The sequence below is a fragment of the Streptomyces sp. YIM 130001 genome (genome assembly GCF_003574445.1).
Taxonomy (GTDB): Bacteria; Actinomycetota; Actinomycetes; order Streptomycetales; family Streptomycetaceae; genus Streptomyces.
Window position 1 is genome coordinate 114,129 of record NZ_KZ984565.1, and the last position, 99,176, is coordinate 213,304.

Genomic DNA, 99,176 nt, shown 5'->3' on the forward strand with positions numbered 1-99,176 from the left:
ACGGGGTGCCGGTCGGCGGCGGCGAACCCGCGAGCGAGATCGCCGCATCGGTGGTCAAGGAGATCGAGGCGGCGGGTGGTGAGGCTGTCGCGGTCGCCGACGACATCTCCACGATGGCCGGCGGACAGCGCATCGTCGACACCGCGCTCGCCCGGTACGGCAGGATCGACGGAGTCGTCTGCGTCGCCGGGATCCTGCGCGAGCGGATGCTGTTCAACATGTCGGAGGACGAGTGGGACCCCGTGGTCGCCACCCACCTCAAGGGGACGTTCACGGTCTTCCGCGCCGCGTCGGCCGTCATGCGCAAGCAGGGCTCCGGCACGCTGATCGGCTTCACCAGCGGCAACCATCAGGGCAGCGTCGCCCAGGCCAACTACTCGGCCGCCAAGGGCGGCATCATCTCGCTGGTCCGCAGCGCGGCACTCGGCCTGCACAAGTACGGAGTGACGGCGAACGCCGTCGCGCCCGTGGCCCGTACCCGGATGTCCGCCGACGTGCCCATGGAACTCAAGGAGATCGGCGAACCCGAGGACGTCGCGGCGCTCGTCACGTACCTGCTCAGCGAGCGGGCGCGCGCCGAGCGGATCACCGGGCAGGTCTACACGATCGCCGGGCCCAAGATCGCGGTCTGGGCGCAGCCCCGCGAACTGCGCGCGGGTTACGCGGAGGAGCCCTGGACTCCGGAGCGGATCGCCGACTTCCTGCCCGGCACGGTCGGTACGGACCCGATGCCGCTGCTCGAACAGGTGGCGGCGATGGCGAAGGCGGCGGCTGCGAAGGCCCGGCCCAACTCTTAGGCACGACAAGCCGGTTGGGGATTGCGTGAACGGCTTCGGGTGCGTCCGGAGCCGGCGGTGGCCGGTCGTGAGCCGTCGCCCGGGAGCCGGGCGCGGAGCCGTTGGAGGAGCCGGAGGAGGCGTCCGATGCGCGGAGTGGTGTTCGACGGGAAAGAGGTCCAGGTCGTCGACGACCTGGAGGTACGTGAGCCGGGGCCCGGTGAGGTGCTTGTCGCCATCGCCGCGGCCGGGCTCTGCCACAGCGATCTGTCCGTGGTGGACGGGACGATCCCGTTCCCGGCGCCGGTCGTGCTCGGGCACGAGGGCGCGGGGGTGGTCGAGGCCGTCGGTGAGGGTGTGGGGCATGTCGTGCCGGGTGACCACGTCGCGCTGTCCACGCTCGCCAACTGCGGTGCCTGCGCGCAGTGCGACCGGGGGCGCCCGACGATGTGCCGGAAGGCGATCGGGCGGCCGGGGCGGCCTTTCACGCGGGGCGGCGAGCCGGTGTACCAGTTCGCGGCGAACTCGGCGTTCGCCGAGCGCACGGTCGTCAAGGCCGTACAGGCGGTCAAGATCCCGCCGGAGGTCCCGCTGACCTCCGCAGCGCTCATCGGCTGCGCGGTGCTGACCGGGGTCGGGGCGGTACTCAACCGGGCCCGGGTCGACCGCGGGGACACCGTCGTCGTGATCGGCGCCGGCGGCATCGGGCTCAATGTTCTCCAAGGGGCGCGGATCGCCGGGGCGTTGACGATCGTCGCCGTCGATGCGAACCCTGACAAGGAGGCGGTGGCACGGCAGTTCGGCGCGACGCACTTCGTCGATGCGAGTGCGGTGGGCGGGGGTGTCCCGGACGCGGTGCGGGCGGTCCTCCCCGACGGCGCCGACCATGTCTTCGAGTGCGTGGGCAGTACGGCGCTGGTGCGGCAGGCCGTCGATCTGCTGGGGCGGCGGGGGCAGGCGGTGTTGCTCGGGATGCCGGCGCCCGATGCGGAGGCGAGTTTTCTGCCGGCGGGGTTGTTCCTGGACAAGTCCATTCTGGGGTGCCGGTACGGGGCTGCTCGGCCGCAGCGGGATGTGGGGCTGTATGCGGCGTTGTACCTGTCGGGCCGGTTGTTGCTCGACGAGCTCGTCACGCGGACGTACGAGGTGTCGGACTTCGGGCGGGCCGTCGACGACGCGCGGGCCGGACGGCTGTCTCGGGGGGTCTTGACGTTTTGACCGTGCCGGTCGGGGGGCTCGGTCGGGCGGGCAGGCGTGGGCGGACGGAACGGCCGGGGCGGAACGGCCGGGCGGGCTCGTGCGCAGAGCAAGGCGAGTCCGGACGCGGCGTTCGTTCGTGGCCGGGCGATGCGCTGTCGCCGCTCAGACCAACCCCGTCACCGTCACCGTGATCCGTGCCTGCCCCGCCTGGGCCGGAGCGACGGATCTCAGATGGTCGGCGACTGCTGTGCGGGTCGCGCGGGCCACGTCGACGGTGCGGGTGCGGGCGCGGGCGACGAGGTGGATCTCGATGTGCCAGGCACCAAAGTCGTCGGCCGGCCGGGTCAGACGTACGCCCGCGGGGGCACCCTGCGCCGTCGCCGGCGGGCGGGCGAGTGCCGTCCGCAGCCGGCCGGCGAGGTCCGGCTTGAGGAAGGCGACGCCCGGTACGTCGGCCACGGCGCGGGCGATGTCCTCGGACAGGCCCCGGGGATCGGTCTCCTGCGGCATCAGTCCTCGCCCTCCTGCGCATGTTCCGTACCGGCCGCGCCGGCAAGGCCGGCCACGTCAGCCACCTCAGCCAAGTCGACCGCGTCAGCCAAGTCGACCACCTCGGCCAAGTCGGCCGCGTCACCCGAGTCGGCCGGTTCGTCGACGAGGTCCGTGATGCGGATGTCCACCGCCGAGACCTCCATGCCCAGTGCGCCGTCCATCGCCTCCCGGACCCGGGTCCTGACCTCGTCGGCCAGTGCGGGAAGGCGGGCCTGCGACGGGGCGTGGATCTCGAGACGGAGTTCGACCGTGCCGCCGTCCGCACCGTCCCCCGGTACCGGCCGCAGCCGGCAGGATCCGGCCCGCACTCCGGGCACGGTCTCGGCGGCGGCCCGCAGGGACCGGGCGGCGACCGACTCCATGATCCACAGATCCTCGTCCGGCTCACCCAGCGGAAGCGGGCGGCCCGGGCGCAGTTCGAGGCGTACGACATCCATCACGCGCCGGACGATCGTCGAACTGTCGTAGGGCGCCTCGTCCGCGCCCTCCTCCCGCAGCGAGCGGACAGCTGAGCCCAGCCGTTCGAGGTCCTCGACGGCCTGCCGGCAGTACGGGCACGTGTCCAGATGGGTGTCCTCGGTCCGGTCCTCCCAGGCCTCGGACACCTCGGAGAGCAGCCGCCCGCACGGCAGCCGCTCGTCGTCGCTGCCCCCGTACGGGTCGGGCGGGTCGGTGTGAGCCGTCATCGCCAAGCCCCCATTGCTTGTGTCAGGCAGCGTCGTGCGCGGAACACCCGGGCCCGGACAGCCTCCTGGCTGATCCCGACCGTGGCCGCGATGAATTCGTAGGAACGACCGTCCAGTTCGCGCAACACCCAGCACGTCCGCTGCTCGGCCGACAGGAGACCGAGCGCTTCGCGCAGATCGCGCACCGCGTCACGGGACTCGGCGATACGGGCCGGGGACACGGTGTGCTCGGGCGCGGCCACCTCGGCGGCCGTCTCGAGCGATGCCACGGGCTTGCGGGCGCGCAGGATGTTCAGGCAGCGGTTGGTGACGATGCGGTACGTCCAGGTGGCGAAGGACGCCCGGCCGTGGAACTCGGGCAGCCGCCGCCAGGCACTGATGAACGCCTCCTGCACCGCGTCCTCCGCCTCCGTCCGGGTGCCGAGCAGCCGTGTGGCGAGGCGGAGCAGCATCGGAGCATGGCGTTGCACCAGCGCCGCGAAGGCGTCCTCGTCACCCTCCGCGGCCCGGACCGCGAGCAGGGCGTCGTCGGCTTCGCCCCCGCCGTCCGGTGGTGCGGTCTGATTGCGGGCCCCCGCCACTGCGCGGCTCCTCTCGTCCTGTCCTGCTGCTTGGACACGGTCCCGGCGCGTCTGTGACGCACTGCTTCGCCGCCGTGTACGGAAGATCGTCCGGGGCATGCGGTCGGTGCGGGACCCGGCGCCGTAGCGGGTGCGGGACGGGGCGTACCGCACCGGAAAGCTACTGCATCCCGCCGCGGCCGCGTCGAGCGACGGCAGGCTCCTCGCGGCCCGCGGCGGGAGGTCCTTCGTCGTCCGGCGTGGACAAGTTCTTCGCGATCAGGCGTAACGGAGCCGTCGGAACCGGGTCTATCGCAGTGAGAGCAACTGACCGGCTACGGAAAGAAGGACGCGCGATGAGCACGAGCACCGGCACGCAGACGGCACCGACCGCCAAGGAAGCCTCCGCACCGCAGCGGACCGGTCAGCCGGCACAGACGACCGCGGTCTCCGGGGGTGCGACCGGCGCCGACCAGCCCGCCGCGAACCGCGGCAAGACCTCCATCGCCGACGTCGTGGTCGTGAAGGTCTCCGGCATGGCGGCCCGCGAGATCCCCGGCGTGTACGACATGGGCGGCGGCCTCTCCCGCACCATCGGCGCGGTGCGCGACCGGGTGCCCGGAGGCCGGCCGAACGTGGGACGCGGCGTGAAGGTCGAGGTCGGCGAGCGGCAGACCGCCATCGATCTCGACCTGGTGGTGGAGTACGGCGTGGCGATCACCGACGTGGCGCGCGACGTACGGGAGAACGTCATCGCGGCGGTGGAGCGGATCACGGGCCTCGAGGTGGTCGAGGTGAACGTCACGATCAACGACGTGCACCTGCCCGAGGACGACGCCGAGGAGCAGGGCGGTGACACCCGCGTCGAGTGACCGTCCGACCGAGTACTGATGTCGGGGACCGTGGGCCGGTGTCCCGAGTGGCACCGGCGAGGAGAGGACCGCAGTCGTGGTGAACCGGGGATTCGTCGTCGGGATGATCGCAGGTATGGCGCTGGCCTTCGCGGCGTATTTCGGGGGCTTCGGTGCGTTCTTGCTGGTGGCCGCGCTCGGTGGCCTGGGAGGTATGGCGGGCCACTGGCTCGACGGCGGCGGACGGTTGCAGGACCTGCGTGACGCCTACGCGCGCGGTGGTCGTCGATGACGACGGCGGCCGACCGGGGCACCACGGTCGTGTCCGACCGGGCGGTGCGCCGGATCGCCGAGCGGGCGGCCACGGAGCCGGCGGCCCCGGAGACGGGTTCCCGCGTCCGGGCCGGGACCGCGAAGGGCTCGGCGAGCGTGCACGGACGGCGGGCCGACGTCGCCGTCGAGGTCGCCCTGCCGTATCCGACGGGCGTCCACGAGGCGGCGCGCGAACTGCAGGCCCATGTGACGCGGCGTACACGGGAGTTGACGGGCCTCGACATCCGCAGGGCGCGCGTCGGCGTCACCGCGCTGCTGCCGGGCGTGCGCTCCGGTGAGCCCGCCGTCGAGGCTTCCCGTGCGGACGAGGCGGCGGTCGCGTCCCGTACGCCTCTGCGGTGGTGGTCCCGGCGCAGCGGACCCATGGTGCTGCTCACCCTGATGGCGGCCGTGGTGTGCGGAGCGGCGGCTTACGACCTGCTGCGTGTGCACGTCGGCCACCGTCCGCCCGCGGCCTGGCGCACGGACACCCTGGACTGGCTGGCACAGCACGGGCCCGGCGACCCGGTGGCCGTCGCCGGGGCCGCCCTGCTCGTCGCCCTCGGCATCGCGATGATCCTCCTCGCCGTCACCCCCGGCTGCCGGAGCCTGCTCACCCTCGGCCCGCCGAGGGACCCTTCGCCGTCGGCCTCCCCGCCGTCCGCCGCGTTCCGTGCGGCCATGGACCGTAGCGCCGTATCGCTGCTGGTCAGAGATGCGGTGGGGGATGTGTCGGGCGTCGGTCCCGTGCGTGTACGGGTGGGCCGCCGCCGGGTCGCCGTCCGCGCCCGACTGGACTTCGGCGAACCGGCCGCGGCCCGGCAGCAGATCACCCGGGCGGCGCGCGCGGCCCTGGACAGCTGCTGCCTGCGCCGCCCACCGAGGCTTCGCGTACGGGTCCGCGCCGCGCCGCACCCCATCCCGGGGCCTCGGACGGACAGCGGAGCCCCGGACCCGCGGAGGGACAGCGATACCCCGGACCGAACCCCCTGCGCCGAGTCAGCCGCAACGGAGTCGGCAGCCCCGGGATCCGAAGGAGCGAGTCACCCATGACACGAGGCCGCACCGTCCTCAACCGGCTCACGCTCGGAGCGACCGGCCTCGTCCTCCTCACGGCCGGCGGCTGGCTGGCCCTGGCCCGGACGACCTGGGTGCCGGGCCTGCCGGGCGCACGCACCCCCGGCGGCGAGTACGGCACCTTCGTCGACCCGGCACAGCTGGCGGCGGTACGGGACCGCACCTGGTGGACCCCCGTGGTCGTCACGGTCTCGGTCCTCGCGACCGTCCTGCTCGCCGTCTGGTGCGCGCGGCAACTCGGCAGCGGCTTCCGCCGCCGGATCGAACTCGCCGCCCCCGGCGCGGACTTGCGTACCAGAGCCCTGGAGAGCGCCATGACCGAGCACGCGGAGGACCTCGACGGTGTCTCCCACTGCCGTGCCCGCGTACGGGTACGGCGGGCACGCCTCGACGTGATCCTGCGCGTACGACTGCGGCCCGACACCGGACCCGCGACCGTACTGCCGGGCCTGACCGCACTCGCCTCCACCACGGAGGCCTCGCTCGCGCCGCACCGCGTCCGCACCCGGGTCCGCTTCGCCACCCGCTCGCACCGCAGGCCGCATGTCCGCTGAACGCCACCCGGCGGCCCCGCGCCTGCGGTCCGCCCTCGCCTCGGTACGGACCGGCGGTGCGCTGCCCCGCGGCTGGCGCACCGCCCTGGTCCGTACGCCGCGTTCCATGTGGCGCGACGACGTGTCCGACCAGGCCGCCGCCCTCACGTACTACGCGATCCTTGCCGTACTGCCGGCCCTGCTGGTCACGGCCACCGCGTTCAGCCTGATCGGACCGGACACGGCGGAGAGTTTCATCGCCCATGTCACCGCCTACGCGCCGGGCCAGTCGGGCAGCCAGATCCACGACGCGCTGGCGCGGACCATGCGGGACGGGGCCGCGGCCTGGCTGCTGCTGAGCGTCGGCACGGTCAGCGCGCTCTGGTCGGCGTCCAGCTATCTCGCCGTGTTCCGGCGGACGCTGCACCGCATGCACCGGGTAGCCGACCGCCGCTCGCCGTGGCACAAGGCCCACCGCATCCTGCTGACCGCGCTGGCGCTGCTCGGCCTGTTCGTCTTCGCCGCACTCGTCCTGCTGATGACCGGACCCTTCGCCGAGAGCCTGGGCGACTACCTCGGCCTCGGCACGATGGCGGCATGGACGTGGAGCCTGCTGCGCTGGCCCCTGCTGGCCGGAGTCGTGGCCCTGCTCGTCGTCATGGTCTTCCACACCGGCCCTTCGTCGGCACGCCTGCGCCGGCGCAGCGTCCCCGGCGGCGTGCTGGCGGCCGCACTGTGGCTCGCGGTCTCGGCGGGCTTCGCCCTGTACACCTCGACACTGAGCGACTACAGCAGGCTCTACGGCTCCCTGGCAGGCGTCGTCGTCTTCCTCATCTGGCTGTGGCTGTCCAACCTGGCCCTGCTCACCGGGGCCCAGTTCACCGCGGAACTGAGCGCACTGGAAGCGTGACGGCCAGGTCGCCGGCCGCCGACCGCGTTTGATCCACCGTCAGCGGAACGTCCGTCGATACGTGCTGGGGCTGACCCCCAGTGCCTTGTGGACATGGGCGCGCAGGGACTGGGCCGTGGCGAAGCCGGCGTCGTGGGCGATGGTTTCGATGGGGAGGTCCGTGGATTCCAGGAGGTGCCGGGCGCGCTGGACGCGCTGGTGGGTCAGCCATTCGCCGGGGGAGAGGCCGACTTCCTCGCGGAAGCGGCGGGTGAAGGTGCGCACCGACATCGACTGGCGCGCGGCGAGGTCGCGCAGCGAGAGAGGCTCGTGGAGGCGGGAGAGCGCCCATGCGCGGGCGCGGGCGGTGGAGGTGATCCCCGGTTCGGGTACGGGGCGTTCGATGTACTGGGCCTGCCCGCCGTCCCGGTGCGGTGGGACGACGGTACGGCGGGCCACGTCGTTGGCGATCCCCGAGCCGTGGTCGCGGCGCACGATGTGCAGGCACAGGTCGATGCCGGCGGCGACGCCCGCCGAGGTCAGGACGTCACCGTCGTCGATGAACAGCACGTCCGCGTCGACCCGTACGGCCGGGAAGAGCTGCTGGAAATGGTCGGCCGAGGCCCAATGCGTGGTCGCGGGCCGGCCGTCCAGGAGGCCCGCCGCGGCGAGGACGTAGCCGCCGGTGCAGATGGAGACCATCCGGGTTCCGGGGCGTACGAGGGCGAGCGAGGACTCGAGCGCGTCGGTCAGGCGCCCCTGCGTGAAGACCGGGCCCAGTTCGTACGAGGCGGGGATCACGACCGTGTCGGCGCGGGCCAGCTCCTCGGGGCCGTTCTCCACCAGCACCGAGAAATCGGCGTCCGTGCGGACCGGACCCGGGGGCCGTACCGAACAGGTGGTGATCGTGTACAGCGGCTCGCCGGCGGGGGATCTGGCGCGGCCGAAGACGCGCTGCGGGATGCCCAGCTCGAAGGGGAGGCAGCCGTCCAGTGCGAGCACGGTCACACGATGCGTCATGGCCCGATCCTAGCGAACCATGTCGCTCGGGCCACTCGTACCGGAAGGTCGCAGGCGGCAGGCTTCCTTCCGTGACTCAGACAACCTCGGGGCCCGACGACACCGTTCCGGCGACGGAGCAGCCCGGCACGCCGCACCCCGGCGCACCGCAGCGTCGCCGCGCTCCCCGGATCCACCGCGCCTGGTTCGTCGCCGCCGTGGCGTTCGTGACGATCATCGGGGCGGCCGCGTTCCGGTCGCTGCCCGGCCTGCTCATCGATCCGCTGCACCAGGAGTTCGACTGGTCACGCGGCACGATCGGCTTCGCCGTCTCGGTGAACCTGGCGCTCTACGGCCTCACCGCACCCTTCGCGGCGGCCCTGATGGACCGTTTCGGCATCCGGCGCGTGGTGGCCGTCGCGCTCACCCTGATCTCCGTCGGTTCGCTGCTGACCGTATGGATGACGGCCGCCTGGCAGCTGATCCTCTACTGGGGCCTGCTCGTCGGGCTCGGCTCCGGATCGCTGGCCCTCGCGTTCGCCGCGACGGTCACCAACCGCTGGTTCACCGAGCGCCGCGGCCTGGTCACCGGCATCCTCACCGCCGCCAGCGCCTCCGGCCAGCTGGTCTTCCTGCCGCTGCTGTCCTGGCTCGTCGAACGGCACGACTGGCGCCCGGCCGCCGTCACCGTCGCCCTGTCCGCCCTCATCGTGGTGCCCTTCGTCTGGCTGCTGCTGCGCGACCACCCGGCGGACGTCGGCCTCGCTCCCTACGGGGCCACCGAGTACGTGCCGAAACCGCCTCCTGTGCGAGGGGCCGCCACGCGCGCGTTGCGAGTGCTTTTCTCAGCCGCTCGTACGGGTCCCTTCTGGCTGCTCGCCGGAACGTTCGCGATCTGCGGCGCGTCGACCAACGGCCTGATCCAGACCCATTTCGTGCCGGCCGCCCACGACCACGGCATGCCCGTCACGGCCGCCGCCTCGCTGCTCGCCGTGATCGGCGTCTTCGACGTGATCGGGACGATCGCCTCCGGCTGGTTCACGGACCGCTTCGACGCCCGGCGCCTGCTCGCCACCTACTACGCACTGCGCGGCGTCTCCCTGCTCTTCCTGCCGATGCTGCTCGCACCGGGCGTGAACCCGCCGATGGTCTTCTTCATCGTCTTCTACGGCCTGGACTGGGTCGCCACCGTGCCGCCCACGATGGCCCTGTGCCGCGCGCACTACGGCGAGGACAGTGCCATCGTCTTCGGCTGGGTCCTCGCCTCGCACCAGGTGGGCGCGGCCCTCGTCGCCTTCCTCGGTGGCGTGGCCCGTGACGTCTTCGGCACGTACGACGTCGTCTGGTACGCCTCGGGCGCCCTGTGCGCGGCAGCGGCGCTGATGGCCCTGGTGATCCGCAAGGGGAGGGCGCCGGCTGCGGCGTGAGCGCGTCGGCGCGCCCACCGGATCGCGGACTCGCACGCGGGCCGGCGTACGGATTCACGTACGGAACGACCAGTGACTTCGTGTGGCTGTACGGGAGTTGGATGGTGGTCGGAGGTGGGCCATGTCCGCGACTCCGAGACCCCGGACTGCTCTCGCCTCGCCTCGCCGTGCCTCCCGACGTGCGGATCGATTTCCTCAACTGCGTTCGGAGCAAATGAATGTGATGGGGAGTCATGCGAGGTGGGTCATTGCGGCTCCGGCATGGCCAGGCACAGCGCGTCGAGGGCGTTGGTGAAGGCGTGCTCGGGTGGTGTGCCGTAGCCGATGACCAGGCCGTCGCGCGGGGGTGTGGTGCTGTCGGGGTGCCGGTAGGGGCCAAGGCCGTCGAGCGCGAGGTCCTGTCGGCGGGCCGCACGTAGTGCGAACTCCTCGGTGTCGGGGGGAAGTTCGAGGACGGCGTGCAGTCCGGCGGCGATCCCTGTCACCCGGATGTGCGGAACCCGTTCGGCGAGCGTCGCCGTGAGCAGGTCCCGCCGGCGTCGATAGATCCGGCGCATCCGCCGCACATGGCGGTCGTAGGCGCCGACGGTCAGGAAGTCCGCGAGGGTCAGCTGGTCCATCACCCCGGACCACGTCTCGCGTTCGCCCTTGGCCTCCACGGCCCGGTCGGCGAGGCGGCGGGGCAACACCATCCAGCCCAGCCGGAACGCGGGGGACAGGCTCTTGCTGACGGACCCGAAATAGACCACCCGGTCGGGGTCCAGGCCCTGGACCGCGCCCACCGGTTCACGGTCGTAGCGGAACTCGCCGTCGTAGTCGTCCTCGAGCACCAGGCCACCGGTCGAGCGGGCCCAGTCGACGACGGCCGCACGCCGCTCGCGGTGCAGCGGTCCGCCGGTGGGGTACTGGTGCGCGGGCGTGAGCAGGACGCCGGACACGGCGGATGTCAGGTCGCCCACCAGGGCGCCCCGGCCGTCGACGGGCAGCGGTACCGTCGCCAGTCCGGCCGACTCCACGAGGGAGCGGTGGTGGGCGAGCCCGTACTCCTCGACGGCCAGGGTGCCGTGCAGGAGCCCGCAGAGCAGTCGCAGCCCGTGGGCGAAGCCCGCGCAGATCACGATCCGGTCGGGCTCGGTGCGTACTCCGCGCGCTCGGGCCAGATACTCGGCCAGCGCCCGGCGCAGTTCCGGGCGGCCGCGCGGGTCCGCCACTCCGAAGGCTTCACTGGGGGCGGAGTTCAGGGCGCGCCGGGCCGACGCGCCCCAGTCCGTGCGCGGGAAGGCGGCCGCGTCCGGGGAGCTGGGCTTCAGGTCGTGCAGGATTCGGCGGCGCGTCCGTCGTGCCGGTGCGGATGTCGGGTCGGGCTCCAGAGGTACGGCACGGTTCGCCACCCGGGTGCCGGAGCCCTGTCGGGAGGTGAGCCAACCCTCCTCCACCAACTCGGCGTAGGCGTGGGCCACCGTGTTGCGGGCGATGCCCAAGTCGGCGGAGAGCGTGCGGTACGGCGGGAGGCGGGTGCCGGGCGTCAGCCTGCCGGACCGGACGGCTTCTCGCAGGGCGCGCATGAGGCGGGCCCGTACGTTTCCTTCGCCCGTCAGGTCCAGGTGGAGGTCGCTGCCTGTGCCGGGGTCCGCGTCCGGAGCGGAGTCGGACGGCGACGGGACGGCGCCGTGCCGGCGTGAATTGACCCATGAAGACTCCATGGAAATGCACCATACTGTGGGTCGATTCGGATCCTAGAGTCGCTGTCATGACAACGATCCAGGTGCCCGAGCGCATGAACTTCTCCCAGACCGCCCCGAAGGTCTTCAAGTCGGTCCTTGCCCTGGACGCCGCCGCGCGGCAGGGCCTCGACCCGTCCCTCGTCGAACTCGTCCAGATCCGCGCCTCCCAGATCAACAAGTGCGCGTACTGCATCGGTTACCACGCCGGTGACGCCCGCCGGGCGGGCGAGAGCGAAGAGCGGATCCATCAGCTCAGTGCCTGGCACGAGTCCAGCCTCTACACGGCCGAGGAGCGAGCCGCCCTCGCTCTCACCGAGGCCGTCACGCTGCTGCCCGAAGGCGTCACGGACGAGGTCTACGCGGGGGCCGAGAAGCAGTTCGGGGAGCAGCTCCTCGCCCAGCTGATCGCCCTCATCTTCACCGTCAACGCCTGGAACCGGATGAACGTGACGACCCGGAAGACGCCCGGCACCGCTTAGGTCATGGGCTGCTACGGGCTACGGGCTACGGGCTACGGGCCACGGGTGCGGGCAGCGGGCGACGGGCTCGGCAGGGCGCTTCGTGTCAGGACCGTGGGACGCAGGGTCAGGAGAACGTCCCGAACCGTCCCCGGTGGAAGAGGAGTGGGGCGCCGTCCCCCGTCGCGGCGAGGGCGTCGGCGCGGCCGACGACGATCAGGTGGTCGCCGCCCGTGTGTACCGCGTGGACCGTGCAGTCGATCCACGCGCGCGTGCCGGTCAGCCGCGGAGCCCCGGAAACGGGCGCCGCGTCGTACTCGACGCCGGCGAACTTGTCGCCGCCGCTGACCGCGAACGCCTTGCAGAGATCGGCCTGTTCGGCGCCGAGGACGTTCACGCAGAAGGCCCCGGCGGAGGCGATGCGCGGCCAGGTCGTCGACGTACGCGCCACCATGAAGGCGACCAGCGGCGGGTCGAGCGAGAGTGAGCTGAACGACTGGCAGGCGAAGCCCGCCGGGCCGTCCGGGGTGGTGGCGGTGACCACGGTGACGCCGCTCGCGAAGTGGCCCAGTACGGAACGGAATTCGTGAGGGTCGACCGGGCGGCGCTCATCGTCGCCGACCGCTCTGAGGCGCGGGCGGGGCAGGGCCGTCACCGGCTCCGCCGTCGTCGGGGCGCCGACCGACCTGAGGTAACGGACGGCGGTGGCCGCCATCCCTGCGTGTCCCATCACGCCTCCCATTGAAGCTGACGAACCGTCAGATAGGAAGAGAAGGGCGCCGTCGGGACGCTCGGGCCCGTCACCGTCACCGTCACCGTCCCCGGTACGTCGGCGGCCGCCGTTCCACGAAGCTCGCCACGCCCTCGTTCGCGTCCGCCGTGGTCATGTTGATCTCCTGGGCGGCGGCCTCGGCTGCGAAGGCCGTGCTGCGGTCCGACTCGAGCGAGGCGTTGACCAGCTCCTTGGTCAGGGCGATCGCACGCGTGGGGCCCTGCGCCAGGCGTTCCGCCCACTCCCGGGCCGTCTTCTCCAACTCGGCGGCCGCTACCACCCTGTTCACCAGACCGAGGCGTTCCGCATCCGGGGCCGACACCGCGTCGCCGAAGAACATCAGCTCCTTGGCGCGCTGCGGTCCGATCAGCCGCGGCAGCAGATACGCGCCGCCGCCGTCCGGCACCAGGCCCCGGCGTACGAACACCTCGATGAAACGGGCCTGTTCCGCCGCGATCACCAGGTCGCAGGCGAACGCCAGGTGGGCGCCGATGCCCGCCGCCGTGCCGTTGACGGCGGCGATCACCGGCTTCTCGCAGTCCTGCACGGATGCGACGAACCGCTGTGCGCCGCGCTTGATCGTGCGCGCGACGTCGCCCGGGACCCGTGCACCCGACGGTGCCGCCGAGCCGGTCCTGAGGTCCGCGCCCGCGCAGAAACCCTTGCCCGTCGCGGTGATCACGACGGCCCGTACGTCCGGGTCGGCGGAGGCGTCGGCGAGCAGGCCGATGATGCGTTCGCGCTGGTCGAGGGTGACGGCGTTCATGGCTTCGGGGCGGTTGAGGGTGATCCACGAGACGCCGTTGTCAGTGCTGTGGAGTACCAATGAGGAGACGTCGGGGGCAGGTGGCGTGGATGTGGATGTGGGGGCGTCGGACGGGGGATCGGGGGGCGGTGTGGACGTGGGCGGCATGGCGGGGTGGCTCCGTCTCGTACGGGGTGGTGGCGGGTGGTGGTCCCGGCTCAGGGGCGCGTGGCAGGGCCGAGGTGTGGCGTGCCCGGGTGCGGAGGGCTCAGTGGCAGACGGCGAGTGCGTCCAGGGCCACCGCGCCCTGGCCGCGTGGCAGGACCATGAGGGGGTTGATGTCGAGCTCGGCGAGGTTGTCGCCGAGCTCCAGGGCCATCCGCTGGACGCGCAGGACCACCTCGACCAGGGCGTCCACATCGGCGGGCGGCGCACCCCGCACGCCCTGGAGCAGGGCGTGGCCGCGCAGTTCGCGCAGCATCGCCCTGGCCTGGTCCTCGCCGAAGGGCGGCACCCGTACGGCCGCGTCCCGCAGGACCTCGACGAGTACGCCGCCGAGGCCGACGGTGACGGTCGGCCCGAAGAGCGGGTCGGGGGTGACGCCGACGACCATCTCGACGCCCTTCTCGACCATCTGGCAGACCAGCACGCCGTCGAGCTCGACACCCTCGTAGCGGGCGATGTCGGTGAGTTCGCGGTAGGCGTCGCGGACCTGGCTCGCGGAGGTCAACCCGACCTTCACCAGGCCGAGTTCGGTCTTGTGGCCGAGGTGTGCGCCGGAGGCCTTCATGACGACCGGGTAGCCGACCAGACCGGCCGCCCGCACGGCGGCCGCTGCACTGGTCACCAACTGCTCGCGCGGCACCCGGATCCCGTAGGCGCGAAGGAGCTGCTTGGCCGCGTGCTCGCTCAGCTGCCGGCCGGGCCGCATCAGCGACTGCGCCTTGCGGAAGGAGGGCGAGGGTGTGCGGGGTGCGTCGGTGAAGGGCGAGACGTAGTCCCGGGTGAAGCGGTGGTGGTCGAGGTAGGCCCGTACGGCCCCGATGCAGTTGGCGAAGGTGCGGAAGGTGGCGACCCGGGACGAGCCGAGCAGCGTCGTGCGGTAGGCGTCCTCGGTGCCGACGGGCGAGCCCCAGACGACGCACACCAGCTTGTCGGTGCGTTCCGCCGCGTCCACCAGGTCCTGCGCGAGCCGGTCGCTCATGGGTGGGAAGGGGCCGGTGATCGGGCAGATCAGGACGCCCACCTCGGGGTCGTCGAGGATGGAGTCGATGATGCGGCGGCCGCGCCAGTCGCCGACGGGGTGGCCGCCGTTGTCGACGGGGTTGGCGACGTTCAGGTACTCGGGTATCCACTCGTGCAGTGCGCGCTGCCGTTCGTCGGAGAGCGTCGGCAGGTGCAGGCCGGCTTCGGTGGCGAGGTCCGCGAAGTGCGCGCCCGTGCCGCCCGAGATCGAATACACCACGACACCGTCCGCCTGCGGTGTCCGCGCGCGGGCCAACAGGGCGGCGGTGTCCTGGAGTTCGTCCAGACCGTCGACCCGGATCACGCCGAACTGCCGCATGGCCGCGTCCACCACGGTGTCGGCCCCGGTGAGCTTGCCGGTGTGTGAGGCGGCGGTGCGGGCGCCGGTCTCGGTGCGGCCGACCTTCACCGCGACCACCGGTACGCCGCGTCGTGCCGCGTGGTCGGCGGCGAGCAGGAAGGAACGGCCGTCCTTGAGCCCTTCGACGTAACAGGCGATCGCGCCGACCTCGGGCCGGTCCGCGAAGTAGGAGAGGAAGTCGGCGGTCTCCAGGTCGGCTTCGTTGCCGGTCGGCGCCCAGTGGGAGAGGCGGATTCCGAGTTCCTGGAGGGTGAAGACGGGCCGGCCCTGGTGCCCGGACTGGGTGATCAGGGCGATGGCGGGTCCGGTGAGGTCGTCGCGGAAGTTCTCGAAGGCGTTGAGGTTGGTGTTCGGGCCGAGCAGGCGGATGCCGGAGCGTTCCACGGCGGCGGCGAGCCTGGTCTGGGCGAGCGCGCCCTCCTGGCCGGTCTCGGCGAATCCGGAGGCGAAGGCCACGGCGAACTTCACCTTGGCCTCGGCCAGTTCCTCCACCACGGGCAGCGGGTCGGCGACCAGGAGTACGGCGAGGTCGACCTGTTCGGGCAGGTCGGAGACGGAGGGGGAGCAGGGGATTCCGTAGACGCTGGGACGGGTCGGGTGCACGGGGTGCAGCCGGGCTCCGACGCGCTCGGCCCAGGCGATCAGCTGGCGGGTGATGCCGGAGTTGGGGCGGCCCTCGGCGTCCGATGCGCCGATGACGGCGACGGACTGGGGGCGGAAGAAGCGGTCGAGGTCGGGCACGTCGGTGTGCAGCGGTCGTCCGCTCACGTCCAGTGCTGCGCCGGTGCCCGGGGCGGTCGCGGTGCTGTGCACCGCGGGCGCGGAGCGCTCGCCGCAGGCCACGACCTGGGCCGGACGGGGGTCGGTGGTGAGGGTGCCGTGGGTCGATCCAAGCATCGCTGACGCCCGCCTCCTGAGGTAACGGCCTGCAAAGCTGACACACAGTCAGATTACTGAACTGACGCTCCGTCAGGAACAGGCTTGCGGGCAAAGAAACGCGAAGGGTGCGGACTTCCGCGAACGGCGACCGCGAACGGCGACCGCGAACGGCGACCGCGAACGGCGCGAGCTCTGCCGGTGCGGACGTACGCAGGCGCGCGTGGATCCCGACTGATCGGTACCCGGAGTACGTGTCCCCGCAACCCGCCGGCGTGCACCATCGGTGTGCACAGGCCGGGAATTGGCCGAATCACGCGCCGGGTGGCGGCGAGCGGTGCCGGGCGGTGCCGCTCGGCATCGGCTGGGGTGAGGCGGTGGGTGCGGGCCGCCTCGCGGGTGGCGCCGCGCTTCGGTGGGTGGTCACGGGTGAGCCGGTCCGGTCGCGGCCGGCGGGAGGGGGTGCGAGCAGCTCGTGTTGCACAGTTTGTTGACGTGGACCTGACAGCTCACTACGGTCCGGCGGAAATCGATGGCTCATGTCCCCCACGGATCACAGCCGTCGGTGCACCAGCAGGGACACGGCTCCGCGCCGCGCCCTGACCCCACCTGGCAGAAGGAGAGACCCATGGAGCGAACGAAGTCGAGGACCCGCAGCGGCGTCAGACGAGGGGTGGCCGGGCTCGCCGGCGGGCTGCTCGTCCTCGGAAGCCTGTCCGTGCCCGCGTACGCCGGAGTCGCGGAGGGGCCGGATCCGTCGCCGTCCGCCACGGCGTCGGGCCTCGGACACAAGTCCAACGCCGAGCTCCTCGCGGCCTGCGAAGTACCGCCCGAGCACGACCCCGCGATCATCAACACCGTCCACCAGGTCGCCCTCGACCACCAGGTCACCGACAAGGTGATGCTCGCGGCGTTCGAGGCGGGCTGGGTCGAGTCGCACATGCACAACCTCAACTGCGGCGACTCGGACTCGCTCGGTGTCTTCCAGCAGCGGCCGAGCCAGGGCTGGGGCACGCCGGAGCAGATCATGGACCCCGTCTACGCGACGACCAAGTTCCTCGAGCAGGCCATACCCAACGACCAGAAGAACCCGGGTTACACGGCCGGTGAGCTCGCGCAGAGCGTCCAGCGGTCCGCGTACCCGGAGCGGTACGACCAGAGCGAGGCCAAGGCGCGTGAACTGCTCGCCGCTGCCAAGCAGTCGACGAAATCGGATGCGTCCGACTGAGCGGTTGCTACGCGCGTAGTGCGTCGCACGGCAGGTCGTCGTGCCACGCGCGCCGACGGCCGTCGCCGGTGACCGCCTGCCCATGGGCCTCGGCTGCGGCGTAGTGGTGGCAGTAGCGGTGCGCGGCCGGGGCTCCGTCCCGGCCGCGCACTTCGCTCGGAGGCGTACGGGCTCACGCTCACCGCACCCGAACAGATACCGCGCCGGGAGCTCGGAGCCGACCTGGACGAATACGTCCGATGCATTCAGTGATCGAAGGTGGCCGGTGGCCGGTGGCCGGTGGCCGGCGATCGGCGACCGGCTGCTGGCAATCGGCGACCCGCGGCCGCGCGCCCGGGCACCGATCCCGTGCTCGCGCCAGACGTCGAAGCGGGAGGTCGAACCGGGAGGTCGAACCGGGACGTCAGTCCGGGACGTCAACCCCCTGTCGTGTGTGCGGCCCGCCGGAAAAGCCGGTCGCACGGCGGCGTCGATGGGATAACCTGTCCGGGATTTCGGGCGGCAGGTTCCCTGCCGCCCCGCCCGGCGCGCTCGGCGCCGACACGCACCGCGTGCCCTGCCTGGAAGGAGGCGAGAGACATGGACCGTGCCGAATGCGTTGTGGCCATAGTTGTTTCCGGCCGTGTGCCCTCCCTCCTCTGCGGCGCGCGGTAAGTCTTCCCCCGTCTGTTTCTTGTCTTCGGCGTCTTCCTGAGATGCCGCGTCACGAGATGTCCTGGCCTGCTCGCTTCATCGCCGCGCGGGCCGCGGGGGCGCGCGCCCGAAGACGGGCCCTTCTTCTGCTGGTCACCGTGATCTCGGCGCTCTCCGCCGCACGGCCGGCAAGAGCGCCGGCGTGAGTGACACGTAGCTGGTGAGGCAGGCCCCGGGTGCTCTCCGTGGTTCCCGCTGCCCCACCGCCATGCCGTGTCCCCGTGCTGCGTACACCGGCCCGTCGTCACCCCCGCGACCGTCCCAGGCCGGCTGTCTCGACAGCACTTCGACACGAAACGTGTGTGTTCGCCATGAGCAAGCAACGTCCCGGAGGGGAATCCCTCCCGTCCGCCCCTTCCACCGGCATCGCCCCTTCCGCGGCCACCGACCCGACCCGCGAGGTCCCCGCCGCGACTCCGGCACCCGCACCCGCACCCGCACCGGATCCGAAGCGCTGGTGGGCGCTGGCCGTCATCGCCCTCGCCCAGCTGATGGTGATCCTCGACGGCACCATCGTGAACATCGCGCTGCCCTCCGCCCAGGACGCTCTCGGCATGTCGGACGGCGGCCGGCAGTGGGTGATCACCGCTTACACGCTGGCCTTCGGCGGGCTGCTGCTGCTCGGCGGCCGGATCGCCGATCTGGTGGGCCGCAAGCGCACCTTCGTCATCGGCCTGGCCGGGTTCGCCGCGGCCTCCGCGCTTGGCGGCGCGGCGGTCGGTCCCGGGATGCTGTTCGCGGCGCGGGCTCTGCAAGGTGCGTTCGCGGCGGTCCTGGCGCCCTCGGCGCTGTCGCTGCTCACGACGACGTTCACCGAACCCAGGGAGCGGGCCAGGGCGTTCGGGGTCTACGGTGCGCTGGCCGGCGGCGGCAGCGCGGTCGGGCTGATGGTGGGCGGTCTGCTGACCGAGTACCTGAACTGGCGCTGGTCCCTGTACGTCAACGTGCCCATCGCGCTGGCCGCCCTGCTCGGCGCACCGGTCTTCCTGCGCGACCGCTCCGGCCGCCGGGGCGGTCGCCTGGACGTGCCGGGCTTGCTGCTCGGCTGCGGCGGGCTCGTCGCCCTCGTGTACGGCTTCAGCGAGGCCGAACCCCGCGGCTGGACCAGCCCGTCGGTGCTCACGCTGCTCGTGGCCGGCGTGATCCTGCTCGCCGCCTTCGTGTGGTGGCAGAGCCGCGCCGCCAGCCCGCTGCTGCCGCTGCGCATCGTCAAGGACCGTGTCCGGGCCGGAGCGCTCGCGACGATGGGCCTGGCCACCATCGGCATGTTCGGGGTCTTCCTGTTCCTGACGTACTACCTGCAGGTCGTCCTCGGCTATCCGCCGGTGCGGACAGGTCTGGCCTTCGTGCCGATCTCAGCCGGTATCGCCATCGCCGCGGCCCAGGTCGCGCCCCGTCTGCTGCCACGCACGGGGCCGCGCGCCTTGATGTCGTCCGGCATGGTCCTCGCCGCCGTCGGCATGGTGCTGCTCAGCCGCCTGACCGTGCATGCGAGTTACGCCCCGCACGTGCTGCCCGCCCTGCTGCTGCTCGGTCTGGGCATGGGCCTGACCTTCATGCCGGTCTACGCGACCGCCACCGCGCGCGTGCCCGCGCAGGACGCCGGTGTGGCCTCGGCCGTCCTCAACACCGTTCAGCAGATGGGCGCTTCGCTGGGCACCGTACTGCTCAACACCATCGCCACCGGCGCCACCAGCCGTTACGTCCAGTCGGACGATCCGGCCAACGGCCGCGCGACCCTCGACGAAGGCATGGTGCACGGCTTCTCCGTCGCCTACTGGTGCTCGGCGGGCGTCCTGCTGCTCGCCGCCCTGGTCGCGGGCCTCACCGTACGGCCCAAGACGCCGAAGCCCGCCGGAGACGACGCACCGGCCTGACGAGCCGGGTTCGTGACCCGCCACCGTCCGCCTCACCCCTCGAAGGACCTGCCATGAAACCCCTGACCGAGCACGACATCCGTAGCTCGTTCGTCAACTGCTCGAAGGGCGAGGCCGAACGCCTCCCCGTGCCCAAGAACCTGGCGGACCTGGACCACTGGGACGACCTGGACTTCCTGGGCTGGTTCGATCTGTCCGCGCCCGATCGCAAGTATCTGGTCGTCGAACGAGCCGATGAACTCGTCGGCCTGTCCCTGCGCGCTGCTTCCAGCAGCCGAGGATTCCTGCGCCGCAGCCTGTGCTCGCTGTGCCTGACCACGCATCCCGGCAGCGGCGTAGCCCTCATGACCGCACCCAAGGCAGGCCAGGCCGGCCGCAAGGGCAACTCGGTAGGCCTCTACATCTGCGCAGACCTGGACTGCTCGTTGTACGTACGGGGCAGGAAGAAGGCGGCACCGGGCGGGCGCATGGAGGAGTACCTCACGGTCGAGCAGCAGACCGAGCGCCTGTGCGGCAACCTCGACGCGTTCGTGGAGCGGGTCTTCCACTGAGACCGACAGGGGCTCGACGACCGTCGTCGCCGAGCCCCTGTCCACTGCTTGCACGGCGGTCTCCTCGCGGCTCCTGAGGTCTCACGCGCCGGGCCGCGGTGGGCGTTTGAAGCAGGCAGCGTGCCCTTGGTGCCCTTGATCGTCTGGTGCTCTTGACGGCCTGGATGTATTGGTCACGGCCATCGGCAATTCTCGTGATCAATACATCCAGGCGCTGCCGGCGAAACGCGACGCCGAACCGACCCACGAGCCGGTCGCTGCCTGCCCTCAGTTCCGGGCCTTCGACGCGGCCCCCCGCGCGATGCGCTTGGCGATGCGCTCCGCGTCGATCGCCAACTCGCGGAGCATGCCGCTGATCGGATTGGTGAAGCCCGTGAAGTAGAGGCCCGGCGCCTTGTGCGGGCTGCGCGGGCCGTGCGTGACGGGCCGGCCGCGGGCGTCGAGTACTCCGAGATCGCCGATCAGGTTTTCCAGGGCGCGGTGGTAGCCGGTCGCGGCGATGACCGTGTCCGGCTCGATGCGCGACCCGTCGGCGAGGACGACCGACGCATCGTCGAACTCCTCGACGGCGGCGACCGGTTCGACCTTCCCGGACTGCACGGCCGCGATCAGGCCGACGTCCTGCACCGGGATGGCACCTTCCCTGACCCGGGTGTACAGGCCGGTGTCGGGCCGCGGCAGGCCCTGCTCGGAGAGGTCGGGCACGCTGAGCCGGGCGACGCGCGGCGCGATCCGGTCGACGAGACCCACCGGGAGGCGCCGGCACAGGACGCCGGTGAGCTGTGCGGGCCAGCCGGCCGTGGAACGCCGCACGATGTGCGGGGCGGTGCGCACCGCGAGCCGTACACGCGCGGCTCCGCCCTCCACCAGATCGACGGCGATCTCGGCCCCGGTGTTGCCGACACCCACGACGAGGACGTCACGGCCGGCGTACGGGGCGGGGTTGCGGTAGTCGCCCGCGTGCAGCAGTTCGCCGGTGTACGTGTGGCGGCCGGGCCAGTCGGGGATCCGCGGGGTGTGGTTGAAGCCGGTGGCCACCACGACCTCGGAGGCGGTGAGTTCGCGTCCTCCGGTGGCGTGCAGGATCCAGCCCTGGCCGTCCGCCGCGCGAACGACCCGGGAGACCTCGACGCCTGTGACGATCTCCAGTTCGTGGTACTCCGCGTACTTCTCCAGGTACCGCACCACATCGTCCCGGGACGCCCAGCGGCCGAAGGAACGCGGCATGGCCAGGCCCGGCAGGCCGGACATGCGGCGGGTGGTGTGCAGATGGAGGCGGTCGTAGTGCCGGCGCCAGGAGGCGCCCACGGAACCGGACTTCTCCAGGACCACAGCGCGCACCCCGTGGGCGCGCAGCGCGGCGGCCACCGCCAGGCCGCCCGGGCCGCCCCCGATGATGTGCACGGGGTGGTCCTGGTGGAGCTGCGGTATGTCGTTCATGTGCGGGAGCGTACTGACCAGCGGCGTTGATGTGGCCGGGTCAACGGTGAAACCGATTGCGAATTGATCACGGCGATTCCGCTTGTCCGGGCGGAGGTGCCGGGCGGAAGCGCCGGGCGGAGGCGCTGCGCGGCAGTGCCGGGCCGGTGACGGGCGTACGGGACGAAGGGCTGCGCCGAGACCCTTGCGCTCCGCGGCCCTCATCCGCTCCACTGTCTCTGACCGTTGTCTGACGTACCGTCAGATATCGCGTACCGCCGACCTCCACGAGGAGACAGGGCATGCAGACGATCTGGCTCAGCGGCGCGGAGTGGCTGGCCGTGCTGCGCATCGGCCTCGGCCTCTGGTGGCTGGAGAGCTGGCGACACAAGGACCGCAAGGCCTGGTTCGAGCGCGGTACGGGCATCGCCTGGGCCGCCGACGTGGCCGGCAAGCACCGGTGGCCGTTCGTCACCCGCGGCTTCCGGGCGGTCGTCGAACCGCACCCCAAAGCCATGGCGTACCTCGTCGTGTACGCCGAACTCGCCCTGGGCCTCGGCCTGGTACTCGGCCTCCTGACCCCGGTCGCCCTGGTCGGCGGCCTGCTCCTGAACCTCCTCTACCTCGTCCTGATGATCCACGACTGGGCCGAGCAGGGGCAGAACTCGATGATGGCCCTGATCTCCCTGGTCGCACTCCTCGGCATGTCCTGGCAGACCTGGTCCCTCGACGACGCGATCGGCCTCTTCCAGTGACGACGACAGGAACCCACCCCGTGTCCGCGACCGAGCCGTCCGCACCCCGACCCCCACGCCACGACCTCCCGGAGCCCGACGCCTTCACCCGTGCCTACTGGGACGCCGCCACCGAGGGCCGGCTGCTGCTTCGCCGGTGCCGCGCCTGCGACCGCGCGCACCACTACCCGCGCGAGTTCTGCCCGCACTGCTGGAGCGACGAGGTCGACTGGGAGCCGGCCTCGGGCCGCGCGACGCTCTACACCTGGTCCACGGTCCACCGCAACGACCTGCCCCCCTTCGCCGCCCGCACGCCGTACGTCGCCGCGGTCGTCGACCTCGCCGAGGGCCCCCGCATGATGACGGAGATCGTCGAGGTCCCGGCGACCGCCCTCCGCACCGGCATGGCCCTGACGCTCACGTTCCGCCACGAGGAGTCCTTCGCGATCCCGGTGTTCCGGCCGGCGGCATGACCGGACAGCGGCGGACAGTGGCGGACAGTGACGGCGAACTACTGCGGTGGGTCCTGGAGTTCGGCGGGAAGTACGGTGCCCGGCACGTTCTGGAAGGCGACCGGCCGCTGGAAACGTCGGACGGCCGCGGTGCCGACCGAAGTGGTGGTCGGGGCGGTCGAGGACGGCCACGGACCGCCGTGCTGCTGGGCGTCACTCACGGTGACGCCGGTGGGCCACTGGTTCCAGACGACCCGGCCGACGCGCTCCGCGAGTACGTCGAGCAGCCGGATGCCGTCGGTGTCCGCGTCCTCCCCGTCGGAGGCCTGCACGGTGCCGGTGAGACTGCCGGGATAGGCCCCGAGCACTGCGGCCGCCTCGTCCACCGAGCCGTACTCGACGACGAGAGAGGCCGGACCGAAGATTTCTGTGGTGATCAGTGAGGGGTCGGCGAGCACGGCCGTCGCGGAGGTGCGCAACAGGACCACATCGGGGTTGCCGTCAGCGCCGGGCAACCGGGTCGCGGTGGTGACGCCGGGGCGTTGCGACAGCTCGTCGAGTGCCGCGCGATAGCCCTGCTCGATACGGGAGTTGAGCATCGGTCCGGCGCTCGCGTCGGGGACGGCCGCCAGGAACTGCGTTGCGTCGGGTACGAGGACGACGCCGGGCTGGGTGCAGAACTGACCGGAGCCGAGCGCGTACGACCCGGCGAAGCCGTCCGCGATCTCGGGGCCGCGCTCCGCCCAGCCCGCGGGGGTCACGAACACTGGGTTGGTGGCGCCCAGTTCGCCGTAGAACGGGATCGGGTCGGGTCGCGAGACGGCCAGGTCGAAGAGCGCGCGGCCGCCGTGGGTGGAGCCGGTGAAGCCGACGGCCTTGATCCGCGGATCGCGGACGGCGTCCGCGCCCGCCTGTTCGCCCTCGATGAGCCCGAAGAGCCCTGCGGGTGCACCGACTTCGTCCAGCGCGGTGCGTACGGTGCGGGCGGTGAGCCGGGACAGTCCGGGGTGCCCGGGATGCGCCTTGACGACGACCGGGCAGCCTGCGGCGAGCGCGCTGACCGTGTCTCCGCCGGCCACGCTGAAGGCGAACGGGAAGTTGCCGGCGGCGAACACCAGGACAGGCCCGATCGGCACCTGGGTGCGGCGCAGATCCGGTCGGGCGCCCATCGGCCAGTCCGGGGCGGCCGGGTCCACCCGCACGTCGGTCAGCGCACCCGACGCGAGCCGGTCGGCGAAGAGCCGGGCCTGGAAGCTGGTGCGGGCGAGTTCGCCGGTCAGTCGTGCCTGGGGGAGTCGGGACTCGCGGCGGGCGAGCGGCACCAGGGCGTCGGCGGCGGCGTCGAGCGCGTCGGCGGTCGCGCGCAGCCACTGGGCCCGGTCGGCCGGGGACGAGTGACGCGCGGGTCGCGCGGCGGCGTGAGCTGCGGCCAGGACGTCCTCGGCCGGCGGGTCTTCGGGCAGGTCCGCTCCGGGACGGGCGCCGGTGGTGTGGGTGTCGGTGTCGGCGTGGTCGGGCTCTGTGGGCATGGTGGAACTCCGTTTCCGACGGCTTCCTGCGGGGGTGATGAGGTGCGGGGTACACGGGCGGACGCGCGCCGTGTCCGCGAACGGCGGGGGGGGGATTGGGTCAACCCGCGTACAGGAACGGGTAGTTCAGGCGCGGCGAAGGCGCGCCTGAAGGCCTGGCGCGAGAGTGGGAGGCAGCGGGGCGCGGGTACGCCAGGGGCGTCCCCTCCGCCCCCCGTCGGCGTTCCGGTTCAGGTGACGATGGCGTGGGACGCCATGTCCTCGAGGGTCCATTCCTCGACCTCGACAAGGTGTGTCTCGGCCGCTGCCCGTGCCGCGTTCACGTCGCGGGCAGCCATCGCGTCGAGGATCTCGAGGTGGCGGCGGGTGGATCCGGCCAGCCGGTGCCGGCCTGTCGCGCCGAGCACCCGCAGCCAGTAGACGAACGGTTCGACGGACTCGCGGGCGGAGACCAGCCGGCTGTTGCCGGTGACGGCGACGATCTCGCGGTGGATGCGGGTGTCGCTGAGGAAGAACGGCTCGTAGTCGCCCTTCTCGGCGGACTCGAGCGCCGCGACCGCCTCGGCGCGCAGATCGGCGATCTGGTTCGACGGCATCTTCTCGGCGGCGACGCCGGTGGCGAGCCATTCGAGGCCCTTGCGGACCTGGCACACCTCGTGGACGTCCTGCCTGCTCGGCCGGGTGACGAAGGTGCCCGACCGCGGCCGCGTCTCGATCAGCCGGTCGTGCTCGAGCCGGGAGAGGGTGTCGCGCACCGGGGTGCGCGACACGCCGAACTCCTTGGCGATGGCCTGCGGATCGAGCCGGGAGCCGGGGGCGTAGCCGCCCGTCGTGATGCGCTCGCAGAGGATCCGGTAGAGCTGTTCGGCGATGGACTCGACCACGAGGGACTGGCCGTGACGTACGCCGGCCGGTGAGGTCATGACGCTTCTCTCCTCTGGTTCCCTCGGGGACTTCCACCGTCCCGCGAGGGCTACTGCTTCTGCTTCGTCGTGCCTGCCCGCGAGGACTTCAGGTCCGGTCGATCAGATTAGCCTTCCTCAGCGCGGCGCGGATCCTCTCCCGCTCGGCCTCCGTGGCGGGGGCGAAGGGCCGCCGGGGCAGGCCGGGCGAACGGCCGAGCAGTTCGAGGGCCGCCTTGAGCGTGGCCGGCAGGTTGGGTGCGTCGATCGCGCGCCACACCGTCAGGATGCGTTCGTGCAGCTCCAGCGCCTTGGTGTGATCGCCCGCCTTGACCGCGTCCCAGAGCTCGACGCTGAGCCGGGGGGTGACGGTCGGGATGGCGGCGAGGGCTCCGTGCGCGCCCATCACGAAGGCCGGGTAGTGCAGGTCGTCGAGTGCGGCGAGGATCGTGAACCGGTCGCGCACGCGGTGCAGCAGATCGGCGAGCAGGTGGATGTCGCCACCGGACTGCTTGACCGCGACGACCTGGGGGACCTCGCGGAGCATCTCGATCGTCCCGACAGGGACCAGCGCCCACGGGACCACGTTGTAGAGCACGATCGGCAGGTCGGTGGCCTCGCCGATCTCGCGGTAGTGGGCGACGGTCTCCTCGGGGGACGGCGCGAAGACGTAGTGCACCGGCGTGACCTGGAGAGCGTCGACGCCGGCTTCCTTGAGGGCGATCGAGTAGCGCTTGGCCTGGGCGGTGGAGTTCTGGATGACCCCGCCGATGACCGGCACCCGGCCGGCGACCTCGTCCACGACGACCTCGCAGATGGCGACGCTCTCCTCGAGGGAGAGGGTGTGGCCCTCGCCGGTGCTTCCGCAGGCGCAGATCGCGGTGATGCCCTGGTCGAGGAGGTACTTGACCTCGCCGCGCAGCAGGTCGAGGTCGACGGCGTCGTTCTCGTCGAAGGGAGTGACGACCGTCGAGATCATGCCCTCGAGCTGGATCTCCTTCATCGGATTCCTCCTCCGGGCAGCCGCCGCGGATTGGGCGATTGCCGGTATTGCCGCACCCAGGATGCGGATGTAATGTCTGATGCATCAGATGCTAGCACGGGCTTCCCCGACCGGGCAGGACGACAGCCCCGGACTGCAGCCCTCCTCCGCAGACGCCGGACCTTGTCCGCCGCACCGTCTGCCAGAGCCGCCACCGCAATGGAGCGAGCATGTCCAGTACCGCCAACGATCAGGCAGCATCGCAACGGTCGCTGCGCAAGGTCGTCACGGCCAGCGCTCTCGGCACGACCGTCGAGTACTACGACTTCACGTTGTACGCGACCACGGCCGCCCTCGTGTTCGACAAGATCTTCTTCCCCGACGCCTCACCGCTGATCGGTACCCTCGCCGCCTTCGCCACCTACTTCGTCGGCTACGCGGCCCGGCCGCTCGGCGGCATCATCTTCGGTCACTTCGGAGACCGACTCGGCCGGAAGAACGTCCTGATCATCACCATGCTGATGATGGGCATCGGCACCTTCGCCATCGGCCTGCTCCCCAGCTACGACTCCATCGGCATCGCCGCCCCGATCCTGCTCGTCCTGATCCGCCTGATCCAGGGACTCGGCATGGGCGGTGAGTACGGCGGCGGACTGCTGATGGCCCTCGAGTACAGCCCGCGCGAGAGGCAGGGATTCTTCACCTCCCTGGTGCACATCGGCACCCCGGCCGGTGTGCTCATCCCGGTCGGACTCGTCACCGTGCTCGACAGCACGCTGCCCGCCGGTGCCTACGACGACTGGGCGTGGCGGCTGCCGTTCCTCGCCAGCATCCTGCTGGTCGGCGTCGGCATCTGGATGCGTCTGAACGTCACCGAGAGCCCCGAGTTCGTGAAGATGCGCGCCGAACGCGAGGTGCAGAGCCTGCCCGTGCGCGAGGTGATCACCCGCAAGCCCGTCACGGTGGTCATGTCCATCCTGGCGAAGGTCGCCGAGAGCGGACTGTTCAACATCTACTACGTCGTCGCGATCACCTACGTGACCGCCGAACTCGACCTGGACAAGGGACCGGTACTGCTCGCCGTGCTCATCGCCTGCGCGGTCGAATGCGGAACGCTGCCGTACTTCGGCGCCCTGTCCGACCGCATCGGCCGACGCAAGGTCTACGTGGCCGGCGCGCTCTTCCAGGCCGTGCTCGCCGTCCCGTTCTTCCTGCTCATGGAGACCGGGAACTTCTGGGCGTACACCCTCGGCATGACGCTCGGCCTCGGTGTCGGGCACGCGATGATGTACGGCGCCCAGGGCGCTCTGTTCGCCAACCTCTACCCGGTCAACGTCCGGTACACGGGACTGTCCGTCACCCAGCAGATCGGCGCGACCCTCGGCGGCGGACTCTCCCCGCTCATCGGCACCGCGCTCCTCACCGTCGGCGACGGCCACTGGGCCTGGCTCATCGTCTACTGCGTCGGTGTGGCCCTGATCTCCAGCGCCGCCGCCTCCCGGCTGCGCGCCGGTGAGGCCCCCGAACACGGCGGGGAACTGCCGGGCACCACCGTGGACAAGGCCGACGCGACGGCCACCCCCCGATGAGCCTGCCCCTCCTCCCGGACGACGACGAAACGGCTGATGCCCGATGAACCAACTCTTCCTTCCGGCCGCCGAACCGGTCGACATCGCACTGCGCGGTTTCGCCCGCGCCCACCCCGGCCTCGTCACCCTGCACGAGGACCCGCTCCACGTCACGGCCGTCCACCGCCATCCGGACCGGCGGGTGGGCCTGGTGTCCGGCGGCGGATCCGGCCACGAACCGCTGCACGCGGGGTTCGTCGGGCGCGGCATGCTGGACGCCGCCGCACCCGGCCGGATCTTCGCCTCCCCGCACAACCGGCAGGTGTACGAGGCCAGTCGGCACGCGGCCGGCCCGGACGGTGTGCTGCACGTGGTGAAGAACTACACCGGCGACCGCATCAACTTCGGCATCGCCGCGGAGCGGCTGCGTGCCGACGGCATCCCGGTGCGCCGCGTCCTCGTCGACGACGACCTCGCCACCGAGAGCGACGAGACGGCGACCGGCCGGCGGGGCACCGGCGCCACAGCCGTCGTCGAGAAACTCCTCGGTGGCGCTGCCGACTCGGGCCTCGGAATCGATGAACTCGCCGCTCTGGGCGCGGAGTTCGTGGCCGCATCGCGCAGTGTGGCGGTTGCCGGGCGAGCCCAGACCTCGCCCGCGCGGGGCGGCACCGCCTTCGAACTCGCCCCGGGCGACGTGGAGTACGGCGTCGGCATTCACGGGGAGAGGGCCCAGGTCACGGTGCCCAGGCCCTCGTTCGACGATCTCGTCGAGCGGATGACCGGGCAGGTGCTCGACGCGCTGCCCGCCACCAACGACGACGGCGTGATCCTCTTCGTCAACGGCCTGGGCGCCACCACGCTTCTCGAGCTGTACGCCGTGCACGAGACGGTGGCCGGGCTGCTCGACAAGCGTGGTGCGACCGTCGCGGGCCGGCTGGTCGGCAGTTACGTACCCGCCCTGGACATGAGTGGCTTCTCCGTCACCGTGACGGCGCTCAGGCCCGGCTGGCTCACCTGGTGGGACGCGCCCTCCCACACCCCCGCCTTCCCGCGTCAGGAGCTGCCCCGATGACCGTCGACCAGACCGCCGTACTCACCACCTACGCCCGGGCGGCCCGCGCCGCGCACCCGGCGCTCACCGCCCTCGACCAGCTCTCCGGCGACGGGGACTTCGGCGACAACCTGTGCGAGGGCCTCGACTGGGCCGTCGCGGCGGTCGAGGCACGCCCGGTCGAGCCCGCGACGGCCGTAGCCGCCGCGGTCTTCCTCGATCGGGTCGGCGGCACGAGCGGCCCGCTCATCGGACTGCTCTTCCAGGAACTCACCCGCGCCCTCTCCGCGGCCGAGGACGACTGGGCAGGCGGTGTACGGGAAGGGCTCGCCGCCGTCCAGCGGGTGGGCGAGGCCGAGCCGGGCGACCGCACCATGGTCGACGCCCTGGTCCCGGCCCGGGACGCGCTCGCCGCGGGACGTTCCTACGCGGACGTGGCGGAGGCCGCGATCGCCGGGGCGGTCGGCACCGCGGCGATCCGGGCGCGGCGGGGGCGGGCGGCGTATGTGGGCGAACGGGCTGTGGGCGCACCCGACCCCGGAGCGATGGGCCTGGCCCTGTTCTTCTGGTCTCTGGCCGTCGTGGCCGAGCCGGACGCGGGACTGCCCGCGCCCGAGGAGGTCGTACCGATGCCGGGGGAGTGAGGGCCGCCCGGGCCGACGGCGGGCGACGTGCCTTCGCCGTCCCGCCGTCCCGCCGTCCCGCCGAGCCGCCGAGCCGCCGAGCCGCCGAGCCGTCGTCCCGCCGAGCCGCCGAGCCGTCGTCCCGCCGAGCCGCCGAGCCGTCGTCCCGCCGAGCCGTCGTCCCGCCGAGCCGTCGTCCCGCCGAGCCGTCGTCCCGCCGAGCCGCCGAGCCGTCGTCCCGCCGAGCCGTCGTCCCGCCGAGCCGTCGTCCCGCCGAGCCGTCGAGCCGTCGTCCCGCCGAGCCGTCGTCCCGTCGTCCCGCCGAGCCGTCGGGCCGTCGAGCCGTCGAGCCGAAAGTGTCGTCCCTTCGAGGCGAAAGGGCTGTGCATCGAGCCTGTGCGCCGGGGATCATCAGGTATGGACTCGTACGCGCGACAGCAGCCGGGTGACGGACGACAGCAGGGTGGTGGGGCGAAGCCGGGCGGGGGGCAATGGCACTTCACCGGGGATCCGGAGGTGTTTCTCGGGCGGGCGGAAGCCTTTCTCGCGGCAGATCCAGCGCTGCACACCGTGCTGCTCAGCGCCGCGGACAAGCTGCGGACCGAAGGGCTGGACGCTTACGGGGACCGGGCGCCGTTGTTCGCCGATCTGACCGATGACGCCGGGGACGTGATCGGGGCGTTCCTGTGGACGCCGCCGCGGCCCGCGCAGCTGAGCGCCGTGAGCGCCGAGGCGGCCGTGGATCTGGCGGGGCATCTGCAGGGGCAGGAACTCGCCGGTGTCTCCGGGGTGTTCGAGACCGCCGAGGCTTTCGCGGCCGCCTGGTGCGAACAGACCGGCGGCGGCTGGGAACTGCACTTCCATCAGCGTCTCTACCGGCTGGAGACACTCACCCCGCCGATGCCCGCGCCGCCCGGCCGAGCCAGGACCGCCACCCGGGCCGACCGGGGAATTCTGATGCGCTGGTACACGGAGTTCGCCCAGAGCGCGGGGCACGCCGACACCACCGACCCGGGGGAGTGGGTCGACCGGCGGCTCGCGTACGGCGGGCTCGCCCTCTGGGAGAGCGAACCCGCCGATGACTCCGGCGACCCGGAGCCGCTCGCCATGGCGGGCCGTACCCGGGAGAGCGCCGGCCAGGTCCGTATCGCGCCCGTCTACACCCCGCACGAACTCCGCGGCCGCGGATACGCCGGCGCCGTCACCGCCGAGATCAGCCGGGAGGCGCGGGCCACCGGCGCGGACGAGGTGCTGCTCTTCACGGACCTCGCCAATCCGACCTCCAACGGCCTGTATCAGCGCCTCGGTTACCGTCCCGTCCGTGACTTCGCGGTCATCGCCTTCACCGGCGGCGAGGGGTGACACCGGCCGGCCTGGTCAGGGAGCCGGCCTGCCTCCGGCACCCCCGTCCGGAGCCCTAGGACCCGCGCCCGATGTGGGGCGCGGGCGGGCTGGCTAGGGTCGGCGCCCATGCACAGTACGCAGAGCGTCGGGCGGAGCCCGGCGGAGCGCAGGCGCGACACCCTGGAACGGCTCGGTGCGGAGCGCGACCTGTGGGTGTCGACGTCCCATCCCGAACACGGGCCGCACCAGGTGCCGTTGTGGTTCCTGTGGGACGGGCGGGCGGTGTGGATGTGCACCGGCGCGGCCTCCGCGACCGCGCGCAACGTACGAGAGGAGCCGCGGGTGCGCCTGGGGTTGCCGGACACGTTCGACGTGGTGCTGCTGCAGGGGGCGGCGGAGTGTCACGGTGCGCGGGAGGTGCCGGCGGCCCCCGCGGACGCGTTCGCGGGCAAGTTCGGCTGGGATCCGCGCAGGGAGGAGGGGGCCTTCGTGTATCTGCGGGTGGAGCCTCGTACGGTGCGCGCCTGGCGTGGGGAGCCGGAGCTCCGCGGGAGGGTCGTCATGCGGGACGGGGTGTGGCTGGGGTGATGCGGATGCCCTGCGGGTGCCTTTCTACGGCCACAGCAGTCCGCGTTGCCAACTTCCCTCCGCGGTACGGGAGTACGTGAGGCGGATGTGGCGCCGCCGGGCGTCGCCCTGGAAGAACTCGAGCTCGTCGGGCGACAGCACGTACAGCGTCCAGGTGGCGACCTCGGCTGTCGGATGGCTCTGTGCGTGCTGCCAGGCGGCCTCGGAGGCCTGCTTCAACTCGTCCTGGGAGCCGAGCACTTCGCTCTGACGGCCGACGAGGGCGGCGGCCAGAGCGCCTGTCGACCGGGCGTGCAGATCGGCGAGCGCCTCGGCGTGCGGCGCGGCCGTGACCCGGCCGCGGACGCGGATCTGCCGTGCCTGGGCCGGCCAGTAGAAGTGCAGGGCGGCCTCGGGGCGCTCGGCGAGCTGGCTGCCCTTGCGGCTGCCCGTGTGGGTGGCGAAGTGCCAGCCGTGTTCGTCCGCGTCGTGCAGCATCACCGTACGGACATCGGGCCGGCCGGACGCGTCCGCGGTCGCCAGGCCCATGGTGTGCGGCTCGGTCTGACCGGCGGCGACGGCCTCGGCGAACCAGGTGTGGAAGAGCACGACGGGATCCGCCGGTGCGGTCGCCGGGTCGAAATCCGGCAACTGCGTGTCCCATACGCGCTGTTCGCGCAGCAGCCGGCGGAACTTCGCCGGTCCGTCGTCGCGCGGTCCGTCGTCGAGTGGCCTGTCGTCGAGCGGTGCGGCATCCGGGTGGTGCGGGGAGCCGGCGGGGGTGCGGGGTGTGTCCTGGTCCATGGGGACATGAAACCGCACGTGAGCCGCTGAGCCGCTGAGCCGCTGAGCCGCTGAGCCGGTGGGGCGCTGGGGCGGTGCGGGCGGGGTCGGGTCGCGAAGGGCACGTACCCGCCCGTGACCACCCCCGCGTGCGTCACCCCCGCCCGGTCAACTCCCGTACCTCGAAGCCCGATCCAGGGCCGAGCGGTTCGAGGCCGATGTCGCCCCGGGTGAAGACCGCGTACCGCCCGTCCGCCGCGTGGAGTCGTCCCGGCAGGGCCTTGCCGAGGCGTCGGCCGTGGGCGTCGTAGGCGTGGAACACCTCCTTGTCGTTCCGGGACGTGGCCGCCACCATCCACCGACCCGTCGCGCCGTACCCGTCGAGCCCGGCGAGTCCGGGCAGTGAGCGCAGAGTGGCCTTCCGGCCGGCGGCGGGGATCTCGACGGTCACCGGGAAACGATTGGCGGGCACCCCGACCGTTCGTCCGGCCGTACACACCACCAGCGTGGTCTTCCCTCGCACGTGCTCGCCGCCGTCGCAGCCCAGCAGCGGCGTGAGCGTACGGGTGAGACGCCGACCGCTGTCCGGGGCGAGCACCACGGAGCCGTCCGCGCCGTCCGCGCCCAGGCCGGCCACCACCGCACGCTCCGACACCGACCGGGCCTGAGCGCCTGCCTCTTGCGGCTCGTACGACCACTTCCGCCGTCCGTCGCGCACGCCGACACCGACGACGGAACCGGCGCCCTCGCCCTCGGGCCCGACCTTGCTCCGGCCGTCGGCCGCCCGATCGGCGACGACCAGCTTCCCGGTGACGCCCTGCGCCTCGAGGCCCTCGGCGTCCCAGAGTTCGCGTCCGGTCCTGGTGTCGTGGGCGCGAGTGCGGACCCGGTCGGGGCCGGGGCCGCTGTCCGGGTAGGTGGTCAGCGTGGTGATCACCGTGCGTCCCGAGATGCCCCGGAGCTCGGCGTACTCCGAATCCCCGTCGGAGAGCCGGATCTTCCACTTCAGCTTCCCGTCGCGGAGCGAGAGGCCCGCGACGCCCTCCTCGCCGGGGCCTTTCTTCCGGTACTCGACGACGAGTTCGCCGCCGACGACGTGCGAGCGGACCGCCAGGTTCCCTGCCAACCGCAGTCCTTCGCCCAGGTCCTTGCCGGTGTCCCGGTGCCAGCGTTCCTCGCCGGTGCCCGGCTCTGCCACCACGAGGCGGTAGGTGTCGTCGTCCTCGCGCAGCTCGCCGGCGTAGGTGAGAACTCCGCCGACCAGGTCCACGCGCTGCAGCGTGCCGAGACCGCTGTCCCGCGCACCCTTCGGGAGGCCTGCCGGGAGTCCGTCGCGGCCCGCGCCCACCGACCACAGTGACCGGTCGCCGTGCCGCACCGGCGGCACGTCCGGGCCACGCTCCTTGCGAGGGCCGGGGGGCTCGTGGTCGCCGGTCGCCGTGCGGTGCATGGCCAGGTCGCGGGCTTCGGTCGCCGTGTCCTGCCGGGGCGGCCGGGTCAGGAAGGCGGTGTGTCGGGACGTGAACGCCACGGCCTCGCCCGGCAGTTCGTCCCGCAGGACGTTTCCCGCACGGTCCGCTGCCGCGTGCCGGTACCCCTTCTCGCCGATGCCCTTGCCGCCGCTCACGTACAGCCGGTCCTTGTGCACGGCGTCCAGGCTGTACGAGGCGCCGTCCCCGCCGTCGACCGGCTTGCGCTCCGCCTCGGCGGCCGCGAGCTTCACCTTCTCCTTGCCGCCCCCGCCGCCCCCGCCGCCCCCGCCGTCCTTGCCGTCCTTTGCGCCCTCGCCGTTCGTCCCGCCGGGCGCGGTCGTACGCAGCGTGGTCAGCGAGCCGTCGCCCGTGTCGATGCAGCCGATCAGCGAGGTGCCGTCGGACCTGCAGGTACGGAACTTGCTGTCCAGCTCCTGCAGTTCACGCCCGGTACGGGTGTCGACGACCACCACCCGGGACAGCGCGTCGGAGCCGCTGCCGCTGCCGCCCCTGGTCACCAGTACGGCCCGCCCCGGCGTCGCGGCCTGGAGATGGGAGGTGTCGTAGCGGTCACTCAGGTCCCACTTCCGCTTGCCGGTCCGCGCGTCGAGGGCCAGCACCGCCTCGCCCTCCGACTCGTCGTCCCAGGGCGGCCCCTCGGTGTTCCCGGACGAGCCGAGCACCGTGTCCCCGGCCAGGCGGTACGCCCACGCGGCCGAGCCCTCGCCGTCGTACTCCCAGCGGACCTCGCCGTCCGAGGCCCGCAGGGCGACGGTCCGTACGGCCGCCTTCCGGTCCGCCCCGACGCCCACGAGAACCGTGCCGCCGCCCGCGTCGAGCAGGGTGAGGATCTGGTCGCGGACCTCGTCCCCCGCGTCGCCGGACTTCGGGGTGAGCAGCGGCCGCTTCCAGCGGACCTGGCCGTCCCCCAGTGACAGGGCCGCGGGTCCGCTCCTCGCCGTTCGCCCGCTCCTCGGAGTACGGAACGAGCACCAGGGGCCCGTCGTCCGCGTCCTCCAGCAGCACCGGACGGCCGTCCGTGTCCCGCAACTGACGTGCCAGGAAGCCCTCGTGCTCGCCCGCCACCACCGCGCCCGAGCCGCCGCGCAGCCGGTCGCCGCCGTCCGCGTACCAGCGCAGCTCGCCGGTCTCCGCGTCCGCGACGGCCAGCCGGCTGCGGTGCGCCCCGGTGTCTCCCACGACGACCGCGGTGCGGCCCCGCAGCACCGCGCCGACCGTACGGTTCAGGCCGAGGTCGCGCCCCGTCCACAGCGCGTCGTCGGCGTACGAGACGGGCCGTGGTGCCTTCTCTCCGTCCGGCAGTCCTGCCCGTTCGTCGCTGCCGCCGCTCGTGCAGCCGGTCACCGCCGTCAGCAGCGCGGTCAGCCCGGCCAGCGCCGCGACGGCCGGCCGGCCGCGGGATGGTCGGCGGGCTGTCCGCCATGTCTCCGTCATGCTGTGTCCCCCGTGTATCCCCGTATATCTCCGTGCGTCCCCGTGTATCCGTGTATCCGTACACCTGTGTCCCGGTTTCCCGGTTTCCCCGGGCGTCGCTACGAATCCCCCTTGGTCAGCAGCCCCACCTGCTGCCACTTGTCGCCCGTTCCGAGCCGGTCGAGCCAGAGCGGGCGCAGGCCGGGAGCGTAGGTGTGCTTCTCCTTGTACGTGCCCTCGGGGCTCACCACCGATCCGTGGTCGAGCGACCACTTCAGGGACTCCCTGGCCTTCGTGACCGACTGCTCGTCGGTGACCGCCTCGGAGCTGTTCAGGGCTGCCGCCAGCAAGGTCGCGGCCTGGTACTCCTCGACGGCGCCACGCCGTTCGGGCAGTTCACGGGCCCAATGGCAGAAGGCTTCCGCCGCCGTGCCGCAGACCGTGCCGTCCACGGCACGGGACACCGCGCGAACCCGCAGGGTGCCGGCGGGCACGGCCGTGGCTACCGGCTCGGCGGCGTCCGAGCAGTGTCCGGCGGCGTCGTGCCGGTCGACCAGCAGCATCGTGCCCTGGAAACCGGCCTCGTCCAGCGCTTCCGCGGCCTCCTCGGCCCGCTCCTGCGGCGCGTCGACGACGACCGCGTCCGGCCGTACCTCGTCGAGGAGCTGCCCGACGCCCGGCGCCGGGCCGCGGGCCTCGCGGTCCGACGCCCAGAGCGCGCTCAGGCCCGCCGCGTTGTCGTACGCCCGCAGCAGATAGCCCCCGACGCCGGTGGTGTGCTCCGCGTCGTCCTGGTCCGCGGGCTCGTCCCGGTCCGAGACGACCAGGAGCCGGCGCGACTTCACCGTCTCCTCGAGGTACGTCGCCAGTTCCTCGCCCTGTTCGACGGCGTCGGGCCCCAGTGACACCACGGACTCGTCGTCGCGCGGGACCGGTTGGGCCGCCACGTGGCAGGTGCTGACGACCGGGGTGCGGAGCTGCTCGAGCATGTTCGGGGTGGTCTCGCCGACCACGGCGAGCAGGTTCGGATACTCCGCGAGCTCCTGCGTCACCTCGGCCCGCTCCTCGGCCGAATCCACCTGCTTCACCACGATCTCCGGCCGGAGGTGCCGCGGCACGTCCTTCGTCAACCGCTCGGCCACCAGCGACTGCCGCGGGGCGCCGTGCGCGCTGGTGACGACGGCGACGGTGTACGGGCCGCTCGCGCCCTTTCCGGACCCCGGACCGGAACCGGCTTCGGAGTCCGAGGCCGCGTCCTCCTGGCTGCTGCCGCTCCGCGCGCTCCCGTCGCGGTCGTCGCGGTTCATGTGGTCGAAGACCTGCGGCGCGAACAGCAGGGCGGCCATCGCCGCGACGAAGAGCGTGGACATGACGGGGCTGTCCTTGCGCCCCTCCCGCTGCTGTACGTAGGGCTCGGGGTCCTGCGCCGTCGCGTCGTGGCGGCGTACGCGGCGGATGCGTCGCGCGTCGACGCCGCGTTCCTCGCGAAGGCGCGGAGCGGCGCGCAGCGCTTCGTTGTGCCGCCGCTTGCGCTCGACGGCGCTCAGGCCGGACCGTGCGGGCCGCCGACGGGCAGCTTCAGGAGGCGGCTGTACGGCGGGAGGGGCTGGGGGAGGCGCTGGGTCCGGGGCGGGGCCAGGGGCCGGGTCGGGCGCCGGGCTCGGCGTAGGTGGCTTGCGTACGGTGGGCGGCTCGGCGGCGGTCTCCGCCTCCTCCGCCGCACGGACGAGCTCCAGCGCCGCACGCACGCGCGCCCGCGCCTCCGCCGCGTCCGCGGGCCGGTCCTGTGGAACCTTGGTCATCAGAGCGAGGACCAACTGGTCCACGGAGTGCGGGAGTTCAGGGCGCGCCCGGCTCGGCAGCAGCGGCTTGTCGTTGAGGTGGTTGTACATGACGCCGGCCGACGGTCCCACGAACGGCGGCCGACCGACGAGCAGTTCGTACAGCACGCAGCCGAGTGCGTAGAGGTCGATCCGGCCGTCCCCGCGCTCCATCCGGAACTGCTCCGGCGCCATGTACAGAACGCTGCCGAGCGGGCTCTGGCCGGTGCGGGTCAGGCGCGAGGCCGCCTCGAGGCCGTCGAGGAAGGTGGCGATGCCGAAGTCGAGTACCTGGACGCGGCCTTCGGGCCCGACCATCAGGTTGCCCGGCTTGATGTCCCGGTGGATCACACCCGCCGTGTGGGCGACCTGCAAGGCCGTGCAGACCTGTTCGGTCCATTCCAGGGCGGTGACGAGGGGGATGCGCCCTTCCTCGCGCAGCGCTTCCTGGAAGGAGCGCCCGGGGAGCAACTCCATGACCAGGTACGGGATATCGGCGCCGGCGGCGTCCTGGGTGCGGCCGGTGCCGTGGTCGAAGACGGTGACGATGTGCGGGCTGCTCAGCGCGGCGGCGGCCCGGGCTTCACGGCGGAAGCGGGCGAGCAACTCGTCCCGCTCGGGACCCACGACGTCGCCGGCCGGGGCGAAGATCTTGACCGCGACCTCGCGGCCCAGTTCCTCGTCCCGGGCTCGCCACACCTCGCCCATGCCGCCCGCGCCGATGGGTTCCCCCAGCCGGTACCGGCCGTCCAGCAACGTCCCCCGCACTTGCCTCGCCCCCGTGCCACGGCCGCGCGTCACTCGCACGCCGACCCCGAGCCTAGGCCGGGCGCACCACCCTCGGAAGCCCCGGGCCGGGGCACCCGTGTCTCAGACCTGTCCCAGATCCGAGGCGACCCAGCGCTGCGGGCGCAGCCGGATCACGACCTGCTCGCCGTGCTCCCGCCAGGCGAAGTCGACGTAACCCTGGACCTTTTCCGCCGGCAGGTAGCGAGCCGAGACCTCCTCGAGGAGTTCCCGCGTCGCCGGTTGCGTGGAGATGACCGGGCCCTCCACCGACACGTACCGGATCGTCGGGTCCAGGCGCTCGACCATGAGGCTGAACCGGCCCGCGTCGGCGATGAGTCGGGCCTTGCGCGAGTCGGCGCCGGTCAGGATCCAGGCGTCGCCGCCCGGCTCGTACTGGTACCAGATCGGCACGGTGAGCGGCGCCCGGCCCTCGCCGGCGTCCACCGCGAGCGCGGCGATGTGCGGTTCGGCGAGGAACTGCTCGCGTTCGTCGCGTGTCAGTGCCACGGGAGTCTCCTTCGGTACGGCAGCGGATACGGAGGCCGCCCGGCCGCGGACACGGCGGGCGAAGCGCCTGTGCCGTGAACTCCCGTCGGGCCGCGACCATTCCGGCCGTCCGGGGACTTCACCCGTACGGGCTGCCGGCGCAGCCGTACCGGCCGCCCGCGCTCATGCGGCTCACCCGCGTCCCAGTACCAGCGTCCCCGAGGAGCAGAACCACCCGCCCGTGCCGGAGGCGACGGCGAGTCGGGGAAGCCGTCCGCCCGCCTTGGTGACCTGGCCGTCGCCCGCCTCTCCGCGCAGCTGACGCACCGCCTCCACGAGGAGGAACAGGCCGCGCATGCCAGGATGTTGGGCCGATAGACCGCCGCCGTCGGTGTTCACCGGGAAGTCGCCGTCGCGCAGCAGCCGGCCCTTCTCCACGAACGCCCCGCCCTCGCCCTTCGGACAGAACCCGAGATCCTCCAGAGTCACCAGCGTCATGTACGTGAAGGCGTCGTACAGCTCGGCGAGGTCGATCTCGTCGGGACGCACGCCGGCGCGTTCGAAGGCGAGCCGGCCGCTGACCGCCGCGGGCGAGACGGTGAAGTCGTCCCACTCCGACATGGTGGTGTGCGAGACGTGCTCGCCACTGCCGAGCACCCAGACCGGGTCCTTCGCGCAGTCCGCAGCGAGTTCCTCGGAGACCAGGAGGACCGCGGCGCCGCCGTCGCTGCGGATGCAGCAGTGCAGTTTGGTGAACGGGTCGGCGATCATCGGCCCGGACAGCACCTCGTCGACGGTGATCGGGTTCCGGTACATCGCGTCCGGGTTGTGCGCGGCGTTGGCCCGGGCCTGTACGGCGACCTGGGCGAGCTGCTCCAGCGTCGTCCCGTAGGCGTGCTGGTGGCGGCGGGCCGCCATCGCGTACTTGGCTATCAGGGTGTGCCCGTACGGGACTTCGAACTGCAGGGGGCCGCGGGCGCCGAAGGACAGGTTCGAGGTGCGGCGGCCGGCCCTGATGTCGGCGCGGGCGGTGGATCCGTAGACGAGCAGGACGGCCTTGGCGTGGCCTGCGGCGATCGCGTCGGCCGCGTGGGCCGCCATCACCTCCCAGGTGGAGCCGCCGACCGAGGTCGAGTCGACCCAGGTGGGCTTGAGGCCCAGGTACTCGGCGACCTCGACCGGCGCGAGCGTGCCGAGCCCCGCGGAGGCGAAGCCGTCGATCACGGAACGGTCGAGCCCCGAGTCGGCCAGCGCCCGCCGGGCGGCCTGAGCGTGCAGCTGGTAGGGGGTGGCGTCGTCGACCCGGCCGCAGTCGGAGAGCGCGATCCCGGCGACCGCGACGCGACGGCCCGGGGCGCGTAGGTAGGCAGTGGCGGAGGGAGCGGGCGCGGGCCCGGCTGCTGCGGGGTGATCGGCCATGAATCTGACGGTACATCAGATATCGCGGCCTCCGACAGCCCTTCGCCACAGGGGGGGGTCGCACAGAACGCTCCGCTCCGGCGGCGAGTGCGACCCGCGTGCCCGAGCCCGTCACGGCCCGGCACCCAGTGCGTCTCTGCACCAAGCGAGAGGACAGGCCGGGTGAGCGTTCAGGTGTCCACGGACCTGTCCGTCCCGCCTTCACGTTTCGTGGGACAGGGCGGCAGGACTCATCCGGCCCGCCACTGCTGTGGTTTCGGTCTCCGGTGATCACTGGGCCGGGTGCCGCGCAGCCGCTTGAACGCCACGCTCAGCGCGAAGGCGTCGGCGTAGCCCACCTTCCTTGCGATCGTGCCCACCGTGTCGTCGGTCTCCCGCAGCAGGTCCGCGGCCAAGGTGATCCGCCAGTCCGCGAGGTAGGCCATCGGTGGTTCGCCGACCAGCGCCGTGAACCGCCGGGCGAGCGCTGCCCGCGATACCCCCACCTTGGCCGCCAGGTCCGCCACCGTCCAAGGACGGGCGGGAGCCTCGTGCAGCAGCCGCAGCGCGGTACCCACGACCGGGTCGTCCAGTGCGCGGCACCAGGCCGGGGCATCGGCGTCCGGGTTGTCGAACCAGCTGCGCAGCGCGGAGACCAGCATCAGGTCAAGCAGCCGGTCCAGCACCAGCTGCTGTCCCGGTCGGTCGCCGGCGACCTCCTCGGCCACCGATTCCACCGACGGGAAGGGGATTCCTCCGGCCGGCACGACCAGCACGGCGGGCAGGGCCTGCAGTAGTCGTTCGCTGAGCTCTCCCCGGCGCTCGAAAGCCCCGCTGACCAGCACGGCAGCCCCCTCGTCCGGCGCTCCGCAGGTCCGGGTGGGCCCGGAGGCATGCTCGACACCCTCGGCCCTTGGACAGTAGTCGGCGCTGGTTACCACCAGCGAGGGTGTGGTCGCGGGGTCGTCGGCCACCGCGTAGGGCGCGTCGCCGCGGACGACGGCGATGTCGCCGACACCGATGGGCACCGCCTCATGTCGGTCGGGAACGATCCAGGCCCGGCCGCGCACCATCGTGGCCAGCGTCAGCGGGGCGCCACTGGCCATCCGCAGGGCCCAGGGCGGTCGCATGATCGTCTGCCGGAAGACGGCGCCGCGCGCCCTTACCCCTGCCAACAGCTCCGACACGGCGTCCATGCCTCCAGCGTAGACGCCTGGACATCATGGGGAGCTTTTTAGCCATGGATCGTCTCGGCGCCCGTCGTTTGACTGGAGTCATGTCTGAACATCCAATTCTTGTCACCGGGGCAACGGGTAAGTCCGGCCGCCGCGTCGTCAGCCGACTGCGGGCCGAAGGGCTGCCGGTTCGCGCGGCGTCGCGGAACGGCGAGCACACCTTCGACTGGACCGACAGCGGCACCTGGGATGCCGCTCTGGAGGGCGTGCGGTCCATGTACATCGTGCAGTTGGACGGCACGAAGCTCGTTCGCCCGTTCATCGAGCGGGCGGTGCGACATGGGGTGCAGCGGATCGTGCTGGCCTCGAGGCGTGGTATCGACGATCCGGACTACGCGAAGGACAGCAGCGGCGTCCTTGAGGGCATCGTCGACAGCGAGGCCGCCGTGCGGGAGAGCGGTCTGGAGTGGACGATCAGCAGGCCGGGCTGGTTCGCGCAGAACTTCAGTGAGGGCTTCTTCGCCGATGCCGTTCTCGCAGGTGAGCTGCGGCTGCCCGCCGGCGATGGGGCGGCCTCCTTCGTCGATGCCGAGGACATCGCCGCGGTGGTGGTCGCCGCGCTGACCGAGAGCCGGCACGCGGGCCAGATCTATGAGTTGTCCGGACCCCGGGCGATGACGCTGACCGAGGTAGCCACCAATTCGCCAAGTCCGCTGCTGACGCAGGCAGTTGGTCAGCCTGACCGTGTTACCGAAACTGGCCCGACCGGGCAGAACCCGCAGCCGCCCAGGGCTGTCACTTCTCTGGGCGGCTGCGGCCGTCGCCGCCGGAACATCTCGCGCTGGGGCTGTTGCGCAGCACACGAACCGCCGCTCGCGGCGGCCGAGTAGGCGGTCGTCGAACCGGTCGGTCATCTCCGGCCGTAGGCCGCGTATCCGATCCGACGTACCCCAGCACCAAGTCCCGGTGGCAGACGTTGACTTGTTCAACTTCGCCGGGCCGCGGTGCCGCTACCTCGGTGTCGGGCCGGGGTCACGGGTACGAGACCACCTGCGACGGGATCGTGTCGCTGCCCGAGGTCGCGTCCCCGGTGTCGTTGATGACGTGCGCGTACTGACCCTTGCCGCCGAGCGAGACGACGAGCACATGGTGGAACTTGATGCCGGGACCGGTCGGTGTGGCGAAGCCGTGGTCCTGGACGATGGTGTCGTCGGAGGTGTAGTTGCAGTAGCTGCCCACACCCCAGGCCTCGTGCTCGGTCACGGAGTCGGCCACCTTGTAGGCGGCGAAGCCGCGGATGTCGCCGTCCTGGATGGCTTCCTGGTTCGGAGCGTCGTAGGCCTTCTCGTTCTGCAGGAAGATCGTGCGGCCTCGCTCGCCGTTCCACACCACGTCGTACTTGTTGAAGTGCTCGACGAACAGGCCGGTGGCGAGCACGTCGTCGCCGTTGACGACGACGCCGTAGTCGGCGCGGTTGGTCTCCCAGCCCACCCCTTCGCCGTGGTCGGCGCGCCAGACCCAGGTGTGGTCGATGACGGTGTGCCGGCTGTTGACGACCATGCTGGTGGTGGCCTTGCCGGGGCCCGCGCCGCCGATGCGGATGAAGACGTCCTGGAGGGTGATCGGGTCCTGGGCGTGGTCGGCGGACGCGCCCTCGGGGCCGACCTCGATGAGCGTGTCGGAGTTGTCGGGCCCGGCGTCGATGAGGACGCCCGCCAGCTGTACGCCGTCCACGTCGGCGATCTTGACGGCGGTCGCGCCGCCGTCGGGGATCAGGGTGGGGTAGCCGATACCGAGGGCGATGGTGCCGGCCCGGGTGATCTCGATGGCCGCGTCGAGGTGGTAGACGCCGGGCGTGAACAGCAGGTTCTGGCCCTCTTCGAGCGCGGCATTGATGGAAGCGGCGGTGGCGCCGTCCTTCACGATGTGGAACTCGCTCAGCGGCAGCGACTCGCCCTGCGGCGTACCGCTGCCCCAGGACGGGCCGCGCGCGTCCTTGCGCAGCGCCGGCACGAAGACCTTGAACTCCTCGCCGTCCAGGAAGAGGAACGGCTTCTCCCGGGAGACCGGCGTCGTCTCGAGCGTGGTGTACGGCGGGTCGGGGAAGCTCTGCGCGGGGGCGCCCTCGACTCCCGAGAAGACCATGTTCCACACGGCGTTGCCCCAGCCGCCGACCGAGCTCTCGCGGGTGTACCACTGCTGCTGCGAGTACGGTCCGACCTCGCCGTCGATCCGGCTGTCGGCGATGTAGCCGCCGCTGGCCCAGCCGTAGCCGTCCGGCGCCAGGTTGAGATTGCCCTTGACGTGCATCCGGCGGAACGGAGCGGCCTGGGACACGGCGAAGCGGTTGGTGCCGTTGACGGGGTTGAGGGCGAGGTTCTCCGCCGAACGCCAGAAGTTCTGCGTGGCGTTGCCGTCGAACCAGCCCGCGTCCACGGTCACATCGCCGTTGAAGAGGGTGTCGTCGGGGGTGAGCCCGAGGCCCATGATCGAGGTGTAGAAGCCGAGTTGGGCGTTGAGCCCGCCGTAGGTGCCGGGCTTGAAGAGCAGGGCGTAGCGGCCGCTGCCGAACTGCGCCGACTCCTGCTCCTCGAAGATCTCGTCCAGCTTGCCCTGGATGCCGGGCGTGGACGGATCGAAGACGATCACGTTGGGCCCGAGGTCGGGGTCGGCCTTGGCGCCGGCCTTCGCGGCGGCCGGACGCGCTGACGCGCCTGACGCACCGGTGGTGGAGAGCAGGACGGCTGCGGGCACCGCGGCGGCCGCGGCGGCGAGTATCTTGCGCCGCGACGGGTCGGGACCGGTGGGGGGTGGAGTTGCGGACATGGGAAGCCTCCGGGGTTCGTGGGGAAGTCGTGCGTGGGGGGCCTGGAGTCTGAGAGCGCTCTCAGACTACGGGTGGGGCCCTGGCAGGAGAAGGGTCAACCTCCCTTCTGTCGCGCTTGGTTGAGCGGACTAGGCCGCCCGTCGGGACAGCCACCCGTGCTCCCTGACGAGGTCGGCGTAGCGGCGCCCGCTGCCCTTGACGGTGCGGACCTGGGTGTCGTAGTCGACATGGATCAGACCGAACCGCTTGTCGTAGCCGTACGCCCACTCGAAGTTGTCGAGCAGCGACCAGGCGTAGTAGCCGGCGAGCGGCGCGCCCTGTCGGACGGCCCGTGCGCAGGCCGCCAGGTGTTCTTCCAGGTACGCCTGGCGTTCGGGGTCGTTCACGCTGCCGTCGGCCTGGACGAGGTCCGGGTAGGCGGAGCCGTTCTCGGTGACGTACAGCTTGCGGGCCCCGTACTCCCGGGTCAGCCGCAGCAGGAGCTGCTCGATGCCGCCGGCGTCGATCTCCCAGTCCATGGCGGTACGGGGGACGCCGTGGCGGCGCACCTGGCGGGCGTACGGTGCGGGGCCGTCCGGGTCGTCGGCGACGGTGACGGGGAAGTAGTAGTTGAGCCCGAGGTGGTCGAGGGGGGCGGCGATGGTCGCCAAGTCGCCTGTTTTTTCCGGGAGTTCGACGCCGTAGAGGTCGAGCATGTCGGCGGGGAAGCCCCTGCCGTGGACGGGGTCGAGCCACCAGCGGTTGCTGTGGCCGTCCATGCGGAGGGCGGCGGCGACGTCCTCGGGGGCGTCACTGGCAGGGGCCACGGTGGAGAGGTTGTTGACGATGCCGACCTGCGCGGCGGGGGAGGCGGCGCGGATGGCCTGGGCGGCCAGGCCGTGGCCCAGCAGCAGGTGGTACGAGGCGCGGACGGCGGCGGTGAGGTCGGTGAGCCCCGGGGCCATCAGGCCTTCGAGGTGGCCGATCCAGGCCGAGCAGAGCGGTTCGTTCAGGGTGGTCCACTGGGTGACGCGGTCGCCGAGGCGTTCGGCGACGAGGGAGGCGTAGGCCGCGAAGTGCTCGGCGGTGTCCCGCTCGGGCCAGCCGCCGCGGTCCTGCAGGGCCTGGGGCAGGTCCCAGTGGTAGAGGGTGACGGACGGGGTGATGCCTTCGGCGAGCAGGTGGTCGGTCAACTGGTCGTAGAAGGCGAGGCCCTTGGCGTTCGGCGGGCCGTCGCCGCCGGGCAGGATGCGGGGCCAGGCGAGGGAGAACCGGTAGGCGTTGGTGCCGAGTTGCTTCATCAGGGCGACGTCCTCGCGCCACCGGTGGTAGTGGTCGCAGGCCCGGTCCCCGTGGTCGTCGTTGTCGATCTTGCCGGGGGTGTGCGAGAAGGTGTCCCAGATCGAGGGGCCGCGGCCGTCCTCGGTGACGGCTCCTTCGACCTGGTAGGCGGAGGTGGCGGTGCCCCAGTGGAAGTCGGGCGGGAAGGCGGCGAGGTCGATGCTGGTCAAGAGGCGGTCCTTCGGTGTCCGGAGTCGGGGTGGGCTCGGGCGGTGGCCGGCTCGGCCGGCGGAACGGCCCGCTGTGCGGGTCACTTGACGGCTCCCGCCGTGAGGCCCGCGACGAGGTAGCGCTGGAGCAGCAGGAAGCCTGCGACGACGGGCACGCTCACGACGAGTGAGGCGGCCATGATCTGGTTCCAGTAGACGTCGTTCTGCGTGGAGTAGCCCTGGAGGCCGACGGCGAGGGTGCGGGTGGTGTCGTTGGTCATGACGGAGGCGAAGAGGACCTCGCCCCAGGCCGTCATGAAGGCGTAGACGGCTACGGCGACGATGCCGGGCACGGCCGCCGGCACGACGACGCGGAACAGTGCGCCGAGCGGGCCGCATCCGTCGACGAGGGCCGCCTCGTCGAGGTCGCGCGGCACGGAGTCGAAGTACCCGATCAGCATCCACACGGAGAACGGTAGGGAGAACGTCAGATACGTGAGGATGAGACCGGCGCGGGAGCCGAACAGGGCGATGCCGGTGGCGTTTCCGATGTTGACGTAGATCAGGAAGAGCGGCAGCAGGAAGAGGATGCCGGGGAACATCTGCGTCGAGAGCACGGAGACGGTGAAGACGCGTTTGCCGCGGAAGCGGTAGCGGCTGACCGCATAGGCCGCGAAGACGGCGATGACGACCGAGCACACGGTGGCCGCACCGGCCACGACCAGCGAGTTCACGAAGTAGCGGGCGAGTGGGACGGTCTTCCAGATGTCGACGTAGGGCTGCAGGGTGACCTCGCTCGGCAGCCAGCGGAACTTGCTGGATACGTCCTGAAGCGGCTTCAGGGAGCTGGACACCATGACGTACACCGGCAGCAGGACGAAGCCGGTGAGCAGAGTGAGGAAGATCCGCCGGATCCAGAGGAAGGACCGGGGCGGTGCGGTCGGCGAGCGGTGGGGTGTCGCGGCGGTGTCACGCATCGGCTGCCCGCCTTCCTCGGGAGGTGTACAGCAGGTAGAGGCCGGTGACGAGCAGCAGGAACAGCAGCAGGAGTACGGACATGGCGGAGCCGGTGCCGAAGTTCCAGGTGGCGAACGACGACTGGTAGATGTGGATGGAGATCAGGTCCGCGCTGTGCGGGGCCGCCTTGCCGAACATCACGAACGGCGTGTTGAAGTCGTTGAACGTCCAGAGGAACAGCACCAGGACCAGGACCTGATTGACGGGCCGCAGTGCAGGCAGCGTGACGTGCCGGATCTGCTGCGGCATGGTGGCGCCGTCGAGCGAGGAGGCCTCGTACATCTCCCGGGGGATGTTCTGCAGGCCGGCCATCACGATGAGGAAGGCGAACGGCCAGCCCTTCCACACGGACACGGTGAGCAGGGCGACGAAACTGTTGTCGCCGATCAGCCAGAACGAGGGTGCGTCGGTCAGTCCGAGCTGGTCGTGCAGGACGTGGTTCACCAGGCCGTTGTCGTGCTGGAACATGAAGACCCAGGTGATGACGGCGGTGTAGACGGGCAGCGCGTACGGGACGAGGAACAGGGCCCGCAGCAGACCCCGCCCCCGGAAGGCCTCCTGGAGGCAGATCGCGGCGGCGGTGCCGATCAGCCAGCACAGGCCGACGGACAGCACGGTGAAGGCACAGGTGACGAGGAAGGAGTGGAGGAGCGCCTGGCCGGCCGGGGCGTCGAAGTCGAGTGCGATGGAGTAGTTGTCCCAGCCGGTCCAGGGTGCGGCGCCCCAGTCGCGGATGAAGAACTGGGTGAGCTTCTTGAAGCTCATGGCGATGCCGATGACGATCGGCACCAGGTGGACGAGGAGTTCGAAGAACACGGCCGGCAGGAGCAGCAGATAGGGCAGTGCGTTCTTGCGCAGGCGGCCCGGTGCGCGGCGCCGCCGGCCCGCGGGCTCGGCGGGGCCGGACTCGGCGCCGGGGCCCGGGGCGGGGGCGAGTGTCGTCGTCATCGGGTGTGGTCGCTCACTGCTCGGCCATCTGCTGCTCGGCCTTGGTGAGTTCGGCCTTCACGGCCTGGGTGGTGATGGCCTTGCCGTCCGCCGCCGCGGCGAAGAGGTTCTTCACGGCCGTGCCGACCGCGGTCTCGAACTGCGACTCGTTCGGCACGCGCGGCAGGGGCGCGGCGCTCTTGGCCAAGGTGTCGCGCAGCACCTTGAGTTCGGGCTTGTCGAAGGCCTGATCGTCCTGGGCGGCCGTGACCGACGGGACCGAACCGTAGGCCTTGTTGAGGATCTTCTGCTCGGCATCACTCGTCATGAACTTGACGAACTCGGTGGCGCCGTCGAGGTTGTCGCTGTTCTTGAAGACGGCCATGTTGATGCCGGCGGCCATGGAGTTGGTGTTCTTGCCCTGGCCCGGAGGGCCGGCGGGCACAGGTGCCGGGACCACGCCCCAGTCGCTGTCCTTCATGCCCTGCGAGTCGAAGGTGGAGGCGGCGGCCTGCCACAGCACCATGGCCGTCCTGCCCTTGGAGAAGTCGCTCAGGGACTGGTTCTGGGCGTACTCCGCGTTGCCCGGCGCGATGATCTTGTCCTTGGCCATGAAGTCCACGTACTGCTTCACGGCCGCCACGGCGCCCGGCGAGGTGAAGTCGGGCTTGCCGTCCGAGGCGAACCAGTCGGCGCCGCGCTGCTTGGCGAGCACGAAGATCTGGTGGATGTTGTTGGACAGGTTGGCGCCCTCGGCGCCGAGTCCCCACTTGCCGCCCTTGGACAACCTCTTTCCGTCCGCGACCAGTTGGTCCCAGGTGGTGGGCGGCTCGCTGATGCCCGCCTCGCGGAACATCTTCTTGTTGTAGTAGAGCGCGTACGCCATGGAGTACAGCGGTACGGCCGCGGGGTCCTTGCCCTCGGCTCCGGCGGTGTCGAGCGCGGCCGGCACGAAGCGGTCCTTGCCGCCGATCTTGGCGAAGTTCTTCTTGTCCCAGGGCAGCAGGGCGCCGGTGGCCTGGAGCGAGGTCGACCAGCTGTTGCCGATGTTCAGGACGTCGGGGCCCTGGCCCGAAGTGGTGGCGGTGAGGATCCGGTTGAGCAGGTCCGACCAGGGGACCACCTCCAGCTTGACCTTGATGCCGGTCTGCTTCTCGAACTTCTTCAGTTCGGGGGTGAGGATCTTCTTGTCCGCCTGGACGGTGGGGCCTTGGTTGCTGGCCCAGTAAGTCAGCGTCTGCGGCGAGTCGTTGGAGCCCTCGCCGGTGGCGGATCCGCCACCACAGGCGGTGGCCGACAGAGCGAGGGTGACGATGACGGCACCTACTGAGGTGGTACGGGTTCTGCTCATGGCACCAGGTGTTCCTTTCCCGAGGAAGTCACCAAGGGGGCGAGGGAGCGGGCGGGCGCTGTGCGCGGTCGTCTGCTCCGGCAGTCCCTCACCTCTTAATTTGAGGTGTGATTTAAGTCCTGTGGGAGGGTAGCGTCAAGGGGTCGCGCAAGGACGATCTCGAAGCACCGCAGAGTGGGAGGAGCCCCATGGCCGCACGACGCAGCGGGCGCACGGTGCAGGACCTGCGAACGGAGAACCGGGCCGCCATCCTCAGAGAGCTGTACTTCGAAGGTCCGACGAGCCGTCAGGAACTGGGTCCTGCAACGGGTTTGAGCGCCGGATCGGTCAGCACTCTGGTGGCGGACCTGGTCGCGGAAAACCTCGTCCAGGAGGCCGGAAGCGTCGAGTCCGAAGGTGGCCGGCCCCGCATCCTGCTGCGCATCGTCCCCAGCTGCGGGTACCTGATCGGCGTCGACGTCGGCGAAACCCGCCTGCGGATCGAGCTGTTCGACCTTTCGCTCGCCGAACTGGCCCGGGTGGAAAAGCCGTTGGAGCTGAAGGGATATCCGGTCCGCCAGGTGGCCGAACACATCGCGGCGGGCATCGGTGAAGTCCTCGCGACCGGAGGTGTCGCACCGGAACACCTGCTCGGCGTCGGCATCGGCGTGCCGGGCATCGTCGCCCAGGAGGCCGACGGCGCGGTGGTGCACGGGCAGACGATCGGCTGGGGTGCTGTGCCCCTCGAGGACCTGCTGCGCCAGGCCTGCCAACTCCCCGCACACGTCGGCTTCTTCGTCGACAACGGTGCGATGACCCTCGGGCAGGCGGAGATGTGGTTCGGCGCCGGACGGGGTGCCAAGGACGCCGTGGTGGTGCTCTTCGGTTCGGGCGTCGGGGCCTGCGTGGTCGCCGGCGGCCCGCCCCGTTCCGTCGAATGGGGCCACCTCACGGTCCATGTCCAGGGCCGTCGCTGCCGGTGCGGGGCGGTGGGCTGCCTGGAGGCCTACGCGGGCGCGGAGGCGCTGCTCGAGCGGTGGCGGGAGGCCGGCGGGGAGCCGCTGTACGGCGCCCAGGAGGAGGCCTCCCTCACCAGCATGCTCGCCTCCGCGTATCCGGCGGACGACGGCACGCGGCAGGACGCGACCGCGCTCGCCGTCCTGGAGGAGACCGCCGAGTATCTGGGCGCGGGGCTCTCCGGGCTCATCAATCTCTTCCGGCCGGAGCGGATCCTCGTCGGCGGCTGGGCCGGACTCCAGCTCGGCGACCGGTTCCTGGACACGGTTCGGCAGCACATCCCGAAGTACGCCCTCCAGTACCCGGCCGAGCGCGTCGACCTGCGGCTGGGACGACTCGGCCCGGACGCGGTCACGGTGGGCGCCGCGACGCTGCCGCTCGCCGCCTTCTTCCGCCGTGGCGGCCGGTCCGCCGCGGTGGCTCCCGTCGCGGAGCGGCCCGCCTGGCAGACCACGCTCAAGGAGCGTGCGCTGCCGTAGGGGGCGGGGCCGCGGCAGGGGAGGCGGGGCCGGCCCCGTGCTTGGGGTCGCCCCGTTTCCGGGCCGACCCGTGCGTCGGGGGTCTGCGCTCAGGCCTGCGGTCTGCGGTCTGCGGTGTGCGACCTCACGGGCCGGACCGGCTCGGTCTGTCCTCGAGCGCCGGACGGGCCTCGAGATGTGTCCGGGCCTGATGGTGCCTCCGGGGTCGAAGAGGCCTCAGGGGGCGGCTTGTTGTGCCGGTCAGGTCGACTCTCGTACCACCAGCTCGGGATCGAAGATGACCGAGGTCGGGTCGGTGCGGTCGCCGTGGATGTACTCCTCCAGGAGCTGCGCCATGGTGGCGGCCATCTCCTCGACCGGCTGGCGCACGGTGGTCAGCGGTGGGCTGCAGGTGAGCGCGACGCTCGAGTCGTCGAAACCGACCACGGCCACGTCCTGCGGCACCCGCCGGCCGTGGCGGGCCAGTACCTGGCAGACGCCCTGCGCCATCAGGTCGTTCCCCGCGAACACCCCGTCCACTTCCGGGTGTTCGGCCAGCAGCCGCTCCATCGCGGCGACACCGCTGGCCAGGGTGAAGCCGCCCTCGACGATCGGTACGTACGGCACCCCGGCGCGCTCCGTCCCGTCCCGGAACCCGGCCAGGCGCTCCTGCCCCGCCGGCACGTCCAGCGGACCGGTCACGGTGGTCACCCTGCGCCGGCCGCGCTCGAGGAGGTGCTGCGCCGCGAGCAGGCCGCCGTGCCGGTGCGCGAGGTCGACGAAGCTGACCGGGGCGGGCACCGCGGGGCGGGCGAAGCACACCGCCGGCAGGCGCTCGGCGGCCAGCCGGGCCGGCAGCGGGTCCTCGGCGTGCGTGGACACCACCAGGGCGCCGTCCGCGCTGCCCTGGCGCAGGTAGTCCACCACCTGCGTCCGGGCGCTCTCCGACTCGGCGAACATCAGCACCGGGTGCATCGAGCGCGGCCGCAGAAAGCCGACCACACCGGACACCACCCGCCCGAAGAACGGGTCCCCGAAGACGCGGGCGGCGAACTCGTGCTGCGCGGCGTCCTGTTGGCCGTCCCTGGCATCCCTGCCGTCCTTGGCGTCGTTCGCCGCGCCGTCCTTGGCGCCGGGGTTCTCGCCGCCCGCGCCGGACACCACCAGGGCGATGGTCTCCGCCCGACGGGTCACCAGGGACCGGGCCGCCCGGTTCGGTGCGTACCCCGTGCTGTCGATGGCCCGGCGGACCACCTCCTGGATGTCCGGGTCCACATTGCGGATGCCGTTGATGACCCGGGAGACGGTGGCCCGGGAGACACCGGCCTCGCGCGCCACGTCCTCGAGTGTCGGCGCCTGTCGGTTCATACCCCGCCCCTCGTCGCTGCCTCCGCCGCCGATTATAGAGCGCTCTCCCCGCCCCGGTCCGGGCCTCTGACCAGGGCGGAACAGGAACCCCGACGGGGGCGGAACAGGAACCCCGACCGGGCGGAACAGGGCCCGGGAACCGGGCAGGACAGGGCCCGGGAACCGGGCAGGACAGGGATCGGGGGATGGGCGGTCAGGGATCGAGGGATGCGCGGTCAGGCCCCGTCCACCACCTCTACCCGGGTGCTGAGCGGCAGTTCTCCCGCGGACCGACCCGCCAGTACCCGGAACGCACCGGGCTCGGTACGCCAGCCGCCGTCCGGGACCGACCAGTGGCGCAACGCCCGAGCGGGCACCACGACCTTCGCCGTACACGCCTCCCCCGGATCCGCATGCACCGCCGCGTACCCGGCCAGCCAGCGCACCGGGCGTTCGACGGCCGACCGTGGGCGGGCCAGATACACCTGGACCACCTCACGCCCCCTCCTGCCACCGGAGTTGCGCACGGTGACCCGCACCGTGAAGCTCTCGCGGGTGTCCGCCACGGCGGGCGCCTCGACGGCCTCGTACGACCAGCTCGTGTACCCCAGGCCGTGCCCGAACCAGAAGGCGGGCTCCCGGCCCGCGCGCAGCCACGCCCGGTAGCCGATGTGCAGCCCCTCCCGGTACGCGAGTACCCCCGCGTCGGGCGCGGTCCGTACGACGGGTACGTCCGCGAGCTCCGCACCCCAGGTCGTCGGCAGCCGCCCACCCGGTTCGGCCCGTCCGAAGAGCAGGTCTGCCAGTCCCGCACCGGCCTCCTGCCCCGGGAACCAGCACAGCAGTACGGCGCCGGCGGCCGCGCGCCACGGCAGCTCCACCGGGCCCCCGGAGTTCACCACCACCACCGTCCGGGGGTTGGCCGCGGCCACCGCCGCGACCAGCTCGTCCTGCCGGCCCGGCAGCGCCAGACTCGCACGGTCGCGGCCCTCGGCCCCGCCGCCGGGTACGGTCCCGACGACCACCACCGCCGCGTCCGCCGCGCCCGCCGATCGCACCGCCTCGCGCAGGGCCGCCGACCCGGACGGCACCGGCTCGGCGGCCGTGACCACCGTGGCGCGGCCGGTGTCCCGGGCCAGCTCCCGGCGTGCCACCACGCGCACCGCACGGTCGGGCGCCAGGTGGACCCGCCCGTACCGGCGGGGCGGGTCGACATGGACCACGGCCGGATCGTCGGTGCACCGCGGGAAGTCCCCCTCGACCAGGGTCCGCCCGTCGACCATGAGCCGCATCGGACCGAAGCCACCGATCCCGAAGGTCCACTCGCCGCCCACGCCCGGCAGCAGTACCGCCTCGATCTCCACGGTGTGGGCCCCGGCCACCAGCCCGGGTTCCAGGAGCCGGCCGGTGAGGCGGTGCTCGGCGTACAGCTCGCGGCCGTCCCCGTCGAGCATGCGCAGAAGCACTCCGGGTGTGCCGGAGCGTGGATCGGTGCAGCGGTCGACGTCCAGCGGACGGGCCTGCCCGCCGGGCGTCGGTCCCTCGGCGTACACGACGCGGGCCTGTCCGCGCAGGCGGGCGCGGATGCCGTCGAGCGGGGTGACCTCGCGTTGCGGGAAGACGCCCGCGCTGCCGCTGCCCTGCAGTTGGGGCCGTACCGCATGCGCGCCGATCACGGCCACGCTGCCCAGCGCCGCCGGGCAGAGCGGCAGCACTCCCCGGTTGGACAACAGCACGGAGCCCGCCGCCACCGCCTCCCGCAGCAGGCGGTGCGTACTCGGTACGGCGGGCGGTGGCCCGGCCGCGGGCGCGTGGCCCAGGGCGCCCACCCACGCCGCGAGCCGCAGCAGCCCCCGCACCTTGTCGTCCACGGCATCCTCGGGCACCGCTCCCGACCGCACCGCCGCCACCAGCGCCTCGCCCCACTCGCCCGCCGGCCCCGGCATGGCGAGGTCCAGTGCGGCGCGGGCGGTGGCGACCGTGCTGCGTACGGCGCCCCAGTCCGAGACCACGACTCCGTCGAATCCCCAGTCGGCCCTCAGCGGGTCGGCGAGGAGGGGATGGGCGCTCATGGTGGTGCCGTTCACGCCGTTGTAGCCGGACATCACCACCCGCACGCCTGCCCGTACGGCGGCCTCGAACGGAGCCAAGTACACCTCGTGCAGGGCCTGTTCGCCCACGCGTACATCGAGGGTGAGCCGCTGCGTCTCGGAGTCGTTGGCGACGTAGTGCTTGGCGGTGGCGGCCACGCCCGTCGCCTGTATCCCGCGCACCAGGGCCGCACCGGTGCGGCCGGTGAGTTCCGGGTCCTCCGCGAAGCACTCGAAGTGCCGCCCGGCCAGCGGCGAACGGTGCAGATTCAGCGTCGGCGCAAGGACCACATCGACGCCCTTGCCGATCGCCTCCCGCGCGAGCAGCCCACCCAGCCGCTCCACCAGAGGCTCGTCCCACATCGCGCCGAGGGCGGAGGCGGACGGCAGAAGTGCCGAGGTCTCCCGCTCGTCCCACGACTCGCCCCGCACCCCGGACGGTCCGTCCGACATCACCATCGCGCGCAGGCCGGCCGCCGGCTCCGCGGCGGTACGCCAGGTGCTCGCCCCGGTCAGCAGCCGCACCTTCTGCGGCAGCGTCAACTTGCCCAGCAGCCCGTCGAGTTCCTCGTCATCCATCTCCGCCCCCTCCGTCCGAGCTCCCTCTCGCACGCTCGGTGGCCCCGTACCGGAGGTCCGGCACGGGGCCACCACGTCGGCGGGCCCGGTCAGTTGTAGACACCGAACTCGTACAGCGAGTAGCCGTACCCGGTCCCGCGCTCAGTTCCCTCGACCCGCACGTAGCGTCCGCTGCCGGTGGCATCGAAGTCGTCGATGCCGCCGTTCCCGTCGGTCACCTCGTGCACGGTCCGCCAGTTCTCGCCGTCGTCCGACGTCTGGACGGTGTACGCCTTCGCGTACGAGGCCTCCCAGTTGAGCTGCAGGTGCTGGAAGGACTGGACGGATCCGAGGTCGACCTGGAGCCACTGCGGGTCGCTCCAGTCGCTGGCCCACCGGGTGCCGTGGTCACCGTCCACGGCCCTGTCCGCAGGACACGGGCAGTCGCCGCTGTCGGGCTGGAAGGACGAGGCGGTGGCGGGCTGCCCCTGCGCGATGTTGGTGCCGTCCACCGCCGGAGGAACGACCTTCACCGACTGGCTGCGGTAGCCGACATTGCCGTTGCCGTCCGTCGCCTTGACGTAGATCTCCCAGACCCCGGGCCGGTCCGGTGCGGTCACCTGGAGCCCGCCGGATCCGTCGTCGGTGGCCTCGAGCGGTGTCAACTCCGTGCTCTCGTCCACGTACAGGCCCCCGCTCAGCACCTCGTACGCGATCGAGTCCCCGTCGGGGTCGGAAGCCTCGACGCCGACCGTCAGGGCACCGCCGGCCGGCACCTCGTCGGCGCCTCCGCCGACGGTCAACGACGAGATCACCGGCGGGGTGTTGTCCCCCGAGGTGTCGCCCCCGTACGCCTCCTTCACGGCGTAGTACGAGAGCCGCCGCTCGTCGTCCGGCAGCAGGTTGAACCAGACGCCCCCGAAGTCTGCCTCGGTGCCGTAGTGGAAGAGGGTCGCACCGAGCGCGACACCCTCATGGCCGGCGATGCAGTCCCACGCCTCGGTGTACCCCTCTGCCTTGGCCTCGTCGGTCTCCGTCCCCGGCACGCCGTTCGCGTCGTCCGGCACCTCCCAGGAACCGGCGGGACCGGACTCGGTAACGATGTACGGCTTGTCGTAACCTCCCTCCTCCCAGGCGGATCTGATGCCGCACGCGTCCTTGTAGGCATTGACGGCGTACAGGTCCAGGTCGGGCGTGTTCTTCTGGTAGTACGGCCAGGCACCCGCCCAGGCGTCGGTGGACGTCACGGGATGGTTCGGGTCGACCGAGTGGATCTCCTCGGAGAGGTCGTTCACGAAGGCGGTGTAGGCGTCGCGCTGCTTCTCCAGCTCGTCGCCGCTGTAGCAGTTCTGCAGGCCGAGCACCGACTCGTTGCCGACGTCCCACATCAGGACTCCGGGATGGTCCTTGTAGGTGTTCACCCACTTGGGGAACTCCGCCATCATCTCGTCCTTGTAGGCGGTGTCGGTGAGGTAGTTGACACATCCGCCGGAGCCGGGGCCGCCGCCGGGCTGCAGCCAGAAACCGGCGATCACCTTGATGCCGTGCCCGGCCGCGGCGTCCAGGAGCGGCTCACTGGTGGCGTCCGTGCCCCAGGTGCGGATGGTGTTCACACCCATCGACTCCAGGTCGGGCATGTACTTCTCGGCGTCGGCCATGTCCGGGCCCCAGGTGAGGCCCTTGATCTGGTAGGGCGCCCCGTCGACGGTCAACTGCCAGTCGCCCTGGGAACCGGTCACCTCCACCACACTGCCCTCGGCGTGGGCGGTCTGCGCGGGCAGCGCCAGCGCGCCCACCGCCAGGAGCCCGGCGGCCAAGGGTGCGAGGCGGCGGCCGGGTGCGCGGCGCCGCGTTGCATCGGATCTGTGCATCACGTATCTCCGTGAGGTCATAGGGGAATTGCGGAGTCGGGCGGGGTGGGGCGGGGCGGGACCGTGGGTGTCGGGCCGTCCGGGGGAAGCGCTCATCTGCGCGGCGCATCCCGGGAGTCGGGCCTGGGCCGACGTCTGCGGCCCCGCCCCTGACCCGCCGCGTCAGGGAAGCTCGTAGTTCTCGTCGAGCACGGCGCCCTGGTCGGGGTTGGTCTCGTCGTAACCGCGCGGGTCGCACTGCAGGCCGCCGACGATGCAGTGGTCCACCATGGCCGCCAGCGTCCGGTCGTCCCAGGCGCTGAAGAAGTCGTAGTGGAAGCTGTACGCCGCGCCGCTGGCCAGGCTCAGTCCCGACGTGTCACCGCTGACCGGGAAGGCCATCTTGAACTCGATCATCGGCAGGGCGACCGGGTGGTCGTCCGGGCACACGTTGTTGTTCGTCCCGGCCTCCACCAGCGGATACGCCATGTGGCTCTGGTGGTCCGGCGAGTCCAGGTTCTCCCCGTCCCAGCAACTCGGCGCCTGGAAGCGGATGTTGATTTGGTTGTTCTCGGTGTCCGGGCAGTCGGTGGGGAAGTCCACGTTGAAGTAGCTCTCACCGCATTCCCAACCCTCCACGAAACCGGGGTGGTTGCGGAACTCCTCCGCCGTCTGCATGGGACTGCCGACCACGAACCGCATCCCCTTGGGGAACGGCCGCACGCTCGTGTAGTCCGTGACACCGGACTTGTAGTAGATCGTCTGCTCGCCGACGGGCAGCACCGGCTCGTCCCCGTCGAACATCGTGGGCATCCAGTACGCGGACTTGTCGCCCGGGGCAAGGCAGTCGGTCGATCCGTTGTCCAGCGACTCGGTGGTGCTGTGCGCGTCCGTGGTGGTGTTGCCCATGAACGTGTGGTCGTGGGACTTGCCGGGCTGACCGGGGTAGACGATGGGGTCGTCCGGCGCCGTGTGCGTCACATTGCAGTGCGCCTGGAACTCGTGGAAGTACCGGTGCGGCGGCTCCTTCTTGGAGGGTTCGGCCCCGGTGACGGGCCGGTCGGCGGGGATGTAGCCGTCGCCGTCCCGGTCGTCGGCAGACGCCTTGGTCGAGGGCTGCATCGTGTGGCCCGTGGACTGCCGGGAGTGGCCGGCGGCCTGCGTGCCGTGCCCCTGGTGTGCCGTCACGGAACCGCCGGCCGAACCGGCGGCACCGGCCGCCGGGTCCGCGTCGGCGCTCACGGCGATCCCGCCGATACCCAGCGAGGTCAGCAGCACCGCCCCTGCGATCAGAGCCCGTGAAACGGTCTTCGCTCTTCGTGCCATGGAGAACTCCTGCCATGCACTTGGGGGTTGTGGAGGGAGGCGGCTCGATGCGCTGTCTGCCGGGGACCGACTGCCCCCGGAATCGCGCTCGGCCGCCCCGTCGGGAAACGTGGGAGAGCGCTCTCCCACACGGGAGTGTCATGGCGTGCCATGACCGTGTCAACCCTTGCGGCCCGGGAGGTGTGGGCCGCGGCGAGGGCTCCTGCGGGACCTTCGCCGCGGCCGCCCTGCCGCGCGCCGGCCGAGCCGACCGCGGGCAAGGGGGTGGGCATCTCCGGGGCCGGGGCCTAGCATGACGGCCCGTCAGATCCGGTCTTCGGACCCGGGAGGAGCCCGTCGATGGATGTAGCCCTGACCGCGGAACAGGACGAGATACGCCGTGCCCTGCGCGAACTGGTCGCCGAGCACGGTGGGGCCAGGCCGCCGGGGGACAGCTCGCCCCGGCAGCGGAACGGCCGGGTCGGGGGTGGCGTGCAGGTGGCCGAGCGGCGTGACGGCGGAGTCGGCGGGTATGGCGACGGACTTCGGGCGGCCCTCGCGCAGCGGCTCGCGCTGCCCGGACGGGGGCTGCCGGAGGGGCATGGCGAGCAGGGCGGCTCGGTCGCCGAACTTGCCTTGAGGCACGAGGAGTTGGGGCGGATTCTGCTCCCGGCTCCGGTGCTCGCCACCGGCGGGCTCGTCGCCCCGTCGGTGGCTCGGCTCGGCACCGATGCGCAGCGCGCTGGGCTTCTGCCGCGGTTCGCCTCCGGTGAGCTGACCGCGGCCCTCGCGGTCCCGGGAGCCGGTCTGGCCGCCGCACTGGGGTTGATCGGCGACACCGGGGAACTGTGGTCGGGCGGTGGCCGCGCGGGCGGCGTACAGGCCACATGGCAGGGTGCGCCAGGAGAGGCGGCGGGCGGCTGGCGTCTCTACGGGCAGGCCGAGCAGGTGCTCGACGGCGGCACGGCGGACGTACTCCTGGTCGCGGCGCACACCGGGGGCTTCGCCCGCTCCCGCACTCTGCTGTTCCTGGTCCGCACGGACGCCGCGGCGGTGGACGGGCCGGCCGGGCCCCGCCCCTCGGCTTCGCTGACCCGCTTCCAGCAGCCCTCCCTCGACCCGACCCGCCCCCTGGCGCGTATCGAACTACGTCACTGCGAGGCGGAGTTGCTCGGTCCTGACGACGCCGAGGAGGTGTCCGAGGCACTCGGGGCGACCGGCCGTACGGTGGCCGTGCTCGTCGCGGCGGAGGCCGTCGGTGCCGCGCAGCGAGCCGTGGAACGGGCGGTCGCCGCGTGCGGCGTCGAGCCCACCGCCCGGGTCCGGCTCGCCGAGGCGTACGCGACGGTCCGCGCCGCCCGGTCGTCCGTCTACTACGCCGCGTGGCGCGCGGCCGGGACCGGGTGCGACGAACCCGCCGCCGCCGGTCTCGCCCTTGCGCAGGCGATCGAGGCGCTGCGTGCCGCCTCCGCCGAGGCGGTCCAGCTCTCCGCGGGGTCCGGGGTGGGGCGGGAGCCGGACGTGCAGTCGTACTTCGCGCGGGTGGCGGGCGACGAGCTGCTGTTCGGCCCGGCCCAGCGCCTGCGCGGGCACGCGGCCGACCGGGCGGGGGTCTTCGCTGCGGGGAAGGGCGGGAGCCTCGCCCCGGCCGCCTCCACCCGCGTGCCCCGGGCCACCGTTTCCGCACCCGCACCCGCACCCGCACCCGCACCCGCACCCGCACCCGCACCCGTTTCCGCGCCCGCACCCGCGGCCGACCGTCCGCAGGTCCGCCGTCCAGCCGCCCGTGGGGAGGCCGGCTGATGGCGGTCGGGATGCGTCTCGTGCAGAAGGTCTCGTCCACTCGGGGGTTCGGGCGGATCGCGCCGTACGTCATCCCCGCGATGGACCGGGCCGTCCACCGGGTGACCCGGGGGAAGGTGCTGCTCAGCGCGCAGCTGCTGCCCGGCGTGGTGCTCACCGCCACCGGAGCGCGCAGCGGACTGCCGAGGCGGACACCGCTCGCCTGTATGCCGGAGCGTGAAGCCGGGACCTGGCTCCTGGTCGGCTCCAACTTCGGCCGTCCCGGCCACCCCGCCTGGACCGCGAATCTGCTCGCCCGTCCGGAGGCCGAGATCAACTGGAAGGGCCGGGACATCCCTGTCACGGCACGGCAGTTGACGGGTGCGGAGCGGGAGGAGGCGTGGCGGGCGGCGCTCCGGTTCTGGCCGCCGTACGCCGCGTACCAGCAGCGGGTGGACCGCGAGATCCGACTCTTCCGTCTGGAACGCCGCCCCGGGCACCCGGCCTGACCGGCGCGTGGCATGCGTACGGGCGGCGGCTCGCACGGGAGCCGCCGCCCGTCGTGACAGGACTGATCAGCGTCGGGCGCTCAACGGCTACCGGTCAACGGCCTTCGCCCGTACGGCCGTTGGCCGGTGACGGGCGCGTCGGCGCGCTACTTCGTGGGCTTCTTGCCCGTGATGCCCAGATGGACCAGCAGCGCCAGACTAGGCTTCAACTCGGCCTGCTTGACGCCCCAGCTCTGGAATCCCCGCTGGTGCGAGGCCACGGAGGCGAGCATCGCGACGAGGGAGCCGGACATCGCCGCGGCGTTGACGTCCTTGTCGACCTTGCCCTTTGCCTGGAGCTCCTTGACCGTGTCCGTAAGGGAGTTGGTCACGGAGTTCAGGATCTTCATCCGGAGTTTGTAGAAGCGCTTGTCGCCCTCGGCGGCGCCGAGATCGACCACGCGGAGGATCGCGTCGTTCTTGCGCCAGAAGTCGAGGAAGCCGTCGACGAGTTCCTGGGAGGTCTGCCAGCCGGCCTTGCCCACCCAGGAGCGCTCGGCGAGGACTTCCGTCAACCCCGCTCCCTCGGTGGCCATTTGCTCCGCGATCTCGAGGACGGCGCCCTCGACGTCGGGGAAGTACTGGTAGAAGGTCGCCGGTGAAGTGCCTGCCTTGCGGGCCACATCGATGACCTTCACGTCGCGATAGGGCGACGAACTGAGCATCTCGCTGAGGCAGTCGAGCAACTTCTGACGTGTCGCCTGGCCGCGTCGGCCGGCCACACGGCCGTCGACGGTTCGCACCTGTCCTGTCATGTCGTCAGCTTACCGAGGGGTGATCGGAGCGCGATTCGGCCGACTGCAAATGGGGCTCGCCGGTGCCGGCGGATTTATCTCCCGTTCGGCCCAACCCGGCCGCGAATAATTGACCATACGTTCGAATGTATCTCCGGCGGCCCGCCCCGCGCCCCGCTACGTTGGTGGGTGGTGACGGCGGCTTCCACAGCGCCTCGCTCCTCAGCTCCCACCCTTCAGCCCCCGCTCCAAGCTCCCGCTCCTCAGCTCCGAATCTCTGCTCCGAACGGAAGGGCACGTCATGGTCGAAGCGGACGGACCCCTGCCCGGGTCACCCGAAGGATTCCCGGAAGGCGCCCCCTGCTGGCTGGACGCCCAGCTCCCGGACGTCGAAGCGGGCAAGCGCTTCTACGGCGCACTCTTCGGCTGGACCTTCGACGAGGGTGCGGGCCCGGAGTACGGCCGGTACGCCGAGGCGTACAGCGATGGAAAGCGGGTCGCCGCTCTCGCTCCCAAGCGCGACGGCCGCATGCCCACCGTGTGGAACGTCTATCTCGCCACCCCCGACGCCCGCGCGGTCGCCGCGCGCATCCGGGAGGCGGGCGGTCAGCTGGTGACGGAGCCGACGACCGTCGGGTCGTACGGCACCCTGGCCCTCGCCGCCGACCCCGAGGGTGCGGTCTTCGGTCTGTGGCAGGCCGACGAGCACCCCGGCTTCGGCAAACAGCAGGAGCCGGACTCGTTCTGCTGGACCGAGGTGTACGCACGGGACAAGGGCCTGGTCGACCCCTTCTACGAGGGTGTCTTCGGCTACGGCGGCTTCGAGGTGCCGGATGCGGGTGTGCCGTTCCGCACATGGTCGCCCGCCGGTGCCGAGGCGGGTCCGGAGACCGCGGTCGCCGGCCGGTCGGCGGTGACCGGGGAGTTTCCGACCGAGATGCCCGCGCACTTCCTGGTCTATTTCCGTGTCGCCGACTGCGACCGTGCGGCCGCCACGGCCCAGCGCCTGGGCGGCAGGATCCGGGCCGAGCCGTTCGACACCCCGTTCGGCAGGATGGCCGCGCTCGTCGACGACCAGGGCGCGGTCTTCGCGGTGATGCAGGAGTGAATCGAGGCTGACGGGGGACCGGGGGCGGGACGACGGTGGCGGACGAGAGGATTCCGTTTCGGCGTTCTACCGGTTGCGGTGGGCGGCTTTGTGGTGGCTTGTCACTGAATGGGTGAGACACCCCGGTCCCGGGCCGGGTTCGCAACCGGTGCCCCGGCCAGGAAGAATCGGGGTGCGTGCCGCCGACGCGGCTCGGTGGTGAGACGCTGACCTGTGGCTGTAGGTGGCGTGGTCAGTTACGGGGAGGTGGCAGGCAAGGTGGAGCAGCTGACGCAGCACGATCCGCGCAGGATCGGACCGTTCGAGGTTCTCGGACGGCTGGGTGCCGGCGGCATGGGGCTCGTCTATCTTGCGCGCTCGGCATCCGGCCGGCGGGTGGCGATCAAGACGGTCAGGACCGAACTGGCCGAGGACCAGCTGTTCCGTGTGCGCTTCACCCGCGAGGTGGAGGCCGCCCGCGCGGTGTCCGGCTTCTACACCGCGGCCGTCGTGGACGCGGACCCGCGCGCCGCCGTGCCGTGGCTCGCCACCGCCTACGTCCCCGCGCCCTCGCTCGAGGAAATAGTGAATGAGTGCGGGCCCATGCCCGCCCAGGCCGTGCGCTGGCTGGCCGCCGGTGTCGCCGAGGCGCTGCAGTCCATTCACGGCGCGGGCCTCGTGCACCGCGACCTGAAGCCGTCCAACGTGCTGGTCGTCGAGGACGGCCCCCGCGTGATCGACTTCGGTATCGCGTCCGGCGTCTCCAACACCCGTCTGACCATGACGAACGTCGCCGTCGGTACGCCCGCGTACATGTCGCCCGAGCAGGCCAAGGACTCCCGCAGCGTCACCGGCGCCAGCGACGTCTTCTCGCTCGGCTCGACCCTGGTCTTCGCCGCGACGGGACACGCGCCCTTCCACGGCGCCAACCCCGTCGAGACCGTCTTCATGCTGCTGCGCGAGGGCCCCGACCTGGACGGGCTGCCCGACGAGCTGAGACCGCTGATCGAGTCCTGCATGGGCATGGAGGCGGCGCTGCGGCCGAGCCCCGCCGATCTGCAGGCGCAGCTCGCGCCGCATCTGTTCTCCTCCGGCTCCGACGACAGCGGGACGGCCTCGGCCTGGCTGCCGGAACGCGCCGTCGCCCTGATCGAGACCCGGCGCGGCGGCCGGCCCTTCTCCCGCGCCACGCCCTCCGCGCGCAGCGCCGCCCGGAGCGCTCCTGCGGCCATGGCGCCACCACCGTCCCCGCCGCCCATCACCGTCCCGCCCCCCGGCCCGCCGCACCCCGGCGCCGGTGACGACTGGGACGCCGCCTGGCGCGGGGGTCCCGCACCGGCGCCCGCGACCCCCGACGCCGGACCCGTACACATCCCCGGCTCGCCCGTGCCGATCGGGCCGGGTCCGCGGGTGGCCGACGCGCGGATGCACGCCGCGCAGGCCGCCGAGCCGGACGCGCTCGCCGCGTCCTGGGCGCGTTCCGCGCATCCTGGGGGACCCGCGGTGAACGGTGCCGGACCGGCCCAGGCGCCCGCCGTGCCCCAGTCCGCACCGCCGGAGGGCGCGCCCTGGCGGCCATGGCGGTTCCGTATGTCCAACGACGTGTGGGGCACCCCCTACGTCGAGGGCGACCAGGTGTACGTCACCTCCTTCGAGGTGCACGCTCTCGACGTCGCCAGCGGCCGGCGCCGCTTCAAGACCCGCGACGTCGCCTGGTCGATGTCCGTCGCGGACGGCCGTATCCACGCCTCCGACGGTCCGACCCTGTACACCCTGGACGCCAAGGACGGCTCCGACCTGTGGCGGCTGCAGTCGGAGGCCTGGGTGTACTCGCTCAAGTCCGACCGCGGCACGATCGTCACCGGCACCCGGGGCGGCGGTGTACAGGGCTGGGAGGCCGCCAACGGCGAGAAACTGTGGGAGATCACCGGCGCCCAGACCGACTTCGAGACACCGGAGGCCGGGCCCGCCATCCACAACGGCACGGTCTACGTCTGGAAGGACGCCCGGCTCCGCGCGGTGGAGGCCCGTACCGGCGTGGAGCGCTGGTCGTACCCGATCGGCGACGCGTCCTCCTGCGGGGGAGTGCCGGCGCGGATCACCCAGGCCGAGGACGGCAACGTGTACATCGCGGCCGGTACGCGGGTGCTCGGCATCGATGTGGCGTCCGGGCTCGTGCGCTGGCACTTCGAGGCGCCGGCGGTGTTCCTCTCGCCGCCCGCCTTCGCGCCGGGTCCCGCGGTGGCCGGGGGCGGGGTGTACCTCGCCGACTATCTCGGCACGGTGTACGCCCTCGATGCGGCCGACGGGCGTGACCGGTGGCGTATCGCGACCGAGTCCCGGTCCTCGATCGAGCCCGTGCTCGTCACGGGGGGTCACGTACACGTGGGCAGCGGTAACGGCCTGTACACGCTGGATGCGGTGACGGGGACGCCCAAGTGGCGTTTCCAGTCGGGCGGCGAGGTGATCGGTTCGCCGGTCGCGGCGGAGGGCCGGCTGCATTTCGGCTCCGCGGATCACTGTCTCTACACGCTGGACGCGGTGGGCGGGCAGTTGCGGTGGAAGCTCGCCACCGGGGGCGAGATCACCGGGTCGCCCGTGGCCCGCGGCGGGGTGGTCTATGCGTGCAGCAAGGACCGGTGCGTGTACGCGTTGGACGCGGTGAAGGGGACCGGGACGAAATCGACTCCGCCGGGCGCCTCGTGAGCGGTTCACGTTCCGCGGTGAGTGGTCCCCGGTGAGTGGTCCGCGGTGAGCGGTTCACGTTCCGCGCGGGCCGCTTGCCCGCCGGACGGGCTCAGCGCGCTCGGGCGTTGACAACGCCCGTGATCAATACGCCTAGGACGCCGTAGCCCCGCCGCCCCCGTGCGGCCGGTCCTCGGTCGGGCGCTGGGGCCCGGACGCGTAGCCGTCCTCGTAGCCCGCGGCGTAGGGCGGCGGGGAGTCGAGGGTCGGGACCGTCGGCGGTGGTTCGTAGGCGGTCGGGGTGCCCTCGTCGAGGCGGCGACGGCGCCGTCGGTCGCGGCCCGACATGAGGAGCGACGCCAGGAGCAGCAGCAGTCCGCCGCCGAAGGCGAACGCGACGCCCAGCGCCAGGCCGTTCCCCTCCGAGTCCACCGCGAGGTTGCCCTGTGCCTGACCGACGCGGACCATCCACAGGATGGTGAAGCCGAGCACGATCACGCCGGCCAGCGCGACCATGAGCCGCGACCGCAGCAGGATGCCGAGCAGCGTGATCAGCGCAGCCACCGCCAGCGGCAGGAAGATCGAATCGAAGAGGCCGCTGCGCGACCCGGTGACGCCGTCGCCGGAGAACAGTTCGCTCAGGCGGTAGTACCGCCCCTGACGGCCGTCGTACCAAGCACGGAAGGGACTGAACACGGCGGCCGCCGCTCCGACGAGAGCGAGTATCGACCCCAGAATGTTCCGGACCATCGGCTGACCTCCTAGGAGGGGCTGGCCTGCGCCAGAGCGAGGCTCTCCGCTCTCGCGTTCGACGCTACGCCGGGTACGCGACGGTCGCCATGCGGCAACCTGGACCGAGCGCCCCCGCCTGCCCAGTCCCGCGCGCGGGGCCGTCGCCGCCACTTGAGCGGCGCCGCGGCCGTCGGAGGAAGTGCAGTCTGTTCACGGGCAGTTCCTCGCGTACTCCGGCCTGTGCCCGTTCGCCACGCGGCCGCGCCATGGCACGCTTGCCACCGGCCCGGCACTTCCCGATCCAGGAGGAACCCCGCCGATGGCAGGCAGCAGGATCGCGGGCAGCACCGCAGACCGCGAGGAGCCCACGTCCGGATCCGCCACCTGGAACGACGTGTGTGCCAGGCGGCTCTCCCGGCACTTCCTCGACCGGCCCGCCGCGGCCGGCCGGATCCCGGACGTGGTGGCCGCCATCGGTGGGGCTCACGCCCAGGTGATGTCGGCGGCCGAGCTGTCCGTCGGCCTGCGGACGGAGGGCACGACTCGCCAGGACGTGCGTGACGCGCTGTGGGAGGAGCGGACGCTGGTCAAGACATTCGGGCCACGCGGCACCGTGCACCTGCTTCCCGCCGCCGAACTCTCCTTCTGGACCGGCGCGTTGTCCGCCGTACCGATGCCGGTGAGCGGTCTTGCGCAGTCCGCGAGACTGGACGAGGCGCAGACCGACGAGGTGGTCGAGGCGGTGGCCGGGATCCTGCGGGAGGGGGAGCCACCCACGGTGGACGAGCTCAGCGACGCCGTGATCGCCCGGACCGGCGACTGGGCCGCGGACCCGGTGACGCCTGCCTTCACCGGCATGTGGCCGCGCTGGCGGCAGGCGCTGCACGTGGCCGGCCACCGCGGCGCACTCTGCTTCGGCCCCAACCGGGGCCGCAAGGTCACCTACACCAGCCCCGAGCGCTGGCTGCCGGGCCTGCGCCCGATGGACCCGGACAAGGCCCTGGCCGAACTCGTCCGCCGCTACCTGCGCTCCTACGGCCCCGGGAGCTCCCGCGACTTCGCCCAGTGGCTGAACGCCCCGCGCCGCTGGGCCGCCGACCTCTTCGCCTCCCTCGGCGACGAACTGCGCCCGGTGGCCGGATTCGCCGAGGACGAGACGGACAGCTACCAGCTCGCCGACGAACCCGCGTATCCGGCCGAGGCACCGGCTCCCGCCCTGCGTCTGCTCCCGTACTTCGACGCGTACGTGATCGGCAGCCACCCCCGGAAGCTCATCTATCCGGGACAGGCCGCCGAGCGGGCCCTGTCGACCGGGCAGGCGGGTACGACGCAGGTGGTGACCGTGGGCGGCGAGGTGGCGGGGATCTGGCACCAGAAGCGCTCCGGACGCAAGGTGGCGCTCACCGTCGAGCTCTTCGGCCGCTCCACCAAGAAGCGCCGGGCCGAGGCGGAGGCGCAGGCCGAGCGGATCGGCCAGATCCTGGAGGCCGTCCCCACCCTGACCTTCGGCCCGGTGGACAGCGGCAAACACCTGTGACCGCGGCGCCCGCGCGCTCACCGCACCCGAAACCCCCCGCCCTCCGTCCCCCGCCGCGCGAACCGTCTCGCCTGTTCGGGCGGGGGCAGGTTGCCGAGGGCGATCAGGTGGGGGGCGAGGGCGTAGGCCGGTGCGCGGGTCGCCTCCTGCGCGGCCCACACCGCGCGGACCGTGCCCTGCACCGCTTCCGTCGGGTACCCGGCGATCGTCTCGGCGCACCGTACCGCCGCCTCCAACGCCCCTCCCGTCGCGGTGACTTCGGAGACCAGGCCCGTCTCGTGGGCGCGGCGGGCGGAGATGCGTTCCGCGGTGCCCATCAGGGCCATCCGGGCCACCTCACCGGGCGGCATCCGCTGGGCGAGCAGTACGGATTCGTAGGCGCTGACCATCCCGTAGGTGGTGTGCGGATCGAAGAACTCGGCCTGCTCGTCGGCGATCACGAACTCGCTCTCGCCGATCAGATAGAACGCGCCGCCGCAGGCCATGCCGTTGACGGCACAGATCACCGGCTTCCACAGGTCGCCGGCCTTCGGCCCGACCGCGTGCAGCGGGTCGTCGACCGAGTACGGGGACGTCGGCTGCGGTACGTCCGAGACGGCCGAGCGGTCGATGCCGGTACAGAAGGCGCGCTCGCCCGCACCGGTGAGCACGACGGCCCGCACGGTCTCGTCGAATCTGAACTGAGCCCAGGTGTCGGTCAGTTGACTCGCCATCTCCAGGTCGATCGCATTGTGCCGCTCCGGCCGGTCCAGGGTCACCACCGCGACCCCGGAGCCCCGGTCGGTCCGCACCGTCACACCCATGCGTCCCTCCCCGTACATGCCGTCGCCGTACACGCCCTGCCGGTACCCGCTCTCGCCGTCATGACGTCCGCTCCAGGACCCACTGCGGCAGCGTCACTCCGTCGAGCTCGGTGAACACCACCTGCACGCGTGCGCCGATCCGCAGCCGCGCCGGGTCGACGGAGTCCAGCGCCGCGCCCGCCGAACGGACGAGATTCCCGGCCATCCGGATGCGCGGCGCGTCCGCCAACTCGACCAAAACCGCGTGATACGGGGCCTGTTCGGCGTAGGCGGGGAGTAGCGGCGGATGCGGCCTGACGTACGACCAGATGCGGCCGCGCCCCGACATCAGCCGCCACTCGCTGTCGAACGACCCGCAGTGCGGGCAGCACGGCCGTGGCGGGAAACGCAGTTCGCCGCAGTCCGGAGCCGCACAGGCCTGGACGCGCAGTTCGCCCCGCGCCGTGTACTCCCAGAAGGGCGCGCCGTCCGCATCGGGCACCGGGAGCAGCAGTCCGCTGTCGGTGGTCGTCCTCATCGCTGTTTCTCAACTCCTCAGCAGTACGGCCGAAGTGGGCACGCCCTCACCCGCGGTGACCAGGCAGGTGGCGGCGTCCGGGACCTGTGCGGTACTGGTGCCGCGCAGTTGTTTCACGCCTTCGGTGATCAGGTTGAAGCCGTGCACGTACGCCTCGGAGAGCCCGCCGCCCGAGGTGTTCACGGGCAGCCGGCCGCCGATCTCCAGGGCACCGCCCTCGGTGAACGCGGCGCCCTCGCCGCGTCCGCAGAATCCGTAGCCCTCGAGGGAGAGCGGGATGAGCGGGGTGAACGCGTCGTAGATCTGCGCCACGTCGACGTCCTCCGGGGCGAAGTCGGCCTGCTTCCACAGGTGTTGGGCCGCTGCCCAGGACGGTCCGCGCAGCGGGTCGTCGTTCCAGTAGTTGACCATTCCGTGGTGCTGGGACGGCAGGCCCTGGGCGACGGAGTGGACGTAGACCGGCTTCTGCGGGCAGTCGCGGGCGCGTTCGGCCGAGACGATGACGACGGCCAGGGCGCCGTCGGTCTCCAGGCAGTTGTCGAAGAGGCAGAGCGGTTCGCTGATCCAGCGGGACGTCATGTACATCTCGCGGGTCAGCGGGCGTTCGTACATCATCGCGGCCGGATTCTGGTTGGCGCGGTTGCGGCAGGCCAGGGCGACGTTGAAGAGGTGGTCGCGGGTCGCGCCGTACTCGTGCATGTAGCGGCGGGTCAGCATGGCTATCTCGTCGGCCGGGCGGAGCAGGCCGAAGGGGCGGGTCCACTGGGCGGGCGTGGGGAGTTGGACCTGGGTGTTCTTCCACGGGCGTGGTCCGCTGCCGCGCTTGCGGGAGCGCCAGGCGATGCCCACATTCGCCTGCCCGGTGGCGACGGCCGCCGCGAGGTGGCCGACCGTGGCGCACGAACCGCCCCCGCCGTAGCCGACTTTGGAGAAGAAGGTCACGTCACCGGCGCCGATCGCCTTGGCGATCTCCACCTCGTCGGTGTCCTCCATCGTGTACGAGGCGAAGGCGTCCACCTCGGCCGGTGAGATACCGGCGTCCTCGAGCGCGGTCAGAATCGCCCGGCAGGCGAGCGTCTTCTCGTCCTCCACCAGCTGCTTCGCAAAGGCGGTCTGGCCGATTCCGACAATTGCCGTAGCGTCCTTGAGGGTCGCCGACATCGTCACCTCCACGATCAACTCGCCTGCTGCTGAAGGGCTTTCACTGCTGACAGCCGGGAAGGCTACAGCTAATCTGACGGATAGTCAGCTACCTGTGGCCGGCCACCTGTTGGTCGGGCACCTGCGGTCAGCTATCTGGACGGGAGGCTTTCGATGACGGCGGAGCGCGTGGACCGGGCGAGCGAAGGGCCGGGCGGAGGGGCGAGCGGCTGGGGGCGAGGCGCGGCAGGAGGCGGCGGCCAGGGCCCGACGGCCCGCACCCGCGCCCGCATCCCCATGCGAGGCGACCTCGAATGGGGCACCGTCCCCCGCCTGGTCCGCTCGGCGGCCGAGCGCTACGGCGACCGGGAAGCCGTCGTCGAGGGCCGCACGCGCATCTCGTACGCAGAACTCGGCGAACGCGTGGAGCGGGCCGCCGGGGCCTGCATCGCCTCCGGCGTCGAACCGGGCGACCGCGTCGCCGTCTGGGCACCCAACACCCTGGACTGGATCGTGTCCGCCCTCGGCGCGGTCACCGCCGGCGCGGTACTCGTCCCGCTCAACACCCGCTTCAAGGGCGCCGAAGCGGCCTACGTCCTCGAACGCTCCCGCGCCAAACTCCTCTTCGTCACCGGCACCTTCCTCGGCACCTCGTACGTCGCGTCCCTGCGCCGCGCCACCGCCGAAGGCCCGGGCGACGGCCCGCTCCCCGCCCTCCCGCACCTGGAACACGTCGTCGTCCTCTCCGACGACGCCCCCGGCGCCTTCCGCACCTGGAAGGACTTCCTCGCGGGCGGCGACACGGTCGGCTCCGCCGAGGTCGCCGCCCGCGCCGACGCCGTCGAGTCCGCATCGCCCTCCGACATCATCTTCACCTCCGGCACCACCGGCCGGCCCAAGGGCGCGATCATCACCCACGCCCAGACCCTGCGCTGCTACGACGTGTGGAGCGAACTCGGCGGCCTGCGCGAGGGCGACCGCTATCTGATCGTGAACCCGTTCTTCCATACCTTCGGCTACAAGGCCGGCGTCATCGCCTGCCTGATGCGCGGCGCCACGATGATCCCGCAGCCGGTCTTCAACGTGGACACCGTCCTCGCCAACATCGCCGCCGAGTCGATCTCCGTACTCCCCGGGCCGCCCACCCTCCACCAGTCACTCCTCGACCACCCCGCCCGCGCGGCCCACGACCTCACCGCGCTGCGCCTGGTCGTCACCGGCGCCGCGGTCGTACCGCTGCAACTCGTCGAACGCCTCCGCTCCGAACTCCACATCGCCACCGTCCTCACCGCCTACGGCCTCTCCGAGGCCGGCGGCATCGTCACCATGTGCCGCCGCGGCGATCCGGCCGAGGTCATCGCCGCCACGTCCGGACGCGCCATCCCCGACACCGAGGTGCAGGTCGTCACCCCCGACGGCGACGAGGCACCGCCCGGCACCCCCGGCGAGATCATGGTCCGCGGACACAACGTCATGCAGGGCTACTTCGAGGACCCGCAGGAGACCAAGAAGGCCATCACGCCGGACGGCTGGCTGCGCACCGGAGACGTGGGCGTCCTCGACACCGGCGGCAACCTCCGCATCACCGACCGCATCAAGGACATGTTCATCGTCGGCGGCTTCAACGCGTATCCCGCCGAGATCGAGCAACTCCTCGGCCTGCACCCGGACATAGCGGACGTCGCGGTCGTCGGCGTCCCCGACCCCCGCCTCGGCGAGGTCGGCAGCGCCTACGTCGTCCGCCACCCGGACACCACCCTCACCGCCGACGACGTCATCGCCTGGTCCCGCCGCGAGATGGCCAACTACAAGGTCCCCCGCGAGGTCCACTTCCTCCCGGACCTGCCACGCAACGCGAGCGGCAAGGTGGTCAAGGGAGAGCTGCGGGCACGGGTGGGGTGAACGCGGGCCGGCTCTGGGAGCATCTCCTCCAGGGCCGTCGGGGCGCCGTACGGAACTCGATTCCCGGCAGCGGCGAAGGACGGGTGCAAGCCCGAGCCCTTCACACGTCCACCCGACGAACAGGAGCCCCGATGACCGTAGAACCGGGCGTCCGCAGCCGTGAGGACAGCGACGCCCGCGTGATCGAGCGGTCCCGGGACGAGCCCGAGCAGTTCGCCGTCCTCTTCGACCGGCACGCGGGCGCCGTACACCGGTACGCCGCCCGCCGCCTCGGTCCGGAGGCGGCGGAGGACCTGATGGCCGACACCTTCACCACGGCCTTCGCCCGACGACACCGGTACGACGCCGCGCGCGGTGACGCCCGGCCCTGGCTGTTCGGCATCGCGACCAATCTCGTGGGCCGGCACCGCAGGGCCGAGGCGCGCCGCTTCAAGGCGATGTCCCGGGTGCCGGCTCCCGTCACGGACGAGGAGCCGGTCGCGGACCGGGCCGTCGCCCCTGCCGTCGCGTACTCCGGTGGCTCAGCGCGGAGTGAGGCGGATGACCGGGTACTGACGGTCGGACTTGGTCTGGTACTTGCCGAGGCGGGGCTGGGCGGTGGTGATGCGCTCCCAGGCGCGTTCGCGCTCGGGGCCGCTGAGGCGGTGCGGTGTCACGGGCCGGGTGTCGCCGCCGGGCAGCTCGACCGACGCCCGGTCAGGGTGCCCCGTCAGGTTGGCGTGCCAGTCCGGGTGCTGACTTCCGCCGCCCGACGCGACGACCAGCCACGCGTCCGCGCCGTCCGCGCCGTCCGCGAACCACGCCACGGGAGTCTCCCGGGGCTGACCACTGCGCCGGCCCACGGTGTTCAGGATCAGTACGTCCATCCCCATGAACGTGCCGCGTCCTCGCCGGATCTTGCGGATCAGCCGGGCGTTCGCCCGCTGCTGCATCCACCGGGAGAACGCCCCGGGGGTGCCGGGCTTGCGCGCACCGGCCCGCTGGTCCTGCTGCATGGTCGCCCTCGTCTCGGTCGGTTCGCCGTCCATGCTGCGACCGTAGGAGCGGTGGGGACGGGGGTGCTTCTCGAATCCTGACCGATGGTGTGCGGGTGGCCGGTCGGTGTTCCCCGTGGGCGGCCGTCGGGAAGCTCGAACCGCTCGACGACGGTCACCGGATCCACGAACCCGTCCAGCGCGGCAGCGGCCGATCTGCCGATCGGCCCGCAACCGAGGACGACAGCCGCGCCGCCCTTGGGCGAAGTACTCACTACGGCCTACCTCCGGGTCGCCACCCGTTCCCCGCACCCGCTGCCCGCCGGGGTCGGACCGGCCAGGATCTCGATCGGGCCTTCGTGCACGGGCCGAACCACGACACTACGGCCGCCCTGCCGCACCCGGGGCACGCGTCCGATCATCGGGGCCGGGGGTCCGGAGACGGTCGGTGCAAGGCGAGGTAGCGCCCCGGGGACGTGCCGACGGTTCGCCGGAACGCCGCGAGGAAGGCACTCGGCGTCGCGTACCCCACCGCGTGTGCGACCCGGGAGACGGGCTGGCCCTCGGCGAGCGGGGGAAGCGCTGCGCGCAGCCGCACATGGGTACGCCAGCGGTCGAAGTGCATGCCGGTGTCGTGGACGAACAGCCGGGTCAGGGTGCGTCGGCTCACCCCGATCGCCCGCGCATGCGCCTCGAGGCTGCGATCGTCCGCGGGGTCGGCCAGCAGAGCGTCGGCCACCGCGCGTACGCGGTCGTCGGTGGGCTGCGGGACGTCGATGGGGGTGGCCGGCAAGGGACGGAGCAGGTCCAGGACGACCGCCTCCGCCCGTAGCCGCGCGGCATCCTCGAGCTCGTGGAGACTCAAGTACGCGATCAGGTGGGCAAGCAGCCCGTCGACGCCGACGGGGGTCGGGTCCGTCCAGTCCAGATCGCATCTGTCCGGCTCGAAATAGAGGCTGCACAGCACCGCTTCGCGCGTCACGCCGGTCCTGTGGACCACACCTGCGGGAAGCCACAGCGCCCGTGTGGGTGGCAGGACCCAGTGGGCGTCGTCGATCGCGACGCCGAGCACACCGCGCCGCGCCCAGGCCAACTGGTGCTGTGGGTGCCGGTGCGGGATGAACCACTGCCCGTGCTCCAACGGGAAGTTCCCTACGACGATCGCGCCCGCGCCGGGCGGGACGGCTCCCTCGACGGCCTCGGTCATGGTCCCCAGGCTATGTCCTCAACGCGATATGAGATGGCCCGGTAGCGCATCGCGGTCAACCCGGCAGCTGCATAGCGTCTTTTCCATGCCGATCGACGACCCACCGCGCCACTGCAGTTCACCGACGCCGCTCACGATGACCGGGCACCCGGCGTGACGAGGCCGCCGACCACGCCTGAGCGCAAGGCTCTCGTACGTCGGGGGCCGGCCCTCGTCGTGCTGTGCTTCGTCCAGTTCATGCTCGTCCTGGACGACAACGTGGTGAGTGTGGCGCTTCCCAGCATGCGGGAGGAGCTCGGCTTCAGCGCCGCGGGCCTTGCCTGGGTCGTCAACGCCTACTTCCTCGCCTTCGGCGGGCTGTTGCTGCTGTTCGGCCGCATGGCGGACCTGCTGGGCCGCAGGCGGGTCTTCCTGACCGGTGTGGCGCTGTTCGGCGCGGCGAGTGTGGTGTGCGGGCTCGCGCAGGAGCCCTGGCAGCTCGTGGCCGGGCGGTTCGTCCAGGGCGGGGGTGCGGCCATGGCGAGCCCGGCCGCGTTGGCGTTGATCACGCTGCTGTTCCCCGGCACTGCGGAGCGCGCCAAGGCGTTCAGCATCTGGGGCGGTATCGCCGGTCTGGGCGGCACGGCGGGCCTGGTGATATCCGGCGCGCTGACCGGCCTCGCGTCCTGGCGCTGGATCTTCCTGATCAACCTGCCGGTCGCCCTGGCGGCCGTGGCACTGCTCCCGCGCCTGGTACCCGAGAGCCGGGACGAGCGCGCGGTGCGCCTCGACGTTCCCGGTGCGGTGCTCGGCACAGGTGCCCTGGTGTCCCTGGTCTACGGACTGCTCAGGACCGGGGAGTCGGGCTGGCGCGACCTGTCCGCCGTCGGGCCGCTGGCGCCGGCCGTGGTCCTGGCCGTCGCCTTCGTCGCGGTCGAGACACGGACCGCCGAGCCGCTGGTGCCGTTGTCGTTCCTGCTCGTCCGCATCCGAGCCGTCGCGAACGGGGCGACCTTGCTGTTCTCCGCCGCGATGTATGCGATGGCCTTCCTGCTGATGGTGCACCTGCAGACCGTCCTCGGCTACCGCCCGCTCACTGCCGGCATCGCCTACCTGCCCTACGGTGCCGGCATCCTCGCGGGCATGTGGCTCTCTTCCCGGGCGGTGGTCAGGCTCGGGGTACGGCGGACCCTCGTCGGGTCGTTCCTGATCACCGCGGCCGGACTTCTGCTGCTGTCCGGAGTGGCACCGAGCGACGGCTACGCCTGGGGAGTGCTGCCCGGCATGCTGGTGACGAGCCTCGGATGCGGCCTGAGCCTGCCCGGCCTGACCGTCGCAGCGCTGACGGGCGTCACCGAGGAGAACGCGGGACTCGGCTCGGCCGTCCTGAGCTCCGTCCAACAGGTCGGTGGCGCGGTAGGGGTGGCGGTCCTCGTCGCTCTGGCCGCCCGCCGCAGCGACGCCCTGGCTGCGCGGGGCGACTCGCTGCACACCGCGCACGCCGCGACGGAAGGCTTCGAACTCGCGCTCACCGTCGCCGCGGGTCTCTTGACGTTCGGCGCCGTCCTCGTCGCCGTCCTGCTCGGGAAGCCACGGCGCCCGGCAGACCCACGCGACGCCGGAGAAGCTCCGGCCGAGCACGCGCACCGCAGGTAGTCACCGGTCCCAGGCGCACGCTCTGCAGACCGGGGCCTGAGGCGCCCAGGTCCGGCGCCGGCGGGGCGCAGGTGGGGCCGGGCCGCTTCAGCGCGTACGTCGCGCAGGCCATAGAGCACAAGCGGGAACGGGACCGGCGCGAGGTGGTGATCAGCTCGCGTGGTCGTCCTGCGGGACGACGGATGTGTGGTGGTCACTCTGCGGGGCAATACCGGCGTGACTGTCGGCCATTGCCGTGCCCGTCGCGCCGAGGGTGACGGCGAAAGGCCGCGGTGACGAGAGTGTTGGTCGTGCGCTTCGCATGAATTCCTGTTACCGGGTGGGATCTGCGGATGCACGGCCTGCTGGTGAACAGGGGGGGGCGAATGTCCAAGATGGGGGAGGTGCTCCGGCCAAGGGCTGGCGAAAATCGCCCTGGACACGCGGCGGCCGCGACGGCTCCCCCTCCGCGCCGCCGCGGCCGATCCCCCGTTGGAACCGCAGCCCTCAGGCGTCCTTGGGCGGTGCGGGCTGGTGGCTGTCGCCCTGGGTGGTGGCGCCGTCCTTGGGCGGTGCGGGCTGGTGGCTGTCGCCCTGGGTGGTGGCGCCGTCCTTGGGGGGAGCGGGCTGGTGGCTGTCGCCCTGGGTCGATATGCCGTCGTTCTTCGCTGCGTCGCTCATAGCAGGCTCCCTGTCGGTCTGACGGTATTCCGGAAGTCCGGGGACGCCCGTTCGGCGACTCCCCCGAGGACCGCCGAACGGGCGTTCTTGGGCCGATCACCTTACTGGTGGGCCCCAGTTGATCCGTCTGCCCCCCGACGCGACGGACCGATGGCTAGAGAATGGCAGCGGCCCATAAACGTTCAATGAACGCCCGGGGTGAGTGGTGCACGGCGCCGAAATTCAGGCCGCCGCGACGGGCTGAAGCAATGCGCGCAGCATGTCCGCCTCGGGGGCTCCCGCCTGCTCCTGGATCTCCAGAGCCTCCTGCCAGCAGGCGCGGGAGCGGTCGCGCTGACCGAGACGGTCGAGCGATCGACCGAGCACGGTCAGTACATTCGCGCGCATCCACTCGCCGCCGATGAATCCGATGGCCAGGGACTGCTCGGCGTGCTGAGCAGCCTGCGCGGGGTGCCCCGCTGCCAGATGGACCTCGGCGATTCGATAGTGCGTGGTGCCCTGCCACAGACGCTGTCGGCTGTCCGTGAATACGGCGAGGGCCTCAGTGAGTTGGCTGAGTGCCTCAGTGCGCCTGCCCGCATGGCTGAGGGTGATCCCCAAGGCGTAGCGAGCATTGGCCAGGCGAAAGGTGAGCCCGAGGTCGTCGTAAATAGCCATGCCCTGCTGGGCGAGATCGATCGCCGCCGAGCTGCGATTCATCGCGTCGAGGCTGCGGGACAGGTTGCAGAGGGCGCTCGCTTCGCCCGGGCGGTTTCGATCTGCCCGGAATGCCTCGATCGCGCTGCGGAGGTGCTTCTCTCCATCAGGGTGTTGATTCTGGCAGTTCGCGATGATGCCCAGTTCGTTGGGGGCGTTACTGCCCGTCCACGGGTCGGCGGAGGACTTGTGCAGGTCGACGGCCTTGCCGGCCTCGGCCTCCGCCAGATTGAAATGGCCGTTGCTGCACAGCACTTGGGCGAGTGTGACGCGCGCACGTCCTTCGGCGTGCGCGTCACCTGTCGCAGCCGCTGCGTCTCGCGCAGCGCACGTGGCCGACTTGTAGCGCAGCGAACTGGCTCCCGATTCAGACAAGTCCTTGGCTGCCAGGAGGAGATCGACTGCTCGACGCAGAGTGTCAGGGCCGAGTGACTGTTGGACACAGGCCAGAATGCAGGCGGCTTCTGCATGCAGCCAATCCAAGGCCTCTGCATCGCTGCTGAAGGTCGGCCGCGAATCCGGTGTTGCTTCGAGGTGGTCCACCGTGCGATCCCCCGGTCGCTCAATCGCGTAGACCCTCGCCGCCGTAGCCAGATAGAAGTCCAGCAACCGCGACAGCGCGGCGTCCCGTTCGCTCGGTGGCTGTTCGTCGCGTTCCGCGCACGCACGCGCGTAGAGGCGGACCAGGTCGTGGTAGCGGTAGCGGCCGGGGGCCGCGGACTCCAGGAGGGACGTGTCGACGAGGGATTCGAGGAGGTCCTCGGTGGCGTCGAGGGGGAGGTCGAGTACGGCCGCGGCGGCCGCGAGGGAGATGTCGGGCCCGTCCGCGAGGCCGAGCAGGCGGAAGGCGCGGGCCTGGGCCGAATCCAGCTGGCCGTAGCCGAGTTCGAAGGTGGCCTTGACCGCGAGGTCGCCCGCCTGGAGCTCGTCGAGGCGGCGGCGCTCGTCCCCGAGCTTCGCGGCGAGTACGGACACCGTCCAGGTGCGGCGGGAGGCGAGCCGCGATGCCGCGATGCGGATGGCGAGCGGCAGGAAGCCGCACGCGCCGACCACGTCGAGTGCGGCCTCGCGTTCCGCGGCGACCCGCTCCTCGCCGACGATCCGGGTGAAGAGCTGGAGCGCCTCCTCGGGCGACATCACATCCAGGTCGACGAGATGCGCCCCGGCCAGATCGACCATCCGTACGCGGGAGGTGACGAGCGCGGCGCAGCCGGCGGTGCCCGGCAGCAACGGCCTTACCTGCGCGGTGTCGTGGGCGTTGTCGAGCAGGACGAGGACGCGGCGGCCGTCGAGGACGGAGCGGTAGAGGGCGGCGCGTTCCTCGAGGGTGTCCGGGATGGCCGAGTCCGGTGTGCCGAGGGCCCGCAGGAACGACCCGAGTACGGTCTCCGGCTCGGCGACGCGATGGCCTGCGCCCTGCAGATCGACGTAGAGCTGCCCGTCCGGGAAGTGCGTGCGGGCGGCGTGCGCGACGTGCACCGCGAGGGTCGTCTTGCCGACGCCGCCGATCCCGGCGAGCGCGGACACCGCCATCACACGGCCCTCGGCGGAGGCGAGCAGTTCGGACAGTTCGTCGACGAAGGTGTCACGGCCGGTGAAGTCGGCGACCGTGGCAGGGAGTTGGGCCGGGCGTACGGGAGTGGCGTCCGGCTGGACGTCGGCGGCGGAGGGCTCCGCGAGCTTCGGGTCGGCCTGCAGGATGCGCTGCTGGAGTTCGGCGAGTCCCGGCCGCGGGTCGACACCGAGTTCGTCGGCGAGCAGGCGGCGGGTGTCGGCGTAGACGGCGAGGGCCTCGGCCTGCCGGCCGGAGCGGTACAGGGCGAGCATCAGCAGTTCGCGCAGTCGCTCGCGCAGCGGGTGCGCGGCGGTGAGTGCCGTCAGCTCGGAGATGGCCTCGGCGTGGCAGCCCTGCTCCAGGTCCATGTCGAGGCGGGATTCGAGAAGTTGGAGCCGCCATTCGTCCAGGCGGACGCGCTGGGTCTCGGCGTACGGGCCGGGGACGTTCGCCAGGGGTTCGCCGTCCCAGAGGTCGAGGACCTTGTTGACCAGGGCGCGGGCCTGGCAGAGGTCGCCGGCGCCGCGCGCCTTCTCGGCGTCCGCCCACCATTCCTCGGCAGTGGTGAGGTCGAGGGAATCGGGGGTGAGCCGGACCGAGTAGCCGCCGGACTCGCTGGTGAGGACGTCGGCGTCGAGTGCCTTGCGCAGCCGCGAGGCGTAGGTGCGGATCGCGGCCAGAGCCTGTGAGGGCGGCTCGTCGCCCCATACGGCGTCGATGAGTTCGGACGCGGTGGCCGTACGGCCCTCCCGCAGCAGCAGGGCGGCGAGCAGGGCGCGCTGCTGCGGCGAGCCGGTCTGCAGCGGCGCGGAGCCCCGCCATGCGCGTACCGGTCCGAGCACACTGAACCGCAACGGCTCCCTCTCCGGGCTCCGCTGCTGGGGTACTCGCGGTACTCCGTCCATCCTCTGATCCCCCTGGCGAACTCGGTCGAGACCGGGCGGCGTTCCTGATGCACGATCCGCCCCGCCGTGCGGACCACCCGGCCGCGTGGGCCGGGCAGTTCGACCGGAATGACCGGATCGCCCGGCCATGGTGGCCGGACATGGAATCGCCCCTGCCAGTTTGCCTTGTCCATGCCGATTCCGTCAGCCGCGAGAGACACCTCTCACAGGGTCCGCACGACTATGGCCTGTGGAGGTTGTGGATCTCGGGAGGGAGGGCTGCGGCTCGAGGGCCCGGCTCGAGGGCCCGGTTCAAGGGCGAGGCTCCCTTCCCGTCTCGCCGCCTGCCTCGGTGGTGGATCGCGGATGCGCGGACGCGGTGGTCGGTCCGTGCAGCTGGCTGCGGGGGTCCGTGGCTGTGGGCACGCCGGCTGTGAGTACGTACCGGGGCGTGGTGCGTACCGCCTACGTGGTGCGTACCGCCTCAGTGATGCGTGCGGCGCACGCGGCGCGTACGGCATACGCGCTCGTGTGCGGCGTACGTGCTTGTGTAGGGCGTACATGCCGTGTACGGCATACGCACCGTGTGCGGCATACGCGCCGTGTATCGCATACCTGCAGCTTCACAGCTTGCGCACTGTGTACCCCATACGCGCCATGTACGCCATACACACCGAATGACGCAGGTGTGCTGTGTGCTGCGTGCTGCATACGCGCCGCGTACCTCATACGCCCTGCGGCCCCGCGTACTTCATCCGCCCCGCACCCCACTCCGCCCCGTTCCTCATTCGCTCCGTCCCTCGCCCGCCGCCGGACGAAAACCGGAAGACGTCGCGACCGCTGCGCCCGTAACGTCCCCTCCGTGCGTTGATTCTCCGGGCGGCGGCCGTGTGCCGCCGCAGAGGTTCGGGCGACCCCGGCGGCTGGTTCGGGGCCGCCGGCTGACATGTCCGTCACCGCCCCATCACCGGAGATCACAGATGACCGCCACCCAGCCACCCCTCACCTACGAGGCGTTCCTCGAACTCGCCACAGCCGACCCGGCAGTCGTAGGCCTCGTGCTCAAGGGCTCCCGCGCACACGAAGGCATGACCACCGCGCACTCCGACCACGACCTGTACGTCGTTCTCGCCGACGGGGCGAGAACGGACCTCACCCGCTACGCCGGGCACCGCAGCCCCGAACTCGATCTGGTCTTCTGCTCCTTGACCGAGTTCCGCGCCCTCGGCATGCCCGGCTTCGAGCGCTACGCCCTGGCCCGCGCCCGCGTCGTACTCGACCGGCTCGACGGCGGCGTCGCCCACATCCTGGCCGGCAAGGCGCACCTCGAGCCCGACGAGGCCTTCCGTGAGTCGGCCAAGTGGCTCGACGCCTACGCCAACTCCGTCTACCGCTCCGTGAAGAACGATCGCGACGGCCACTCCCTGGCGTCGCACCTGGACGCCGCAGACGGCCTCAGGTTCCTCCTCGAACTCCTCTTCGCGCTCGACCACCGCCCCCGCCCGTACAACAAATTCCTGCACTGGGAACTCATCCGGTATCCGCTGCCCGACTGGGACACCACCACGCTCCTCGACACCGCCACCCACATCTCCCGCACGGGCGACGCGACCGCCCAACGCCACCTCTTCACCCAGGTCGAGACGCTGGCCAGGCGCGCCGGGCACGGCGCCGTACTGGACGCGTACGGCGAGAAGCTCGCTCTGATGCGGTCGTAGTGGGACACGAGCAGGTGCAACCAGCCATCAGTCACCAGCCATCACTGACCGGCCACCGGGGTGAGTCCCTAGTACGCGCGGCGAGTCCCTGCCTCGTCGAGCGGGCTCGCGGGTCGTCCGTCGCCGGTTGCCGGCGGCGGACCTACCGCCCCGCGAAGTGCCTTCGCGCACGTGCCGGTCCCATGCCCGCAAGATCAAGCCTCACCACGTGAGTGACGATGCATCAGATATGGCGCCATCTCATGCCGCTCCACTTGCTGACGATCCGTCAGATCGGCGCTACCGTGGCAGACATGGAGACCTTCCCGAAGATCATCTCGGTGGACGACCACACGGTGGAGCCCCCCAACGTCTGGCAGGACCGGCTCCCGTCCAAGTATCAGGACAAGGGGCCGCGTATCGTCCGGGCGCCGTTGAAGGAAATGACCTTTCTGGGCGGCAAGTTCGCGCCCGTCATGGGCAGTCCCGGGGACGACGGGCCGATCGGCGACTGGTGGGTGTACGAGGATCTGCACCGGCCGCTGACCCGTCTCGACACGGCCGTCGGTTACGACAGGGACGAGATCAAGCTAGAGATCATCACGTACGAGCAGATGCGGCCGGGGTCGTTCAGTGTGCCGGAGCGGCTGGCTGACATGGACGTCAATCATGTTCAGTCCGCAGTCTGCTTCCCTACCTTCCCGCGCTTTTGCGGGCAGACCTTCACCGAGGCCAAGGACCGCGAACTCGGGCTGCTCAGCGTGCGTGCGTACAACGACTGGATGGTGGAGGAGTGGTGCGGGCCCGAGGCCGGCGGCCGGCTCGTCCCGCTGACCCTGATCCCGCTGTGGGACGCGCGGCTCGCCGCCGACGAGGTGCGGCGCAACGCGGCCCGCGGTGTACGGGCCGTCGCCTTCTCCGAGATACCCCCGTACCTCGGTCTGCCGTCGATCCACGGTGACGAGTGGGACCCGTTCCTGCGGGCCTGCGAGGAGACCGGCACCGTCATCGCGATGCACATCGGCTCGTCGTCGAAGATGCCGTCCACGTCGTCGGACGCGCCGCCCGCGGTCGGCTCGACCATCACCTTCGCCAACTGCTGTTTCTCGATGGTCGATTGGCTGATGAGCGGCAAGTTCGAGCAGTTCCCCGGCCTGCGGATCATGTACGCGGAGGGCCAGATCGGCTGGATCCCGTACATCCTGGAGCGCGCCGACGTGGTCTGGGAGGAGAACCGCGGCTGGGGCGGGGTCGCGGACAAGGTGCACCGGCCGCCGTCCGAGCTGTTCGCCGACCACGTCTACGGCTGCTTCTTCGACGACGCCTTCGGCCTGAAGAACCTCGACTCGGTGGGTGTCGCGAACGTCCTCTACGAGACCGACTACCCGCACTCCGACTCCACTTGGCCGAAGTCCCGCGAGGTCGGCGAGTCGCAGATGGGTCACCTGGACCCGGACGTGGTCGACCGGATCGTGCGAGGCAACGCCATCGACCTGCTCGGCCTCACCGAGGACGGGCTGTGGGCGGGAGCATGAGCGGGGGAGCGCGGCCCGGCGCTCCCGGGCCGGGCGCGGAGCCCGGCCGGCTCGCCTACGGCATGCAGCTGCCCGTGCAGTCGCAGAGCACGCTCTACGCCGAGCCCTGGGAGGCCGGGGCCGGTGTGGCGGACCTGGTGGCGGTGGCGCAGGCCGCGGACCGTGCGGGGTTCGCGTACGTCGCCACCTGCGACCATGTGGCGATCCCGCGGCGGCTCGCGGACACGATGGGAACCACCTGGTACGACCCGGTGGCGACCCTGGCCCATCTGGCCGCCGTCACTGAACGCGTCGGCCTGCTCAGCCATGTGGCCGTGGTGGGCCTCCGGCATCCACTCGCCACCGCGAAGGCCTACGCGACGGTGGACCATCTCAGCGGCGGACGGCTGATCCTGGGGGTCGGGGCCGGACACGTACCCGAGGAATTCGCCGCTCTGGGCGCCGACTTCGAGGGCCGGGGGCGTCTGCTCGACGAGACGGTCGATGCGCTGCGGGCGGCGCTCGGGCAGGAGGAGTTTCCCGAACACCGCGGTCCGCGCTATGAGTTCACCGGTCTCGGACAGCGGCCGCGTCCCGTGCAGGATCGGGTGCCGCTGTGGGTGGGCGGCTCGTCGCCGGCTGCGCTGCGACGGGCCGCGACGCAAGGGGACGGATGGTTGCCGCAGGGTGACCCGAGATCCGAACTCCCCTCCCGTATAGCCCGGTTGAGGGAACTCAGGGAAGCCGCCGGGGTCGAGGAGCCCTTGGTGGTCGGGGCGATCACCGAACCGCTGTACGTGGGGGACGCCGACTGGCGGGCCGGCAGGCGCACTCTCACCGGGAAGCCGGAGGCCATCGCCGAGTCGCTGCGCGCGTACGCGGCCATGGGGGTGCACCAGATCCAGGTGCGCTTCCGGTGTCGCAGCCGGTCCGAACTCACGGACCAGATCGCAGCGTTCGGGGCGGATGTCGGGCCGCTGCTTGCCGTCTGAGGTTCGTCGGTGCGGCGCCCAGGAGTCGCCAGTACGCCACCAGTACGCCGCCGGTACGTCGCCACGGGGCCGCACCCCCCGACCACCCCATCACTCAACGTCACTCTCACCAGGAGCAACGCATGGGCAAGCTGGACGGTCGAGTCGTCGTCGTCACCGGAGCCGCGCGCGGGCAGGGCGAGCAGGAGGCGAGGCTCTTCGCCGAGGAGGGGGCGTGCGTGGTGCTCGCCGACGTGCTCGACGAGCAGGGCGAAGCCGTGGCGAAGGAGATCGGGGACGAGCGGGCCGTGTACGTCCACCTCGACGTGCGGCGCGAGGAGGAGTGGGCAGCCGCTGTGACGGCGGCGAAGGACCGCTTCGGCAAGGTCGACGGGTTGGTGAACAACGCGGGCATTCTGCGCTTCAATACCCTGCTCGACACCCCGCTCTCGGAGTTCATGCAGGTCATCGAGGTGAATCAGGTCGGCTGCTTCCTCGGCATCAAGACCGTCGCGCCCGAGATCGCGGCAGCCGGAGGCGGCACGATCGTGAACACCGCCTCGTACACGGCGATGACGGGCATGGCCGCGGTCGGCACGTACGCCGCGACCAAGCACGCGATCCTGGGGCTCACCCGGGTCGCCGCGATGGAGCTGGCGCGCGGGAAGGTGCGGGTCAACGCCATGTGCCCCGGCGCCATCGACACCCCCATGTCGAATCCGGCGCAACTGGACCCGGCGGCCGACTCCGCCGAGACCTCCGAGGCGCTCGACGGGCTCTACCGGAAGCTGGTGCCGCTCGGGCGGATGGGGCGGCCGCGGGAGGTCGCGGATCTGGCGCTGTTCCTGAGCTCGGGGGACTCGGCGTACATCACGGGGCAGCCGTTCGTGATCGACGGCGGCTGGCTGTCCGGGGTGAGCGTCATCTGACTGGTCGTCAGTATTGACGGTCGTCGTGGGGGGTGGAACAGTCTGAGGCAGCCAATCTGACGGTACGTCAGAAACGACGCCGGTGAGGCGACCCAGTATCGAAACGAGGACGGTGAACCTCCTTGGAATTCGGGCTCTTTGTACAGGGATACGTCGGCAAGCGGGCCGAGACCGACCCGCTCGCGGAGCACAAGGCGCTGATGGAGGAGACCGAGTACGTCATCCAGGCCGACAAGTCGGGCTTCAAGTACGCCTGGGCGTCGGAGCATCACTTCCTCGAGGAGTACTCGCACCTCTCGGCCAATGATGTCTTCCTCGGCTACCTCGCCCACGCGACCGACCGCATCCACCTGGGCTCCGGCATCTTCAACCCGCTGGCCCAGGTCAACCACCCGGTGAAGGTGGCCGAGAAGGTCGCCATGCTCGACCATCTCTCCGAGGGGCGGCACGAGTTCGGCTCGGGACGCGGCGCCGGGTCCCACGAGATCCTCGGGTTCATACCGGGTGTCACCGATATGAACTTCACCAAGGAGATCTGGGAAGAGACGATCGCCGAGTTCCCCAAGATGTGGCTCCAGGACGAGTACGCCGGCTTCCAGGGCAAGCACTGGTCGCTGCCGCCGCGCAAGATCCTGCCGAAGCCGTACGGGAAGTCGCACCCGGCCATGTGGTACGCGGCCGGGTCCCCGCCCTCGTACGCGATGGCCGCGCGCAAGGGGCTCGGGGTCCTCGGCTTCAGCGTGCAGAAGGTCTCGGACATGGAGTGGGTGCTCGAGCAGTACAAGAACGCCATCCAGGACGCCGAACCGATCGGCGACTTCGTCAACGACAACGTGATGGTCACCTCCACGGCGGTCTGCGCGCCGACGCACAAGGAGGCGGTGCGGATCGCTGCCGGGGGCGGGCTGCACTATCTGCAGTCACTGCTCTTCCGGTACCACGACACGTTCCCCCGCCCCGAGGGCTTCCCGGTCTGGCCCGAGACCCTGCCCGAGTACAACGAGGAGATCATCGAACTCCTCATCGCCGAGGAGCTGTTGATCTGCGGCGACCCCGACGAGGTGCTGCAGCAGTGCAAGCGGTGGGAGCAGGCGGGGGCGGACCAGCTGTCCTTCGGGCTGCCGGTGGGGGTGTCTCGCGAGGACACACTCCAGACGATCCGTCTGGTGGGGGAGCATGTGATCCCGAAGATCGATACGGATCCGGTCCATCGGACCTCGCGGTTCCGCGAAGCGGGGCGCTAGCGCTTGGCCGGTCCGGGGTTGAGGGCATCCTTCGCCCCGGCCGGGGCGGGTGGCTTCCAGGGCTCCGCCCCGGACCCCGCTCCTCAATCGCCGGAGGGGCTTGATCCTGCCCGGAGCGGGCTTGATGGCCCCAAGGGGGCGCGATTGCCCTGAGGTGCCTGATGGGCGTCGAGGGATCATGCGCTCCCCTCGTACGCAACGCCACCGGACGGTGACGAGCTCGTCCACCGGCCGGAGGGGACCGGCAAGGGTTTCCCGGACCCGGACCGGCCCGGAGAGAAACCGGTGGGGAGCCAGGACCGGCGTGGCGGCCACTGCGGCCCCGGCCCCCCACCGGCCACCCGACACCACTCGCGACCCCCGGAGGGACACATGCTCGACCACCTCATCGAACGCGCGACCGTCGTCGACGGCACGGGCTCCCCCTCGTACGTCGCGGACGTCGGGATCCGCGACGGCCGTATCGCCGTGATCGCCGAACCCGGCACCGTCGCCGAGGAGTCCCGCACCCGCGAGGACGCGAGCGGCCGCATCCTCGCGCCGGGATTCGTGGACCCGCACACGCACTACGACGCCCAGCTGTTCTGGGACCCGTACGCCACACCGTCCCTCAACCACGGGGTCACCACCGTCGCCGGCGGCAACTGCGGATTCACCCTGGCGCCCCTCAACCCCGACCGCCCCCAGGACGCCGACTACACCCGCAGAATGCTGTCCAAGGTGGAGGGGATGTCCCTGGTGGCGCTCGAGGAGGGTGCGCCGTGGAACTGGTCCGGCTTCGGCGAGTACCTCGAGCGGCTCGACGGGCGTATCGCCGTCAACGCCGGTTTCATGGTGGGGCATTGCGCGCTTCGCCGTTATGTCATGGGCGAGGACGCCGTCGGCGGGCAGCCGACGCAGGAGCAACTGGCCGCCATGGTCGACCTGTTCCACCAGGCGATGGACGAAGGTGCCTGGGGCCTTTCGACGACCCAGTCCTCCACCCACTCCGACGGCGACGGCCGGCCGGTCGCGTCCCGGCACGCCGAACCGGCCGAACTCCTCGCGCTGTCCAAGGCGGTGTCCGAGCACGAGGGGACGCAGCTGGAGGCGATCGTGGCCGGCTGCCTCGACCAGTTCTCCGACGACGAGATCGACCTGTTCGTGGAGATGAGCGCCGCGGCCGGACGCCCCCTCAACTGGAACGTGCTGACCATCGACGCCGCCGTCCCCGAACGTGTACCGCGCCAGCTGGTGCCCAGCGAACGCGCCCGCAAGGCCGGCGGCCGCATCGTCGCCCTGACCATGCCGATCCTCACGCCGATGAACATGTCCCTCGGCACCTTCTGCGCACTCAACCTGATCCCCGGCTGGGGCGACATCCTCGGCCTGCCCGTACCGGAGCGCATCGAGAAACTCCGCGACCCGGACGTGCGGAGCGAGATGCTGCGCCGCGCCGACTCCAAGGAGGCGGGCGTCTTCCGCCGGCTCGCCGACTTCGGGCGCTACGTCATCGGCGACACATACAGCCCCGAGAACGACGGCCTGACCGGCCGCGTCGTCCGCGACATCGCTGCCGAACGCGGCCAGGACGACTTCCAGTGCCTGGTCGAGATCTGTTCCAACGACCAGCTGCGCACGGTCCTTTGGCCGATGCCGACCGACAACGACCCCGACTCCTGGGACCTGCGCCGCCAGGCCTGGGAGCACGAGGACATCATGCTGGGCGGCTCCGACGCCGGCGCCCACCTGGACCGGATGTGCGGCGCCCCGTACACCACACGTTTCCTCGGCGACTGCCTGCGTGGTCGTCAACTCGTGGGCCTGGAACGGGCGGTGAAGATGCTCACCGACGATCCGGCGCGGCTGTTCGGGCTGCGCGAGCGCGGACGTATCGCCGAGGGGTACCACGCGGACCTCGTCCTCTTCGACCCCGAACGTATCGACGCCGGCAAGGCCACCCTGGTGCACGACCTGCCCGGTGACAGCCCGCGCCTCGACTCACAGGCCATCGGGATCGAGGCGGTCTGGGTCAACGGTGTGGCCGCGATCCGGGAGGACGTCGTGACCGGCGCCGTACCGGGCAAGGTGCTGCGCTCCGGCCGCGACACCAGGACGGTGAGCACCAGGTGAGCAGCATCGCCCAGCAGCCCGAAGAGCAACGGCTGTTCATCGCGGGGGAGTGGACCGAACCGGACGGCGGCCACTATCCGGTCGTCGATCCGGCCACCGAGGAGACCGTCGGTCTCGCCCCCGAGGCGAGCCGCGCCCAGGTGCACGACGCGGCCGCCGCTGCCTCCGACGCCTTCGACGCCTGGTCCCGTACCACCCCGGAGGAGCGCGCGGCCGTGCTCGACCGCGCGGCCGACCTCATGGGGCGCGACTACGCCGCGCACGCCGAACTGGCCCAGGCCGAGAGCGGCGCCACCATCGGCACCGCCCGCGGTATGCAGGTCGGCGTGGGCATCGCCCGCTTCAAGCGGTACGCGAAGGGCGCGCTCGAACCGGTCGAGCAGGCGCTGCCCCCGCAGGTCACCCAGGCCGGACCGATGGGCAAGGGCGGCGTACTCGGTGCGCTCGCGGTGCGCCGTCCCGTCGGCGTCGTCACCTGCATCACCTCGTACAACAACCCCTGGGCCAACCCGGCCGGCAAGGTCGCACCCGCCCTCGCCATGGGCAACACCGTGGTCCTCAAACCGGCACCGCAGGACCCGCTCTCCGTCTACCGGATGGCCGCCGCCCTCACGGAGGCCGGCGCACCGCCCGGGGTCGTGAACGTCGTCAGCGGCGCCCGCCCCGAGGTCGGCGAGGCCGCCGTGGACTCCCCGCACGTCGACATGGTCAGCTTCACCGGCAGTACGGCGGTCGGGCAGCGCATCGCCGAGGTCTGTGGCCGCGGCATGAAACGGCAGTTGATGGAGCTGGGCGGCAAGGGCGCGGCTCTCGTCTTCGACGACGCCGACCTGGACTCCGCGATCGCCGGCATCGGCACCACGTACGCCTTCTACAGCGGCCAGATCTGCACCGCGCCGACCCGGGTCATCGCCCAACGGGGCATCTATGAACGGTTGTTGGCGGATCTCAAGGCCTACATCGGCCGACTCCCGGTCGGTGATCCGCGGGCCGGGGGCACGGTCGTCGGACCGGTCATCTCGGCTTCCCACCGCGATCGCATCGAGTCCTACCTCGACCTCGGCCGCAAGGAGGGCGCCCGACTCGTCGCAGGCGGCGAACGGCCGCCCCTGGAGCTGGGTTTCTATGTCGCTCCCACCCTCTTCGCGGACTGCACGGCCGATATGCGGATCGTCCGCGAGGAGATCTTCGGCCCGGTCGTCGTGGTCGTCCCCTTCGACGACGAGGAGGAGGGCATCGCCCTCGCCAACGACAGCGACTACGGACTCATCGACTACATCTGGTCCACCGACACGCCCCGCGCCTTCCGCGTCGCCGCGCGCCTGCGCGCCGGCGGCGTCGGTGTGAACACCGTCGGCCGCAACATGGAGGCCCCCTTCGGCGGCTTCAAGCGCAGCGGCGTCGGCCGCGACGTCGGCTCTTACGCACTGCACGCGTACAGCGAACTGCAGTCGGTGGTGTGGCCGGGGTGACGACGGCGGTCGTCGCGTCGCGGACCGGGTGGTCCTGCGTGGGACGCTCCGAGGGGTACGGGGCTACCTGGTGTCGCGTCGAGGCTGCTGCTTGGCCTGCCGCTCGGCCTGCTGTTTCGCCAGCCGTTCCGCTTGACGTTCGGTCTGTTCGCGCGCCACGTGTCGCCAGGAGAGTCTCGCGAGGACGAGACACACGCAGCCGAGGCCGAAGAAACCCAGCCGCTCACCGATGCCGCTGTTGGTGATCGCACTCGCGAACCCGCCCAGCGTCCCGATGCAGCCGACGAGCAGCATCCGCCCCCCGAGGAAGACGTCGCCCAAAGCGGCGGCAGAGCCCTTGATGAACCCGCCACCCCGCAGTGAGTCGAACATGATTCCTCGCTGTGTCCCGGTTCATCCCCGCACCCGCACACCTACCCGCACTCCCGTCCCGGAAGATTACGCGCATACAACTGCGCCGGCGCCGGCCGATCCCGGACTGGGGCGGGGCGAGGATGCCCGGCCCCCCGGTCCGGGAACGGCGGTCGTTGCGCGTGGAGATACAGCGAGAAGGCTCAACTCCCCCCGAGGAATACCGGATTGGTGAACGCCGCGAGCGCTCCCGGAAGCCCCTCGGCGGTCGGTGCGTGACGCACCTCGGCGCGTACGTAGGAGGCGTACTGGGCTGTGGTGCTCCACTGGGCCGAACCTGTGCCGGAGTCCGGGAGGGCCGGGCCGGTGAAGAGGGTGCCCTGGTCGGTGACGAGGTGGAGGGTGCAGCCCGGCGCGCCCTTCACATCGAGTCGCACCGACACCGGTTCGTCCGGGGCGACGTCGAGCCGCCCGCCGATGCCGGCGTGCCGTCCGCGTCCGCCCGCGGCGCTGAACTCCAGTGACACGGAAGCCGATTCGGCCACGTAGCTGCGGCCCTTCCTGAGTCCTTCCTGGATCGCCTCGCGGGTCAGGTCCTCGGCGAGTACGACGGTCTGCGGTCCGCCGATGCGGTCGGGGTCCTTGTGCGAGTCGCTGTTGCCCATCGCCGGGGTCCAGCCCCGGCGCGCGGCCTGCAAGGTTCCGTCCCAGGCTTGCAGGGACACCTCGTCGTCGGGGGTGTACGGGCCGTTCCACACCTCCACCACGTCCGCCTCGCCGAAACCGAACTTCCAGTTGCACCCGATGCAGGTGGCGTGCGGATGGGCGGGTACGACCAGGCCGCCGGACCGGCGGATCTCCCGCGCGTAGTGCCCGAACCGGTTGTCGCGGGCCCGGTAGCGCCAGTCCACGAACGTGCCCGGGTCCGTGCCGAGCGCCACCACATGCCCGTTGCGCGTGGTGACCTCCTCGCCGAGCAGGATCAGCAGGTCGTCGCCCGCGTGTTCGGCCCAATGGGCGTGCGCGGACTGGGTGTTGTGCTCCGATGAGTTGATGAAGTCGAGTCCGGCGGCGCGGGCGAGCGCCGCGATCTCGGCCGGGGTGCGGCGGCCGTCGGAGTACCAGGAGTGGATGTGGCAGTCGCCCCGGTACCAGGCCCGGCCGCGCCCCTTGGCGCGCTCCGGCGGATACACAGGCTTCGGGGTCCGGCCGGGGTCGCCGTATTTCAGCGTGACCGTCACCTCGTACGGGAGACCCTCGGGAGCGACGGTGTACGGGCCGAGCGCGATGTGCCACGTACCGGCGCGCACCGGGCCCGGGACGTATCCCGGGGTCGCGGCGTCGGCGCGGATGAAGAACTCGCTGCGTGCGCCGCCCGACCAGCCCCGGAAGCCCTTGCCGCCGAGGTCCGTTCCGCGTTCGTCGAAGATGCCGATGTCGAGGGCGTTGCCCTGGGTGCCCGCCGGGACCTCCGGCTTCTCGTACGTGTAGTAGACGGCCAACTCGCGTACACCGTGCGGTACTTCGACCGGCAGGTACACGTAGTCGGGGGAGCCGGTGGGCAAGGTGCCGCGGACGGTCTTCGTCCGTGGCCGGTCCGGCTTTCCGTCGGCTCCGGGGGCGGGCTCCTCGGCTGCGTTCGCGAAGGTCACGCTGTTCAACGTAAGTGCCGTCGCCGCGCCCGTCACGAGCAACGCACGTCTGCCGGGGTGGCGTCCGGCGCCGTGGCTGTGTTCTTCGCACATGGTGGTGGCTCCCGGTTCGTAGGGGCTGCCTCTTCGCGTGGCTGTTCCGCGTGGCTGTGCAGAGCACTCTGGTATTGAGCGTTGAACGCCACTGAAAGGGAAGGGGACGAACTCCTCCGAATGATGGGGCGCGGGTGAGCCCCCCCGGCCGGGCCCGGAGGCGGCCCGTCCCTCCCCAGAGCTACATAGAGGTGTCCACCCCACGGTGACGATTCCGCCCCCGCCGGATCCGTAGCGTTCCACCCAACCCGCGGCCACCGCCGCCGTAGCAGGAGGAACCGCCATGAGACCGACCCTCCAACTCGCCGCAACAAACGACGATCCCGCAGGCCACGGGCTCGGCACCGCCCCGTCCATCACCACAACTACACTGCTCCGATGATCAGTTCACGGGAGGCCCGGGACGTCTGGCGCCGCTACGGAGCCAAGGCCGTGTACCCCCTCCTCGGCGTGCTGCTCTTCGCCGGGTCGTTCATGCCGTCGATGGAGAACCACGGCACCCAGGTCGGCGGAGTCGAGGCCAGGCCCTTCGATCTCCTGGCCGTCCTGGTGATCGCCGTCGAGGCCCTCCCGCTCGTCGTCTGCCGGCAGTGGCCGGTCGTCTGCAGCGCACTGGTCGCTCTCGGTTTCTCGGCCGACCAACTCCTCGGCTACCACTCGCTCGCGGGGACCGCCCTGCCGATCGTCCTCATCTGCCTGGCGTCCCGCCTGGAACAGCGCCGGCGCCTGGCCGTGGGTCTGCTGACGCTGGCGTTCCTCGCCCTGGCCGTCGCCCTCGCGCAGCTGGCTCCGGGTGAGCCGATCAGTGAGCTGACGATCCTCTACCTGGCCCTCGGCCTCGCCTGGGGCATCGGATCCTGGCTGCGCGCCACCAGGGCGGCGGAGGCCGAACGGCGCCTGCGCGTCGCCGAGGAGACCCGGCAGGCCGAGCGCAGCCGCATCGCCCGCGAACTCCACGACGTGGTGACCCACCACGTGACGGCCATGGTCGTGCAGGCCGAGGCGGCCCGCTATCTGACGGCCGCACCGGACCGCCTCGACCAGTCCCTGACCGCCGTCACCGACACCGGCCGGCAGGCGATCACCGACCTGCGCCACCTCCTCGACCTGCTCAACCCGGACCACGGAACCGACCTCAGGGTCCCCGTCGTCGGCCGTATCCGCACGCTCGTCGAACAGACCCGCCGGGCGGGCCAGCCGGTGGAGTTCAGCGAGCACGGCACGCCCGCCGAGTCGACCGGCAGCGGCGACCTGGTGGCCTACCGGGTCGTCCAGGAAGCCCTGACGAACGCCCTCAAGTACGCTCACGGCAGCCGGACTTCGGTACGGGTGCAGCACGGGGACAGGGAGATAACGGTGGCGGTCGGCACGGACGGGTCCGGAGCACGATCGGGCGCCCCCGGTGGCAGCGGGCGGGGCCTGGCCGGCCTGCGCGAGCGTGTCGACGTACTGGGCGGCGAGTTCAGCGCGGGCGACCGTACGGGCGGCGGCTTTCTCGTACGGGCGAGGATCCCGGCCGGGAACCGCTCGTGAGCGAACCGACCCGGGTCCTGGTCTGCGACGACCAGATGCTGATCCGCACCGGCCTGGTGACGATCATCGACGCGCAGCCGGACCTGGAGGTCGCGGGCGAGTGTGAGGACGGCCGGGCGGCGGTCGACCTCGCCGCCGAGATCCACCCGGATGTCGTGGTGATGGACGTCCGGATGCCGGTCCTCGACGGCATCGCGGCCACCCGCCTCCTGGCCGGCGCGGGGGTCGCGCATCCGACCAAGGTGCTCGTGGTGACGACGTTCAACCTCGACGAGTACGTGTACGAGGCGCTGCGCGCGGGTGCCAGCGGCTTCCTCCTCAAGGACGCGCCGCCGTCCCAACTCCTGCACGGCATACGGACGGTGGCCACCGGCGCGGCCCTCCTCGACCCGGAGGTGACGCGCCGGCTCGTCGGCCGGTACGCCGCCAGGATCCGGCCGGCGGAGGGCGACCGGGAGGAGGACGTCCCGCTCAGCCCCCGCGAACTCGAGGTCCTCCGCCTCATCGCCGACGGCCTCTCCAACAGCGAGATCGCCGCGACGCTCGTCCTCAGCCAGGAGACGGTCAAGACCTTCGTCTCCCGCATCCTCACCAAGCTCGGCCTGCGGGACCGGGTCCAGGCGGTCGTCTACGCGTACCGCCGGGGGCTCGTCGTCTGACGGAGTGCTCGCCCTCGCCCGGCATCGGCCGCACCGCACACCCCCCGGTACCGAGCCGAATCAACCCCGGCCCGCGTCTTGAGACCGCAGCCCGCAAGGCCGATCCTGTCTCCCCACCTGACCGGGAGGAACCTTGCGGATCTCAGCGACCCTGTACCTCACCGACCGGACCATCCCCCCGACCGTGCTGGCCGGCGCCCTGGAATCCCGCGGCTTCCACGCCCTCTACCTGCCCGAGCACTCGCACATCCCCGTGACCACCACCTCCCGCTACCCGGGCGGGGTGATGCCCCCGGAATGCGCCCGCATGCTCAACCCGTTCGTCGCCCTCGCCCAGGCCGCGGCCGTGACCCAGCACCTCCGCCTCGGCACGAACATCACACTCGTCGCCCAGCACGACCCCATCGACCTCGCCAAGCAGGTCGCCACCCTCGACCACCTCTCCGACGGTCGCGTCACCCTCGGCATCGGCTACGGCTGGAACCGCGAGGAGGCCGCCGACCACGGCGTCGACTGGTCACGACGGCGCACCCTGGTGAGCGACCGTCTCGCCGTGATGCGTGCGCTCTGGTCACCCGAACCGACCTCGTACGAAGGCGAGTCGGCGCGCGTGACCGCCGCCGACGTACACCCGAAGCCGCAGCGCACACCGCGTTCGGCGCCCGCCGGGCTCCTGCACGGGCCGCGCGTCCTCATCGGGGGCGCCGCGGGCCCCGGCCTCTTCGCCCGTATCGCCGCCGAGACGGACGGCTGGATGCCGGTCGGCGGCAGCGGCCTCCGCGACTCCCTCCCCGCGCTCCGCACCGCCTGGAAGGAGGCGGGCCGCGCGCCGGACGACCTCCGCATCGCCCTCACCGGCGTCGACCCCACCCCCGGCAAACTCGCCTACTACCGCGACCTCGGCATCGACGAAGCGATCCTCCAGCTACCGGCGAGGGACGAGGCCGGCCTGCTGCCCGTCCTGGACGGCTACGCCGAGCACATCTGACGCACCTCAGCGGCTCCGCTCGTAGTGGCGGCGGGCCTTCGCGCGGTTGCCGCAGGTGGCCATCGAGCACCAGCGGGCGCGGTTGGCTCGGCTGCGGTCGAGCAGGAAGAGCCGGCACTCGCTGTTGGCGCAGGGGCGGAGCCGGCCCGGGTACCGATCCTCGGTGGCGGCCCAGGTGAGGATCAGCTCGACGGGCAGGCGGGTGTGCACAGGCGACTTCACCGTCCAGTGCAGGCCGTCCGCGGTGAACTCCGGCACCTGGTGGACCCCTTCGAGGAAGGGGGACAGCGCGGTGGGCGGGCTCTGACCGCACACCACGTCCCGCAGGACGTCCCGGACCTCGCGCAGGAGCGCCAGTTCGGCGCGGCTGCCGTCGCCGCCGTGTTCGCTCGCCCAGCTTCTGCCGTCGGCCGGGTCGGCGAGGGCGTCCTGCTCCGTGCCGTCGATCAAGGGCCTGCTGTTGAGCAGGTCGAGGAGTACGTTCATCGCCGCCGCTCACCTTCTAACCGTATAGAGCCTTTTGACAGGTTAGCTTGCCCGTGCTTCCATGGCGAACAGCTAACCGGATCGAACGCGCAAAGGGGTTAGACATGAATGCGGTGCATCAGGTGCATCATCGGATCGCCACCATCGACGGCCACGAGCTCTTCTACCGCGAGGCCGGCCCGGCCGACGCCCCCGCGATCGTCCTGCTGCACGGCTTCCCGACCAGCTCGTTCATGTTCCGCGAGCTCATCCCGCTACTGGCCGGGGAGTATCGCGTCATCGCGCCCGACCACCTCGGCTTCGGCCGCTCCGCCGCCCCGCGCGCCGAGGAGTTCACGTACACCTTCGACGCGCTCGCCGACCTCACCTCCGGACTGCTCGACCACCTGGGCCTGGACCGCTACGCCCTCTACGTCCAGGACTACGGCGCCCCCATCGGCTGGCGCCTCGCCCTCCGGCACCCCGAACGCATCTCCGCCCTCGTCACCCAGAACGGCAACGGCTACGAGGAGGGGTTCGTCGAATCGTTCTGGGCCGACGTCTGGGCGTACGCGGCGAATCCCGGCCCGGAGACCGAGCCCGCCGTCCGCGCCGCGCTGTCCCTCGACGCGATCCGCCGGCAGTACCTGCACGGCGTCCCGGATCCGAGCGTGGTCAGCCCGGACACCTGGGAGCACGACCACGCACTCGTCTCCCGCGCGGGCAATGACGAGGTCCAACTGGCCCTGTTCCGCGACTACGTGAACAACCGTGCGCTCTACCCGCCGCTGCAGGAATTCCTGCGCACCGGTGAGGTCCCCGTCCTGGCCGTGTGGGGCCGTAACGACGAGATCTTCGGTCCGGCGGGCGCCCGGGCCTTCACCCGCGACGCCAGGGATGCGGAGGTGCACCTGCTCGACGGCGGCCATTTTCTGCTGGAGAGCCACCTGGACGTCGTCGCGGGCCACCTGCGCGCATTCCTGGGGCGGGTGCTGAATCCGTAGGCGTCGCTCGCCGTCGTCTCGGGGGCCGGCGCTATGCGCTGTATCCGCCGTCGATCCTCAGCACCGTGCCGGTGACGTAGGAGGCCTGCGGGCAGGCGAGGAAGACCACGCCTGCGGCGATCTCCTCCGGCCTGCCGTGCCGCCCCATCGCCGTCGTCGCGAGGAACGTGGCGGCGGCCGGGCCGTCGGCGGGGTTCATCTCGGTGTCGACGAACCCGGGCTGGACGACGTTGACCGTGATGCCACGGTGGGCCAGGTCGCGGGCGGCGCCCCTGCTGTATCCCTCGATGGCGGACTTGGTGCCCGCGTAGTCGGTCATCCCGGGAAAGCCCACGCGTGCGGCCACGCCCGAGCTGATGCTCACGATCCGGCCGCCGTCGGGCAGCAGCGGGAAGGCCGCCCGGATCGCGGCCACCACGCTGGTGTAGTTGATGGCGAGTTGGCGGTCGAAGGCGGCCTCGTCGGCGAGTTCGCTGTCGATCGGCGCGGCTGCGGTGTAGCCCGCGTTGTTGACCAGGATGTCCAGCCTCCCGAACCGCTCGGCCACGTTGTGGATCAGTTCCGCCGCCTGTGCGGCATCTGCCTGGTCGGCGCGGAAGGCCGCCGCGCGCACTCCCTTCGCCTCCAGGTCGGCGACCACGGCCTTGGCCCGATCCGCCGAGGACGAGTAGCTGATCGCGACGTCGGCTCCTTCGTCGGCCAGCGCCAGTGCCGTCGCCGCTCCGATTCCCCGCGAGCCGCCGGTCACGATCGCCACCTTGTGGTCCAGCTTTCCCATGTGCTTCTCCCTGGTCGAGTCGTGCGACGGAGTTCTTGACCGCCTGGTCCACCATACGGCTTGGTGGACTGGACGGTCAAGAACTCGTATCCTGCCCGGTATGGCACGTCCTCGAGCGTTCGACGAGAAGCAGGTACTGACCGCCGTCCTGGAGCAGTTCTGGGACGCCGGATACGCCGCGACCTCCCTCGAAGACCTGATGCGGGTCAGCGGGCTGGGCAAGGGGAGCCTCTATGCGGCGTTCGGCGACAAGCGCCAGCTCTTCCTGCGCGCACTGCGCAGCTACACCGACGACAACCACGGCCACCTTCGGCAAGCCCTCGATGACGCTCCACGGGCGGTGGACGCACTGCGCATGCTCCTGGAGGCGCCCATCGACGGCCTGACCGACGGCGGCGCGCGACGCGGTTGCCTGTTGGCCAACAGCACATGCGAACTCGGCACCGCCGACGCGGAAGTCCTCGCCCATGCCCACCGCGCCTACGAGACGTCCACCGCACTGATCGGCGACTGCGTGACCCGCGCCCAGCGAGAGGGCGACGTGCCGGCCGGAACCGATCCGATCGCACTCGCGCGCGCTCTGCTGGCCGCGCAACAAGGGATCGTGTTCATGGGCAGGACCGGCCTCGACACGGTCACCCTCACCGCCACGGCACGATCGCTCGCGGCTCAACTCCTGCCGGACAAGCCGTAGATGTGCTGTCCGGGCAGGGTGGTCCCGACCCGGCCCGCGCGGCCGGCCGCCGTCTCACCGGCCGAGATCCCGGCCCTCGGCCGGCGCGGGTGATCCGTATGCTCGATGTATGACGGATGACCAGGCCGGACGCCAGGGAGAACCGAGTCGACCCACCGCGAACGCCATGCGGCGAGCGTTGCGCAGAGCGAGGGACGGTGTCGCGCTCGATGCCGCCGAGGCCGCCGTACTGCTGCAGGCGCGCGGCGCCGACCTGGAGGATCTGACCTCCTCCGCGGCGCGAGTACGGGACGCGGGCCTCGAGGCCGCCGGCCGCACGGGCGTGATCACGTACTCGAAGAGCGTCTTCATCCCGCTCACCCGGCTCTGCCGGGACAAGTGCCACTACTGCACCTTCGTGACCGTCCCCGGCAAGCTCCGCCGCGAGGGCCACGGGATGTTCATGTCGCCGGACGAGGTGCTCGACATCGCCCGCCGCGGCGCCGAACTCGGCTGCAAGGAAGCCCTGATCACGCTCGGCGACAAGCCGGAGGACCGCTGGCCGGAGGCCCGCGAATGGCTCGACGCGCACGGGTACGACGACACCATCGCCTACGTACGGGCCATCTCGATCCGCATCCTGGAGGAGACGGGACTGCTCCCGCACCTCAACCCGGGCGTCATGAGCTGGACCGACTTCCAGCGCCTCAAGCCGGTCGCCCCGTCGATGGGCATGATGCTGGAGACCACCGCCACCCGACTGTGGAGCGAGCCGGGCGGCCCGCACCACGGCTCCCCCGACAAGGAGCCCGCCGTACGCCTGCGGGTGCTCGAGGACGCGGGGCGGTCGTCCGTGCCGTTCACCAGCGGGCTGTTGATCGGGATCGGGGAGACGTACGAGGAGCGCGCGGACTCGCTGTTCGCGCTGCGGCGCGTGGCCCGCTCGTACCACGGCATCCAGGAACTGATCATCCAGAACTTCCGTGCCAAGCCGGACACCGCGATGCGCGGCATGCCGGACGCGGAGCTCGACGACCTGGTCGCGGCCGTCGCCGTCGCCCGGCACATCATGGGCCCCTCGGGCTGCCTGCAGGCCCCGCCGAACCTCGTCGACGGCGAGTACGAGCGCCTCATCGCCGCCGGCATCGACGACTGGGGCGGCGTCTCGCCGCTCACCCCCGACCACGTGAACCCCGAGAAGCCCTGGCCGCAGCTCGACGAACTCGCCGAACGATCGGCTGTCGCGGGCTTCGAGCTGCGTGAACGGCTGTGCGTGTACCCGGAGTTCGTGCAGCGCGGCGAGCCCTGGCTCGACCCGCGGCTGCTCCCGCACGTGCGCGCGCTCGCCGACCCGAAGACGGGTCTGGCCCGCTCCGAGGTGCTGCCCGAGGGCCTGCCCTGGCAGGAGCCCGACGAGGCGTTCACCGCGACCGGCCGCACCGATCTGCACCACACCATCGACACCACCGGCCGCACCTCCGACCGGCGTGACGACTTCGACGCGGTCTACGGGGACTGGGAGGCGCTGCGCGAGGCCGCCGCACCCGGCATGGTGCCCTCGCGCATCGACGGCGACGTGCGCGAGGCGCTCGGTGTCGCCGCCGACGACCCGACCCGTCTCACCGACGACGAGGCGCTCGCCCTGCTGCACGCCGACGGCCCTGCCCTCGACTCCCTCACCCGTATCGCGGACGACCTGCGCAGATCGGTGGTCGGAGACGACGTCACGTACATCGTCACGCGCAACATCAACTTCACCAACGTCTGCTACACCGGCTGCCGTTTCTGCGCCTTCGCCCAGCGCCGCACCGACGCCGACGCGTACACCCTCTCCCTCGACCAGGTCGCCGACCGGGCCCAACAGGCCTGGGACGTAGGGGCGGTCGAGGTCTGCATGCAGGGCGGTATCCATCCGGACCTGCCCGGCACCGCGTACTTCGACATCGCGCGGGCCGTGAAGGAGCGGGTACCGGGCATGCATGTGCACGCCTTCTCACCCATGGAGGTCGTCAACGGCGCCTCGCGCACCGGGCTTTCGATCCGCGAGTGGCTGACCGCTGCGCGCGAGGCGGGTCTCGACTCGATCCCCGGGACGGCCGCCGAGATCCTCGACGACGAGGTCCGCTGGATCCTCACCAAGGGCAAGCTGCCGACGGCCACCTGGAAGGAAGTCGTCGGCACGGCACACGAGTTGGGCATCCGTTCCAGCTCGACGATGATGTACGGGCACGTGGATCAGCCGCGGCACTGGCTCGGCCACTTCCGGACCCTGGCCGGGATGCAGCAGCAGGCCCTGGAGAAGGGCGTGGAGGGCTTCACCGAGTTCGTGACGCTGCCGTTCATCCACACCAACGCGCCCGTCTACCTGGCGGGCATCGCCCGCCCGGGACCCACCACCCGTGACAACCGCGCGGTCACCGCCATGGCCCGCCTATTGCTCCACCCCTACATCCCCAACATCCAGACCAGTTGGGTGAAGCTCGGCACGGAGGGTGCCGCGGAGATGCTCCGTTCGGGCGCGAACGATCTGGGCGGCACGCTCATGGAGGAGACCATCTCCCGTATGGCGGGCTCGAGTTACGGCTCGTACCGCTCGGTCAAGGACCTCCTCGCCATCGCGGAGACCGCGGGCCGCCCGGCCCGTGCCCGCAACACGCTGTACGGCGACGTGCCGCAGGAGCGGCAGGAGGCGGCCGCCGCATCGGACGGCCATCTGCCGGAACTGCTGCCGGTTCTGGAGGACTAGGGCATGTCCGGGGAGACCCGCACGGCACTCACGGCGCCCCTCCGCCGACTACACACCTAGGGCCTGTCGTTCGCATCACCGTGGGCCCCGTCCTGTGAC

81 protein-coding genes and 1 pseudogene (1 of these 82 only partly in view) are annotated in these 99,176 nt (G+C 71.6%); 42 read left to right on the plus strand and 40 right to left on the minus strand.

The genetic code is table 11. The features are described 5' to 3' along the window. Together DSC45_RS28245 and DSC45_RS28250 are read left to right on the plus strand one after the other, a co-directional pair. Positions 1-797 carry the 3' portion of an SDR family NAD(P)-dependent oxidoreductase gene (locus DSC45_RS28245; RefSeq protein ID WP_119294806.1) on the plus strand. The gene continues 115 nt to the left of window position 1, outside the view, so only the last 797 of its 912 coding nucleotides appear in the window; the start codon falls outside the window, past its left edge; its stop codon occupies positions 795-797. A 126-nt stretch (positions 798-923) separates the two neighbouring features. Next, the gene (locus tag DSC45_RS28250; RefSeq protein ID WP_119294807.1) at positions 924-1,994 is read left to right on the plus strand and encodes a Zn-dependent alcohol dehydrogenase; all 1,071 of its coding nucleotides are present in this window, start codon (positions 924-926) and stop codon (positions 1,992-1,994) included. Between the two features lie 144 nt (positions 1,995-2,138). On the opposite strand, the gene DSC45_RS28255 is transcribed toward DSC45_RS28250, so the two are convergent. From DSC45_RS28255 to DSC45_RS28265, 3 genes are read right to left on the minus strand one after another with little or no spacing between them, the layout of a single operon-like run. Then, on the minus strand, positions 2,139-2,486 hold the full coding sequence (locus tag DSC45_RS28255; RefSeq protein WP_119294808.1) for a hypothetical protein: 348 nt from the start codon (positions 2,484-2,486) through the stop codon (positions 2,139-2,141). Continuing rightward, positions 2,486-3,214: an Asp23/Gls24 family envelope stress response protein gene (locus DSC45_RS28260; RefSeq protein ID WP_240434885.1), complete on the minus strand. Its 729-nt coding sequence runs from the start codon at positions 3,212-3,214 to the stop codon at positions 2,486-2,488. The genes DSC45_RS28255 and DSC45_RS28260 overlap by 1 nt, the downstream gene beginning before the upstream one ends. After that, a complete protein-coding gene (locus tag DSC45_RS28265; RefSeq protein WP_240434886.1) occupies positions 3,211-3,795 on the minus strand; it encodes an RNA polymerase sigma factor in 585 nt (194 codons plus the stop codon). The genes DSC45_RS28260 and DSC45_RS28265 overlap by 4 nt, the downstream gene beginning before the upstream one ends. Before the next feature lie 335 nt (positions 3,796-4,130). Here DSC45_RS28265 and DSC45_RS28270 point away from each other — a divergent pair, with 335 nt between their 5' ends. From DSC45_RS28270 to DSC45_RS28290, 5 genes are all read left to right on the plus strand, one after another. After that, positions 4,131-4,646 (plus strand): Asp23/Gls24 family envelope stress response protein, encoded by a 516-nt coding sequence (locus DSC45_RS28270; protein ID WP_119294809.1) that lies wholly within the window; start codon positions 4,131-4,133, stop codon positions 4,644-4,646. Positions 4,647-4,722: 76 nt separating this feature from the next. Continuing rightward, on the plus strand, positions 4,723-4,917 hold the full coding sequence (locus tag DSC45_RS28275) for a hypothetical protein (protein WP_119294810.1): 195 nt from the start codon (positions 4,723-4,725) through the stop codon (positions 4,915-4,917). Next, positions 4,914-5,990: a DUF6286 domain-containing protein gene (locus tag DSC45_RS28280; RefSeq protein WP_205571453.1), complete on the plus strand. Its 1,077-nt coding sequence runs from the start codon at positions 4,914-4,916 to the stop codon at positions 5,988-5,990. Before DSC45_RS28275 ends, DSC45_RS28280 begins: the two co-directional genes overlap by 4 nt. Beyond that, on the plus strand, positions 5,987-6,568 hold the full coding sequence (locus tag DSC45_RS28285; protein WP_119294811.1) for a hypothetical protein: 582 nt from the start codon (positions 5,987-5,989) through the stop codon (positions 6,566-6,568). The genes DSC45_RS28280 and DSC45_RS28285 overlap by 4 nt, the downstream gene beginning before the upstream one ends. A 106-nt stretch (positions 6,569-6,674) precedes the next feature. Further along, positions 6,675-7,457: a YihY/virulence factor BrkB family protein gene (locus DSC45_RS28290; RefSeq protein ID WP_240434895.1), complete on the plus strand. Its 783-nt coding sequence runs from the start codon at positions 6,675-6,677 to the stop codon at positions 7,455-7,457. Positions 7,458-7,496: 39 nt separating this feature from the next. On the opposite strand, the gene DSC45_RS28295 is transcribed toward DSC45_RS28290, so the two are convergent. After that, positions 7,497-8,456, minus strand: coding sequence for a GlxA family transcriptional regulator (locus DSC45_RS28295; protein ID WP_119294813.1), 960 nt, complete (start codon positions 8,454-8,456; stop codon positions 7,497-7,499). 170 nt (positions 8,457-8,626) lie between these two features. On the opposite strand from DSC45_RS28295, the gene DSC45_RS28300 reads away from it, so the two are divergent. Next, positions 8,627-9,862 (plus strand): MFS transporter, encoded by a 1,236-nt coding sequence (locus DSC45_RS28300; RefSeq protein ID WP_119294880.1) that lies wholly within the window; start codon positions 8,627-8,629, stop codon positions 9,860-9,862. Between the two features lie 245 nt (positions 9,863-10,107). Here DSC45_RS28300 and DSC45_RS28305 read toward each other — a convergent pair whose 3' ends face one another. Further along, positions 10,108-11,565: a MocR-like pyridoxine biosynthesis transcription factor PdxR gene (locus DSC45_RS28305; protein ID WP_346426684.1), complete on the minus strand. Its 1,458-nt coding sequence runs from the start codon at positions 11,563-11,565 to the stop codon at positions 10,108-10,110. A 47-nt stretch (positions 11,566-11,612) separates the two neighbouring features. Between DSC45_RS28305 and DSC45_RS28310 the strand changes: the two genes are divergently transcribed. Beyond that, positions 11,613-12,065 carry a carboxymuconolactone decarboxylase family protein gene (locus DSC45_RS28310; protein ID WP_240434887.1) on the plus strand — a complete coding sequence of 151 codons (453 nt, stop codon included), beginning with the start codon at positions 11,613-11,615 and terminating at the stop codon, positions 12,063-12,065. Between the two features lie 106 nt (positions 12,066-12,171). Here DSC45_RS28310 and DSC45_RS28315 read toward each other — a convergent pair whose 3' ends face one another. The 3 genes from DSC45_RS28315 to DSC45_RS28325 form a co-directional block, all read right to left on the minus strand. Beyond that, the gene (locus DSC45_RS28315; RefSeq protein WP_240434888.1) at positions 12,172-12,774 is read right to left on the minus strand and encodes a flavin reductase family protein; all 603 of its coding nucleotides are present in this window, start codon (positions 12,772-12,774) and stop codon (positions 12,172-12,174) included. 82 nt (positions 12,775-12,856) lie between these two features. Continuing rightward, complete coding sequence (locus DSC45_RS28320) at positions 12,857-13,729, minus strand: enoyl-CoA hydratase/isomerase family protein (protein ID WP_119294816.1); 873 nt, start codon at positions 13,727-13,729, stop codon at positions 12,857-12,859. Positions 13,730-13,829: 100 nt separating this feature from the next. After that, positions 13,830-16,064, minus strand: coding sequence for an acetate--CoA ligase family protein (locus tag DSC45_RS28325; protein WP_119294817.1), 2,235 nt, complete (start codon positions 16,062-16,064; stop codon positions 13,830-13,832). 607 nt (positions 16,065-16,671) lie between these two features. On the opposite strand from DSC45_RS28325, the gene DSC45_RS28330 reads away from it, so the two are divergent. The 3 genes from DSC45_RS28330 to DSC45_RS28340 all read left to right on the plus strand — a co-directional run bounded on the left by DSC45_RS28330 (position 16,672) and on the right by DSC45_RS28340 (position 20,392). After that, positions 16,672-17,271, plus strand: coding sequence for a hypothetical protein (locus DSC45_RS28330; protein WP_162929369.1), 600 nt, complete (start codon positions 16,672-16,674; stop codon positions 17,269-17,271). 1,004 nt (positions 17,272-18,275) lie between these two features. Then, complete coding sequence (locus DSC45_RS28335) at positions 18,276-19,841, plus strand: MFS transporter (protein WP_205571454.1); 1,566 nt, start codon at positions 18,276-18,278, stop codon at positions 19,839-19,841. A 53-nt stretch (positions 19,842-19,894) separates the two neighbouring features. Next, a complete protein-coding gene (locus DSC45_RS28340) occupies positions 19,895-20,392 on the plus strand; it encodes an FBP domain-containing protein (protein WP_119294819.1) in 498 nt (165 codons plus the stop codon). A gap of 267 nt (positions 20,393-20,659) precedes the next feature. Here DSC45_RS28340 and DSC45_RS28345 read toward each other — a convergent pair whose 3' ends face one another. Beyond that, positions 20,660-21,832, minus strand: a complete 1,173-nt coding sequence (locus DSC45_RS28345) for a flavin-containing monooxygenase (protein WP_119294820.1) — start codon at positions 21,830-21,832, stop codon at positions 20,660-20,662. 281 nt (positions 21,833-22,113) lie between these two features. Here DSC45_RS28345 and DSC45_RS28350 point away from each other — a divergent pair, with 281 nt between their 5' ends. Together DSC45_RS28350 and DSC45_RS28355 are read left to right on the plus strand one after the other, a co-directional pair. Beyond that, complete coding sequence (locus tag DSC45_RS28350; protein ID WP_119294821.1) at positions 22,114-22,566, plus strand: DoxX family membrane protein; 453 nt, start codon at positions 22,114-22,116, stop codon at positions 22,564-22,566. Positions 22,567-22,586: 20 nt separating this feature from the next. Continuing rightward, positions 22,587-23,018 (plus strand): Zn-ribbon domain-containing OB-fold protein, encoded by a 432-nt coding sequence (locus DSC45_RS28355; protein ID WP_119294822.1) that lies wholly within the window; start codon positions 22,587-22,589, stop codon positions 23,016-23,018. Positions 23,019-23,056: 38 nt separating this feature from the next. Here DSC45_RS28355 and DSC45_RS28360 read toward each other — a convergent pair whose 3' ends face one another. The 3 genes from DSC45_RS28360 to DSC45_RS28370 form a co-directional block, all read right to left on the minus strand. Further along, positions 23,057-24,526, minus strand: coding sequence for an aldehyde dehydrogenase (NADP(+)) (locus DSC45_RS28360; RefSeq protein ID WP_119294823.1), 1,470 nt, complete (start codon positions 24,524-24,526; stop codon positions 23,057-23,059). 230 nt (positions 24,527-24,756) lie between these two features. Continuing rightward, on the minus strand, positions 24,757-25,449 hold the full coding sequence (locus DSC45_RS28365; protein ID WP_119294824.1) for a GntR family transcriptional regulator: 693 nt from the start codon (positions 25,447-25,449) through the stop codon (positions 24,757-24,759). Positions 25,450-25,537: 88 nt separating this feature from the next. Then, a complete protein-coding gene (locus tag DSC45_RS28370; protein WP_119294825.1) occupies positions 25,538-26,431 on the minus strand; it encodes a dihydrodipicolinate synthase family protein in 894 nt (297 codons plus the stop codon). A 209-nt stretch (positions 26,432-26,640) separates the two neighbouring features. Between DSC45_RS28370 and DSC45_RS28375 the strand changes: the two genes are divergently transcribed. The 5 genes from DSC45_RS28375 (at position 26,641) to DSC45_RS28395 (ending at position 31,587) form a co-directional block, all read left to right on the plus strand. Beyond that, a complete protein-coding gene (locus tag DSC45_RS28375; protein WP_119294826.1) occupies positions 26,641-27,999 on the plus strand; it encodes an MFS transporter in 1,359 nt (452 codons plus the stop codon). Positions 28,000-28,042: 43 nt separating this feature from the next. Then, positions 28,043-29,053: a dihydroxyacetone kinase subunit DhaK gene (locus DSC45_RS28380; protein WP_119294827.1), complete on the plus strand. Its 1,011-nt coding sequence runs from the start codon at positions 28,043-28,045 to the stop codon at positions 29,051-29,053. Next, entirely contained in the window at positions 29,050-29,676 is a 627-nt protein-coding gene (locus DSC45_RS28385) for a DAK2 domain-containing protein (protein WP_119294828.1), read from the plus strand. The genes DSC45_RS28380 and DSC45_RS28385 overlap by 4 nt, the downstream gene beginning before the upstream one ends. A 396-nt stretch (positions 29,677-30,072) precedes the next feature. Continuing rightward, entirely contained in the window at positions 30,073-31,017 is a 945-nt protein-coding gene (locus DSC45_RS28390) for a GNAT family N-acetyltransferase (RefSeq protein WP_119294829.1), read from the plus strand. 108 nt (positions 31,018-31,125) lie between these two features. Beyond that, entirely contained in the window at positions 31,126-31,587 is a 462-nt protein-coding gene (locus DSC45_RS28395) for a pyridoxamine 5'-phosphate oxidase family protein (RefSeq protein WP_119294830.1), read from the plus strand. Positions 31,588-31,611: 24 nt separating this feature from the next. Here the strand turns inward: DSC45_RS28395 and DSC45_RS28400 are convergent, their stop codons facing one another. The 6 genes from DSC45_RS28400 to DSC45_RS28425 all read right to left on the minus strand — a co-directional run bounded on the left by DSC45_RS28400 (position 31,612) and on the right by DSC45_RS28425 (position 40,944). After that, complete coding sequence (locus DSC45_RS28400; protein ID WP_119294831.1) at positions 31,612-32,370, minus strand: pyridoxine/pyridoxamine 5'-phosphate oxidase; 759 nt, start codon at positions 32,368-32,370, stop codon at positions 31,612-31,614. A gap of 133 nt (positions 32,371-32,503) precedes the next feature. Then, on the minus strand, positions 32,504-34,759 hold the full coding sequence (locus DSC45_RS28405) for an outer membrane protein assembly factor BamB family protein (protein WP_346426685.1): 2,256 nt from the start codon (positions 34,757-34,759) through the stop codon (positions 32,504-32,506). Between the two features lie 615 nt (positions 34,760-35,374). After that, a complete protein-coding gene (locus tag DSC45_RS28410) occupies positions 35,375-37,843 on the minus strand; it encodes a serine/threonine-protein kinase (RefSeq protein ID WP_162929370.1) in 2,469 nt (822 codons plus the stop codon). A gap of 102 nt (positions 37,844-37,945) precedes the next feature. Beyond that, positions 37,946-38,371: a pyridoxamine 5'-phosphate oxidase family protein gene (locus tag DSC45_RS28415; protein ID WP_119294834.1), complete on the minus strand. Its 426-nt coding sequence runs from the start codon at positions 38,369-38,371 to the stop codon at positions 37,946-37,948. A 171-nt stretch (positions 38,372-38,542) separates the two neighbouring features. Beyond that, the gene (locus DSC45_RS28420; protein ID WP_119294835.1) at positions 38,543-39,769 is read right to left on the minus strand and encodes a thiolase C-terminal domain-containing protein; all 1,227 of its coding nucleotides are present in this window, start codon (positions 39,767-39,769) and stop codon (positions 38,543-38,545) included. Between the two features lie 230 nt (positions 39,770-39,999). Beyond that, positions 40,000-40,944 (minus strand): AraC family transcriptional regulator, encoded by a 945-nt coding sequence (locus DSC45_RS28425; protein WP_119294836.1) that lies wholly within the window; start codon positions 40,942-40,944, stop codon positions 40,000-40,002. A gap of 44 nt (positions 40,945-40,988) precedes the next feature. On the opposite strand from DSC45_RS28425, the gene DSC45_RS28430 reads away from it, so the two are divergent. Next, complete coding sequence (locus tag DSC45_RS28430) at positions 40,989-41,813, plus strand: SDR family oxidoreductase (protein WP_205571455.1); 825 nt, start codon at positions 40,989-40,991, stop codon at positions 41,811-41,813. 142 nt (positions 41,814-41,955) lie between these two features. On the opposite strand, the gene DSC45_RS28435 is transcribed toward DSC45_RS28430, so the two are convergent. From DSC45_RS28435 to DSC45_RS28455, 5 genes are all read right to left on the minus strand, one after another. Beyond that, complete coding sequence (locus DSC45_RS28435; RefSeq protein ID WP_119294838.1) at positions 41,956-43,749, minus strand: coagulation factor 5/8 type domain-containing protein; 1,794 nt, start codon at positions 43,747-43,749, stop codon at positions 41,956-41,958. A gap of 129 nt (positions 43,750-43,878) precedes the next feature. Continuing rightward, positions 43,879-45,240 (minus strand): GH1 family beta-glucosidase, encoded by a 1,362-nt coding sequence (locus tag DSC45_RS28440; protein ID WP_119294839.1) that lies wholly within the window; start codon positions 45,238-45,240, stop codon positions 43,879-43,881. 80 nt (positions 45,241-45,320) lie between these two features. Then, positions 45,321-46,196, minus strand: a complete 876-nt coding sequence (locus DSC45_RS28445) for a carbohydrate ABC transporter permease (protein ID WP_119294840.1) — start codon at positions 46,194-46,196, stop codon at positions 45,321-45,323. Beyond that, entirely contained in the window at positions 46,189-47,184 is a 996-nt protein-coding gene (locus tag DSC45_RS28450) for a carbohydrate ABC transporter permease (protein ID WP_119294841.1), read from the minus strand. The genes DSC45_RS28445 and DSC45_RS28450 overlap by 8 nt, the downstream gene beginning before the upstream one ends. 13 nt (positions 47,185-47,197) lie before the next feature. Further along, on the minus strand, positions 47,198-48,514 hold the full coding sequence (locus DSC45_RS28455; protein WP_119294842.1) for an ABC transporter substrate-binding protein: 1,317 nt from the start codon (positions 48,512-48,514) through the stop codon (positions 47,198-47,200). A 188-nt stretch (positions 48,515-48,702) separates the two neighbouring features. Between DSC45_RS28455 and DSC45_RS28460 the strand changes: the two genes are divergently transcribed. Further along, a complete protein-coding gene (locus DSC45_RS28460) occupies positions 48,703-49,989 on the plus strand; it encodes an ROK family transcriptional regulator (RefSeq protein ID WP_119294843.1) in 1,287 nt (428 codons plus the stop codon). Between the two features lie 240 nt (positions 49,990-50,229). On the opposite strand, the gene DSC45_RS28465 is transcribed toward DSC45_RS28460, so the two are convergent. The 4 genes from DSC45_RS28465 to DSC45_RS28480 form a co-directional block, all read right to left on the minus strand. Beyond that, positions 50,230-51,336 carry a LacI family DNA-binding transcriptional regulator gene (locus DSC45_RS28465; RefSeq protein ID WP_119294844.1) on the minus strand — a complete coding sequence of 369 codons (1,107 nt, stop codon included), beginning with the start codon at positions 51,334-51,336 and terminating at the stop codon, positions 50,230-50,232. Positions 51,337-51,551: 215 nt separating this feature from the next. Beyond that, positions 51,552-53,984, minus strand: a complete 2,433-nt coding sequence (locus DSC45_RS28470; RefSeq protein ID WP_119294845.1) for a glycoside hydrolase family 3 C-terminal domain-containing protein — start codon at positions 53,982-53,984, stop codon at positions 51,552-51,554. A gap of 89 nt (positions 53,985-54,073) precedes the next feature. Continuing rightward, positions 54,074-55,834, minus strand: a complete 1,761-nt coding sequence (locus DSC45_RS28475) for a discoidin domain-containing protein (RefSeq protein ID WP_119294846.1) — start codon at positions 55,832-55,834, stop codon at positions 54,074-54,076. 162 nt (positions 55,835-55,996) lie between these two features. Further along, a complete protein-coding gene (locus tag DSC45_RS28480) occupies positions 55,997-57,139 on the minus strand; it encodes a DUF1996 domain-containing protein (protein ID WP_119294847.1) in 1,143 nt (380 codons plus the stop codon). Between the two features lie 339 nt (positions 57,140-57,478). On the opposite strand from DSC45_RS28480, the gene DSC45_RS28485 reads away from it, so the two are divergent. Then, positions 57,479-58,921: an acyl-CoA dehydrogenase family protein gene (locus DSC45_RS28485; protein WP_119294848.1), complete on the plus strand. Its 1,443-nt coding sequence runs from the start codon at positions 57,479-57,481 to the stop codon at positions 58,919-58,921. Further along, positions 58,921-59,409: a nitroreductase family deazaflavin-dependent oxidoreductase gene (locus DSC45_RS28490; RefSeq protein WP_119294849.1), complete on the plus strand. Its 489-nt coding sequence runs from the start codon at positions 58,921-58,923 to the stop codon at positions 59,407-59,409. The genes DSC45_RS28485 and DSC45_RS28490 overlap by 1 nt, the downstream gene beginning before the upstream one ends. A 146-nt stretch (positions 59,410-59,555) precedes the next feature. On the opposite strand, the gene DSC45_RS28495 is transcribed toward DSC45_RS28490, so the two are convergent. After that, a complete protein-coding gene (locus tag DSC45_RS28495; RefSeq protein ID WP_119294850.1) occupies positions 59,556-60,203 on the minus strand; it encodes a TetR family transcriptional regulator in 648 nt (215 codons plus the stop codon). 280 nt (positions 60,204-60,483) lie between these two features. Between DSC45_RS28495 and DSC45_RS28500 the strand changes: the two genes are divergently transcribed. Beyond that, positions 60,484-61,290, plus strand: coding sequence for an AfsK-binding protein KbpA (locus DSC45_RS28500; RefSeq protein ID WP_119294851.1), 807 nt, complete (start codon positions 60,484-60,486; stop codon positions 61,288-61,290). A 228-nt stretch (positions 61,291-61,518) separates the two neighbouring features. Next, positions 61,519-63,975: a protein serine/threonine kinase AfsK gene (locus DSC45_RS28505; protein ID WP_240434889.1), complete on the plus strand. Its 2,457-nt coding sequence runs from the start codon at positions 61,519-61,521 to the stop codon at positions 63,973-63,975. A gap of 132 nt (positions 63,976-64,107) precedes the next feature. Here DSC45_RS28505 and DSC45_RS28510 read toward each other — a convergent pair whose 3' ends face one another. After that, positions 64,108-64,704: a hypothetical protein gene (locus DSC45_RS28510; protein ID WP_205571456.1), complete on the minus strand. Its 597-nt coding sequence runs from the start codon at positions 64,702-64,704 to the stop codon at positions 64,108-64,110. Positions 64,705-65,005: 301 nt separating this feature from the next. Here DSC45_RS28510 and DSC45_RS28515 point away from each other — a divergent pair, with 301 nt between their 5' ends. Further along, a complete protein-coding gene (locus tag DSC45_RS28515) occupies positions 65,006-66,223 on the plus strand; it encodes a winged helix DNA-binding domain-containing protein (protein ID WP_119294852.1) in 1,218 nt (405 codons plus the stop codon). 17 nt (positions 66,224-66,240) lie between these two features. Here the strand turns inward: DSC45_RS28515 and DSC45_RS28520 are convergent, their stop codons facing one another. Genes DSC45_RS28520 through DSC45_RS28530 form a run of 3 tightly spaced genes read right to left on the minus strand, consistent with a single transcriptional unit; the run spans position 66,241 to position 68,704 of the window. After that, positions 66,241-67,026, minus strand: coding sequence for an enoyl-CoA hydratase/isomerase family protein (locus tag DSC45_RS28520; protein ID WP_119294884.1), 786 nt, complete (start codon positions 67,024-67,026; stop codon positions 66,241-66,243). Between the two features lie 58 nt (positions 67,027-67,084). Beyond that, positions 67,085-67,543, minus strand: a complete 459-nt coding sequence (locus DSC45_RS28525) for a Zn-ribbon domain-containing OB-fold protein (protein WP_119294853.1) — start codon at positions 67,541-67,543, stop codon at positions 67,085-67,087. A gap of 9 nt (positions 67,544-67,552) precedes the next feature. Then, positions 67,553-68,704, minus strand: a complete 1,152-nt coding sequence (locus DSC45_RS28530) for a lipid-transfer protein (protein WP_119294854.1) — start codon at positions 68,702-68,704, stop codon at positions 67,553-67,555. Between the two features lie 276 nt (positions 68,705-68,980). Between DSC45_RS28530 and DSC45_RS28535 the strand changes: the two genes are divergently transcribed. Beyond that, positions 68,981-70,585: a FadD3 family acyl-CoA ligase gene (locus DSC45_RS28535; RefSeq protein ID WP_119294855.1), complete on the plus strand. Its 1,605-nt coding sequence runs from the start codon at positions 68,981-68,983 to the stop codon at positions 70,583-70,585. Positions 70,586-70,716: 131 nt separating this feature from the next. Continuing rightward, positions 70,717-71,073, plus strand: a pseudogene (locus tag DSC45_RS28540) (sigma factor); the annotation flags it as partial. 33 nt (positions 71,074-71,106) lie between these two features. On the opposite strand, the gene DSC45_RS28545 reads toward DSC45_RS28540, so the two are convergent. Together DSC45_RS28545 and DSC45_RS28550 are read right to left on the minus strand one after the other, a co-directional pair. Next, positions 71,107-71,613 (minus strand): nitroreductase family deazaflavin-dependent oxidoreductase, encoded by a 507-nt coding sequence (locus DSC45_RS28545; RefSeq protein ID WP_240434890.1) that lies wholly within the window; start codon positions 71,611-71,613, stop codon positions 71,107-71,109. A 364-nt stretch (positions 71,614-71,977) separates the two neighbouring features. Beyond that, positions 71,978-72,766, minus strand: coding sequence for an AraC family transcriptional regulator (locus DSC45_RS28550; protein WP_119294856.1), 789 nt, complete (start codon positions 72,764-72,766; stop codon positions 71,978-71,980). 237 nt (positions 72,767-73,003) lie between these two features. On the opposite strand from DSC45_RS28550, the gene DSC45_RS28555 reads away from it, so the two are divergent. Beyond that, entirely contained in the window at positions 73,004-74,401 is a 1,398-nt protein-coding gene (locus DSC45_RS28555) for an MFS transporter (protein ID WP_119294886.1), read from the plus strand. 486 nt (positions 74,402-74,887) lie between these two features. On the opposite strand, the gene DSC45_RS28560 is transcribed toward DSC45_RS28555, so the two are convergent. Both DSC45_RS28560 and DSC45_RS28565 read right to left on the minus strand, forming a co-directional pair. Then, positions 74,888-75,061: a sigma-like protein gene (locus DSC45_RS28560; protein ID WP_119294857.1), complete on the minus strand. Its 174-nt coding sequence runs from the start codon at positions 75,059-75,061 to the stop codon at positions 74,888-74,890. Positions 75,062-75,283: 222 nt separating this feature from the next. Next, positions 75,284-78,217, minus strand: a complete 2,934-nt coding sequence (locus DSC45_RS28565) for an SARP-family global regulator AfsR (protein ID WP_119294858.1) — start codon at positions 78,215-78,217, stop codon at positions 75,284-75,286. A 959-nt stretch (positions 78,218-79,176) separates the two neighbouring features. On the opposite strand from DSC45_RS28565, the gene DSC45_RS28570 reads away from it, so the two are divergent. From DSC45_RS28570 to DSC45_RS28600, 7 genes are all read left to right on the plus strand, one after another. Further along, positions 79,177-79,914 (plus strand): hypothetical protein, encoded by a 738-nt coding sequence (locus DSC45_RS28570; protein WP_119294859.1) that lies wholly within the window; start codon positions 79,177-79,179, stop codon positions 79,912-79,914. Between the two features lie 293 nt (positions 79,915-80,207). Further along, positions 80,208-81,428: an amidohydrolase family protein gene (locus tag DSC45_RS28575; protein WP_119294887.1), complete on the plus strand. Its 1,221-nt coding sequence runs from the start codon at positions 80,208-80,210 to the stop codon at positions 81,426-81,428. After that, entirely contained in the window at positions 81,425-82,399 is a 975-nt protein-coding gene (locus DSC45_RS28580) for an LLM class F420-dependent oxidoreductase (protein WP_119294888.1), read from the plus strand. The genes DSC45_RS28575 and DSC45_RS28580 overlap by 4 nt, the downstream gene beginning before the upstream one ends. Before the next feature lie 122 nt (positions 82,400-82,521). After that, positions 82,522-83,307 carry an SDR family NAD(P)-dependent oxidoreductase gene (locus tag DSC45_RS28585; protein WP_119294860.1) on the plus strand — a complete coding sequence of 262 codons (786 nt, stop codon included), beginning with the start codon at positions 82,522-82,524 and terminating at the stop codon, positions 83,305-83,307. Between the two features lie 122 nt (positions 83,308-83,429). Continuing rightward, positions 83,430-84,551 carry an LLM class flavin-dependent oxidoreductase gene (locus tag DSC45_RS28590; RefSeq protein ID WP_119294861.1) on the plus strand — a complete coding sequence of 374 codons (1,122 nt, stop codon included), beginning with the start codon at positions 83,430-83,432 and terminating at the stop codon, positions 84,549-84,551. 372 nt (positions 84,552-84,923) lie between these two features. Further along, complete coding sequence (locus tag DSC45_RS28595) at positions 84,924-86,663, plus strand: N-acyl-D-amino-acid deacylase family protein (protein ID WP_119294862.1); 1,740 nt, start codon at positions 84,924-84,926, stop codon at positions 86,661-86,663. Beyond that, on the plus strand, positions 86,660-88,135 hold the full coding sequence (locus DSC45_RS28600) for an aldehyde dehydrogenase family protein (protein ID WP_240434891.1): 1,476 nt from the start codon (positions 86,660-86,662) through the stop codon (positions 88,133-88,135). The genes DSC45_RS28595 and DSC45_RS28600 overlap by 4 nt, the downstream gene beginning before the upstream one ends. 63 nt (positions 88,136-88,198) lie before the next feature. On the opposite strand, the gene DSC45_RS28605 is transcribed toward DSC45_RS28600, so the two are convergent. Then, the gene (locus DSC45_RS28605) at positions 88,199-88,507 is read right to left on the minus strand and encodes a hypothetical protein (protein ID WP_119294863.1); all 309 of its coding nucleotides are present in this window, start codon (positions 88,505-88,507) and stop codon (positions 88,199-88,201) included. Positions 88,508-88,689: 182 nt separating this feature from the next. Next, the gene (locus DSC45_RS28610; protein WP_119294864.1) at positions 88,690-90,231 is read right to left on the minus strand and encodes a CehA/McbA family metallohydrolase; all 1,542 of its coding nucleotides are present in this window, start codon (positions 90,229-90,231) and stop codon (positions 88,690-88,692) included. Positions 90,232-90,609: 378 nt separating this feature from the next. On the opposite strand from DSC45_RS28610, the gene DSC45_RS28615 reads away from it, so the two are divergent. The 3 genes from DSC45_RS28615 (at position 90,610) to DSC45_RS28625 (ending at position 93,411) form a co-directional block, all read left to right on the plus strand. After that, positions 90,610-91,764, plus strand: a complete 1,155-nt coding sequence (locus DSC45_RS28615) for a sensor histidine kinase (RefSeq protein ID WP_119294865.1) — start codon at positions 90,610-90,612, stop codon at positions 91,762-91,764. After that, positions 91,761-92,423, plus strand: coding sequence for a response regulator (locus tag DSC45_RS28620; protein ID WP_119294866.1), 663 nt, complete (start codon positions 91,761-91,763; stop codon positions 92,421-92,423). Before DSC45_RS28615 ends, DSC45_RS28620 begins: the two co-directional genes overlap by 4 nt. Before the next feature lie 133 nt (positions 92,424-92,556). Further along, positions 92,557-93,411: a TIGR03619 family F420-dependent LLM class oxidoreductase gene (locus tag DSC45_RS28625; RefSeq protein WP_119294867.1), complete on the plus strand. Its 855-nt coding sequence runs from the start codon at positions 92,557-92,559 to the stop codon at positions 93,409-93,411. 6 nt (positions 93,412-93,417) lie between these two features. Here the strand turns inward: DSC45_RS28625 and DSC45_RS28630 are convergent, their stop codons facing one another. Beyond that, positions 93,418-93,897 carry a CGNR zinc finger domain-containing protein gene (locus DSC45_RS28630; RefSeq protein WP_119294868.1) on the minus strand — a complete coding sequence of 160 codons (480 nt, stop codon included), beginning with the start codon at positions 93,895-93,897 and terminating at the stop codon, positions 93,418-93,420. A 113-nt stretch (positions 93,898-94,010) separates the two neighbouring features. Between DSC45_RS28630 and DSC45_RS28635 the strand changes: the two genes are divergently transcribed. Beyond that, positions 94,011-94,880 carry an alpha/beta fold hydrolase gene (locus tag DSC45_RS28635; protein WP_119294890.1) on the plus strand — a complete coding sequence of 290 codons (870 nt, stop codon included), beginning with the start codon at positions 94,011-94,013 and terminating at the stop codon, positions 94,878-94,880. A gap of 31 nt (positions 94,881-94,911) precedes the next feature. Here the strand turns inward: DSC45_RS28635 and DSC45_RS28640 are convergent, their stop codons facing one another. Then, the gene (locus DSC45_RS28640; RefSeq protein WP_119294869.1) at positions 94,912-95,658 is read right to left on the minus strand and encodes an SDR family NAD(P)-dependent oxidoreductase; all 747 of its coding nucleotides are present in this window, start codon (positions 95,656-95,658) and stop codon (positions 94,912-94,914) included. 100 nt (positions 95,659-95,758) lie between these two features. Between DSC45_RS28640 and DSC45_RS28645 the strand changes: the two genes are divergently transcribed. Together DSC45_RS28645 and DSC45_RS28650 are read left to right on the plus strand one after the other, a co-directional pair. After that, positions 95,759-96,352, plus strand: coding sequence for a TetR/AcrR family transcriptional regulator (locus DSC45_RS28645; protein ID WP_119294870.1), 594 nt, complete (start codon positions 95,759-95,761; stop codon positions 96,350-96,352). A 109-nt stretch (positions 96,353-96,461) separates the two neighbouring features. Next, positions 96,462-99,077: a bifunctional FO biosynthesis protein CofGH gene (locus DSC45_RS28650; RefSeq protein WP_119294871.1), complete on the plus strand. Its 2,616-nt coding sequence runs from the start codon at positions 96,462-96,464 to the stop codon at positions 99,075-99,077. Positions 99,078-99,176: the final 99 nt, after the last annotated feature.

Excerpts from the sequence above, each read along its gene's own strand:
- DSC45_RS28250 (WP_119294807.1), top strand. The coding sequence starts at position 924 with ATGCGCGGAGTGGTGTTCGACGGGAAAGAGGTCCAGGTCGTCGACGAC.
- DSC45_RS28255 (WP_119294808.1), bottom strand. The coding sequence starts at position 2,486 with ATGCCGCAGGAGACCGATCCCCGGGGCCTGTCCGAGGACATCGCCCGC.
- DSC45_RS28260 (WP_240434885.1), bottom strand. The coding sequence starts at position 3,214 with ATGACGGCTCACACCGACCCGCCCGACCCGTACGGGGGCAGCGACGAC.
- DSC45_RS28270 (WP_119294809.1), top strand. The coding sequence starts at position 4,131 with ATGAGCACGAGCACCGGCACGCAGACGGCACCGACCGCCAAGGAAGCC.
- DSC45_RS28280 (WP_205571453.1), top strand. The coding sequence starts at position 4,914 with ATGACGACGGCGGCCGACCGGGGCACCACGGTCGTGTCCGACCGGGCG.
- DSC45_RS28285 (WP_119294811.1), top strand. The coding sequence starts at position 5,987 with ATGACACGAGGCCGCACCGTCCTCAACCGGCTCACGCTCGGAGCGACC.
- DSC45_RS28290 (WP_240434895.1), top strand. The coding sequence starts at position 6,675 with ATGTGGCGCGACGACGTGTCCGACCAGGCCGCCGCCCTCACGTACTAC.
- DSC45_RS28295 (WP_119294813.1), bottom strand. The coding sequence starts at position 8,456 with ATGACGCATCGTGTGACCGTGCTCGCACTGGACGGCTGCCTCCCCTTC.
- DSC45_RS28305 (WP_346426684.1), bottom strand. The coding sequence starts at position 11,565 with ATGGAGTCTTCATGGGTCAATTCACGCCGGCACGGCGCCGTCCCGTCG.
- DSC45_RS28310 (WP_240434887.1), top strand. The coding sequence starts at position 11,613 with ATGACAACGATCCAGGTGCCCGAGCGCATGAACTTCTCCCAGACCGCC.
- DSC45_RS28315 (WP_240434888.1), bottom strand. The coding sequence starts at position 12,774 with ATGGGACACGCAGGGATGGCGGCCACCGCCGTCCGTTACCTCAGGTCG.
- DSC45_RS28320 (WP_119294816.1), bottom strand. The coding sequence starts at position 13,729 with ATGCCGCCCACGTCCACACCGCCCCCCGATCCCCCGTCCGACGCCCCC.
- DSC45_RS28325 (WP_119294817.1), bottom strand. The coding sequence starts at position 16,064 with ATGCTTGGATCGACCCACGGCACCCTCACCACCGACCCCCGTCCGGCC.
- DSC45_RS28330 (WP_162929369.1), top strand. The coding sequence starts at position 16,672 with ATGGAGCGAACGAAGTCGAGGACCCGCAGCGGCGTCAGACGAGGGGTG.
- DSC45_RS28335 (WP_205571454.1), top strand. The coding sequence starts at position 18,276 with ATGAGCAAGCAACGTCCCGGAGGGGAATCCCTCCCGTCCGCCCCTTCC.
- DSC45_RS28340 (WP_119294819.1), top strand. The coding sequence starts at position 19,895 with ATGAAACCCCTGACCGAGCACGACATCCGTAGCTCGTTCGTCAACTGC.
- DSC45_RS28345 (WP_119294820.1), bottom strand. The coding sequence starts at position 21,832 with ATGAACGACATACCGCAGCTCCACCAGGACCACCCCGTGCACATCATC.
- DSC45_RS28350 (WP_119294821.1), top strand. The coding sequence starts at position 22,114 with ATGCAGACGATCTGGCTCAGCGGCGCGGAGTGGCTGGCCGTGCTGCGC.
- DSC45_RS28360 (WP_119294823.1), bottom strand. The coding sequence starts at position 24,526 with ATGCCCACAGAGCCCGACCACGCCGACACCGACACCCACACCACCGGC.
- DSC45_RS28365 (WP_119294824.1), bottom strand. The coding sequence starts at position 25,449 with ATGACCTCACCGGCCGGCGTACGTCACGGCCAGTCCCTCGTGGTCGAG.
- DSC45_RS28370 (WP_119294825.1), bottom strand. The coding sequence starts at position 26,431 with ATGAAGGAGATCCAGCTCGAGGGCATGATCTCGACGGTCGTCACTCCC.
- DSC45_RS28375 (WP_119294826.1), top strand. The coding sequence starts at position 26,641 with ATGTCCAGTACCGCCAACGATCAGGCAGCATCGCAACGGTCGCTGCGC.
- DSC45_RS28380 (WP_119294827.1), top strand. The coding sequence starts at position 28,043 with ATGAACCAACTCTTCCTTCCGGCCGCCGAACCGGTCGACATCGCACTG.
- DSC45_RS28385 (WP_119294828.1), top strand. The coding sequence starts at position 29,050 with ATGACCGTCGACCAGACCGCCGTACTCACCACCTACGCCCGGGCGGCC.
- DSC45_RS28390 (WP_119294829.1), top strand. The coding sequence starts at position 30,073 with ATGGACTCGTACGCGCGACAGCAGCCGGGTGACGGACGACAGCAGGGT.
- DSC45_RS28395 (WP_119294830.1), top strand. The coding sequence starts at position 31,126 with ATGCACAGTACGCAGAGCGTCGGGCGGAGCCCGGCGGAGCGCAGGCGC.
- DSC45_RS28400 (WP_119294831.1), bottom strand. The coding sequence starts at position 32,370 with ATGGACCAGGACACACCCCGCACCCCCGCCGGCTCCCCGCACCACCCG.
- DSC45_RS28420 (WP_119294835.1), bottom strand. The coding sequence starts at position 39,769 with ATGGCCGATCACCCCGCAGCAGCCGGGCCCGCGCCCGCTCCCTCCGCC.
- DSC45_RS28425 (WP_119294836.1), bottom strand. The coding sequence starts at position 40,944 with ATGGACGCCGTGTCGGAGCTGTTGGCAGGGGTAAGGGCGCGCGGCGCC.
- DSC45_RS28430 (WP_205571455.1), top strand. The coding sequence starts at position 40,989 with ATGGATCGTCTCGGCGCCCGTCGTTTGACTGGAGTCATGTCTGAACAT.
- DSC45_RS28435 (WP_119294838.1), bottom strand. The coding sequence starts at position 43,749 with ATGTCCGCAACTCCACCCCCCACCGGTCCCGACCCGTCGCGGCGCAAG.
- DSC45_RS28445 (WP_119294840.1), bottom strand. The coding sequence starts at position 46,196 with ATGCGTGACACCGCCGCGACACCCCACCGCTCGCCGACCGCACCGCCC.
- DSC45_RS28450 (WP_119294841.1), bottom strand. The coding sequence starts at position 47,184 with ATGACGACGACACTCGCCCCCGCCCCGGGCCCCGGCGCCGAGTCCGGC.
- DSC45_RS28455 (WP_119294842.1), bottom strand. The coding sequence starts at position 48,514 with ATGAGCAGAACCCGTACCACCTCAGTAGGTGCCGTCATCGTCACCCTC.
- DSC45_RS28460 (WP_119294843.1), top strand. The coding sequence starts at position 48,703 with ATGGCCGCACGACGCAGCGGGCGCACGGTGCAGGACCTGCGAACGGAG.
- DSC45_RS28465 (WP_119294844.1), bottom strand. The coding sequence starts at position 51,336 with ATGAACCGACAGGCGCCGACACTCGAGGACGTGGCGCGCGAGGCCGGT.
- DSC45_RS28470 (WP_119294845.1), bottom strand. The coding sequence starts at position 53,984 with ATGGATGACGAGGAACTCGACGGGCTGCTGGGCAAGTTGACGCTGCCG.
- DSC45_RS28475 (WP_119294846.1), bottom strand. The coding sequence starts at position 55,834 with ATGCACAGATCCGATGCAACGCGGCGCCGCGCACCCGGCCGCCGCCTC.
- DSC45_RS28480 (WP_119294847.1), bottom strand. The coding sequence starts at position 57,139 with ATGGCACGAAGAGCGAAGACCGTTTCACGGGCTCTGATCGCAGGGGCG.
- DSC45_RS28485 (WP_119294848.1), top strand. The coding sequence starts at position 57,479 with ATGGATGTAGCCCTGACCGCGGAACAGGACGAGATACGCCGTGCCCTG.
- DSC45_RS28490 (WP_119294849.1), top strand. The coding sequence starts at position 58,921 with ATGGCGGTCGGGATGCGTCTCGTGCAGAAGGTCTCGTCCACTCGGGGG.
- DSC45_RS28495 (WP_119294850.1), bottom strand. The coding sequence starts at position 60,203 with ATGACAGGACAGGTGCGAACCGTCGACGGCCGTGTGGCCGGCCGACGC.
- DSC45_RS28500 (WP_119294851.1), top strand. The coding sequence starts at position 60,484 with ATGGTCGAAGCGGACGGACCCCTGCCCGGGTCACCCGAAGGATTCCCG.
- DSC45_RS28510 (WP_205571456.1), bottom strand. The coding sequence starts at position 64,704 with ATGGTCCGGAACATTCTGGGGTCGATACTCGCTCTCGTCGGAGCGGCG.
- DSC45_RS28515 (WP_119294852.1), top strand. The coding sequence starts at position 65,006 with ATGGCAGGCAGCAGGATCGCGGGCAGCACCGCAGACCGCGAGGAGCCC.
- DSC45_RS28520 (WP_119294884.1), bottom strand. The coding sequence starts at position 67,026 with ATGGGTGTGACGGTGCGGACCGACCGGGGCTCCGGGGTCGCGGTGGTG.
- DSC45_RS28525 (WP_119294853.1), bottom strand. The coding sequence starts at position 67,543 with ATGAGGACGACCACCGACAGCGGACTGCTGCTCCCGGTGCCCGATGCG.
- DSC45_RS28530 (WP_119294854.1), bottom strand. The coding sequence starts at position 68,704 with ATGTCGGCGACCCTCAAGGACGCTACGGCAATTGTCGGAATCGGCCAG.
- DSC45_RS28535 (WP_119294855.1), top strand. The coding sequence starts at position 68,981 with ATGCGAGGCGACCTCGAATGGGGCACCGTCCCCCGCCTGGTCCGCTCG.
- DSC45_RS28545 (WP_240434890.1), bottom strand. The coding sequence starts at position 71,613 with ATGGACGGCGAACCGACCGAGACGAGGGCGACCATGCAGCAGGACCAG.
- DSC45_RS28550 (WP_119294856.1), bottom strand. The coding sequence starts at position 72,766 with ATGACCGAGGCCGTCGAGGGAGCCGTCCCGCCCGGCGCGGGCGCGATC.
- DSC45_RS28555 (WP_119294886.1), top strand. The coding sequence starts at position 73,004 with ATGCTCGTCCTGGACGACAACGTGGTGAGTGTGGCGCTTCCCAGCATG.
- DSC45_RS28560 (WP_119294857.1), bottom strand. The coding sequence starts at position 75,061 with ATGAGCGACGCAGCGAAGAACGACGGCATATCGACCCAGGGCGACAGC.
- DSC45_RS28565 (WP_119294858.1), bottom strand. The coding sequence starts at position 78,217 with ATGGACGGAGTACCGCGAGTACCCCAGCAGCGGAGCCCGGAGAGGGAG.
- DSC45_RS28570 (WP_119294859.1), top strand. The coding sequence starts at position 79,177 with ATGACCGCCACCCAGCCACCCCTCACCTACGAGGCGTTCCTCGAACTC.
- DSC45_RS28575 (WP_119294887.1), top strand. The coding sequence starts at position 80,208 with ATGGAGACCTTCCCGAAGATCATCTCGGTGGACGACCACACGGTGGAG.
- DSC45_RS28580 (WP_119294888.1), top strand. The coding sequence starts at position 81,425 with ATGAGCGGGGGAGCGCGGCCCGGCGCTCCCGGGCCGGGCGCGGAGCCC.
- DSC45_RS28585 (WP_119294860.1), top strand. The coding sequence starts at position 82,522 with ATGGGCAAGCTGGACGGTCGAGTCGTCGTCGTCACCGGAGCCGCGCGC.
- DSC45_RS28595 (WP_119294862.1), top strand. The coding sequence starts at position 84,924 with ATGCTCGACCACCTCATCGAACGCGCGACCGTCGTCGACGGCACGGGC.
- DSC45_RS28605 (WP_119294863.1), bottom strand. The coding sequence starts at position 88,507 with ATGTTCGACTCACTGCGGGGTGGCGGGTTCATCAAGGGCTCTGCCGCC.
- DSC45_RS28610 (WP_119294864.1), bottom strand. The coding sequence starts at position 90,231 with ATGTGCGAAGAACACAGCCACGGCGCCGGACGCCACCCCGGCAGACGT.
- DSC45_RS28615 (WP_119294865.1), top strand. The coding sequence starts at position 90,610 with ATGATCAGTTCACGGGAGGCCCGGGACGTCTGGCGCCGCTACGGAGCC.
- DSC45_RS28630 (WP_119294868.1), bottom strand. The coding sequence starts at position 93,897 with ATGAACGTACTCCTCGACCTGCTCAACAGCAGGCCCTTGATCGACGGC.
- DSC45_RS28640 (WP_119294869.1), bottom strand. The coding sequence starts at position 95,658 with ATGGGAAAGCTGGACCACAAGGTGGCGATCGTGACCGGCGGCTCGCGG.
- DSC45_RS28645 (WP_119294870.1), top strand. The coding sequence starts at position 95,759 with ATGGCACGTCCTCGAGCGTTCGACGAGAAGCAGGTACTGACCGCCGTC.
- DSC45_RS28650 (WP_119294871.1), top strand. The coding sequence starts at position 96,462 with ATGACGGATGACCAGGCCGGACGCCAGGGAGAACCGAGTCGACCCACC.